The sequence below is a fragment of the Candidatus Ichthyocystis sparus genome (genome assembly GCF_900078745.1).
GTDB classification, from domain to species: domain Bacteria; phylum Pseudomonadota; class Gammaproteobacteria; order Burkholderiales; family 2013Ark19i; genus Ichthyocystis; species Ichthyocystis sparus.
On record NZ_FKII01000079.1, the window covers coordinates 1 to 115,343 of the forward strand.

The window sequence follows — 115,343 nt, forward strand, 5'->3', positions numbered from 1 at the left end:
TTTCGAACAGGATAGTGAAACGCCAAAGCGCCGATGATAGTTATTTAACTATAGCGAAAGTAGGACGCCGCGAAACTTTTTAATGCATGGAGGGGCTTACGCCCCTCTTTTGTTTTAATGCTACAATTTTATTTTAATGCTACACACCTGTTTTGTCCTACTGAGAAGAATTTTTTCCAAAGTGCCTCCGTAGCTCAGTGGATAGAGCGACTCCCTCCTAAGGAGTAGGCCGCACGTTCGATTCGTGTCGGAGGCGTTCTTCTCTATTCTTGCTACTTCTTCTTCGTTAGTATTTTTTCAAATTCACACACTATCTGGCTGGCACCACTCAGTGCAGATACCTTCGCTTCTTTTCCTGTGTCAAGTACCCTGATGTCACGATCCTGCATGGTACGTTTTACTATGTTACTGGTACTGTCCAAACGAGACGCAGCCCTAACACAACCATATGTGCTAGCTTCAATGGAAAATTTTCCCAGTCGTCCCTCAGCTAAGGAAGGCCGGGATGTGTTAATTATAGATCGAACAATGTGCATCATGTTCATGTAATGCCTGATTCCCAGATGACACCCCCCCATAACTATAAACTGATAAAGCTCTTACTCGATGATATCATCTCTAATTAATGTTACCGAATGACTAGTGATCTTTGTAGTCCTATAACACCATTTTCGTAGGTACAATAATGCTAGATAATTAATTTGCAAGTTGTGAAGTAGCTCACTGGATTGTTGTTAATTAGCGGTAATAATCACTCATATTAATTTTTTTCATATATTTAACATGGATCTCTTCTCTGTTTTACAACTAGAATCTTTTGAAGATGAATTTCTAATCATGTTTAGCCACTTGGTTGGTGCTAGCATCGATGTTTCAAAGACTCTTTCAACCAGTATGGGTAATTGTAACGAAAACCCCGAATCCTTTAATGTTCACGGAGAGATCCAAAAATCCCTGGATATTTACTCACATGAGCGTTTTTGTGACATCCTGACGTATTGCCCCCAATTGCTTGCTATTGCCTCAGAAGAAAGCAAACATCCCGTATTTCAGTCTCATAGTGCTGATGGTACAAATTATATCCTAGCTATAGATCCCCTGGATGGCTCATCAAATTTGGATATGAATGTTTCTGTGGGTACTATTTTCTCCATATTTGTTGTTCCTGATAAACACCACGGTAAAATTAACTACAGTGATGAAATTTTTTTTCGTCCAGGAATAGAACAATTTGTGGCAGGATATTTTATCTATGGACCAATGACACAACTCGTTTTAACATGGGGCAATGGAACACATGTCTTCACTTTGGATAAAGATGAACTCGTATATCGCCTTTCTCAGCACTCTATAAAAATTCCAGAAACTACAAGCGAATTCTCAATTAATGTCTCAAATAGAAGATTTTGGTCAGAGCCAATAAAAGAATATGTTGAACAATGCTTGCTGGGTGATACCGGCCCGCGTAATCGCCACTTTAATATGCGCTGGGTTGCATCTATGGTTGCTGATATACATCGCTTGCTTATGAGAGGTGGAATTTTTCTCTATCCATCAGATTCTAGAGAAAAAACTAAACTCGGCAGATTAAGATTGCTGTACGAAGTTAGCCCCATATCCTGGATTGTAGAGCAAGCTGGAGGACTTACAACAGATGGTAATTGTCATTCACTACTTAGTATTGTACCAAACTCTATTCATCAACGAGTAAGTGTTATCGTCGGCTCTAAGGCAGAAGTGTCTTACCTTAAATCTATGTTTAGTGAGTGAAGATATGTCATCTGCAAATCTATTGTCTAATGCTATTCGTATTCTTTCTGTAGATGCTATAGAGAAAGCTGGGTCAGGTCATCCAGGTATGCCAATGGGAATGGCAGATATAGCCTACGTTTTATGGAATAAGTATCTTAGACATAATCCTAAAGATTGTAACTGGCCAGATCGTGATCGTTTTGTTCTATCTAACGGTCATGGATCTATGTTGCTGTACTCATTACTACACCTATCTGGATATGATATTTCCATAAGTGACATAAAATCATTTCGTCAGTTTAATTCCCTAACACCAGGACATCCAGAACATGGCCAAACTCCAGGGGTGGAAACTACTACAGGACCCCTTGGACAAGGATTTGCTAATGCTGTAGGCATGGCTTTGGCAGAGTTTTTATTAGCTAAAGAATTTAATCGTCCTGATCTAGAATTAATTAATCATAGAACATATGTTTTTTTAGGAGATGGCTGCTTAATGGAAGGAATTTCTCATGAAGCAGCTTCTTTAGCCGGAACATGGGGACTTAATAAACTCATTGCTTTTTGGGATGACAATGGTATCTCTATAGATGGTTCAGTTGAAAAATGGTTTACTGAGGATGTTAAGAAACGCTTTGAGTCCTACGGATGGTTGGTGATTTTTAGTGTCGATGGCCACGATATTGATGCAATAGATAAAGCTATTTCTAGAGCACATAAAGAGATACATAGGCCAGTCCTAATTTGTTGTCGCACCAAAATTGGTTACGGCAGCCCAAATAAAATAGGTACTGCAGAAGTCCATGGTTCTCCTCTAGGCTCAAGTGAAGTAGCAAAGGTTAGGTTACAGTTGTCCTGGCAGTACGAGCCGTTTTTTATACCAGAAGGTGTATACAAAGCCTGGGATGCTACCGATAAAGGAAGACATTCTCAGAAAATATGGGAAAATCTTTTTTCCAGATACAAGGAACTCTATCCAGATGATGCAGCAGAGTTATCTCGCCGATGGAGAAATGTTTTGCCAGACTCTTTTAATGAATGGTCACGCCAGCTTTTTACTAATGCTCAAAAAGATGAAAGAACTTTGGCAACCCGCAAATCTAGTCAGATTTGTATCGATGAGTGGACTAAACTTCTTCCAGAAATTATCGGTGGATCCGCAGACCTAACTCCCTCCAATCTTACTAAATGGCCTAATGCTGAGTCCGTGTCTAAGCAAACCCCAGGACGCTATATTCACTATGGTGTACGTGAGTTTGGATTATCAGCCATCATGAACGGAATAGCACTCCATGGAGGCTATGTTCCATTTGGTGGAACGTTTTTGACATTTTCAGATTACGCAAGAAATTCCATCAGAATGTCCGCCCTGATGGCAACTCGCTGCATATATATATTTACTCACGATTCTATAGGATTGGGTGAGGACGGACCAACACATCAACCAATTGAACATGTAGAATCATTAAGGTTGATTCCCAATATGATGGTGTGGCGACCCTGTGATCAGGCAGAAACATCCGCAGCTTGGTCGTTTGCATTGTCTTATTCTGGACCTACTGCCCTTATTCTTAGCAGACAAAATACACCACCCTTGGCTATTAAAGCTGACTATAGCAATGTATCCTGCGGTGCCTACATATTGTTAGAAGGACAAGGAAAGCCAGATGTTATTATAATTGCTACCGGCACAGAAGTAGCAATTGCCGTGGAAGCTAGAGCTATCTTACAAACTCGTGATGTTAATGCACGAGTTGTATCCATGCCTTCTACTACCGTTTTTGATAGGCAAACAGATATATATCGTGAATCCGTATTATTGCCAGGTGTCCCTTGTGTCTCTGTCGAGTCAGGAGTTACCAGAGGGTGGTACCGCTACTTTAGTGCTGGTGGTATAGCAATAGGCATTGATCATTTTGGCGCATCTGCCCCATGTGAAGTTCTATATGAGGCTTTTGGCTTAACTGCCTTGAGGGTTGCTGATGATACTTGCGATTTTTTATCATCAGCGCAGAAAAAAATTTTGAGAGAGATGGATTATGAGAAAGATACGGGTTGCTATTAATGGATACGGACGTATCGGCAGGAATATTCTAAAGTCTCATTTTGAGTACTATGACCACAAGAATATAGATATTGTTGCCGTAAATGACCCCTCAATGCCCTCAGCAGCTCATATTTTTACCCGCTACGATTCGGTTCATGGAAAATTCTCTAAAGACGTTTTTTGGTCAAAAGAGTCCGTGTTAAATGTAGATGGACAAGATATTCAATTTGTTGCTGAGCGTAATCCCCTCCTTTTACCATGGAAGAAACTAGATATCGATTTGGTCTTAGAATGTACCGGACGTTTTAATTCATTCGAACTTGCATCCAAACATATTGAATCCGGGGCCAAAAAAGTAATGATTTCCGCTCCGGCCGGTAAGGAAGTTGATGCTACAGTCGTTTTTGGAGTTAATCACCACTCCCTTAGAGCAGAACATAAGGTTATCTCCAGCGCCTCATGTACTACAAATTGCGTGGCAGCAATGGCTTTGCCATTACATAAGAGATTCGTTATTAAATACGGTCTGATGACTACAATACATTCATATACAAATGATCAGCTTCTAAATGATGGCTCACATACAGATTTTCGTCGCGCTAGAGCCGCTGGGCTATCCATTATTCCAACTAAAACCGGTGCCGCAGTTGCAGTTGGTCTGGTTATCCCAGAGTTGAACGGGAAATTAGATGGCTGTTCCGTACGTGTACCTACACCTAACGTGTCTTTAGTGGACCTGACATTTGTTGCTGCAGAGGAGGTTACACCCACTTCAATAACCGAATGCATGAAGGAGGCATCCGAAACAAATATGTCCCCTATCCTTCAGTTTAACGAAGAGCCATTGGTGTCAGTAGATTTTGTTCATAACCCAGCATCATGCATATTCGATGCCGGTCTAACTAAGGTCGTTTCATCTAACTGCGCAAAAGTTTTTGGGTGGTACGATAATGAGTGGGGTTTCTGTAATAGAATGCTAGATACAGCACACTATTGGTTTAGTTTATAGCATTAATATGTAACAACATCCTCAGGTACGGATGATTAAGATCGTCAATTGTCAAAGAGCAGTGCTCAAACTTAAGCGGTGATTTGAGCCAAGTCATGACAGCAGTTCTTAGTAATCCCTGTCTGATAAAATGCACAGTGGATTTGTTTCCCACTACTGCACTTGTATTTAGCATAACGTCTAACGTACTCTCCGTGCATTCTATCTGGTCTATGGCTATAATTCTGTCACCACTTCCAAGTCCAGCAGTCATTGCACTGCCGTCTTCAAGTACCTGGTCAATTGTTAAGCCAGGCTTGTTACTGGCAACAAAACTTACCCCAAGAGACGGAGTACTCTCACAAACTTTGGCGGCTTTATAACTAATTCCTACACTACTTAAAAGTGGCTCCCACTCTACATGATCATGATGATGAACAAGCCTTCTTATTACTTGGCTCGCATCTATACCAGTAACGTCAATAATTGCCCCATACCAATCCTCTTCCGACATTCCTAAATGATCACTACTACCATAACGAGCCCATAACTCTCTTAGAACATTGTCCAAACAATATTTCCCACCAGAACTTACCATAATGTAGCAGTTGGTGTACAAAGCAATGAGCTCACCCTTTTCATAATAACTAACCTGAGAGTTCAACCTGTTTTCTGGTGTCTGGTAATACTTTGTCCATGATTCAAAACTCGCCTCAGCAGCAGTTTGCTTGTCATACCCCGCATACGATTCCACCGCCTTAATAGTTTTGGCTAAGTAAAGTAAGTACTCTTCTGCCGTGGTTACACCAGACCTAACTAAGCTTAAATTTCCATAGTACGAAGTCATCCCCTCAAATAACCAGAGAAGAGATGTATAATTTTCTCTATCATAATCATACGTAACCAACTCCTTGGGCTTAAATAATTTTACCCACCACATATGAAAGTGCTCATGACTACATAGAGATAAAAAATCAATATAACGTTTACTTTGCCTATTGTTCCTTCCACATTGAAGACTTATACGAGGACAAATGAGAGATGAACTGCGACGATGCTCCAAACCTCCTATCAATTTATCAGAAGTTATTACTAAAAAGTAATACTCAGTAAGCACCTTGGGCGGTGATCCAAATATGTACTTTTGCGCAAGTATAATTTTAGAGAGCATCTGAATTATTGACTCACGGTCTATGTCCGCCCTAGTGGTTATTGCCATGTGATGAATAATGCCCTCTAAGTCCCAGGAAAACTGAGTTAGATTTCCCAACAACATAGGATGATCAATAAATTCATCATACCCAGCAGATACCCACGAATTATCATCTTTGTAGGGCTTCATAGCAGTGGCACAGGTCCAATCATTTTTGTGTTTTTCCCAACGTACTACATGAGCCTCATTTTCTAAATTTAGTACGCGAACAAAAGCAGCAGCCCCTACTATATGCGCGAACTCCTCCTCCAAAACACAAGTTCTAACACTCCAGTCCCAGGAATAAATTGTATAATAAAAAATGACAATATCACCCGGTTTGCTATTTACAGACCAGCTATTTTTATTAATCGTATGTACTGGCTCCTCGTGCCCATTGAGGGTCGCATATTTCTTTACAATATGCCTGGAGTGATTGCGTATCACGTAAGATCCAGGGGTCCATACCGGCAGGATAAATATAGTCGTACCAGATATGGCAGCGCACGTAACAGAAATGTCTATGTAATGCTTCTGTTCCTGAGAAAATGATAACCTGTACTCAATCATTGCTACCTCTCATCTAACCATGCCATTTGAATAGCTTCGAGTATTTTTTCACTACAATCACCACCCTCAGAATCAAAGCCATCAAGCTTAATTACCATATCCCTTAACTTGGTAAAACTTAAGCTCAGCGGATCAACTTCTGGATGATTTTCATATAAAGCAATTGCAATATCATTAACATCCATCCAATTCATGTGAAGTTACTCCATCTACTCCTTAGCATGATTGATAGTATACCTTGGAATTTCAACAATTATATCCCCTTTGTTTAGGATGGCCTGACACGATAGACGCGAATCTATCTCTACCCCCCAGGCACGATCCAATAAATCTTCCTCAGCTTCACTAGCAGGGCTCAATCCTTCCATGCCCTCACGTACCCACACATGGCAGGTGGTGCATGCACAGCATTTCTCACATGCATGCTCTATTTCTATATTATTGTTTAGCAAAGCATTACATATAGATACGCCGGGTTGAGCTTCAAAACATTCACCCTCAGGGCAAAGTTCCTCGTGAGGTAACACAATGACACGTGGCACCGTCTATCTCCCATGTGGTAGAGACATGTTTCTGGAAATTTGATTTAACAACCCAACTTCTTCTGAAATTATATTTACGTCAATTTCCATCATGTCATGGTTTTCTAAGTAGCTCTGTAGCGAATTACGATGCTTGACAATGCGCTCAATTAGCAAGATATTACTCTCATTCCTAGTTACATTTTGTGTAAATCTGTCAATTGCTTGTATCACTCTCCTAGCTTCTTGCACCTTCTCAACCTTACTCCTAAGCAACATGTCCTCTTCAAGCAATTTTGATGATTCCTCCTCCACAGATGAAGAAAGTGCCTCAGACCAACTAGTATCAAGCTGCTCAATATGGTCAGAACACAGCGATTCCGCCGTGACAGATAACAAACCATCAACGTCAATTTGAAAAATTACCCTTACACGAACCTCCCCCGCAATGCGAGAAGGTAACCCCCTTAAGTGAAATGTTCCTATTGAGTGGCAGTCATCCACGTGCTCACGCTCTCCTTGAAGCACCTTGAAGTCAAACCCTACCTGTCCATCCTTAAAGGTGGTGAAAATTTCTTCCTTGGCAGTGGGTATAGGTGTATGCTTGGGAACAATAACCTCCATCAACCCACCCATGACCTCAATTCCTAGCGACATCGGAGTTACATCAAGAAGAAGGGGATGTTTCTTGTCAGGAGAATTAAGTTGATGGGCCTGTGCAGCTGCACCAATTGCAACCACCGTGTCAGGATCAATGTCGTTTAGAGGATCGTTTCCGAATAGATTCTTAAGTCCATTTACTACAGCAGGCATGCGAGTTGCACCACCAACTAATACGATTCCATCAAGATTGATAATACCACTTTGGTGTAACACTTTTTTTGATGTAGAAAAAGTTTTTTGCAGAATATGATCTGTTTTTTCTTCCAATGCTATACGTTCTATATCACCGTATATACACTCACCAGATTTAGTAGTTATATCATATGTTATTGAATCACTAAACGACAGTTGCTCTTTAATGAAACGTATGGCTATCCTGTAGTAAGACCATTCATCTAGTCTTAGCTCCCTATGTTTACTGCATAAAATTTCAAACAATGCCCGATCAAAATTATCTCCCCCTATGTTGGGATGTCCAGCAGTTGCAATAACTTCAAATATTCCCTCAGAAAGGTGAAGCAGAGAAATATCAAATGTTCCACCCCCAAGGTCATACACCATGAAGTAGCCCTGCTCCTCCTTTTCTAATCCATATGCCAAAGCAGCAGCAGTAGGCTCATTTATAATGCGTAATACCTGCAAATTTGCTCTATGCGCAGCTAATCTGGTGGCTTGTCTTTGAGGACTATTAAAGTGAGCAGGAACCGTAATTACAGCCCCACGGATGCTTTTCTTGAGATGGGCTAAAGCTCTGTCTTTAAGCACCCGCAGTATGTCAGACGAAATATCAATGGCAGATTTTCTGCCCTGGGGAGTATCAAAGTACGCATACGTACCATCTTGCTCCTCCTTATATGTGGCAGCTATATCCTCTCTTTGCTGTTCATCTAAACGACCAATGTAACGTTTGATCGATAAGAAAACTCTGTCAGATGATGAGTCTAGGAAAGCTAGAGCATCATGCCCTACGTAAACTCCATCTTCAGCATAGCAAACCGCAGAAGGTAGTAAAATATCATCCGCTTCACTATCGCTAGGAATAACATACGGCCCACTAGACTCCTCATAAGCCGCAATCAGAGAATTAGTGGTTCCAAGATCAATCCCAACTACCTCAGAATCAAATTCATCGTCGTAAGAATCTTCCGGTTCAGTAATGGATACAAGGTAAGACATTTTACTTAATCTTAGTAGGCATAGTGGTCGTAATTCTAACCTTTTTATCCTATCTATCAAGTAACTCAGTTAATCTCTGCTGCGTCTTGAGCAGAAAAGACCATTTCATGAAATTTTGTCTGGCATTATCCCAATTTGCCGATCTGATATCAGAGAATAGCTTATCCCTAAGGGATGATTCATCTTTGCTTAGTATTTCTGCTACTTCCATTCTTTGCTCATACGATCCATTAAATACCACCTCCTGCTGTTTCATATGCGCTTCCAAAAACTCAGTAGGAATAGATAATTCGTCTTCTAGGGTTGGAAGAGCAGAGTGTAACGACAATATGTAACGTATACGCTCAAATGGGTCCCTAAGTGTGTTGTAAGCACTATTTATGCGAGACGATACGTCGTCCTCAGAGATAATACGCCGGTCTGGATGGTGTTTTTGCTGCAAAGAATGCCAAGAATTACGTAAAGCATCAATATCAATATCCGGAGTTACAGGAAAACCAAACACTTCAAAGTAATTTTTGTTACTAAACATTGAAAGATTCACCACACCCACAATACGACTTTGCGTTTGGATTGATAAACTTAAATCCCTCATTTAATCCCTCACGCACAAAGTCTATCGTACTACCATTCAAGTAAGAAACGCTCTTGCTTTGTACAAACACAGATATATCACCAGATATAATCTCTACATCATCATCTCTTTTTTTATCAACATACTCAATCTTGTAAGCATACCCAGAACAACCTGTCTTCTTTATCCCAAAACGAACACCTACACCACTTCCTCGCTTACTTATAGAAGAGCGAATGCGAAACAATGCACTCTCAGTAAGATGAATATTGACCGACATATCATTCTGCAGCTACCGTAAGCGACTTATCCTCTTCCGGGTTTCCATTACCCGTCCATACTACTGCACAGTCTTCACTAGCTGTATCATCCCCGTCCTCTAATCTATTATTCTCCTTATAGTTGGCAACAGCAGCCCTGATAGCAGCCTCAGCTAGAATGGAACAGTGTATCTTAACCGGCGGAAGAGATAACTCCTCCACTATTACCGAATTTTTTATCTTGAGAGCATTGTCTATCGTTTTTCCCTTAATCATTTCTGTTGCTAAGGAAGAAGAAGCTATAGCAGATCCACACCCAAATGTCATAAACTTAACATCCTCTATGACAGAATCCTTCCCTACCTTTATCTGAAGCTTCATAACATCACCACAAGACGGAGCACCAACTATGCCAGTGCCAACACCCTTAGTTTCCTCCTGGAATGAACCAACATTCCTGGGGTTTTCGTAGTGATCCAGAACTTTGTCCGAGTAAGGCATTCTTTTTCCCCTTCTAATGAAAAGATATCCCAAAAATCAAATAGCACCCGCTAACCCTAGTGCGGAACATCCCACTGAACAGAATTTATGTTAACTCCATTTTTATACATTTCCCACAACGGAGACATGGATCTTAACCGTTCAACAGTCCGCTCCAGAGACTGTATAGTATAATCTACTTCTTCCTCAGTCGTGAAACGACCCATTGTTATGCGTATTGAGGAGTGGGCTAAGTCATTTCCTACCCCGAGAGCACGTAGTACATACGATGGTTCCAGGGAAGATGAGGTGCAAGCAGACCCCGATGATACAGCTATATCCTTTATTCCCATCATTAATGATTCCCCCTCAACATATCCAAAGCTGGCATTTATGTTGTGAGGTACCCTGTGATCCAAATCACCATTTATGAAAATAGCCTCCATCGAACGGAACGAATCAAGCATTTTCTTCTGGAAAGCAAGCATGCGGGTCCACTCCTCAGAGCATACCTTAACCGATATCTGAGCTGCTTCACCCATGCCTACTATTTGCGGAACAGGCAAAGTGCCGGATCTAAGACCCCTCTCATGCCCACCACCGTGAATTTGAGCTACTAAACGCACACGCGGTTCGCGTCTTACATACAATGCACCTATGCCCTTAGGTCCATATATCTTGTGTCCAGAGAAAGACATGAGATCAACTGGTAATTTTCTTAAATCTATTGGTACTCTCCCTAGAGCCTGTACAGCGTCAACATGGAAGATTATATTGCGCTCACGGCAAATATTGCCTATCTCTTCTATAGGTTGGATTACCCCAATTTCATTATTGACCAACATTATGGATACAAGAGACGTGTCAGGCCTTATCGAATCCTGAAGTACATTCAAGTCAATAATACCATTCTTGCTTGGTGTTATATAAGTAGCTGTGAACCCAGCTTTTTCTAGGGCACGCACGCTATCTAAAACTGATTTATGCTCAGTTTGAGAAGTGATAATGTGCTCCCCTCGATGTTTGTAAAATTCAGCAGCACCCTTTATGGCCAGGTTATTAGACTCTGTGGCACCAGAAGTCCATATTATCTCGCGGTGGTCAGCTCCAATTGCAGATGCCAATTGCTCACGAGCCTCCTCAACAGCAGACTCCGCGACCCAGCCGTACGAATGAGAACGACTAGCCGCATTACCAAACTTCTCAGTTAAGAAAGGCAACATCTTAGTGACAACCATCGGGTCAACTGGGGTAGTTGCTGAGTAGTCCATGTAAATTGGTAACTTCATCGTAACCACAATCCATATTCAAGTAGGGTTCAAGGGATATAGGAGTTAGGATGATACTCCAAAAAGAACAAATACCCAATAACTAAATACTACTAGACATAAGACATCCTGTAACAAGTTGCTACAGGATGAACTTACATGGATGCATGGGATCAAGTTGTTACATACTGTTTAATACCATTGCGGTATATTAGGACGTTAACACGTTGTGATGGCTGATCTACATCATTAACGCTTTTATCCCTATGCTTTTCAACTAAATCTTTTAAGCTCACAGACCTTAGATAATCTAAAATAATATTGTTTAGATTGTTCCATAAATCTTGTGTTAAACATTTTTTGTCTTCAGTTATTTCACCAAAGGACTCTGTCATTGCCGAGTCTATTGGTTCATCTACTGCTGTTACTATATCTGCAACAGTAATTTTATCCATTTGCCGCGCAATTATATAGCCACCTCCCGGGCCTCTGATGCTCTCAACTAACCCGTGTTTACGCAACTTTCCAAACAGTTGTTCAAGATAAGACAAAGATATTTTTTGGCGTTCGCTAATTCCTGCTAGTGTGACTGGACGATCCAATTCTCTTAACGCCAAATCAATCATTGCAGTTACTGCAAAGCGTCCTTTAGTTGTCAATCTCATGTGCCTCAGTCCTTAATAAAGCAAGCGCCAAGACACGCAGTGGAGGGTAGTGTTACTACTTTATTCGTTAGTTATAATTTAGTCAAATAATACTCATATTAAAAGAAGATTTTTTTTTAAAATAATGATTAATTTCGTTCAATTTAAAAGCATCTTATTGAAAGTATTTATATTATTTTTTTTGCATTAAAAAAATAACAATGTAAAAAACATGGTCTTTACGGATTTTTTGTGATTCATAAAACATCTTAATAATCGATAAATATCAATTACATACATAAAAACAGCTAATTATCATTAACCATGATATTACTAAGGGATTATATATATCATACCAGATGATATGGAATATGTTTTTATGTATATTTATCAATTAGTAAATTTATTCTTATACTTGGTGTTTTGATAAATTTTATTCCGAAGAGATAGTATTTTTTTCTATTAAATTTTAATTTTATTTCACGAATTTGGTATTATTTTTTTATATAGCAATAACACTTCAACAGTAAGAGCTAGTAAAAAATATTTTTATCTCATACGTAGAATAATTATGTTAATAAAATGGGTATTTGTTTATGCAAAGTAAATAAATGTTGAGCTATAGAGGAAGCTATACCTAAATTACCATGTTATAAAAAGGGACTAGTTATAGTATTTTTAAAATACCAATAGAATATGATTATCGTCGTAATTTATATTATAAATAGGAGTACATTTTTGTAATATTTAGAGGCTATATTTCTAAGTCTAACCAAATGCAAATGTTATTTTTTTGCTTCATCTTTTTTAGATATTCTTTATGCTTATGGTTGTCTTGGTCGGATGTAGATATTAATATTTGCTCCCTATTTTGATCTTTTTCATCTCTACAGTTGTTAATGCTAATTGAGTTTAGATTTAAGTTCTCTTGCCCTCTTGTCATTATTAGATATACCTGAGCAAGAAGTTCTGCATCAATAAGTGCACCATGTTTTTTGCTACGTTCGGTATTGTCAATATTGTATCTTTCTCCTAGAGCATCAAGTGAATTTTTTTTACCCGGATAAAGACTACGAGCTATTGTAAGAGTGTCAATTATACTACTACAGTAATCAGTTAGACTGCCTTTGTTATTTCTAATGAGTGCATCGTTTAGAAATCCAGTATCAAATGGTGCATTATGTATTACTAGATCTGCATCAGTTATAAATTCAATAAAGTCATCAATTATGTCCTTTTCTAGAGGCTTGTCTTTTAAGAATTCTAAAGTTATACCATGAACGGCAATTGCACCGGGATCTATGTCACGCTGTGGATTAACATAGGAATGAAAGTGGTTCCCAGTTCTTTTGCGACGAATAATTTCTACACCTGCTACCTCTATTAGCCTGTGCTTACGACGATCAATGCCAGTAGTTTCAGTATCAAGTACAATAATTCTATCAGCCATTCTACTATCCTTGGTTTGTAATGCATTTTTCCGCTGCAGTTCGTGCTAATTGATCTGCACGTTCATTGAAATAGTTGCCATTGTGTCCTTTTACCCAGTTCCACTCAATCAATAATTTTTGGTTAAGAACGTCCAAATTTTCCCACAGTTCTTTATTTTTAACGCTCTTTTTATTAGATGTGCACCAACCATTTTTTTTCCATTTGTTAATCCATTGGGTTATGCCAAGCCTCATATATTGCGAATCGCTAAATAAAGAAATTTTTTGCGGGTGGTATGTAGTTGCTATTTTTAATCCTTCTATGGCAGCACAAAGTTCCATCCTGTTGTTAGTTGTGGACTTGTTAAACCCAAAATATTCAAATGTACTCTTATCAACTACAATAATTGCAGCCCATCCACCTATGCCCGGGTTTCCCAAGCACGATCCATCAGTGTAAATTTCAATACACTCAATTGACATAAATGTTTTCCTATTGAAATACTAGCCATCAATCTCGTGTCTGCAAATAGTATCCAGACCACGTCCTTGGGGCCTGTTTTTTTTCCAGGCATTTTTCATGACGAAAGTCATACCAGCTACCTCTTTTATGGCGCATACTATGTAGATAGATCCAGTAAATGGCCACCAACGGTTTCCTACGCGCTCCAAGAATTCTAGCCGGTTGTACCATACCTTGTTGTAGGTTAAGGGTCTATAGCAACCAAAAGACCCTTGAGTAATGTGTAAGCCTAGCTCCTTCATCCAGTCTTTGACACGACTTAAAGGTAGCCCACGGTTTGTGCTTTTATGAATTAACTGATGTATACCCCAAAAACTCCATGGATTAAATGAGGCAATTACTATGTGCCCTCCCGGACGTAATATACGCTGTGCCTCCTGTAGTATGCCCTTAGGGGAAGAAGAAGATTCCAGAATGTGCGGTAGAATTACTAAATCTATTGAATCTGACATCAAAGGTATATAGTCAAATTCTGCCAAAATAGAGGGCTCACCTTGAGTGTCTAGGGAAATTTTATGGAGGATGCGACTTTCCTGCAGAAGACGAGCATTTTGACTCATGCCCATTTGTAAAGCGGAGTCTCCAAAAATGTGGTAAATAATCTTGTCAATTTCTAATTGCTCCCACTCTTGGAGAGATTTTATGCTCAGTAGCTCATACTCACGTGTTTTTATATCGTCAATCATAGGAGTTTCGATTTATTATGAACCATTGGCATATTACAGAGATTCCATCCTTACAAGATAATTATATATGGGTAATGCATGATTGCTACCATGCATTAGTTTTTGATCCTGGTGAATCATCAGTAGTGATTGATTTCTTAGAAAAGGAAAAGTTGCTTCTGCTGTCAATTTTGTTAACTCATCACCATGCTGACCATACTGGTGGTGTTGTTGATTTGGTCAAGCTTTATGGCTCTGTCGTGTACTGCCCTCCTGACCCTCGGTTCCCAAGTTCATACAACAGAGTATCTGGGGGCTTAGATTTTTCGTGCGGCCATAATCAGCACATTTCTTTTCAAATCATACCACTTCCTGGTCATACACGTTCCCACATTGCCTATTATTCAGAACCACTACTTTTTTGTGGAGATGTTTTGTTTGCCGGGGGATGCGGCCGGGTTTTCGAGGGCACCCATAAACAAATGCTGGATTCACTTATGCTTTTAGCAAATTTGCCTGATGAAACAAAAGTCTTTTGCGCCCACGAGTATACACAAAATAATCTTCGTTTTGCCCAATTGGTTGAGCCGTATAGTAAAGACCTGATTGATAGAGTCAATAAGGTCGATAAATTACGCAAAGAGGGAAAACCTACAGTCCCTTCAACAATACTAGAAGAAAAACTAACCAATCCTTTTCTGCGCTGTGATTGTGAGCCAGTTCGTAAATTTTCCCAAGAAATAAGTGGTACCCCGTGCAATACGGCACTTGAAGTCTTTTCTGCCTTAAGGATACACAAGGACCAACTATAATAATTCAAGGATCGACTATAACCAGTGATTACACGTGCGAGTTTTTTTATATATTTTCGTACATCCGTGTTCGGATTTTAACTACAAATTCATACTAAAATGCTTTGAGTTTAAATACTTGATGGTTTCCTGCTGATATTCGCGATACAATACCGTCGTGCGCTTCTTAGTGTATTGAGGTCTTTGTGTCCCTATTGGTTCAAAAGTACGGTGGTGCTTCTTTGGCGTCATGTCAGTGCATCAAGGATGTGGCTGCTCATATTGCGGGTACCGTTGCCGATGGTCATTCCGTGCTTGTGGTTGTATCTGCTATGGCTGGAGAGACGAAGCGCTTTCTTAACATGGCACGTCAATTCTCATGTGATCCAGATCCACGTGAACTGGCTGCCCTCCTGTCTTGCGGTGAGATAATGTCAGCTGCTCTTCTTTCCGGCGCTTTGCGCGAGATCGGTCTGGATGCACGTAGTTACTCAGCTTCTCAGTTGGGCGTTAGGGGGCGAGGTCACCACCTAAATGCCCAGTTAGGTTCTATTGATCTGGGATTAATCAAACATAAAATGTCTTCCGGTGAAATAATTGTCTTAGCTGGATTCCAGGCAGTTAACGATGTTGGTGATGTTGTTACCTTGGGTCGCGGTGGATCTGATTTGAGCGCCGTTGCCCTGGCTGCTACCTTGGGTGCTGATGAATGTCAAATCTTTAAAGATGTGGATGGAGTTTTTACGGCTAATCCGCATGTTGTATCTTCTGCACAGTTGATTCACTACATGGGAATTAGGGAAGTTGTAGGCATGGCTGAGTCTGGTGCTAGAGTTGTCCAGTTGCGCGCCGCCTCGTGTGCTGAGCGGAATAAAGTAAATTTGCGAGTGTTGTCCAGTAGTTTTCCCAGGGATTTTTCTGGAACAAGTATCTATCCAACCAGTAAGAGTAATCCTAAGCAGTGGGTTGTGGGAATTTCATGTTTCGATCACCAATCCAAGTGGAATTTTCAGTTTACACCGGCAGCGGAAGCTAGTTTTACGCAATTTTTGCGGCACCTTTCATCCAGAGCAATTTCTTTTCATGCAATAGTTCAGAACAGACGCGCCTCATCCATTAGCATGTTTTTCCTAATTAATAGATCAGAATCTCCATTGGTGTCAATTGCGGTAGACAAAATTTTGAAAGGTGCATGTTTTAGTGTGGATGTAGAACATCATTGGTCTAGGTTGTCAGTTATAGGTTGTGACCTGGTTTCCCATGTTGAAACTCATCAGTTGGTTTTGTCTGTACTATTGCAGCACGAGATTACAGCAGACATACTCTTAATGACCGAAACGCAGATGAGTTTTCTTCTACCAAGTACAGATCTAAATCGTGCTTTGGATGTTTTGCATGATGCTTTGGAACTATCTAGATCTTCTTGTGAGGAGGAAGTAATAAGTGGGGCATTTTGAGCATAGACTACCAGCTGTCTTAGTTCTATCTACTGGAGAGTATTTTTTGGGCTACTCCTGTGGTTGTTCTGGATCATCCGTTGGGGAAGTTGTATTTAATACCTCTATGACAGGATACCAAGAAATACTCACTGATCCGTCATACTGTCGGCAAATGGTAGTTTTTACTAGCCCACATGTTGGTAGCACCGGTGTTAATTTATGGGATTATGAATCTGATCGAGTACATCTATCTGGAATTATAGTCAAAGATCTCGTTAAGTATCCGTCTAATTGGCAAATTACTTGCTCTCTTTCACAGTTTTTGCTAGACAATGGCATAGTTGGGATTGAGTCAGTAGACACTAGGGCTCTTACCATATTGTTGCGTAACGGAGGTTCTAGACCTGGTTGCATCTATTCAGGACAAGATGCTCATCTTACTGAAAAAATTGATGAGTGCTTGTTGATGGCTAAAGAATTTGGCAGTTTAGTCGGTGTAGATTTATCTAGTTTAGTTACGTGCTCGCATCCAGTTCATTGGAATTATCATCCAGATTGTCAGGCAAAGGGACGCCCTAGTGATTATCGCGTCGTTGTTTTAGATCTAGGCGTGAAGAGGAGCATACTGAACTCCTTAGCGTACAGTGGTTGTGATGTCATTGTCCTTCCTGCATCTACTTCGGAAGAAAAGATTTTTTCATATAATCCAGATGGCGTTGTTTTATCTAATGGCCCTGGTGATCCTTCTGCATGTTTGGAAGTTATAAATCTGGTTAAAAAATTAATCATAGCTCGTATGCCTTTGTTAGGTATATGCTTGGGTCACCAAATATTGGCAATTGCTAATGGCCTTAAGGTTAGCAAAATGTGCTTTGGTCATCACGGCGTTAATCATCCTGTTAAGGATGTTTCAGATGGCAGGGTTTTTGTTACTGCTCAGAACCACTGCTTTGTTGTGGATGAAGAGTCCATTTCTAAATCGCAGTGTTGTCAGGTTACCTACCGCTCACTTTTTGATCAGTCCATTCAAGGGCTGTCATACAGCAATTTTTGGGGTATGTCGTTTCAAGGCCATCCTGAGGGCGGTGGTGGTCCTCGCGATTTGTGTCACTTTTTCAGTAACTTTGTAGCCCTAATGGCCAAATTTAGAGGATGGAAATCTACTTATGCCTCGTAGGAATGATATTAAGTCAATTCTAATTATAGGTGCTGGTCCAATTATTATTGGTCAAGCTTGTGAATTTGATTACTCCGGGGTTCAGGCATGCAAATCTCTCAGAAAAGAGGGATATCGCATAATTTTGGCAAATTCTAATCCAGCAACTACCATGACCGATAGCGGAGTAGCCGATGTGACGTACATCGAGCCCCTGGTTCCTTCTGTTATCGAGAAGATTATACAAAAAGAACGTCCTGATGCCATATTACCTACTATGGGGGGCCAAACAGCCTTGAATTGTGCTGTGCTATTGGCAAAAAGCGGTTGTCTTGATAATTATGGTGTAGAAATCATTGGCGCTCGCCTCGATGCTATTGAGAAGGCAGAGGATCGTCAAATGTTCAAGTCTTGTATGGAGCGCATTGGACTCGAATCAGCTAGATCAGGTATGGCACATAATATGGATGAAGCGCTAGCCATACAAAGTGAAATAGGTTTTCCTGTTGTTATTAGACCATCTTTTACTCTAGGTGGGTCTGGAGGCGGAATTGCCTATAATGCTGAGGAGTTTCTATCTATAAGTGAGTTGGGGTTCTCTGTTAGCCCAGTTCATCAATTGCTCATCGAAGAGTCATTGCTTGGATGGAAAGAGTTTGAGTTAGAGGTTGTCCGTGACTGCAAAGATAATTGCATTGTTGTGTGTGCCATAGAGAACATAGATCCAATGGGCATCCATACTGGTGATTCTATGACTATTACGCCAGCTCAAACACTTACAGATAGCGAATACCAGCGCATGAGGAGGTTTGCTATAGCCGTTTTGAGGGAAGTTGGTGTAGATACCGGTGGTTCTAACGTTCAGTTTGCCGTTAATCCACAAGATGGGAGAATGGTTGTTATAGAGATGAATCCGCGCGTATCTCGTTCTTCTGCTCTCGCTTCTAAGGCAACCGGTTTTCCCATAGCGAAAATTGCCGCTTTGTTGGCGGTTGGATACACCCTTGATGAGCTGTCTAATAATGTTCTTGGCGTAAATATACCATCTTCCTTTGAGCCTTCCATAGATTATGTAGTAATAAAGATTCCACGTTTTTCCTTCGAGAAATTTCCATTAGCCAGCGATCGCCTAACTACACAAATGAAATCCGTTGGTGAAGTTATGGCTATTGGCTCTACCTTTGAAGAATCATTTCAAAAGGCTCTTCGTAGTCTTGAGAGGGGGGTAGATGGATTTGAAGAAAGAACGAGGGATTTAGAAGTTTTGATGCGCGAACTAGTGGAGACAGGTCCTCTACGAGTACTGTATGTTGCTGATGCATTGCGTGCCAAGGTGCCATTAGAGGAAGTATTCCGCCTGACACGTATTGACCATTGGTTCCTATCTCGCATAGAAGAGTTAGTGCGTATAGAGTCAGTGACGAAAAATCTACGCCTTGACGATTTTGGGGCCGAAGATATTTTGTTTTTAAAACAGCGGGGTTTTTCTGATCTTCGTATATCTACCCTAATTGGTTGTTCTGAACAGGAGTTTCGTGAACGACGCTTCAAATATAATATCCATCCAGTATTCAAACAGGTGGACAGTTGTGCTGCCGAGTTTCCTTCAAGTACTCTTTACCTATACTCAACATACCAAAGATATGAAGAATATATCCCAGATGATAATGACAATAGGGTATTGATTTTGGGTGGAGGTCCTAATCGTATTGGACAAGGGCTCGAGTTTGACTATTGTTGTGTGTGCGCTGCAGGCTCTCTTCGCGATCACGGATATAAGACCATAATGCTAAATTGCAATCCCGAAACCGTTTCCACTGATAGTGATGTTTCTGATTGCCTGTATTTTGAACCACTAACCCTAGAAGATATATTGGAGGTTGTACGCGTAGAAAAACCACTGGGTGTCATAGTCCAGTTTGGAGGACAAACACCGCTTAACCTAGCCTGTTTGCTGGAGGCAAATGGTGTTCCTATCTGGGGCACGTCACCAGACATGATAGATTGTGCTGAAGATAGGCAGAGGTCAGGTTTTATGCTTTCTTCATTGGGGTTGCGCCAACCAGAAAATCGTATTGCTAGAACAGCAGAGGAAGCTATATATTTGGCAGATGAGGTTGGATATCCTTTGGTCGTTAGACCTTCTTATGTTTTGGGTGGTCGTGCCATGGAGATAGTTCATCGTTCTGAGGATTTGCTGCGCTACATGGATGAAGCCGTAGTAGTTGCTAAAGACTCACCTATTTTGCTTGATCGTTTTTTGAATCATGCCATAGAGGTTGATGTTGATGCAGTGTCTGATGGTAGAGACGTCATTATTGGCGGTATCATGGAGCACATAGAGGAAGCTGGTATCCACTCAGGTGATTCATCGTGTGTCATGCCAACCAATTCATTGTCTGATGAATTGCTGCTGGAGTTGAAACGTCAGACTATATTGTTAGCTAAGGCTTTCAATATTGTTGGCTTAGTGAATGTGCAGTTTGCTATACAAAATGGTGATGTTTATGTGCTTGAAGTTAATCCTCGCGCTTCTCGTACAGTTCCCTTTGTATCACGCGCTGCTAATTGTTCTTTGTCTAGGATTGCTGCACTATGTATGGCTGGTGTTTCTCTTGTTGAGCAGGGCTTGGATTGCGATGTGTCCTTGCCACATGGCTATTATTTTGTTAAGGAGGTGGTTTTTCCGTTCGCTAAGCTTTTGGGAGTAGACACTATCCTAGGACCAGAGATGCGTTCTACCGGGGAAGTGATGGGTGTTGGTACTAGTTTTTCTGAGGCTTTTGTTAAGTCACAGTTGGCTAGTGGGAAGGAGTTGCCATCTTCTGGTGTTGCTTTTCTTAGTGTTAAAGACTCAGATAAGACACAGGCAGTTCATATTGCTGCGGCATTAAGAGAAATAGGGTTTCATTTGGTTGCTACTTCTGGCACGGCCGAAGCCTTGAGGGACGCAGATATACCAAGTAAAAAAGTAAATAAGGTTAAAGAGGGCCACCCACACATTGTGGATATGATAAAAAATGGTGAGATTGATTTTATTTTGAATACAGTAGATGAGAGGGTGTCATCCATCGTGGACTCACGCTCTATACGAACCACTGCAGTATCCAAATCAGTTGTTGTTTATACCACTATAGAAAGCGCTGCAGCGGCATGTCAAAGCCTCCTAGCATCATCTGTGATAGATGTATACAGCATGCAGTCAATACACATGTGCTAATCTAAATATACTCTATCGCAAGTATGTCGTAGCTTCTTATTCCGGCAGGTGCTTCTACTTCGGCTGTGCTGCCTACATGCTTTCCTATAAGAGCACGAGCTAATGGCGAGTTTATTGATATCTTGCCATTTTTTAGATCAGCTTCATCTTCTCCTACGATTTGATACTGCACCTTTTCCTCTGTGTCTAGATCTAGCAGAGTTACCGTGGACCCAAAGACGCATTCTTCACACTTTATTGCTGAAGGGTCTATAACTTCAGCCATGGAAAGCTTAAGCATAATTTCTTGAATACGCCCCTCAACAAATCCTTGACGCTCTTTTGCTGCTTCATATTCAGCATTTTCTGACAGATCACCATGTGCCCTGGCCTCCTGAAGAGCCAATATAACGCTAGGCCTTTCAACATATTTTAGCCTATACAACTCCTTTTCTAGTTCTTCAGCGCCACGTTTTGTTATAGGAAATCGTTTCACAGACCAGTCCTTACAAGATATAAATTTTCATAACCCAGCAAGCATTGCTTTAGCATCCTCATACTGCTTACATAAACGATCAACAAGATCATCTATCTTTGGAATATCAGTAATTGCTGCAGCTCCGTGTCCAGCACTCCATACATCCTTCCATGCCTTCTTGTCCCCATCAGCGTGTTTTTCCGCAACATCACTAAAACCAAACTCTTTCGAATTTTTTGGCATATTGCTTGGGTCTAATCCAGCAAGTTCGATTGATTTTTTAAGGTAATTTGCTGGGATACCTGTAAAGTACGAGCTCATTACTATACCTGATGTTCCTGATGATACTATTTGATCTTTATATTCCTGCGGTACCAGAGTGTCTTGTGTTGCTATGAATCTGGTTCCCATGTAGGCAAAATCAGCACCCATTATCCTGGCTGATAAAACATCTATACCAGAAGATATTCCACCAGCCAATACGATTATTCCTTTATACCACTGTCTTGTTTCTGCTATAAATGCGAAAGGATTCAAAGACCCTGAGTGTCCACCAGCACCAGAACATACCAAAATAATTCCATCTGCACCCGCTTCAGCAGCTTTTTCGGCATGCCTCTTTGATATGGCATCGTGAAAAACTAGTCCTCCCCAGCTGTGAACTTCAGGTAATACTTCCTTTGGTGCTCTGAGGCTAGTTATTACTAGCGGAACCTTGTGTTTTGCAATTACCTTTAAATCATGTTCTAAACGCTTATTGGAAGGATCAAGAATTAAATTAACTCCGTAAGGTGAAACTATGGAATCCGGGTTTTTTTGCTTTTGCTCTGTGCAAGCTTCCTCAATTTTGCTGCACCACTCAGTTAATTGTTCCTCAGGACGCGCATTAAGCGAGGGGAAAGTTCCTATTACACCAGATAGGCATTGTTTAATTACTGTTTTATAGTTAGATACTATAAACATAGGTGAACAAATAACAGGTATACGATATGCAAACTTAGTTTTTGCCGGCGAATAAATCATGCATTCTCCTATGAAATTTATTACTTTTAAAAAGTTAATTCTTAATAGCAACTTTTACCTTAGGTGTGCTACGGGCACGGCGCAAAATTAGCTACGGCGACTACTGCTAGCCCGTATTATAACAATACAGCTTATCTTTTGGGGTAGGTACGTTTACTACTCAAATGCTATCGGGATATTAGCTTTCATTATGGATAGAGACAGCTACCCACCCACCACCTTGACATAAGAATGTTTTTTTATCAAGGGCCGCAATACTTAGGAAAGCATCTCTTGCTGCTATCTTACGTACTACCTAAATGGTAGCTATTGGTATTGTTGAGAAATTATTTATATTTTTACAACTATATGAAATTAGTAACTATGTTTTGTGTTAGTTTGCTTTTTTATGGCTACAAGAGTAGTGTTTTTATTTTGGCATAAACACAAAAAACTCTTGCTGCAAGGCATGTCCGTAAAGACATACCTCTTGCTAAATTCCACGTAATAGTTACCACTGCCGTATTATTGAATCCAAATCCCTGCGGCTAGCAACCGGATTCTTATGGCTATAGTCGTCGTGCAATGGCACTACACTTATCAGTGTGCACCATTGTTGTACCCGCATTTGTTAACAGATGGTAACTACAACGTTGCCAAGTTATTTGCCTGAGTATTTCATGTTCATTTTTGGTTGCTAGGTAAGTGAGACCAGAGCGTTCCCCCTTTGCGTTTGTCTTCATATACACGCTTGTATATGGTTTCATGACTTATACGGAACTTACCGTGCTCTTTTAGGTGGGTTGCTATTTTTTCTGGGCTCCATCCCTGTTTTAATTTTACCTGAGCAAATTCCCAAGCTTGAGGGCTGACACGTCTACCGTTGGAACAGCTAATTTTTGAACGTTGGCGTGCTTTTTCCTGTGCTTGTCTGGGCCTGTAACCACGCTGGCCCTTATTTCTCTTAATTTCTCTGCTTATTGTTGATATGCTTCTGTTTAATAAATGAGCGACTTCTGTTATAGAGAAACCTTTTTGGCTTAGCTCATATATCATGAATCGCTCTCTTTCATTGATATGAGAATACTTCATAGTCTTCCCCCATTACTACAATACTAGTAGGTAACATCATGTGTGTAATGTACATTACCTGTTTATCATAATGCTAACTTTTCTGGAAGAAAAAAGACTACATTTTTCTACAACGAGGAAAAAAATTATGCCATACGGATAAGCTTGTCGGTGTTTTTAGGTGAGATATTTAGGTACATCTATATTATGCTTATCAAGACATTCATATAGTGCTAGGGACATTTTTTGGCATACTAAAGCTATATTCTTCTTCTTTGCAGGAAGCGTGTCTACATTCGTAATAATTTGAATTAGAATCATTCTGCCCTTGGAGAAAGCAGTACTGTGGAAGTCAGATACCAAATGTGATGTCTCTTTGTCACGTGCGCGGAATAGTAGATTTCTAAACTCCTCTACCAGATCGGCATGTATCATCTGGTCACTATATACCTGAGAAGGGATGTGGCTTTCTATTATGCTATATTCCTTCTTTATATCATCTTCCTTCATGGGCCACGTAGGACCACTGTTGATTTTTCCTGTAAACCATTGCAGGAAGGTTTTGCAATACTCAGGTATCGATTTCTCGTTTTTTGCATTGGCGTGTTTTCTGTTATCTATGAGTAAGGATTCCACCTCCATTTTGTGAAAAGCGTTGAGCAGGGAATCTATCCATTTTTGATGTGAGCTTAACGTAAAAAGACACTTGTACTCTCCAAGAATGCCAATGCTCCTTTCCTTAGTTGCTATCCTGAACACATGTGTTTTAAGATGTGATAGCATGTTGCTGGATAAACAGTACAATATTTCAAACGAACACTCCGTTTCAGAGAGAATGCTCTTAGAGAAAGTGGACCTACAGCAGCTCTCTAGATCCGTTAAGCTTTTCTTTATGAGCGAGCAATCAGATAACAAGCAGCGGCGATTTTTCTGTATCCGCAAAGTTGATTGAACTATATCCATGAGAATCTTAGAAAACTGACGATGAAAAATTTCTAGCAATGCTCCATTTGCATCCGCCTCTATGCGATGAGGTACTTCCTCAAGAGAGTGATTGCGGCCAGAATATGAATTTGTCCTAGAATAAACCGACACGCGTCCCATGCTAGGGACATGAGAGCAACCTAGCTCAATCTTTTTTTTGGATGTCATGTTGCTTAGTATTTGTTCTTGTTGCATAATCACCCCGCCTTTCACAACTCTACAATCAGTATGCAATACCAAACAACAACATACCTACACGTAGTAAACGTTCATCCCAGATTCTATATGTTCATCCTAGATTCTATACAGATGGACAGAATATTTATATGAGGACTAAGCCTACGTAAGTACCCTATCACATCTCATAGCTCATCGCGTGTTGCGTATTATGAATTTACTAATTCTACCGCCTAGATAACTATTAGGACATAGACCTAATAGAACAACCTAATATTTGTACTTAATATTTCTACCTAAATATTTAAATATATTGTTTGGTAACCGAATAGACTGGTACTGTGGTTACCAAGATTGTTTCAAGGATAGTATTAGTGATCTTATTGGTGTAATGCTTACAGGGTATTGGTTAATTATTTCTACATTCTTTCTTATTTTTTTTAGAAATAAAATGCTTATTTCACCTGAAATTATTATCGGAGACAAATTCTTGGACGTAGCTAGGTGTTTTCTCTTGGGTGAAAGTTTCTTGTGTTCCAGGATGTCGTCTATTTCGTGTTTTATAAATTTTTGCCATTTTCCTCTATCTAGTGTTGGGTTGAAAACAACATCTAAGGGAATGCTAAATTTATTACATCTTTCTAGCGATATAGGTAGGATATTTTGTTTAATCCAATATCCGTAATAGCGAATACAATGGATCCTTTGACACAAGATTCCTTGAGTGTTTGCCTCTCGTAGTTCAAAATGGCTCTTATTGCCTAGTAATTCGGCTATTATTGTGAACAGGTATCCTCCTAGTTTTTGGTGTAGTAGGGTGGATGTATCGACTGTGGTAGTTTTTCTGGGTAGAATCGTGACAAATCCATCTATAATTTCCTCTAAATACTCAACGTGTATGAGGTAACTTAGTTCGCTTTCTTGCAAGCGTTGGGTTAGAGGGTGTTGGGATTTATGCTTAGAGAAGCGTTCAATTTCAGTTTTCCACCACAGTAGTTTGTGGTAGCTGGCAGTTTCGCTCTGTGATGTTAGTGCGGTTTTGTCCCATTCTTGGATAAGTTCGCAGAATGTTTGGAGGTATTGTAATTTACTGTTTTTTATGTGTCTGAATGCGTAGTAAAAATCTGATCCGGGTGTTGTTAGTGATGCTCCGAGACATATGATTGGTACTTTCATTATGTTCTCTTGATTATGGTGGGATTTGTAAGTTTATCAGAAACTTGTTGTTAGATTTTTGGGCCACTTGAATTTATAAGGTTGTTTTTTTTAGTAGAATCGTTAGTTTTTATGATTTCTTTTGTGGTGTTTTAGTTTCGAATAATTTAGGTTTGTTTTGCCTTTTTAGAAAAATTTAATATAGGCAAGAGCGAAGGTGGCGGAATTGGTAGACGCACTGGATTTAGGTTTCAGCGCCTTGCGGTATGAGGGTTCGAGTCCCTTCCTTCGCACCACTTGCTCCACAAGAAGGTGGTTTAGTCACTGTGTTTTAGGTAAGGGGTGTGCTGTGAGTCTTGTTCTTCAGAGTAGTGATGGTGTGTCGAATGAAGTCGATAATCAAGCTGATCTTGATTCACCTCTATATCGTTCTTTTGAACTATTTGTTGATGAGGACAGTGTTTTTTCGTCTGTAGAAGAGGAATTAAGGAAAATAGCTAAAACTGCTAAATGGCCTGGTTTTCGGCCTGGCAAGGTCCCTCTTAAGATGATTTCCAATAGGCACCGGGATTCTGTTTTACATGAGGTTATTAGAACTTCTCTAAACATGAAGTTGCGCCAGAAGATTAATGATGAATCGTGGCTAATGTGCAAGCTTATATCAGCTGATTTATTTACCCATAAAGAGGGTGAGGGTTGGGTATTTAAGGTCGAGATTGAGATTTTTCCAGATTTGGACTTTGAAGATTGGCAGGATATCAAGGCTACTATTTACTCTTGTGAGGTTCAACCTGGAGATGTGGATACTGCTATTACTCGTCTTAGGAAGGGTATGGCTGATTTGGTTGATAAGGATGGTCCTGCTACTTCTGGAGATTGTGTTTTTATAAAAGGGGATGTTTATTTTTCTGAAAAGGAGTCTGGTGAGATTGTTCAGCGTCCGTTATCAGTGATGGTTTCTCTAGATGATCCTAGTGAATCTTTACAATCTAGTTTGCTTGGTTCTGAAGTTGGTGACAAGCTCCATTTGAATTGGGTTCCTCCTGTTTCTTGGCAAGGAGTTCCAGCTGGTGTAGATGCTAGGCTTGAGGTTTTGGTAGATGCAGTTAAGAAGCTAAGTGTTCCAGATGTTGATCGGTGCTTTTTGGATCGCTTAGGCTTACCGGAGGAAGAAGGTGAGGAAAACATGCGGGAGGAGATTTTTAGTTTGCTGTCTTTTCACGCTGAGAAGATGTTGGCGCAGTGGACAGAGATGTCGTTTTTTTGCGGGCTCATGGAGAAGATAAAAATCGTCATACCAAAATCAATAAAGGAAGATATATCAAAGAATTACATGGCATATTTGCAGCGCAATCATTTTGCTGCACGACGTTTGGGAGCTGTTTCTAATCTACAAAAAGCTAAGGACGACTTCTTGGATCCTGTTTTTGTAGATTACTTAGGTTTTAGAGAAGTCTTGACCGTTTTGTTAACTAGGAGTGCTAATTTTACTGTTTCTGGAGAGGAGCTTAAAGCTGCGATGCTTGAGGAGATGAAGTTTAATCCTTCACAGAATTTGTTTAAGGACTCTAGAAAGTTGGATTTACTCACTAGTTTGGTACGTACATCACTACTTATGAAGAAGATTATTTTTTGGTTAATTGAGCGTTGTCAAACTTCTAAGCATGTTTTTGATTTTGAAGAATTATTGAGAATTGAATCGTCAGCTGAGCCAGACTTAGAGTATAGAGCACGTATTGAAAGTGTTTCTTTCTGCTAGTCTTTATCTAGTACGAGATATCGGTTGTGTCTTATAACGGGCACTTTGTAATAACAGGAAAAATTATTATTGAGGACTTTATGAGTTTTTTTTCTGAGGACAATGAAATTAAGAATTTGAATTATGTGCCTATGGTCATAGAGCAGACCGGTCGAGGTGAGCGTGCGTACGATATATATTCACGCTTACTGAAAGAGAGAGTTGTGTTCCTTGTTGGCCCTATAGACTACATGAGTGCTAACTTGATTGTGGCACAGCTTCTTTTTTTGGAATCAGAAAATCCAGATAAGGACATATTTCTTTACATAAATTCTCCTGGCGGTAGTGTAACTGCGGGTATGGCTATCTATGACACTATGCAGTTTGTAAAGTCTGATGTTAGTACTTTGTGTACTGGTCAGGCAGCTAGCATGGGTGCTTTTTTACTAGCTGCAGGCGCTAGTGGCAAGCGTATTTGTTTGCCTAATGCCAGGGTTATGATTCATCAGCCATTAGGTGGTTTTCAGGGTCAAGCATCAGATATAGAGATTCATGCCAAGGAGATACTTTATCTGCGGGAGCGTTTGAATGGTATATTGTCAGAGCATACCAAGCAGTCTATAGCGGTAATAGAGCGCGATACTGACCGTGATTTTTTTATGTCTGCAGAAGAAGCTAAGACCTATGGGATAGTCGACAAGATCCTTTCAAAGCGTACAAAGGAAGAGGGAGCATAAAGGGGGTTTTGTATGTCTAAAGAAAAATCTGATCAGCGCTCTATGTGCTGTTCTTTTTGTGGGAAAGATCAGGATGCTGTTAAGAAGTTAATAGCAGGACCGTCTGTATTCATATGTGACGAATGTGTTGTTCTCTGCAGTGGTATTATTTGTGATGACTTGCATTCTACTGGGGAGCAAGTTGACGGATCGTTATCTGGTAATAAGTTACCGACTCCCAAAAAAATTAAGGAGTTTTTAGATCTATATATTGTTGGCCAAGAGAGAGCAAAGAGAGTTCTTTCTGTTGCTGTGCACAACCACTACAAGCGACTTCGTCAATCATCCAATTCAGAGGATGTTGAGATTGCTAAGTCTAATATTCTCCTGATAGGTCCTACTGGATCCGGTAAAACTTTGTTGGCTCAGACCTTGGCCAGAATTTTGGATGTGCCTTTTGCAATAGCCGATGCCACTACTCTTACGGAGGCTGGTTATGTGGGGGAAGATGTAGAAAATGTTATCCAGAAGCTTTTACAAAAGTGTGATTATAATGTTGAGAAGGCAGGGCAGGGGATTATATATGTGGATGAGATTGATAAGATTTCTCGTCGTTCTGAAAATCCTTCCATTACCCGTGATGTGTCCGGTGAGGGTGTACAGCAGGGTCTACTGAAGCTGATAGAAGGTACTGTTGCTTCTGTTCCCCCTCACGGTGGAAGAAAGCACCCAAATCAGGAGTTTATTCACGTAAATACTACTAATATTCTTTTTATATGTGGTGGTTCTTTTGAGGGCCTAGAGAAAACCATTAGTGAGCGCCTTGAGCATGCTGGTATAGGGTTTTTGGCTAATGTTAGGGGTAAGGATGGAGGGACTGGTCCATCTGCATCTGAGGTTTTACAGAAGGTTGAGTCACAGGATTTAGTGAAATTTGGCCTTATCCCTGAGTTTATTGGTCGGTTGCCTGTGCTTGTGACACTTGATAGCCTTGATAAGGCTGCCTTAGTTCGTATTTTAACTGTTCCTAGGAGTGCCCTTGTAAAGCAGTACGGTAAGCTGTTTTCCCTGGAGGGAGTTGAGCTGGAGGTAACTGAGTCCGCTTTGGAGGCTATTGCCTCTAAGGCTGAGTTGTTGAAGATAGGAGCCCGGGGCTTGAGATCCATCTTAGAGGGGATTTTGCTCGATGTTATGTTTGATTTGCCAGATTTGGAGAATGTTGAGAGAGTAGTTGTTGATAAATCTCAGGTTGTTGATTCTGTTCCGCCGATTTTGGTTTACCGTCAGGACGATACCAAGAAATCTACGGCTGTAAACTAGGTGTTTCTTTCCCCCGTCTGTTGATTTTGTCCTTTGTCTGTATTTTTTGAAAGAGAGGGAGATGTGTCAGAAGACCTTGAGCAGGATAATAATATAAATGTAGGGGAACAAGGGGATTCTGGTGTCCCTGGTGTTTCTTCTCCGTTGTCTTTGCCGTTGCTTCCATTACGTGACGTTGTTGTTTCACCATACATGGTTATTCCTTTGTTTGTGGGAAGATTGCGCTCTATAAAAGCCTTAGAGGTGGTTATGTCCCGTGATTCTGGGTCTATACTGCTTGTGGCACAGAGACTTGCGCACAAGGATGATCCTCATGTGGAAGATTTGTATGATGTTGGCTGTGTTGCTAATGTCTTACAGGCCCTCAAACTTCCCGATGGCACAGTTAAGGTTTTAGTAGAGGGATCGCACCGTGTGCGCGTCTTATCCGTGGAGGAGGTAGATGGCTGTTACATGGCTGATGTTGAGTCATTAGTAATGACTGATGTGGATCCTATTGAAGTTGAAGCCATGCGCCGCGCGATGATGGAGCAATTTGAGGCGTATGTAAAGCTTAATAAAAAGATTCCTCCGGAAGTGTTGTCTTCTCTTTCAAGTTTGACCTGTATTGGGCGCTTAGCAGATTCCATTGCGGTTCATTTGCCTTTAAAGATAGATAATAAGCAGAAGATATTGGAGCTTAATGATGTTCGAGAACGTGTTTCTTTCCTATTAAGTCAACTCGAAGTAGAACTTGATATCTTGCAGGTTGAAAAGCGTATTCGTGGGCGTGTGAAACGTCAGATGGAGAAAAGTCAAAGAGAGTATTACCTAAACGAGCAAGTTAAAGCCATTCAAAAGGAATTGGGTGAAGAGGATGGTGTTGATTTCGAGGAAATGGAAAGAAAGATTCGCGCGTCTAGGATGTCTAAAGAAGCTTCTGAGAAGGCTCTATCTGAACTTAAGAAATTGAGATTGATGAGCCCAATATCTGCTGAAGCAACAGTAGTAAGGAACTACATTGAGGCCATAATTGGTTTGCCTTGGAAGAAGCGAAGCTCTACTAACACCGATTTATCTCTAGCTCAGAGTATTTTAGATGAAGATCATTATGGTTTGGACAAGGTAAAGGAGAGGGTTCTTGAGTATTTGGCAGTGAATCAACGGGTGAGTAAATCCAAAGCTCCTATTCTTTGTTTCGTTGGTTCTCCTGGTGTAGGTAAGACATCTCTTGCTCAATCCATTGCTCGTGCTATGCGCCGTAAGTTTGTTCGTATGGCATTGGGTGGCGTGCGAGATGAGGCAGAGATTCGTGGTCATAGGAGGACTTATATAGGTTCTATGCCAGGTAAGATTCTCCAGAACATGACTAGAGTAGGTGTTTGTAATCCAGTTTTTCTATTAGACGAGATAGACAAGATTGCCATGGATTACCGTGGCGACCCGTCTTCTGCTCTTTTAGAAGTTCTTGATCCAGAACAAAATTCTTCCTTTATGGATCATTACATTGAAGTTGGATACGATCTATCTGAGGTAATTTTTATTGCTACAGCGAACTCCTTGGATATTCCTTCGGCATTACTGGATCGTATGGAAGTAGTTCGGCTATCAAGCTATACTGAGAGGGAAAAACTCAATATAGCTAAGAAGTATCTTATACCTAAACAGCTTAAGGGAAATGGCTTGACTGATAAGGAGATTTCTTTATCTGAGCTTACCCTGAAAGACATTGTTCGCTACTATACCAGAGAGTCAGGTGTAAGAAGTTTGGACCGTAGTATTTCGAAGATTTTTCGTAAAGTTACTCGTTCTATCTTTGAGAAAAAGGGTAGCAGATTTTTGATTATGCCAAGAAACTTGGAAAAGTATCTTGGCCCGAGGAAGTACTTATACGGAGTTGTAAATAAGGAAAATCGAGTCGGCCAAGTTTCAGGTTTGGCGTGGACAGAGTTTGGCGGAGACATACTGAATATAGAGTGTCTAGTTTACCCCGGTAAAGGCAACATCCTTAGAACGGGTTCTTTGGGCGATGTTATGAAGGAATCTGTTGAGGCAGCCCGTTCCTTGGTGCGTGCTCGTGCTCGACAAATGGGAATTGAAGATTGTTTCTTTGAAAAAAATGATTTTCATGTGCACTTTCCAGAGGGAGCTACTCCCAAAGATGGGCCGTCTGCTGGGATAGCTGTTGTTGTATCTATGATTTCTGCGGCATCGAAAATTCCAGTGTTGTGCAATGTTGCTATGACAGGTGAGGTTACTTTGTGTGGAAATGTACTGAAGATAGGTGGGTTAAAGGAAAAGTTATTAGCTGCACATCGTGGTGGTATTAAAAGAGTTCTCATTCCTGAGGAGAACATTAGAGACCTCATAGACATTCCTAAGGAAGTAACAGATGACATAGAAATTACTCCAGTAAGGTCCATGGAGCACGTATTATCATTGACTTTGGAGAGAATGCCAACCCCCTTTCAGGAGAAGGTTTCTCTTTCTCCCAAGCCTGAGGCACTTTCTGTGCCGCTACCGGCTGACACAAGTCATCAGCAACCAATAGTGAAGCATTATAATTGAGATTTTGTATGATTGATACACTTTTGTATGGGCGCTTTAGGCGCCGCTTTTTTAATAAGTGTCTCTTCCAAGTCTATATTCTTGACATAATTTTTTAGCCCATTTATAAGACTGAGATGGCTTAAATAAAAACATCTTAGGGGGATATTGTGAATAAATCAGAACTTATTGATGTCATTGCGGCAGAGGCTGAGGTGTCAAAGGTTGCTGCTGGTCGTGCTCTTGAAGCTATGCTTTTGTCAATTAGAACTACCCTTAGGAAAGGTGGATCGGTGACTCTTGTTGGATTTGGTACTTTTTCAGTTGGAAAACGTGCGGCACGTACAGGACGTAACCCTAGAACGGGCGAGACTATTAGAATTAAGTCTGCCAAAGTTCCCAAATTTCGTCCTGGTAAAGCTCTTAAAGATGCCATTAATTAATAGGTGGTCTTTTTGTTAGTGTTTGGTGTACAATGCCACGTGATTTTTGGGTGCTTAGCTCAGATGGTAGAGCGTCGCCCTTACAAGGCGAATGTCAGCGGTTCGATTCCGTTAGCACCCACCATATACTGTCAGTTTTAGTAATGAGCGGAGCGGTAGTTCAGTTGGTTAGAATACTGGCCTGTCACGCCGGGGGTCGCGGGTTCGAGTCCCGTCCGCTCCGCCAAGCGTTGTTTTATTTCCTATACTTTTGCGTCTTTCTTTCATGTTTGGATTTGTTTCCCGTAATCGTAGGTTAGTCACTGTATCCCTGGCTTTTGTGGCTATTAGCTTTTCATTCTGGGGCGTGTCATCTTATTTTTCAGTTAGTGGTGGCAGGGGTGGTGTTGCCCATCTTGCAGATCACGACTTATATGCTGAAGATTTTAACAACATATACCACCAACGCCAGATTCAGGTGCGGCAGGAGATGGGATCTAGTTACAGCTCTGATTTATTTGATACCCCTGAAATTAGAGGTTCTTTCTTTTTGCGATGGGCACAGAGTTTGTCCTTTCAAAGGTGGGTTTTTGATCAAAGAATAGGTGTTAGTGATTACTTTTTAGTAGACGCTATCAGTAAATTGTCGATTTTCCTGGATAGTGACGGGAAGTTTTCCAGGACTATGTATGAAAAGTTTCTGAAGAATCGCGGTACCACGGCCAGCAATTTTGAGCAGCGATTGCGCTCAGATATGGCGGTAAGTAATGTCAGAGATGTTTTAAGCCAGGCTATTTTGTCAAATAAGATACAGGATAGTTTGTCTATGCGGCAAAAAGAGGAGCTGAAGGTAGTATATAAGTCCGTTCCCGTAGACAGGGCTCTGGTAAAGAAACTGCCAACAGAAGCCCAAATTTCTGAGTATTACAATGACTATTCTCACCGTAATTTTTTCTATGTCCCCGCTCGCTTTGACATTGAGTATATTGTATGGGGCCCAGAATCTGTATCAGTTAATGTGTCTGACAAAGAGGAGAGAGAGTATTATAACTCTCACAAACCGTTATTCGTACACCCAGATAGATATAGAGTCTTTAACATTCTTATTGCTCTTCCTGATAATGTCTCCGATGTTGATCGGGATCGTATTCGCAATCGTGCTGTGTATGTTTCTTCACGTGTTGGCACACATCCATCTTTGGCAACTTTTAGAAAAATGGCTAAGCTGTTCTCAGATGACAAGATTTCATCTGAAAAAGGTGGTGATTTGGGATTTGTCGGAGATGGCATTTTACCATACTCATTGGAGCAGGCTGTTAAGAAAGTTAAGGTAGGGGAACGTGTTCCAGGTATAGTAGAGAGTAAATACGGGTTTCATGTGCTCTTTTTGTCTGATGTGCAACGTGCCCAAGTCGATTCCTTTAATTCAGTTTTACCAGAGATAAGAAAAGAGTTGCGCCTCCAAAAGGCACGTACCTTTCTTCATGATAACCTTTCCGCATTTAGCGATATGGTTGAGTCACAGGTAGATGATCTAAAGCCAGTGGCAGAGCGCTGGAAGCTAAGTGTCTTTCGTACGGGGTTGACTACGAAGGAAGAATTGAAAAGTAATAAAATTTTACATAGCGAGCGGCTTCTTTCCGATCTTCTTTCTTCTGATGGTTTGGAACACCATCGTAATAGTGAGGTTATCCCACTGTCAGTTGACCATTGGGTGGTTGCTAGGGTAAGTAAGCACGTGCCTGGACACGTAAGGAGCCTATCTGAGTCTAGGGAAATTATTTTCCAGAATTTAATGCAGGAAACTGCTGAGAATCGTTCTAGAGCTGAGTCTCTGAAGCTGTTTGAAAAATTAAAGACAGATAAAAGTGGCAAATCTGTATCTTCTGCTGGTGGCTGGTCACCTGTTGTAAGTGTGTTTGCTTCACACAAAGCGAGTGAATATGGTTTTACAGATGATTTCTATACTAAGCTTATTAATGCTAAAAAAGGCGATATTTTGGAGCCAGTAAAATTTTCTGACAGCTATCGGATCTATAGAGTTGTGGGACGTGTTTTTCATACCCCTACAGAACAGGAGAAGTTGAAATACAACCAGTTGGCTAAATTAGATCAGGGAGGTGTAGAGCTTTTTATGTTTTATGATTACCTCCTAGATCACTACCATTTCCGTGTAACAAAACCAAGATTTTGGGTAAAGTCTGATAATCAAAATTAGTGAGAGCTATCTGTGAGTTGAAGCATTCTGCTTGAGCTTGTTATCGTTTTCCTTAACCGTTTCTATGAATGTGAGTGCAGTTTGCACTGCATCTTGTACGTCACCTGACCATTCAAATTTTAGTGAGTCGTTCTTCATTATCTGCATTGAAGGTACAGTGCAAATGCTCTTTATTATGCTGCGACTATCAACCAGAGGCGGGCTTGAGAACTTTACAACTACATTATTGGCAGATATGTTGGTGTCACAAATACCAATGCTTTCTCCAACTACCCTCAGATGGTGCATGAGCAATAATCGTTGAGCTGCTTCAGGCATCGGCCCAAATCGATCCACTATTTCCATCTTAATTTCATCTATGTCTTTGCTGTTGCTACAGTCAGATAAGCGCTTATACAAACTAAGACGAACCCCTACATCAGGACAATAATGTTCAGGAAGTAACATAGGCTTATAACAGTTGATCTTAGCGGTTATTCTGCCTTGATTACAGCTAGCATCACCGTTTTTTTGCTTGCGTATATTATTAACGGCGTCTTGTAGCATTTCAGTAAATAAAGAAAATCCTACCTGGTGCATTTCCCCAGATTGAGCCTCTCCTAATAATTCTCCAGCACCACGAATTTCAAGATCGTGACGGGCCAAAAAGAAACCAGATCCTAAATCTTCAGCAGAACGTATCGCAGTTAGACGTTTTTGCGCATCAGGAGTTAACATTTCCTCTTCTTGCGGTATTAATAGGTACGCATACGCTTGGTGATGAAAACGTCCAACCCGACCCCGTATTTGATGTAGTTGAGCTAATCCAAAACGATCAGCTCTATGCACAATAATGGTATTGGCATTAGGATTGTCAATGCCGTTTTCTATAATTGTCGTACATAGCAAAATATTAAATCGCTGCATTGAAAAATCACGCATAACATGCTCTAGCTTACCATCAGGCATTTGCCCGTGAGCAACTACTATGCGAGCTTCAGGAACTAAATCCTGTAGCCATATTTTCTTATTTTCAATTGTTTTAACTTCGTTGTATAAAAAGTATATTTGTCCACCACGCTTCAATTCTCTAAGTATTGCCGTACGAATCAAATCATTACTATCTGGAGAAATAATGGTCTTAATTGCAAGACGCCTTTGAGGGGGGGTGCCAATAATAGAAAAAGACCTGATTCCGTCCAAGCACAAAGATAATGTTCTTGGTATTGGAGTCGCCGTTAAGGAAAGGATGTCAACACTTGCTCTCCACTCCTTAATTACTTCCTTTTGACGAACACCGAAATGATGCTCTTCGTCGATTATTACTAAACCCAAGCGCGAAAAAAGAACATCTTTTTGTAACAATCTATGAGTCCCTATCACAATGTCTACAGAACCATCGCTTATCTCAGCAATACTTTTTTTAACTTCTGCAGGAGATCTAAAACGAGATAACTCTACTATTTTTATAGGCCATGAAGCAAACCTAGAAGAAAAAACATTATAGTGTTGATTGGCTAGTAGGGTTGTAGGACAAAGTAAGGCTACCTGTTTGCCAGACATGGCTGTCATGAATGTTGCGCGTAAAGCTACTTCTGTCTTGCCGAATCCTACATCACCACATATAACCCTATCCATTGGATATTCACTCTTAAGATCAGAGGCAATAGCACTAATTGCATTTAACTGATCGGGTGTTTCTTCAAAGCCAAACTCATAGCAAAATTTTTCATAGTCTTCCTCAGAAAATGTAAAAGCATCCCTTTTTATTTGTTTGCGCCGGCTATAGATATCAAGTAATTCTACCGCCGTATCATGTGCCTTTTCCCTGGCCTTTTGACATATCTTTGCCCATTGGCAGTTGCCTAGCTTGCTTATAGGAGCTTTTTCACTCTCAGTACCAGAGTATCGAGAAAGAATGCTTAACTCAGAAATAGGAACAAAAAGCTTGTCATTATCAGCATAATTAATGCGTACAAACTCAGTGGGACCATCTCCAAAATCCATTATCTCAAGCCCACAGTATCTTCCTACTCCATGCTGTTGATGAACTACAGGCTGACCAAGCTGTAGTTCAGAAAGGTCTTTAATCCAAAGTTCCAAGTCGAACGTCTTCTTGTACTTCTTGCGATTTTTATTTGTACTAGGGAATAGTTCGAACTCTGTTATAACAATAATTTTATCTTGAATATGCCATCCATTCGATAGATATCCAACCAAAATGTTGAACTTATATTCATTATTTACTGCATCTTCAAATGAAAGAGCAATATTAGGTAACTCAATTTTATGACGTGATAATAGATCACGTAGTACCTCTCTTCTTCCTATCGAGTAGCATACAAGTATTATTTTTCCAGAAAATGAACTTTGTACCTTCCTAAAGTTTGATAGAGGGTCATGATTTTTAGAAATTACTGCTACCGGTGGAACTTTGCTGAACATGCCATCAACACTTTCTTGTTCGCTGGTTGATACACGCATATTATTTCTTGTCTTAAGTGAGGTAAAAAACTCTTCTGCACTTAGGTAGAGCTTTTCTGGTGGCAATACAGGATACGATGTGTCGTAATTTAGGTTCTTGTAGCTTTCTCGAAGCGTTTCCCAAAACTTTTGAATTCCGCTATTAAGATCACCATGTCGTATGATAGTCGTTTCTGGGGTTATATAGTCAACTAGTACGTTTAACTTATTATGAAAAAGAGGTAGATAGTACTCGATTCCAGCTGAGACAATTCCATTGGATACATCTTTGTAAAGTGAAGAGCGATTAGGATCTCCAGGAAAATGAATACGAAAATTGTTTGAAAAACATCTTATGCCGTCTTTGTTAGTTGGAAACTCACTTGCCGGCAATATCCGTATATTGCTAACAGGCTCTATGCTCTTTTGAGTTTCAATGTCGAAAGATCTTATGCTTTCTAGTGCATCATCAAAAAAATCTAGCCTATAAGGAACCTTTGCTCCCATAGGGAAGAGATCTATTATGCTTCCACGTATATTGAATTCTCCACGCCTATAGACCTGTCCTACAGCAGTATATCCAGATAAAATTAGCTGTTGTTTGATTTTTTCGTATGAAGAATCAGCACCTGGTTGAAAAATAAAGGTATTGCTCATAATATACTCTATTGGCGGTAGGCGCTGAATAGCAGTAGTTATGGGAGCAATTACCACATCAACCCTGTTTTGATATAGAAGCCATAGAGTTTCAAGACGTTCTGAAATCAAGTCTTGATGTGGGGAGAACCGCTCATATGGTAGCGTTTCCCAGTCCGGTAAAACATGTACACTTAGAGATGGACGGTAAAACTTAAGATCGTGCATTATCCTACTAGAGTCATCAACTTTTTCTGTAATTATTAGAAGTTTTTTTTCTAATTTGCTAATCTGATAACTGTCAACTCCAGGTAGGCAATAGGAATCCAAAAATCCGGACTTACTATACATTGAAAATTATCCATTACTTACAGTTTGTTGGCGTCTTGTTTGTTCTTCATCAGGTACAAAACACAGGCAGAAGTGGACAAACCTAGTAGTAGGATAATAGATGACGCCGATACATTACAATGTAATAAGAGGCTATATATTGCCAACATTATTAGTACACCTATATTTTCACACATATTTTGTATAGCTATAGATTTTCCAGAACCTACCAGCAAGTACCCCCTTGCTTGCAAAAGCGCATTCATCGGAACAATGAAAAAACCCACCATTGCACCTACCATTATTAAATACGGAATGGCAATGAACACCGATTTTATTATAACAAGCAAACCTATAAATAGACTCCCAATAAGACCAACAATCATAATATTATCAATTTTCTCAAGAGTTACAATTTTAGAAGATATAACAGATCCTACCCCTATCCCTATGGCAAATACTGACTGCAGATAGGCCGTTTGCGATATCGAAAAGTTCAAGTTCTGTTCTCCCCAAACAATAAGCAGGAACTGTAGGATAGCACCAACACCCCAGAATAATGTTGTTACCAGTAGCGACAGACGACCTAAGCGGTCACTGCTTAGCGTCTTAACGCTTTCCATATACCCAACCTTATGTGACGATGTGTGTGCAGAAGATGAGTTGGTTTTGGGAATGAATAAATTAAAGCTAAAAGATATAAGATATACGACAAATAAAACCAATGTAGCAAGCTGTGCTGCTTTATTTTCACCTTCAAATGTACTTAGCAACGACTGAACAATAGCATGGTTGGAGAAATTTTTAGATACCATTACACCGCCTAGAATTGATCCCAGTATAATAGAAGCTACAGTTAATGTTTCTACCCAAGCGTTAGCTTTTACCAACAGATCTTCACCTACTAATTCGGCAATTATTCCGTATTTTGCAGGAGAATAGCATGCGGCACCAACACCTATGACAGTGTACGAAAGCAAAATAAGTTTCCAGCTTTTATTGCTGCTTAGCAATAGATAAAACAACATGATGCAACCAGCCGCTTTTATGCAATTTGTAATCATCATGAGTTGATTTTTATAGATTCTGTCCGACACCGGACCTATCCAGGATGCAAGTAATACATACGGAACAACAAAAAAGAACTTCAGAAGAGGAGTAACCCATTCTGGCGAATCAGTTATATGGAATAAGTCTATTATTACCAGCATGATAGCATTATCAGCCAGCGAAGACAGAAACTGCGTGATCATTAAGAAATAGAAAGCATATCCCATGGCGTTGCCAACCTTTAGAGCTCATCAAGCGACTGAAGGGATTTGTGAAGTATCACCAGACAAATCGTAACATAATTGACCAATCAAGGTGTAGTACATCTATCTGAAGATAGGTAGCTTGCTGTTGCCTCACGTATAAGTGGCATAAAGAACAGTATTGAGATTATATTCGGAATGGCCATAAGAGCATTAGTCAAATCAGAAAATAACCAAACCACCTTAATGTTACTAACGCTTCCAATTAATATGACAATTAAGATGATGATTTGCAGCAAAAACAGAGTTCTACGTCCAAAAAGGAAAATCCAGGCCCGCTCACTATAGTAACCCCAAGCTAAAACGGTTGTGAATGCAAAAACAATTATTTCAGCATCAAGTATATACACACTATACTTGTGGATGGAATGTTCTATTGCCATGCTAAAAAGCTCACTTCCTATCATTCCTGATTTCCAGGTGCCGGTAATCACCACTACAAGCGCAGTTATGGTGCATATGAACATGGTGTCAATAAACACACTCATCATCCCTATTATGCCGGAATTTACAGCATCACTGGTTTTTCCTGCCGCTTGGGCTATAGCGGCAGTTCCTGTTCCAGCCTCATTGCAAAATACCCCTCTGGCGATTCCATAACGAATCGAATTCATGACCGACGAACCTACAAAGCCACCAATAGCTGCAGTAGGATGAAAGGCATGTTTAAAAATGGTGTAAAACGCAGAAGGTATTTCCCTGAAGTTAGATAGTATTACAAACAGACCCATGGCAATATAGGACAGACACATCCAAGGAACCAGGTACTGAGCTACCTTACCAATACGCTCGATTCCACCTATTATGATGAATCCTATTAAAACTGCCGCTACGATTCCTGTTTCAAGTCGTGGAATTTGGAAGGTATTCCACATGGCATCAGAAATACTGTTGATCTGTGTCATTGTGCCGGTGCCAAGTCCGGATATTACGGTGAAAACTGCAAACATGATCGCCAGCCAACGCCACTTTTTACCCATACCGTCTTGAATGACATACATAGGTCCACCGAAGAATTCACCATCCTTGCTTCTGCGGAATCTTACTGACAGAAATATTTCAGCGTATTTCGTTGCTATGCCAGTGATTGCAGTGCACCACATCCAAAATACGCTTCCCGGCCCACCAATGGCAATAGCGCTAGCTACTCCAACAATGTTTCCTGTTCCAACAGTTGATGCTAGACCGGTCATTAAAGCAGCATAGACGCTGATTTGCCCAGGTTTATTGGAATTTTTAGAATGTAGCCAACTATTAGCAATGGCCTTAAGTCCACTATAGATATGCTTGAGTGGCATAAACTTCAGATTAATTTGCAATATAAGTCCTGTTCCTAGGAACAAGATTAACATGGGGGCGCCCCAGAAGAAGTTATGAACGAGTTCAATGTAACTTACGAGCGTCTGCACTATACTATCCCCCTTGTAACTAGAATTAGGTAACCAATACTTATGTTTTTAAGTAAATATCCATCTAACAGTGATATTTGTGTTACCGTCTCTACCAATGTCTACTACTACCATGCGATTTACCCTATGAATTGCTGCCTTATTGTACCTCCATTATTGAATGTATGAAGAAAAAAAAAATAATCTATCAATGCCAAAGCTGCTCGGCACAAGTACATCAGTGGCATGGAAAGTGTTTGTCATGTAATGCATGGAATTCCCTTATTGAGGTAAATTTACATACGATACAGGATGTTACGTCAGATGAGTACATGAAGCAAAGTATCTGTCTCCTTTCTGATGTTAAGGCTATTGATGTATCTCGCTGGACAGTAGGCTGGAGTGAGTTTGATCGTGTTCTCGGTGGTGGATTCGTTCCAGGTGGTGTGGTTCTTATCGGTGGAGATCCAGGGATAGGAAAATCAACTCTTCTGCTACAGGTGTTATCACAATTAGTTACAGATAAAGTAGTTCTGTACGTTAGTGGCGAAGAATCTAGAGATCAAGTTGCACTTAGAGCTAGGCGTCTTACTCTAAAAAGGCAGGAGATAAATTTACTCGCGGAAACCAATCTGGACCACATCCTTTCTACTGCGTACGTACTAAAACCAAATGTTGTAGTTATTGACTCAATTCAAACTATGATGCTAACTCAGCTCAGCGCTGTTCCTGGATCGGTGACGCAGGTTAGGGAGTGCGCATATCAATTGGTACAATATGCTAAAAAGAATAAAGTTTCTGTAGTTATGGTAGGTCATGTTACTAAGGATGGATCTATAGCTGGTCCACGTGTTTTGGAACATATCGTAGATACTGTTCTTTATTTCGAAGGGGATAGTTATTCAAATTTTAGATTAGTTAGATCTTTTAAAAATCGTTTTGGTGCGGTTAATGAAGTTGGTGTGTTTGCTATGACAGAAAGTGGATTGAAGAGTGTAAATAACCCCTCAGCATTGTTTTTATCACAGCGTGATGACCCAGTTCCTGGAACAGCAGTTATGGTGATGCAGGAAGCAACACGTCCTCTTTTAGTAGAGATACAGGCATTAGTAAATAAATCATACTCTGTCCCGAAACGCTTAACATTGGGCATTGATAATCAAAGATTATCAATGATTATGGCTGTTCTAGCTCGGCACGCAAATGCATTTCTTGCAGAACAAGATGTGTTTGTAAGTGCTGTTGGAGGTGTTCGCGTGGTAGAGCCAGCTGCAGATTTGGCAATTTTACTAGCTATATTTTCGTCAATACGTAACCAAGCCCTACCTAAAACATTGGTTGCATTTGGGGAAATTGGTCTTACTGGAGAAATTCGTGCCGCTCCTAGGGGTCAGGACAGATTACGAGAGGCAGCCAAGCTTGGTTTCAAGGAGGCAGTAATTCCACATGCGAATGCACCCAAACAGGAAGTTGTTGGCATGAAGGTTCACTTAGTGCATTCAGTACGTGAGGCTGTTTCTATTGCTTTACCAAATGGATGACTAGCATGTTGTCATACAGATGGATAAATAACAAAGTACACGCTAGCAATTTAGGGATATTGATGCATATGTTATAGGTACACAAAGCTTGTTGCCACTCACGTGTTTAGAGTTATTTAACAAATGCAAATAGCAGCGGCGCAAATAGCAGTTGTAATCTTAGTATTTAGTCTTGTACGCATATTTGCATAGCTACACTATAGCGATGTGATTAAATAATGCACCTCAACCAGGGTTACACTATGTTTTAATCTACAGTATTAAATGTCCATTTGCTTATAAATAAAAGGACTTACTATAAACACTACCCAATATTTTTCTATCATTTTTGCTATGAATGTTATAGCTCTATTGGATGGTGTTTAGCAGAAACTTGCAATTGTTATGGGCAAAAGTTACATTCGTTATTGTTGAAATCAATAGTACTATCGAACGGTCCGAAGTCGACCTCAGATTCATCACTGCTAGATTCAGATGTCACACTATCTGTTGTGAGTTGTGGACGAAGTTTGTTCTATATTTTCTAATATTTCTTTTGATGCAGATTGTATGTCAGTAAGTTGCGCAGCAGACTCTCCTGCCGATAGTGTCGGCAAGTCTGATGTATTAAGTGTGTATCAACCATGTGACCGGAAAGACCACTGGATGCAGCATTTTCTTGTTGTTCATCTTCTTGCTGACCGAACGCGTCCATTATTCGATAGACATTGGTAGGATCCATATCTGTTCTCCAAGTTTATTGAATTAGGCAATTATAGTAGAGTATAAGAGCTTATAGATACAGTAATAGGGAATACTTTCTCATTTACTCTGCATCTTAGTCTGTTGTAAGTAATATATCAGTTGTGGAGCTATATTGTTTTGTTATCTGTAACCCTGTAGGGTAGTATATTTTTTATATGTGACTATATTAATTTAGAATTAATTATTGTTACTGTTTTAGATGCTTACATATAGGTTATCTCATCTCATATCTTTCAAACATCATTTTAGTATATCGAATTAGATTGTTACGCTTGTTATTATCATAATGCAGGTTTGATTGCATAAACAATTATTCAGTATTGATTTATTAGGTGTTGATTTTTTTAACGGCTTGATTGTCATGCGCATTAACAGCAGTTAAGGTTATTACAGTAAGTAATTATGATATATATTGGCATAAACACACCCCTGTTGCTAATAGCTTAACAACAGGGTACATAAGATTATCAATGATTGAGGCTATTTCGTCTTGTCATACGAACGTACTTGCTGAAGAGCAAGATACCATTCGTGAATGGTGTTCATGCGGTAAGGTATGAAGTTACCAATTTTACTAGCCACCATAGACATGCTTTTATCAACGTCTAACCGAGATTACCAAAAACATGAGTTACCCTTGGAGAAATTGTCATTGCTGGAGAAATTAATTTTTTCCACTAAAGATTATAACAAAATACGAGAGTAAGCCAAGCTTGGTTTCAAGTGGATAATTATTCCCTATGATAATGCGCCTATGCAATAAATTGTTGGTGTAAAGTCTTACCTAGTGCATTCAGTACATGAATCTGTCTCTATTGCCTTGCCAAATCAATAGCTAGAGCATCGTGATGGCAGATAGATAAAAAAGTACACGATAGCAATGAATGCACAATATCAGCAGGGATATTTATGCATAGATAGACACATGATACTTGCTGTTATTTATTAGCTTTAAATTGTCTAATAGCGGAAGATAGCAGTTCATTGGCACCATTGTTACTTGATCGTATCAATGCACTTGAACCATGACCACAACCTGTCCTAATTTCTAATATTACTATCTTAATAAAATTTTCTAGTCCACCCAATAAACGATCCATAATATTAGTAGCAATTACTCTCTTGTGTTCTGCAGTAAAGGAGCATAAGTTTCCATTCGATTCCACATAAAAAGATTTATTACAAATATTATCCCAAGATTTTTCTACTCTTTCTGCTATGTCTGGGATAGTTCTATTTATAAAATATTGTTTAGCAGAAATTTGCAGTCTCATTATTAGTGGATATTCACCAGGTTCCAGTGATGGCTCGCTGGGTTTAGATTCATCAGTATTTATGTTTCCATCTTCTTCTCTATTTTGTGCAATAGTCATAAGTTTTGATCCTGCATCTGATGTTCTCATAAAGAAAGATAGTTCAGTAAGCGATAATGATTCAATTTCTAAAAGTGCGCTGTATGCATTAAATGACACAATCATTCCTGAATACACTCTTGCAATGTTTTTAGCTATAAAATCACTAGTTAACATGGAATTTACTACCCCTTGTAGGGCTTCATTTATGGAAGATGTTACTTTTTTTTCTATACAATTATACATGTATCCTGCAACTTCATTTTTAAATGAAAAATTACTATTTGCAATACATTCGCGGCATGTACCATACAAAATGGAAGTAATTCTATTAACAATTGAAAAATCTTCTGATAAAAATGAAAGCATTATCGCAATTGCACTATCCAATGTTGTTGGCATATGTTGAATTCTGCTTTTCCATAATGCAGTTAGTAGTAAGTAGAAATTGTCTGCTAGAGCTGAGGAAGTCTTTGCAGAGCAAGCAAGAATTCTGCTATGAATATACATAATAGTATCTTCAACATTTTTAGCGTTTTCTACATAGTGACATGACCTACCAATTTTTGCATATTCACCTACTAATGAAGACAATAAAGAGTTGGCCATGTAATTACAATCAAGCGAATTTTTTATTAAACCTATAAATACATTGTCTAACAATATTGGCAATTCTGCATCTGATAATTTTATTAAGCTAAGTTTTCTGATGTAGTTAGGAATGCGCTTTATAGATATTTTGTTTGTTTTTGTGAGTTTTTTTAACGAAGTACTTAATGTTGTGCAATTTTCTTTTTTAGTACATTTAGCGTCGGTAATATATGTTGTTGGTATTAACAAGTTGAAATCTATGGGCTCATATATACTATAATTTTCATCAGATTCATCGCTGTTGTATTCAATATCACTAAATAATTCAATATCACTATGGGATTTATTATTGCTGCTGTTGTCGCTTTCATTATTATTACTATGATAAGTAGTATCACATATCATATATGTGTCCTCACACGCTGAGCCGGATCCTACATTTTCCCTATTTGAATTTAATAGTGCATTAGCAATTACATTACCTACTGAAGTTAGCGATGTATTGTCATCACTTTGACTAATTATACTTATGTCATCATATGCATAATCAGATAAGCTGCATTTAGGTTGCTCTGTATCCTGTTCTATATATTCTAATATTTCTTCTAGTGTAGATTGTGTATTATCAATTTGTGTAACAGAACTTGTTATTAATGATGGCTCTTGTACGTTCGGTATAGAACTTATATTTACCATATTACTTACAGCTTTATCAGAGGGAGTGCTTTCTTGTTGTTCATCTGCTTGGTGATCTAGCGCTTCCGTTGCTCTATCAATATTGGTAGGACTCACATTCATTCTCCAATTTAAATTTATTACCTAAATAATGAGTGTAGAGTCTAAGAGTGCGCAAAAATAAAAAGAAGGCATACTTTCTCAGTTATATTGCATATCATACATTAGTTGTTAAATCATATTCTATCTAAATTATTATGATGGATTATATTATTTTATTGCTCATAATTAGATTGATGGAGATATTTTTTAATGTGAGACTAATATTAATTTGTAATTAATTATTGTTATTGCATATTTTTTTATACATTGATTATTTGTAGTATTATGCAATTGGTATTTAGATTATGGTTGTATAATATTGTTAAAACTGCGGTGTGTTATGGAATAAACATGCGGCATACCTAACGTTATTATTTTTCTAAAGCTAATCCATATTTAATGAGATCAATGCACTAAACTGCATAGCCAGGTGTCTTTACTTATTGCTACTAGTTTTTTTATCATCGATCCAATATGTTTTAAATTGGTTATTCTGTATAATGATGGCCTTTTACACTTAGCTGAAAGATTAGTCAATTTATGCAACGTAATGTACGTAATATTGCTGTTATAGCTCACGTGGATCACGGTAAAACTACCCTAGTTGATAAGATATTGCACCACGCAGGCGCTTTTGAAGCTCACCAGCACATTGCTGAGCGTGTGATGGATTCTAATGATCTAGAAAAAGAACGTGGCATAACTATTTTGGCTAAGAATACAGCAGTTGATTACATGGGGGTACACATAAATATTATTGATACCCCTGGTCACGCTGATTTTGGTGGAGAAGTTGAGCGTGTTTTATCAATGGTTGATGGTGCTCTACTTATAGTGGATGCTGTTGAAGGGCCTATGCCACAAACACGCTTTGTTACTAAAAAGGCGTTGTCTCTCGGATTGCGTCCCATTGTTGTTATAAATAAGGTTGATAGAATTCATGCCCATCCTGATAGAGCTGTTGATCAGGTATTTGATCTTTTTGATCGCTTAGGTGCTAGTAACGAACAGCTTGATTTTGCTGTGGTTTATACATCTGCTATCCAAGGTTGGGCAGTTAAGGATCTAAATGACGATAAGAATTCTATGGTTCCATTATTTGAGACAATTATAGAGGTGGTTCCTAGTCCTATATCCGATGTTGATGCACCACTGCGGTTGCAAATTTCAGAGCTGAGTTACTCTAACTATGTGGGACGTATTGGCATAGGTCGTATACATAGCGGTTCTTTAAGATCTGGCGATAGTGTAGTGGTTTGCAACTGTAGTGGTAAATGTTTAAAGACTGTTATTTCAGCTATATACGGTTTTAGCGGTTTAAACAGAGTTCAGATGAGTAGCGCCTTGGCAGGTGATATTGTTCAAATTGAAGGCATAGACGCTTTGTCAATAGGCGATACAGTTTGTCATCCAGACGCCGTGGAGCCACTTCCAGTAGTATCTGTTGACGAGCCAACCTTGCGGATATCGTTTTTAGTCAACTCATCACCATTTGCGGGGCGTGAAGGTAAGTTTTTGACCTCACGCCAAATTCGTGAGCGCTTGCAGAGGGAATGTTTGACAAATGTTTCTCTGCAAGTTCACGAAATCGATAATCATGATATTTTTGAAGTTTGCGGGAGGGGGGAATTACATATTTCTATTCTTCTTGAGAATATGAGACGCGAAGGCTATGAGATGGCAGTGGGCCGGCCTCAGGTTATTCGTAAGGAGATAGACTCTGTTTTATGCGAACCCTTCGAACGTCTGACATTGGAGGTTGATACTTCCAACCAAGGTTCTGTTATGCAGGCTATTGGTATGCGAGGTGGTGAGTTAATTGAATTAGTTATAGTAGATGGGGAGCGTACACGGCTGGAGTATCGTATTCCTGCACGTGGATTAATTGGCTTTCAGAGCGAATTTTTAAATTTGACCCGTGGTACAGGTATAATGAGTCATATTTTTGATGAATATTTACCTGCAATTTCCACCGGAATTGTATCGCGTACTCAGGGGGTTCTTATCTCACAAGAGCAGGGTGTTGCAGTGGCCTACGCGCTGTGGAAATTACAGGAAAGGGGTAGGTTATTTATAGGTCCAGGAGAGCCAGTTTACGAAGGAATGGTTATTGGTATTCATAGTAGAGAGAACGATCTCGTTGTCAATCCCATTCGTGAGAAAAAACTAACTAATATACGAGCAGACGGTAAAGATGAACACATAGATTTAGTGCCACCAATAGAGATGTCTCTTGAGGCAGCAATTGCATTCATTGCTGAAGACGAGCTAGTTGAGGTTACTCCCTCTAAGATTCGTCTACGTAAGAGGTATCTATCTGAATCAGATCGTCGTCGTCAGGGCAGGTTGTCCTAATGCTTAACTAAATCTACTACTTCTATTTTCTCGTTGTTTGTTAGAGATAGGTTCCCATTTCCTATTTTTTCGTCAATTAAAACACATAGGATCCTATGTGTTTTTTCTTCTGGGAGCTTGCTTACTCCCATCACTATCCCTATTTCCTCTTTGTCATGCACTACTGACTCACCAACCAGTACCATTTTGTTGGCTTCAACTTGGCAGCGATAAAGATTTCTCTTGGATTGTCCCTTGTAGTGAGTACGTGCAATTACTTCTTGTCCAGGATAACAACCCTTATCAAAGCTAAGCCCTACTCCTGATCTAAGTCCAATAGCCTGAGGTATAACTTTTTCATATGTTTCAGGTAACACCCATACATACCCACAATGCCACAGGTGGGCATTCCATAGATCCACATAGTCATGATTACGACATTCTATAGGGTGTATTTCACTTGATACCTGTAACCGTCCAAGTTGATCATAGCATAGCACCGTGGTACCATCCTCCATGCGGTAAATGTTTGTTTCAACAGCATTTTGTGGCCCCATGATGGCTGCTATTTGAGATTGACCTACTGTCATTAACCTGACCCTGGAGCGTAGAATATAGCGCTCCAAGTCATTTATGAAGCGTAATTCTAGTGCTTTTGGTAGAATAATGTGTACTCCTTGTTCGTCTTTCCAGATCCATAGCACGGCCTTTATGCGTCCCTGGGGGTTACACCAGGCCGATATTTGCCATTTATCAGGGTCAAGCTTCTTTAAATCATTTGTGAGCTGGTTATGCAGAAAAGATATAGCATCGGTTCCTGTAGCTAAAATGTGCGAAAACCCGGTCAAACTCACTATTTTGGTGTCTTCGTGCAAAATATCTACTAAACTCGGCACAATATTCCCCTTACGGCAGCAATTTTTGTAAGATTCATGTATGACTGCTCTGCGCCACACAATTATTTCGTTATCCATTCTATTTGTTTTTTTGCTAGGTACATATTATTTTTTTGTTTTCCGGCCCATTCCTATAGATGTTGTTGGACGTTCTCTGCCAGTTAAAAAATATATGACCCTATACCAAATTGCCATGCAAGCTAGACAAGAAGGATTTTATGTGCCTTTTTGGGTATGGCGTACGGCAGAGAAATTTCTCTGTGGCAAATCTTTTTTTTATGCTGGATATTACGATTTTATTGCTGGAGAATCACTATACACTCTTATTAGTATGCTTTGTCACGGTAAAGCTCGCATGGGACGATTTACCATAATCGAAGGAAGCACATGGAGTATGATTCGCAATAAACTAGATACTACTCCCGATATAGATCACAAAATTGGTAATATGAGCAATCGTGATATCTTGCTATCGCTATCTGATAGAGAGCATCATTCCATGGAAGGCTTGCTTTTCCCAGATACTTATATGTACGCTCCAGGGGAGGATGATATCAGCCTATTGCGGCGTGCTCATAGAAAAATGATAAAAATTATAAATGATATTTGGGTAGAGCGTGATCAGGCTGGTGTTCCTTTGGGAAAGTCGTACGATCTTTTGGTTATAGCATCTCTTATTGAAAAGGAGGTAAATATTTCTAGTGAAAAGATTAAGGTTGCTAGTGTATTTTATAACCGGTTAAGGAATAAAATGTTTTTGCAAAGTGATCCTACTGTTTGCTATAATTCTCACTGTTCTGAGCGGTTGTATCCAAAGAACCACGATCTGCTGAAATTTCATCCACATAATACCTACCGTCGTGCTGGATTGCCCCCTACGCCTATCTGTTTCCCGAGTGTATCATCTCTTATTGCCGCTGCTCATCCTGACAAAACCAGCTACTATTACTTTGTTGCCAAAGGTGATGGTTCTAGTTACTTTTCTCACTCCTTATTGCAGCACAATAAGGCTGTTAAAATGTTTATGCCGGCGGGACGTGTACGCACTACTGCCTATCATATAGGGTAATATATAGCTGTGAAAAAAGGATATTTTATAACTTTGGAGGGTCTTGATGGGGTTGGCAAAAGTACCCATGCTTCTTGGTTGGAGTCGCGATTGGGAACATGTGGGTACTCTGTTTTAAAGACTCGTGAGCCAGGGGGAACTGATTATGGTGAACGCCTTCGTCCTATATTTTTGTGCCTTGATATTTCCGTTGAAGCTGAGTGTATGCTAGCAATGTCCATGAGACTCCAGCATGTTTCGGAGAAAATATTACCTGCATTAAGTTCTGGGCAGTATGTAGTTTGCGAGCGTTTTATGGATGCCACGTACGCTTATCAAAGCGGTGGCCGCGGCATGTCTTACAGCAAGATTTATGCTATAGAGAAAGTATTGACTTTACCAAATGTAGACCTAACATTTTTTCTTGATGCACCTTTTGACGTGTTGCGCCAAAGGTTAGATCCTGCTAACGTCGATCGTTTCGAATTACAATCAAGTGATTTTTTTGCGCGCGTACGAGCTATTTATCAGAGAAGAATTCAGGAAGATCCATGCCGTTTTGTCGTTATTGATGCTACACAACCTATAGATATTATTAGAGAAATCATTGATTGTTCCCTTGTTGATAAGGGCATAATTTCATCATCTATTGCTCTGGATTGAAACTAATGATAGATTGTTGTTGGCACGATCTCTATGAGAAGCAATGCTCTGATCCGCATTTTCTGTTTCCGTGGTACGATGATGAATATAAGCGTGTCATGGATGTCGTACGTTGCAATACAGTTCAGGTATTGCTCCTATCTGGGTTGACTTTGACGGGATTGTTTAAGCTATCGTATTTAGTAAGCTCCTCGTTGTTATGTGAAAAAGGTACTGGAAGTTCTTATCCGTGTGGTGTGTGTGTTGGTTGTCGTTGGGTTATGGCTGATACTCACCCCGATTTGCGGTGTTTGCTGTCAAGGTCGTCCTTGTTAGAGTTTCTGCCCCCATCTGTGAATATCGGTCGGACTGATAGTGGGGATTCAGATAAAAGTTTATCTGGTATTTCTGTAGACAGAGTGCGCGACTTGTCTAATTTTTTTTCACTATCTACTCATCGCGGTCTTCGTGTAGTTTTTATTGCCCCAGTTGAATCTCTAACTGAAAGTGCTTCCCAGGCCCTGCTCAAAACTTTGGAGGAGCCTCTCTCAAAAACCATTTTCGTTCTTATGAGCTATGCTCCTCACCTCCTCAAGGAGACACTTCTAAGTCGTTGTCAAGTGCACTTCCGTGTCTCCGCTCCTAGAGCAAATTTTGTAGAGTCGTGGTTACTGAAAATATCGTCTTCATCAATGTCGTTACTTCCTCCTCCTATTGTGCCTTTTATTATCCATCGACCATTCTATGCATTAATAATTATTGCAACAGGAACATATACTATCCTAGGTAAGATCCATAGTTTACTGTTTATTAGACCATTTAATTTTTGGGAAACTATTTCTTCATGTAAAGAACTAATCAGGGCGTGGTCTAAGTTTTTGACATCCCATCAAGCTATTATGGTTTTGCTAGACATAATTATAGTTATATTGCGAAGTCATATTAGTTATTACTGGAGCGCAGAATCTGAAAACTTGTCGTTACATGAGAAAAGTGGTGGTTTGTTAGCTTGGTTGGGTTTTTTTGACCAAATGCAGGAATCTTATCGCATGCTTTGTAGTGCGTTGCCAAATTATGAGTTACTCCTTGAGCATGTTATGGGATATCACCCCTTTTTGAGTTAGCAGAGTACTATTTTACTCTGTGATACATTTGGGTAGCTAACTATAAAACTACAATTACGAGAAATACAATATGGATGCACAGACAGCTAAGAGTTCCTCTGGTAAAAAGCAGAAAAGTCCTGAGCCTAAGCAGGCGACTAGTAACAATTCTGGTAAATTGTCTGAGGGGGATGTTGTTTCTAAGGGCAAGGTTGATTCTTTAGAGGGGTCCAGAGATAGCAGCGATATACCGTCACTTGATTTGAACTTATCTAATGGCAGGGATCTGTTGTCTTCGTATACCACTTTTTTCAGTAATGGTGGTTTTTTTGTTAAAACTGACCAATCTTTTTCTTTGGGCGATGTTGTTAGGGTTTTTGTAAAAGTACCATCTGGCTCTACTGTTTATACGGTTTTATCAAGGGTAGTGTGGATTGTTCCACCAAATGCTGAGGATCGTCGTACTCAGGGAGTTGGGGTATCTTTAGATGATGATAGTGATCACGTTCTTGAATTGCGTGATAAGATAAACTCGTACTTGAGTGAGCATGCAGAAAAAGTTGAAAGGTACTCTGTTTTCCCTTTTCCTTCATAAAGGTTTTCTCTTACATTCTGGTACGATTGGTACCGCAGGGTTTGTAAGAGGGGTGTAATTTTGTCTATTAGCCCGATTGTATTTAGGGTTGTTGTTCGCCGAATTCAGCAAGAGCGTGTGATTGTGGAAGGATTGGGCAGTCATCACGGGCGTTTCCTATTGGAAGGCGCAGAAATCGATCTTCTATGGCCTGGTGATGTTTGTTCTGTAGAAGAATGTTGCTCGAAGCCAGGATTTGTAAAATTCTTGGAGCGTGTTAACCCTGAACAAATCTGTATTTGTTGCTTTTATAAGCGCAGTAAGAAGTGGGTTGCTCTGCCAGAGGACAGAGATCTATCACATAGAGTTATAGATATAAGTGGTATAAAGCACCACGATATAAGTGAGAGGACGTGTGCTCAAGTACTAATTGACTCTTATGATGAAAACGATAAGCGCTACCGTTGTACTATCCTTTCATTGTTTGAAGACAATGGGTTATTGTCTCAAGCTATTGAAAGGACCATTTCATTTTTTCAGTTACCAAGGTCATTTCCAGATTCCATAAATGCCGATATAGAACGGCTTAAAAAATTTAGCGACCCAGTTAGCAAGAGACGGGATCTCACAGAATATCACTTTGTTACTATTGATGGTGACGATGCTAAAGATTTTGATGACGCCGTTTTTGCAAAAAAAATAGATGGCGGTTTTCATTTGATTGTTGCTATAGCACATGTTTCATCATATGTGCCTTGGAACAGTGCTATTGATGAGGAAGCGTATGTAAGAGGTACTTCAATATACTTTCCTTCAGCTGTTATTCCTATGCTTCCCACTGTGCTTTCAGAAGATTTATGTTCTTTGTTGCCCAATAAGGTACGTTTGGTTTTGTGCTGCGATATGATCATTAGTTCTGTAACTAATAATCCAATAACATCATACGAAATCTACCCAGCTAAAATTAAGTCACGTCAACGGTTAAGCTATAATTCTGTCCAGGGTTATTGGGATGGCTGTGAACATGATGTTATGCCTGAATTAACTGGAATGATAGATACTTTATTTGATGTTTTTACATTACTAAAGAAGAGATCTGATCAAAGGGGGATGATAAATTTCGATGTTCCTAGTGCTTGTTTTGAGTATGACAATGATAAGGTATGTAATGTATATCACCACAGTAGATGCTCATCAGAAGAAATGATCGAGCAATGTATGCTAGCTGCAAATACTTGTGTAGCAAATTTTCTATCCTCAAATAATTTACCTGGATCTGTTTATAGAAATCACAGTGGTATTATGGATGATAGATTACCTTCTGTTAAAAGGCTACTATCGTTGTTTGGTATGAGCAGTTTTGTTACCAATTTGTCGACTTCTAAAGGTATGCAGGAGGTTTTGCTAGAGTTTTCCAGACGTTCTCTTTCATATTTACAATTATATGTTCTTTGCTCCATGCAGCATGCGGTATATGGAAATAAAAACGAGGGCCACTTTGGACTAGCTCTAAAAGAGTATACTCATTTTACTTCTCCAATTCGCAGATACCCCGATTTACTAGTACATAGAGCAATAGACTCTTATTTATCGGGCAATGGTGAAGTTAAGTTTGATTTGTCAAATTATCTTGATCATTGCTCTGCTAGAGAAAGAGTGTCTGAAAATTCTTCTAGATATATTAACAGTTTTTTAAAATGCTGTTTTATGATTTCTTGTCTAGGAGAAAATTTTTCTGGGATGATTTCTTCGGTTTCTGATTTAGGACTATTTGTTTTGTTAGATAAGTATCCGGTAGAAGGGTTAGTTCACATTTCTAAATTGGGCAGGGATTATTTTATTTTTGATTCCGAGAGATTTTCTTTAATTGGTAAATCTAGTGGGATAAGGTTTCGCCTAGGAGATCGTGTTAACGTGGAATTAAAAGATGTCGATCTTAGTACTAGAAGGATATATTTTTACTTGATTGATAGAGGTAAATCAAAGCCTAAGAACAACTCTGGTAAGCAAAGATATTCTATGAGTGGCAGTGATAGAGCAAGATAGATAGTTATAACATGATCAATTAGGTAAATAGTGTAGTGGGAATATCTGTAATCTTGTGCGTAAGAAGTAGATAAAATAGATTTTTCCTTTGGGCTACAAAATGTTTTTGTAGCCCCTAAATCTACGTCAATTGCCACATGTTCTTAGGCCTACGCCAGTTATATAGCATTTATTGGCATCCACTTTTTTTGTTAAAAGTACAGTAAAGTAAATAATGAAGCGCCTTACAATATAGAGTAACACTTTATTTTATGGATAAAATTAGTGCTCTTGACTATAATTTTTTGCCATTACTTGTAGTAAGATTTTTTATTTAATGTGTAATCACACAGTAAGTATTGTGTTTATACTCATAGTCATTCATTCTATTTTTTTGCTCACATATTACTAAAAGCAATGGTTAGTTTTAGTGTCTATCATAGTTATAGTTATTTTTGATATGGTACTGCCAATGTAAGTAAGTGATGCTGCCATATCAATTATATATTGGGAATAGCTTGCTGATTAGCATATGTTGACATTGTTGTTAAGAAGAGTTTTTATTTCCAAATTCAAAGAGATAAATTATCCGAAACTAGAATTCCAACATCGCAGCTATAACACCTGTGGTTACCGATTTATTGGGGTAATACTATTTTAATTTAGTAGTGCATGTTTGTCTCTACATAACGATGTTGTGTAGTAGTATCTGTTGTTATGTGCTCATTTATCTTTATCACTACATCAGTGTTTCTTAGGTTCCTAATATATTAAGATTAAAGGGGGTGATTTTAAAATTAATGCTAGATTGTGAGCTTATCTGCAGTGTCTAGATAATGAAGGTATATGTGAGAAAGAAGGGCGGTAATATTTTGAATTATTGTGATTTATTTGTTGTTGATATTAATATTAATTGTTGATCAAGATTTGTATCTTTATGCAACTTCAAACCGTAATTTTTCATAGATGATCCTTGATATTAGGTACATTATCAACCGTCTGGCTTGTCTAAATGTAGATTTGTTGATTATCGACAGTGGAAGATAACTATAATAACTACAGTCAATGCTACAACGTGCCCGTGTGTCTGGTTATTGTATCGGTTGGTTAAATAATTTTGTGTTTGGTGTATTGCATATGTGTGTTTTGTGCATGTAGTTGTTTGCTATTTCTATATTTTGTATTTTTGTTTTTTCGGTGCTGCAGTGTGCGTGTAATGTTATTTGATGCAATGGCGTGGATAGGTTTGGGTGTGCTATTTGCTGCGTTTGCGCCTTCTGCCTGCGTTGTTACGAGGGAGCGACAGCACAGAGCGGTCTTTCGTTTGCTCTGAGAGAGTTTCTATTTTAGGTAAGTGTCGTGTGTGTTCGCCAGTTCGCGCCCATACTGTAGTTTGTAGGTGTTAACAGATTGTACGCAAAAATATACAAAAATTAATTATAAATATCACATAATAAGTATGGGGTTGGGTATGAAGCCTGTAACTGGAACTGGAACTGGAACTGAGGCTGGTGCTGACGTTGGTGGGGAAGGTAGTGTTGGTCAGAGAGGTGGTTTGCAGCAGGTTCAGGTTTCTTCCGCTGGTGTGTTGAGTGGCACCACCACTACTGCTGTTACTACCTTAACTACCACTGCTGCTGCTGCTACCTTAGCCACCACTGCTACTACTACCTTAGCCACCACTGCTACTATTGCCCTAACCGCTACCGTTGTTGCCCCTGCTACTACTGCTTCTACTTCTGTGGGTAAGGGTAGGAGTAGTAGAGGAGGAGGTAAGGGTAAGGGTAAGGGTCCTGCCCCCAAGGGTTCTGTTACCCCTAGCAGCGCTTTTGTTATTGCTCCAAAAGCTCCAGCTCCAGTATCAACCGGAACTCAATATGTTGGTATCGCTTCTTTTGATACTGTTGATTGCTGTGGTTTTGCGGTTCATAAGGAGAGTGTATTAGCAGTAAGTGCTCTGGAGCGTGGGTTCTTAAGTTCTGTTGGATGTAATGCTGCTCAAGGTTTTGGACGGGGTATTAGATCCTATTTTTCTGTACATGGCAGGGTTCAAGAAGAAGAGCTTCGTGTTCTACGTGATGAATTGTTTGCTGATGCTTCAAGGGATGCGCTTGCTTTTCTCGAAAAAGTATTTCTTTTAAGAGTTGGTAAGGTTCTTGCTGTTTCTATGCACTTATCTAATGGGGAGAGAAAATTACTTAACTCTGAAGAGGTTGAATGTATTAAGAGATCGTTGAGTGTTAGTTTAATGCTTAGAGCTAATGAGATTTTGACAAAAGTATGGAGTGAGGGGATCTCTCATATTTCTCCGGATAGTGTTTATCCTCAAGAACGTGTTGAACCTTTGCCCACGTCATCTCAAGAACGTGTTGAACCTTTGCCTACGTCATCTTTGGCTCATTGTCATCAGGGCGAATCATCTCCTAGTTGCGTTGATTTTATGGGACATGAGATGCCTTCTGAGACTGCTAAAATGATTAAATCTCTTCTTTCTGAAGTTCGTTCACTGACTAAGCGTATTTTTGCGATTCTTGTAGAAAAGCAGATTAGCACTATTATGTCTTGTCTCTCGCCAGTTCAACGATATATTTGGTGCATAACTAATAGGCAATTGTATGAAACACATGTTTTGACCAGGGGTGTTTCTGGGTATATTTCTGACATCCGTCCTCGTTTTATCGATCCTCTTTCTAGTGTTATGGTATTGAGTCCTTCTGGTGGTGCCCTAGTGCCACTGATGGGGCTTGAATTAAGAGATTTTTTAGTACGAGTAGATAGAGCTGTTAGGGAGTGTATGTTAGATTCTTTCGCATTTGAGTGGGCTGTTTCTAACATAAGTGTTTTTACTGACTTAGAGGATCAATCGGGGTCATTACTTGTCCATAATCTTAGAGGGGAAGATTTTGTTAATGCCCATAATGTCGCTGGGGTTCCTGGGTTGGCGACTTCATCCACTAAAGCTCTTATCGGAAAGAAAGTAGTTCCGGAAAATGAGTCGTCTCAAATGAAATCTGTGGCAGTTCAGACTGAGGGAGTGTTAGGGGTAGCTCCAATTGTTAGGATTGTGCAAGCATCTGTTGTGTCATCGTCTGCTACTAGATCTGCTGTTAGTGCTGTTGCTGGGGACCCGGATGAGTCTTCTCCTGCTGCTGGTGTTTCTACTGCAAGAGTTTCTCCTGTGCCAGGAACTTCGGGGGATTTATCTGGTTCGTGTTCACGGTTAGTGCCGCTTTCTCTTGATTTAGGTTCCCCTGTTACGGATGAAGTAACTCATGCTGGTGCATCTGCTGCTGGTGTTGTTCTTGCTTCCATGGAGGAAGGTGATGAAGATACTTTATCTGCATCTTCACCTTTATCTGATGCGGTAGAGGTATCACCAGTTGCCTTAGCGCAAACCGAAGAATTGGTTGTTGTTGCTTCGCCGCCACTTTCCGTAGATTTAGGTTCATCTGTTACGGATGGAGTAACTCGTGCTGGTGCTATTTTTGCGTCCATGGAGGGAGGTGATGAAGATACTTTATCTGCACCTTCACCTTTATCTGATAAGGTAGAGGTAGCATCAGTTGTCTTAGCGCAAACCGAAGAATTGGTTGTTGTTGCTTCGCCGTCACTTTCTGTAGATTTAGGTTCATCTGTTACGGATGAGGTAACTCATGCTGGTGCTATTTTTGCGTCCATGGAGGGAGGTGATGAAGATACTTTATCTGCACCTTCACTTTTATCTGATGAGGTAGGGGTAGCATCAGTTGCCTTAGCGCAAACCGAAGAATTGGTTGTTGTTGCTTCGCCGTCACTTTCTGTAGAAGGGTATGAGACACCTGAGAGGGTTGCTACTTCCGCATCGATGGGTCCTGGAGTAGGTGGAGATTCTTCAGGTTTAATGGCAGGGTATTTTTTACCCATACGTTCTCCTGGCTCTGCATCTTCACCTCCATTTTCATCCTCAGCTTCACCCGCACCTACATCTTCGCCTTCGCCATCCTCAACTCTATCTTTATCTTCAACTCTATCTGGATCAGGATTCAGTGCCGATCTTTCCTCTCGTGCAGTGTCACCTGTATTGAGTATGGAAGTTGGATTAGCTACGGAAGGTACTGTTTCTGCGGAAGGTGTTGTTTCTGAGTTGGAAGTTTTAGTAGGTGAGGCATCATCCCCTGTGCCTTCACCTGAACAGCTAGTGATGACCACTGTACCTTCTTCCGTTTCTGTTTTTGCTGAAGTTAAAGGACCATCTACGTCAGCTGGTAGTGGCTATTTTGCTGCACCCAAAAAATCATACATGAGTAGACATGTTTCTGAATTATCCTCTTCGCCTACTAGTGGTAGTGCTGTTGCTGGACCTTCTTCTTCTGCGTCTGTGGGTGTTGTTAGTGGTGGTGTGACTGCTACTGGCGGTACTACTGCTGATGAGGAGGGGGGGGATGTAGGAGAGAGATTGGCAGCAATACTGAATCGAGGTTTGCCACCGACACCGCCACCTCCTGAAACACAGCAAGGTGCTCCAGGTGGTAAAAGAGGAAGAGGAAGGAAGAGAAAAAGGAGAAGTTAAGTGGTGAGTGTAATGAAAGGGTGTTTGTGTTCCTATATTGTGTTACACGAGAGTCTTTAGGTGACCTTATAAGGTCTTTACGATGTGTGTTGCGCTACGATTGAAGGTTTTGCTTGATGATTAGTATTCTCGTTTAGTTTACGTAGGTTCTGTATCTTGCTTAGTATTATTTTTGGTGGTTGCACTGCTTTTTCATTTTTTAAGTATGTTACGTGTTTTTTATATCTATGACTTTCTTGTTTTTGTGGTAGTTTTTTTAGAAAATATTGAAATATAATTAATTATTAAATCAACATTAAGCTAACAATAAGATCTGAATGTGATGGCTTGTGTTGTTTTGTGTCATGCTAGATTTTGTAATTTTTGTTCCGTTGTGAGTTGATAGCGGTGATTTTGGATTTTGCTAACAAAGGTTTTTAGATTTAGATAAATGTTATTGGTATTTTTTTGGTAATTTCTGCAATCAATGAAGTAGATAATAGTTTGTATCAATGATTGCGAGTACCAATCAAATAATTGTATATCTTGCGTATGTAGTAAGTACAACAAAATTATATGTATATTTACTGAAAAGGTTATACATGTATCGTATTATTAATCTCTGTCAAAACAATATTATCTATAACGTTAAATTGTATGTTATTTATTAAATGACCTACTTTATGTAATATATTGATATATGAATTTTGTACTTTGTTTGAATATTTGGTACTTTTATATCCACAATGTTTAATGCACGTTGCGGTATTTTTTGGTGAGTTATTGTGGCATGATTAGCATTGTTTATTCAATTTGTTCTTTGAATTGACATTAGGTGTTTAGATAATGATGTAAGTACTGCTATTAGCCAAATTGAAGATAGATGTTTGGGGTTTAGATTAGTTAAGAACTAAGAATATTAATGAAGTCGTATATACTTAATTCTGGCACAGTAAGGTTGTTCCTTTAGTTGAGCTTATGTATTCTAATAACAGTTTAATGCTAATGATAATATTTCAAGTGGTAAAGGCTTGTTACTGTTATTGATAGTCATGTGTTTTTATCTTAACAATTACTTTATTTACTAACGTATGTTGTTGATAAAAGAATCTCTACCGTAGTTTCTTCAGGCTTTTAAGAGATAATTATTTTGTGCGTAAATCATGCTTATTTTTAATTATTCATATTTTTTGTTTTCTAGAGAACAACATGTGCCTCTAGTGTTTGCTTTGGTTAATTTACGATTACATTATAAGGTTAAAAATGTAGATAACATTGATATTTGTATTTTTGACAAAAGTTTTTCTATGGATTGCATAACTCTCAGTTGAAAGTAATGAGTGGTTGATGTAGCGGCACCATCTATACTTTAGAGGCTAGAGGACAAAGATTCTTTATTTACAATTTGTTTTGGATACTTATGTTACGGTCAATGGTGATAAGATGGATGATATAGCTAAGAGTAGCGGTGCGGTGAAAACTGTAGGTTTATTTTGTTTTGTATTCTGCTTATAGCTGTAAGGCAGCAAGTTCCACCATTTTAGGTGATAATAGCCTTCTAATAATTTTAATTTTATTACACATAGTATGTGTGGTTTATTTTTTGTTAGTATTTCCATTAATTGTTCTATAAGTTCGTATCCTACACGACTGTAGATTGTTGTTTTTTTAACGGATAATTTTCATCATACGGTACATCATTATCCGCTTATGCTGGTGGTGGGTGGGTTGTGCTCGTGGGTTTTTGGCTTTATTGAATATTTGTTCAGTATTTATTGATTGATGTGCGGTTTGTTTGCGTTATTTATTCGTTATTGTTTGTGAATTTTTTTGTAGTAATAACATGTGCAGTGGTACACATGTATGTGTTGTGTTGCCCATGGATTTTATGCTTCTGTGCTGTTACTAGTCTGGGATATTGCTCCGTACTCTGGGTGTGTTTTTTGGTTGTAGATAGTTTCTATTAGGTAGTGGTAATGTTGCTGTTAGGTGGTGGGAACATTAACAGTCAATTTAAGCAAGAGGTTAGGTGTGAATTCCTTAACTGGAGCTGGAGCTGGAGCTGATCCCTTTAGTGATTATCATACTGATCAAAGTACAAGTGGTAGTTTGCAGCAAGTTCAGTCTCTTCCCGTTAGCGTAGTTGCTGGGGCTACCTGTGCTACTGCTTCAATTACTTCTTCTACCACCTTTACTAACACCGTTACCTCTATAGGTAAGGGCAAGAGTAGAAAGAGCAAGGGTTCTCCACCTAAGAGGGCTATTGCTTCTAAAACTATTACATCTGTGGTAAAAAAAATTGCTCCTGCTTCATTTGTTATTGCTCCAGCTGCTATTGTTTCAGTTACTCCTGCCCCAGTTACTTCTGCTCCAGTAGTGACTTGTCATCGTCCTGTTAGCCTCGCCTCCTTTGATACTCTAGATTATTGTGGTTTTAAGGTTTTGGCTTCAGATTTACTGGCTCTGTTTGCTATGGAAAATGATTTTTTACGTGCTGTTGAGAAGAATGCTTCTGTAACTTTTAGAGCTTATATTTTGAAACATTTTTCTGTACATGGAATACTAAAAGAAAGCGAAATTTCTTTGTGCCGCCATGAATTGTTTGCTAACGCTTTAGGATATGCGGTTACTTTTTTTAATAGCGCATACCTTAAAAAGATTAGTTTTAAGGTTGAGTCTTCCTTGCTTCTCTCCAAAGGAGAGAGGAGGACCTTTAGATCTGAGGAAGTCACAGAATTTGTTAAAAAGTTTAGTGATAAGACAATTACTAAGGTTAATGATTGTCTGTCATATGTATGGAGTTGTGAGACTTCCAGTGACTCTTTGAATAGTATTTCTTCTGGAAAAACTGCAACTATCACTTCTTTCCCTGGATCATTAGCCAATGCTAATTTCACCTACGTTCCACCTTCCGTTAAATGTGTTAGCCTGCTAGGATTTACTGTACTTCCTGATGTTGATAGAACATTTAAGCGCATTATTTCTGAAATTACTTTATCTGCTAAGCGTACTTATTCAGATATGGTAAGTAATGAATTATCCGTGAATATGACCAAGCTTACAGTAATTGAACGGTATATTTGGTGCCTAACTTATAAGCCATTGTACGAGACTAATGTCGTTGCTAGTTGTATTTTAGGTTATTACGCGAGGTGCCGTCCCGATTTTATTGGTTATCTTTCTAGTGTACAGGTATTATTTGATCCTTCCAGACGTATATTAGCGCCATTGACTGGTCGTGGATTAAGGGATTTTTTGGTACGTGTAGATGATGCTGTTAGAGGCGCTATACTATCTACTTTTAGGCTAGAGTGGAGTAGATCTACCGGAAGTGTTTTTACTGCTGTAGACGCTGAAGTGGAGTCATCGAGTACTCCTACTATTTGTGGAAGAGATTTTGTTAGCACTCAAAAAAATGCTGGAGTTCCTTTGTTGGCAATTTCAGCCTACAGTGGAATTATTGAAAAGAGAGGTTCTTTATCGCAAACCGTTGGTGTTGGCTTTGCTAGTAGTTCTAGGTCTTCTCAATCGATACCACAATTAGGATCTGAGACAAGTCATCCTTCTAGTATGTTTACAGTTTGTGGTGATTCTGGTTCTGCTTATATGCCTTCTGCTGAAGTTGTGCAGCGACCTACTGTTGCAACATTTATTGCTGAAGCTTCATCTGGTATTGCTTCTGCTGATTTTGTTTCTGTTACGAGAGCTGCTGATGTTGTTTCTGTGATAGGAACTTCGGGCAGTGTAGATTATTCACCTTTATCTGGGTTAGAGGCACTTGGTTCTGGTATCGTTTTACCTACTAGATCAAATGTGTCTGGCTATGTTGCTCCGGATGTGTCTGAAGATGTGGTTGCATCTACCAGTTATGTTTCCTCGGGTGGGTCGGGAGATGAATCTCCTTTTGTTTCATCTCAACTAGTTGCATTGGTTGGCGATGTTTATTCATCTTCTCCAGAGCAATCTGTGTTGATTGGTGAAGTTGCTACATCGGATACGAGGGGTATTGCTGCTTCTGAACCGGTGACTGCGGGATGTGAGATTGATTTACATTTAATTTTACGTGAATTGGGAATAGTTCCTGAAGACTTACCTAGTTCAGATGTGTCTTATGAGGGTACTGCATTTGCTGATCTTTTTCCCGTGTCTAGAAGTTCAGATGGTGGTGGAGATTCTTCAACTTTAACTGCACTTTTATCTTCTCCCTTATCTGAGGTTGCAGAATCGGATTCTTCCTTAGAGGATCATGAAATATCTGAGACGGTTGTTGTTACTTCAGTGTTGGGAAGTTTGGAGAGAGTAAATTCTCCATCTTTATCTTTGTCTTTATCTGAGACGCTAGCGTTAGTTGCTGCTGCTTCAGAAGAATATGAGTCATCTTGGAGGGGGGTTACCTCTGTACCGGGAAGTTTAGGGGGATTAGATTCTTTACCTCCTGTACTTTCGCCCGTACCTTTATCTGAGCCAGGGGTAGTGGTTGATATTTCTTCGTCTTCTGTACCTTTTACAGAACCTACTGCGCTGGTTAGGGAAGTTGGTTCACCTATAGCCAGTGCTGTTTCTTTATCGGAGGATTTAGTAGGTGGATTGAGTTCGTCTTCATCTGAGCAACCAATAATGGCTGCAATTAGTACATCTTCTACTATTTCTACTGCGGTAGAGGAACGTCCCACGGTTAGCGGTAGTTCTTTTATTTACTTGGGACCTAAGAAAGAATTTATTCGTAGCTTAAGACTTAAGAAATAATTTATTCGTAGTCAGGTATATTCTTGGTCTGGTATTGGGTCTTCTTCAGTTCTTATCAGTAGTAGTATCTTTGGACTTCCTAGTTGGTGTTTGTGAAGATGAATAATGTTGTAGCAGCTGCCACTGATGTTTTTGGCGAGAGGGAGGATGTGGGATAGAAATGACGATATAGCTGAGAAATAAGTTGCCATCGATACCTTTATTTGCTGGTACATGTAGAAGTGGATCATCTTTTTTACAGAGAGGTAGTCTCCAGGGAAGAGGGTGTAAGGGAAAGTATAAATTAGTCGAGATGAGAGTTGGTCCTGTTGTCATTTAATGGTATGTCGCACAATACATTCTAGTTGATTAATGTAATTTTATTTACTGCACTTTACATATTAAGGTCGGTTTATTATTCATTCTTGTTTTATACATAAATACATATAGAATTAATGATTTTTGCGTACAATTACTACTAGTTATGATGTTTATTGACTAAATAACATAAAGTAAAGGTTTATATTTGTCTAACCAGAATAATTGAACTAAGGCTGCTTTTGAAGAAATATGTTTATTAGCTAAAAGGGCGATGGGTGTTTCTAATATTGATTGACTTGTGTTTGATCAGTTTAGAATTAGATTATTACTGTAGATTGAGATCGTATATATGAAGTAGAAAAGAGGTTTTTGATAAAAGTTTCTTTCCTAGGTTGCATCGTTTAGTGATGGAACGAGTTCCTTGTATGATAGTAATTTGGTTCATATGCTGGGGGATAAATAGTTTGTTTGTTCCATTCTGTAGGATCGGTGACGTGGTTGATAGAAATTAAAAAACTTGATAAACGCTAAAGATGAAGGTGGCGGTTAAACTAATTGTATGTTATCTAATTCATGTGTAGTTCACCAATGATGTTGAATTTGTTTGGATGTTTGGGCTATGTGTGCAAGAGAAAAGTTGGTAGAGATAGTTATAAATCACTGTGGATGGCTGCAATGGTTTTAGCACTTATTGTGACTTAATTTGATATTAATTTGCTATTAGTTAGCATGTGTGCTTCTATATTGCACGATTATTGGTGGCTATTTTTCATAGATGGGTTTTGCTGTTCAGTACATCATTGTCCTTTTGCGATTCGGAAAAGGCATGATAAATAAGATCGCATTTTAGATTTGATCTGCCTTCGGGGTGGTTTGTTGCTTGTATGTGCATAGTGTTGGTGTTATTTGATGGTTAACTCCAACATGTTTACCCTCCTGGTGCGTTTACATAAGTAACAGTAGTGTGAGTTGCTTCTTCTGCGTGTTCTGTATTTTGCTGTGGCTGTAGGTTGGCGCAGGTGTCTGTGCTCAGATTGTGCGTCTGCCGTGGTGGAGGTGCGTGTTAGTTATTCTAATTATTCATTAGTAATAACGATTATAAAAACTGACGATAATAATAATAAGTAAGGGAAGGGTTGGGTATGAATCCTGTAACTGGGGTTGGCGGTGATGATCCTGATTCTGTAGATGGTGATAGTACTGGTCAAGGTGAGGGCGGTGGCTTGCAGCAAGCGCAGGCTTTGACTGGTGGTGTGTTGGGTGTAGTAACTCCCGCTACTGTTTCCACCGCTGCTGCTACCCCCACTACTCTTACTACACCAGCTACTTCTACTACCTTGACTACTGCTACCACCTCTGTAGGTAAGGGTAGCAGTGGTACTAGAAGTAGGAAAGGCAAGGAACGTGCTCCTAGGGGTTCTGCTGCTGTGTCTCGTCCTGCTATGAGAGCAACTGTTCCTGCTCTTGCTCCTGATCCTCCTCCTCCTCCTGCTCCTACTAGAACAAATATTCCGCTAGAAGGAGTTGGTATCGTTTCTTTTCAAACTATGGAGTATTGTGGTTTCTGTGTTTATGTTCCAGATTTAATGGCATTGTCTGGTATGGAAAGTAATTTTTTGCGCGCTGTTGGAGAAGTGGCTGTTTCAATTTTTAGACCTAGACTTAGAGCATTATTTTCGTCACATGGTGTTCTCGGAGAAAGTGAGGTTTCTGTTTTACGTGATGAATTACTTGCTGTTGCTGAAGCAGATGCTGATAGTCTTTTTAGGCAAGTGTATCTCATTAGGGTTTATTGTAAAGTTGTTTCTTCCTTGCATCTTGCTGCTGGGGAGCGGCGGAGATTTAGTGCTGAAGAAGCTGAGAGGTTTAAGGTATCGTTTTTTGTTAATGCGATGATCAAGGCTAGAGAGTGTTTAGAGCTTGCATGGAATGCAGAGGTTTCTATGGCCTCACAGGGTTTGGGTGGTATTCCTCCTATAGCAACTACTGCTACTACTACTTCGGTTACTTCTGGAGGAACTACTACCACTACCACTTCGGTTTCTTCTTCTAGAGTAACTGTTGCTACTACTTTGATTCCTTCTACAAGAAGTTCTACTACTACCACTTCGGTTTCTTCCGGAAGAACTACTGCTACTACTACTTCGCTTACTTCTAGAGGAAGTGTTTCTGCTGCTTCTTCTCGCCGTGTGCCAGGATTTGTTGGCTCTGTAGACTTATTTGGGTTTCAAGTATTTGCTGAGTTTAGCGAAATGGTTAATTCTCTCATTTCTGAGATTCAAGCATTGGCTAGACGTGTTTTCCCGCAAATGGTAAGAGCTCCAATGACGGATGCTATGTATAAGCTTTTTGGTTATGAACGACGTGCTTGGTGTACATCTAATGTGACGCTTTATGAAACTGGCCTTGTGGCCAGATGCTTTGCCGCGTATTGTTCTAAGTTCCGTCCTGATTTTATTAATGCTCTTTCTAGTGTCGAAGAGTGGGATTCTTCTAGTGGTAGTTTGTCGCCGTTAACGGGAGACAGGTTAAGAGATTTTTGGTTGTCTTTAGATAGAGCTGTTATCGAAGCTATAAAGGGTGTTTTTGCAGTAGAATGGGATGCATCCATTAGGCGCTTCTTTTTTGCTCTATCAGAATCTGAAAGTGGGGTAGCACTTACTGAGCTTTGTGGGGAAGATTTTGTTAAGGCTCATTCTAAGGCAGGTGTTCCTGCACTGGCAATTTCAGGGTCTGGTGCAATCGCTGGAAGGGCAGGAGGACGAGTGGTGGTACCACGTGCTACTGAAGTACCTGTTAGAAGTTCTTCTGTAGCCGGTGGTAGTTCTTCTGTGGCTGGTGTTGTTTCTGCGCCTCAACAATTGAGATCTCAAGTGGCGTCTGGGACAAGTAAGCAACCTGAAAAAAGAGTAAGGAAGGATAGTGGTGATGCTCCTATTACTTCGAGAGAGGGTTCTGATGGAGGCGATAGTACAGGTCATTCATATTTATCTATGTTATCAGGATTTGTTTCCAGTATAGGCTTACCTACTTCGGATGTGAGTGGTGCAGTTGCTGTATCTGCCGTTAGTTCTTCTGTGACTGCATCAGTAGTACAACCAGAACCTGGGGCAGTTCAGCCTGCAAGTTTGTTGTCAGTAGGAGAGGGATTTTCTACTGAAACTACTGCAGTTCAAGAATCTGATGCTGCAACTGGTGGTGGTGTGTCTCCTGTTGGCGATCTTTCTACGACAGATGTTTTTGTTGCCTTGCCTTCTGAGCCAGTGATCTTAGGAGGAGGAATTGATGATTTACACTCACTTTTACTTGCTTCTGGAATAGTGCCCGAAGTTACAGAGGAGTCTGGTGGTGAGGATGTTATGTATGTAGATGACCATTCTTCGTTACCGGGGGGGATATTAGGAGGTAGGTCTTCTTCGTCTGAGGAAGAGGAGGTATCAATTGTTAATGTTACTACTACTACTACTACTACTACTTCTTCTTCTTCTTCTTCAGAGGTGCCGCCATTGTTTGTTATGGGAGGTGAAATTGAATTGTCTATGGTTGGTGTTGTAGCGTCCGAAGTCTCAGTAGTTACAGAGGGGGATGATGTTATATCTATAGACGACAGTTCTTCGGCATCGGATGGGGAGCAAGGAGATGGGCCTTCTTCATCTGAGGAAGAGGTATTGGTTATTGATATTCCTACTCCTTCTACTTCTACTTCAGAGCCTCCAGTATTAGTTATGGAAGAAGTTGAACTTTCAGTTGGTACTACCTCTACTGCTTTAGATTCTCCAGAGCCTCCAGTATTAGTTATGGAAGAAGTTGAACTTTCAGTTGGTACTGCCTCTCCTGCCTTAGATTCTCCAGAGCCGCCATCGTTGGTTAGAGAAGAGGTTGTGTTGCCTATGGTAGTGGGTGCTGTTGCTTTGGGAGCTTTAGAGGATGAATCATCTGGGCGTGCAGTAGTGCCAACAACTAGTGCTTCTTCTGTTTCTGTTGAGGTAGGAGTATCTACTACTACAGTGGCTAGAGGAGGTGGTTATGCTCCACCTAAGAGATTATTTAAGAGTAGGTATAGTGCTGATATGGCTTCTTCTTCGAGAATGGCTTCTTCTTCGAGTATAGCTTCTTCTTCGGTATTATCAGGTAGTGGTGTGTCTGCTGCTGGACCTTTATCTTCGGTACCTGTGGTGACGGGTGGTGTTTCACCGCTAGTAGTTACAACAGTTACTACTGGTACTGGTACTGGTACTGGTACTGGTACTGGTACTGGTACTGGTACTGGTACTGGTACTGGTACTGGTACTGGGGAGGGTTATGATATAGATATAGGAGAGAGATTGGCAGCATGGATGAATCGAGGTCTGCCACCTTCACCACCGCCTGCTAGTGAATCAGCTCCTACGGAAGGTGGAGCTTCTTCAAGTAGAGGAAGTGGTAGAGGGAGAAGGAAAAGGAAGAGGAGAAGTTAAGTGATGAGTGGTTGGTCTTGTCGTCTATGCTGCACTGTATGTTTGTTGAGTTAAGGGGATTGAGTTAACTAACTAACTAACTTTATGTTGCGTGAGTGATTTTTGAGATGTTATTCGTTAACGTTAACAATGATTTTGTAGAGTGGTGTTGCATTTCATGGGTGAGTTTTGCATAGGTGAGTTTTGTTGTGCAGCATAGTATTAATGTTGGTGTTCGACGTTGATTTATATTATAAGTAGTAGCGGGCTTTTTACTCCAAAGTTCGCACTTTCCAAAGCTTTGCACTTTCCGGGTCATGGTGCAAGGTGCTTTTTTCTACGCGCTCTGTGTTTTTGTTGTAGTCGAGGACAGTACCTAGTGCATAGTCATAGAGCATGAGCTTAAGTTGCGCCTCTGATGTAACGGTGGTGTGTACTAGAATACAAATTAATAATAACGATAACGGTGATAAAAAATCAATAACAACGATAAACAATAGTAAATAAAAAAAGGAGTTTGGTTGTGAATCCTGTAACTGGAGTCGGTGGTGCCAGTTCTGACCCCGATTGTGATGGAGGTGATGATCAAGCTGGCAGTGGTGGCTTGAAGCAGGTTCAGGCTTCTACTGGTGGTGGATTGGGTGTATCTACCACCATTGTTGCTGCCTCTACTATTCCTGCTACTTCCTCTGCCGTTACTACTTCTGCTGCTATTACTATTTCTGCTGCTGCCTCCACTGTCGCTACTACCTCTGTAGGTAAGGGTAGTAGCAGTGGTAGGAGTAGCAAGGGCAAGGGACCTGCCTCCAAGCGTTATGCTTCTGGTGCTGCCTCTTCTAGTTCTACTACCTCTGTAGGTAAGGGCAGTAGTGGGAGTGGCAAGGGCAAAAGATCCGCGCCCAAGCGTTGTGCTGCTGGTTCTGTGGTTTCTGCCACTACTGTTCACCCTGTTTCCGCTGGCGAAAGCCAAGAGTTGGCTGGTCTTACTCCTTCTCGAACTACAAAGTGTTGTGGTTTCCATGTCTGTACTTCGCATTGGTCAGCATTACGTAAAATGGAAGATAGTTTTTTATGTGCCGTTGAGGAAAGGGCTTCTACATTTTTTAGATCTCGGATCCAGGAACATTCTTTATCACGCGGTAATTTTTTAATAGCAGAGATTTCTGGGTTACGTGATGAATTGTTTTCTGCTCTCGAAGTAGATATGAGTGATTTTGTTAATGAGCACTTTGATAAAGTTCGTGATAAAGTTGTTTTGTCTTATCATGTCGTTGGTGGAGAGATTAAGAAGTTTAGTAATGATGAAGCCGATCAGTTTAGAGCATTGTCCTTTACTGTTATGGCTGCTAAGATCAGAGAATGCTTAGCTCTTATGTGGAGTTCGGAGATCTCTTGGGCTTTGGATAGAGCCATAGCTCCCGATCACGTGCGAGCTACCTCTGCTGCGCGAGTTGCCGCTGCTGCTGCTCGTGCTAATGTTGCCGCTGCCGTTGCTACTCGTACTCATGCTCGAGCTGCCGCTTCCATTCCAGACACTGATCCTGATCCCGATCGTACTCGTGCTCGTGCTCGTGCTTGTGCTAGAGCTGCTGATCGTCGCTCTCGAATAGCCGCTGCCGCCTATGCTTCTGCCGCTGCCGCTGCTTCTATCGCTGCTTCTGCAGCTCCCACCGATCCTGCTGTTGCTCGTTATCGCGCTGCTGATGCTCGATGTCGCGCTGCCTCTCGCTCTCGCAATGCTGCTCGTGCCCGTGCTGCCGATCCCTCTATCGATCCCGATCTCATTCTCCCTAATATTCTATCTAGTGTTGCCGCCGCCGCTTCTGCTATCTCTACCACTAGCGCTGTTTCTGCCGCCCCTGCTACTACTACTCATGCTGTTGCTGTTTCTGCTGCTTCCACTACTGATCCCAATAGCATTTATTCTCAAGCTGCTACTGCTACTTCTACTTCTACTTCTACTGCCACTGTTGCTGTTGCTGGTTCTTCTACATCTTCATTGCTTCCTGGTTCTTCTTCTATTGTGCCACCAGGTTTTGCAGATTTGTTTGGGCTTGTAGTACCTTCTGAGCTTAGTGAAGTTGTTATAAATCTCATATCTGATATTTGTGCATTGGCTAGAAGTTTTTACCCGCATACGGTAAGAATTCCAGTGTTAAATGCTCTGCATAAGCTTTCAGATCCTGGACGACAACGTGCTTGGTGCTTAATTAATATGAAGCTTTATGAGACCAAATTTGTGGCCAAGTGCGTTGCTGGGTATTGTGCTAAGCTCCTTCCTCAATTTATTAACCTTCTTTGCAGTGTCAGGGTGTGGGATTCCTCTAGTCGTTGCTTGTTGCCGCTAACGGGAAACAGGTTAGAAGATTTTTGGATATCTTTAGATCAAGCTATTTTCAGAGCTGTAGGGGGGATTTTTGTTTCAAAGTGGGCTCTTACTGTACGCCTTTTCCCATTAGACCCTGGAGAAGGATTATATGCTCTTTGTGGAGGAGATTTTGTTGATGCTTGTGCTAGGTCTGATACTTCTTCGTCGTCAGCTTCAATATTTGGTTCAATTACCGGAGGAATGAGAGTGCAAGTAGCACCTCATGGTGGTGATCATGTAGATTTGTTCGGGTTTGAGGTACTTCTTGAGGTTAGAGAATTGCTTGATATTCTTATCTGTGAGATTAGTGGATTGGCCAGACGTACTTTTTCTTCTATGGTGAGAGCCCAAGTGTTGGATGCCATGAGTAGGCTTTCAACTTCTGAGAGACATGCTTGGCTTGCAACTAATGTGATGCTTTATAAAACTGGCTTTGTGGCCAGGTGTTTTGCTGAGTATGTTGAGTTTTGTCCTGATTTCATTTGCTCCCTTTTTAGGGTTATACCAGGGGATGCTTCTGGGCGTAGCTTGTTGTCATTAACAGGAAACGATTTAAGAGGTTTTTATTCATCTTTAGTTAATGTTGTTATAAGAACTGTAGAGGATATTTTTGTAGCAGAGAGGGATGCACTCGTTAGGAGGTTTTCTGTTCCATTAGGGCATGGAGAGGAATCACCATCTGCTGTTCTTTGTGGTAGAGATTTTGTTAGTGCTTTTGATAGGGCTGGTGTTCCTGCGTTGGCAATTTCAGGGCTGAGGAAAGGACAAGTAGTAGCGCGGAGAGTAGTACCTCATATTGCTGAAGTGGCTAGTTGTAGTTCTGCAGCTGGTAGTAGTTCTGTTTCTGTAGATGTTTTACCTGTTTCTGGAATGGCTCCCGAAGTATCAGTAGTTACAGAAGAGTCCAGTGATGATGTTATATTTGTATGCGAACGTTCTTTGTTATCTGGTGAATCAGTAGATATGCCTCCTCCTTCGCCTTTGCCTGATAAAGAGGCATTGGTTGTTGATGTTCCTCCTCTTCATACTACTGCTACTACTACTTCTTTAGAGACGCCTCCATTATTTGTTATGGGAGAAGAAATTGGATTGTCTATGGTTGGTGTTGTAGCATCCGAGGTCTTAGTAGTTACAGAGGGTTCTGATGGGGATGTTATATTTATCGACGACCATTCTTCGGTATCGGAGGGGGAATTAGGAGATGGGCTTTCTTCACCTTTATCTGATGAGCATGCATTGGTTGTTGATGTTTCTCCTTCAGAGCCATCAGTGTTAGCTATAGAAGAAGTTGGATTGTCTATGGTCGGTACCTCTTCTTCTTCTGCTTTGGGAGTTTTAGGAGATGTATCATCTCCTTCTCCATCTGAGCGGGTGGCAGTGCTAACAACTAGTGCTTCTTCCATTACTTCTGTCGAGGTAGAGGGATCTACTACAGTAACTGGAAGGTGTTATCCCTATGGACTTAAGAAATCATTTGCGAGTAGGTATAGTGCTGATATGACTTCTTCTTCTGGTGTGCCTTCTTCTTCTGGTATGCCTTCTTCGATGCCCTCCGGTAGTGGTGTGTCTGCTGGACTTTTATCTTCGGCACCTGTGAGGGTGGGTAGTGTTTTGCCATTAGCAGCTGGTACTGATGGGGGTAATATAGGAGAGAGATTGGCGGAATTGCTTAATCGAGGTCTGCCACCTTCACCGCCGCCTGCTAGCGAATCAACCCCTACGGAAGGCAAAGCTTCTTCTTCAAGTAGAGGAAGTGGTGGAGGGAAAAGGAAAAGGAAGAAGAAAAGTTAAGTAGTGCTGGTCTTGTTTGTATTGCATGGTATGTTTATTGGTAAGTGGGATTGCGTTCACTTTGTGTTGCGTGAGTGATTTTTGAGATGTTACTCGTTAGCAATGATTTTGTAATGTGGTGTTGCCTTGCAATAGATTAATCTTAGATTGTTACTAGTGTGTCTGCGTTGATATGGGTTTTTGTGTAGGTTTGTCTGGTTTTTTGGCACGGATTGTGATTTATTTTACTACATGAGTATGAATATTAGTTGGTATATGTTGGGCTATTTTCCATAGGTAAGTTCTATTGTTCAGCATAACATAATGTTAAGCCCTTATTTTTGTGTGTGATACGTAAGACGGAGTAGACTCGTGTATGTTGGTCTATATTTGGTGTGTTGCTTTACGCTGTGCTTTTCTGTGTTTACTCCAAAGTCTTGCACCTTCCGTGCTATGTAGGTAATGTTGTAAGGTGTTTTTTCTACGCGCTCTGTGTTTTGCTATGTTGGAGTGTAAGCACCTGGGGTGTATGCTTGGGTTGTGCCTCTGGTGTAAGCGTGGTGTGTATTATGATGTAAATTAATAATAACGATAGCGGTGATAAAAAATCAACGGCAACCATCAACAATAATAAATGAAAAAAGGAATTTGATTGTGAACCCTATAACTGGAGTTGGTGGTGCTGATTCTAGTTCTAGTTATGATGATGATCAAGCTGACAGTGGTGGCTTGCAGCAGGTTCAGACTTTGCCTGGTGATGCATTAGTTGTAGCTACTACCGTTGCTGCTGTTTCCACTATCACTACTACTTCCTCTGCTGTTGCTACTTCTGTTTCCACCTCCACTGTTACTGTTACCTCTGTAGGTAAGGGTAGTAGTGGTGATAGAGGTAAGAAGGGCAAGGGACCAGCTTCCAAGCGTTGTGCTTCTGATGCTGCCTCTTCTAGTGCTACTACCTCCGTAGGTAAGGGTAGTAGTGGTGATAGAGGTAAGAAGGGCAAAGGACCAGCTTCCAAGCGTTGTGCTGCTGGTTCTACGGTTTCTACTACCACTGCTGTTCATTCTGCTTCCGCTGGCGCAAGTTTAGAATTAGCAGATTCCGTTTCTTTTGGGGCTGCAGAGTATTGCGGTTTCCATATTTGTACTTCGGATTGGTTAGATTTATGTAGAATGGAAGATAGTTTTTTATGTGCCGTTGAAGAAAAGGCTGTTACATTTTTTAGATCTCGAATTCAAGAATCATCTTTATTACGTGATGATTCTGTGATAGAAGATTTTTCTGAGTTACGTGATGGATTGTTTTCTGGTCTTGAAGCGGATATGGTTGGTTTTCATGAGAAGTACTTTGCGGAGGTTCATGGTAGAGTTATTTTTTCTCATCATCTTGTTGATGGAGAGATTGAGAAATTTAGTACTGAGGAAGCTGATCGGTTTAGGGCATCGTTTCTTGCTGCTATAGGTGCTAAGATCAGGGAATACTTAGCTCTTGTGTGGAGCTTAGAGATTTCCAGGGCTTTGGATGGAGCCCTATGTGCTTCCGAGCGTGCTCAGGTTGCTGCTCAGGTTGCTGCTGCTCGCGCTGCTGCCGCTGCTGCTCGTGCTGCTGCTCGCGCTGCCGCTTCCGTTCCCGATACTAATCCTGATCCCGCTCCCGTTGTTGCTCGCGATTGCGATGCTGCTCATGCTCGTGCTGCAAGTGATTATGCCAGCACTGCAGATAATTATGCTCAAGTTGTCGCTGCTCGTGCTGTCGCTGCTCAAGCGCATGCTGCTATTGCTGATTGCTTTGTTACCCAAGCTCGTGTTGCGGATAGTAGCGCCCCTAATCCCGGTTCCAATTTCGATCTCGTTCTAGACAGTCTTGTTGCCACCGCTCTTGCTCAGCGTGCTGATGCTCGAGCTGCTGATGCTCGAGCTGCCTTTGCTGTTGCTGCTGCTGCTCTTGCTCATGCTCGTGCTGTTGCTCCTATTCCTGATACTGATCCTGATCCCACTTGTACCCGTATCCGTGCCCGGAACCGTGTTAACGCTGCGAATAAGTATGCTCGTACTACTGCTGCTCTCGCTGCTGTTGCTCGTGATACCGCTGCTGCTGCTGATCGTGCTGTTGATCAAGCTCGTGCTGCTGATAGTAGCGGTTCTGATCTTATTCTCAATAGTCTTGTTGCCGTCGCCCTTAATCACCATGCTGATGCTCGCATTGCTGATGCTCGCGCCCGCGCTGCTGCTGATAATGCTGCCCGTGCTCATGCTGCCGTTCCTATTTCCACCGATCCTGATTTTCTCCGTGCTCGTGCTCGTGCCCGTGCTGCTGACAGCCGTGCTCGTGCTACCGCTGCTCGCGCTGCCGCTGCTCGCGCTGCCGCTGTCAATGCCGATCGTGTTGTTGCTCAAGCTCGTGCTGCTGCAGATCGTGTCGCTCAGTCTAGAGCTGCGGATAGTCTCGCTCCTGATTCCAATCTAGTTATTGCTAGTGTTGGCGCTGCTGCTACCGCTGCCACTCGCTCTGTTTCTGTTGCTTCCACTACTGATCAGAATAGCGCTCGCACTGCTACTGCTGCTATTGCTGGTTCTTCTACATCTTCATTGCTTCCTGGTTCTTCTTCTCCTGTGCCACCAGATTTTGCAGATTTGTTTGGGTTTGTAGTACCTTCTGAGCTTAGTGAAGTGGTTAACGAGCTCATATCTGAGGTTTGTACATTGGCTAAAGGTTTTTACCCTGGTACGCTAAGAATTCCATTTTCGGGGGCCGTTCGTAGTCTTTCAAATTCTGAACAGCAATGTGCTTGGTGCTTAACTAATATGAAGCTTTATGAGGCCATATTTATTTTCAAGTCCCTTGCTTCGTGTTTTGCTAATCTCCTTCCCGGATTTATTAACCGTCTTTGCAGTGTCAGGGAATGGGATTCTTCTAATCGTAGCTTTTTGCCACTAATGGGAAGCAGATTAAGAGATTTTTGGGCGTCTTTAGATAAAGCCATTTTCAGAGCTTTACGGGATTTTTTTGTTGCAAAGTGGACTATACTTACTGCACGCTTTTCTGTTCCCGCTTTTTCTTCATCAGTCCCTGGGGAGGTATCATCTGCTCTTTGTGGAGGAGATTTTGTTGATGCTTGTGCTGGGGCCGCTACTTCTTCGTCGTCACCTTCAATATTTGGTTCAATTACCAGAGGAATGGGATTGCAAGTGGCACCTATTGGTGGTGATTCTGTGAACTTGTTTGGGTTTGAATTACCGTCTGAGGTTGGCGAAATGGTTGAGGCTCTTATCCGTGAGACTAGTGCATTGGCTAGACGTACTTACTCTTCTTTGGTGAGAGTTGAAGTGTTAGGTGCTATGAGTAAGCTTTCAGATTCTGAAAAATTTGCTTGGCTTACAGCTAATATGATGCTTTATAAAACTGGCTTTGTGGCTAGGTGCCTTGCCGCTTATTCTGATGAGCTTTGTCCTCATTTTATTTGCTCCCTTTTTAGTGTTAGACCAGGGGATGATTCTGGTCGTAGCTTGTTGTTATTAACAGGAAACGATTTAAGAGATTTTTATTTATCTTTAGTTAATGTTGTTATAAGAACTGTAGAGGATATTTTTGTAGCAGAATGGGATGAACTCACTAGTGACTTTTCTGTTCCGTTAGGGCCTGGGGAGGAATCACCATCTGCTGTTCTTTGTGGTAGAGATTTTATTAGTGCTTTTGGTAGGGCTGGTGTTCCTGCGTTGGCAATTTCAGGGCTGAGGAAAGGACAAGTGGTAGCGCGGAGAGCAATATCTCAGATTGCTGAAGTAGCTAGTGGTAGTTTTGCATCTGGTAGTAGTTCTGTTTCTGTAGATGTTTTACCTGTTTCTGGAATGACTCCCGAAGTGTCAGTAGTTACAGAAGGGTCCGGTGATGATGTTGTATTTGTCGGCGGCCATTCTTTGTTACCTGGTGAATTAGTAGATAGGCCTTCTTTACCTTTATCTGAGGAGTGTGCATTGGTTGTTGATGTTCCTACTCTTACTACTACTACTACTTCTTCTTCTTCTTTAGAGACGCCTCCATTATTTATTATGGGAGAAGAAATTGGATTGTCTATGGTTGGTGTTGTAGCATCCGAGGTCTTAGTAGTTACAGAGGGGTCTGGTGGGGATGTTATATTTATCGACGACCATTCTTCTGTATCGGAGGGGGAATTAGGAGATGGACTTTCTTTACCTTTATCTGATGAGCATGCATTGGTTGTTGATATTTCTCCTTCAGAGCCATCAGTGTTGGCTAGAGAAGAAGTTGGATTGTCTATGGTCGGCACCTCTTCTTCTTCTTCTTCTTCTTCTTTGGGAGTTTTAGGAGATCTATCATCTCCTTCTCCATCTGAGCAGATGGTGGTGCCAACAACTAGTGCTTCTTCCGTTACTTCTGTCGAGGTAGAGGGATCTACTACAGTAACTGAAAGGTGTTATACCTATGGACCTAAGAAATCATTTGCGAGTAGGTATAGTGCTGATATGACTTCTTCTTCTGGTATGCCTTCTTCTTCGATATCCTCCGGTAGTGGTGTGTCTGCTGGACTTTTATCTTCGGCACCTGTGGTGGTGGGTGGTGTTTTGCCATTAGCAGCTGGTGCTGATGGGGGTGATATAGGAGAGAGATTGGCGGAATTGCTGAATCGAGGTTTGCCACCTTCACCACCACCTGCTAGCGAACCAACTCCTACGGAAGCCAAAGCCTCTTCTTCAAGTAAAGGAAGTGGTGGAGTGAAAAGGAAAAGGAAGAAGAAAAGTTGAGTTGTGAATGTCGGTTTTGTTTATGTTGCACTATGTGTTGATTGAGTAAGGGGGATTGCGTTCACTTTGTGTTGTGTGAGCGATTTTTGGGATGTTACTCGTTAGCAATGATTTCGTAATGTGGTGTTGCCTTGCAATACACTAATCTTAGATTGTTACCAGTTACGTTGATTTGTATTTGGTCTGCTTAATTTCATAATTTTTTCTTCATTTGGTGTATTGCTTTACAGTGCTTTTCTGTTTGCTCCAAAGCTTTGTACTTTCTGGGTTATGTAGGTAATGTTGCATTCTACTCGTTCTGTGTTTTGTTGTAGTTGAGGATAAGTACCTAAAGTATCTTATATTATGTAATTGATAATAAAGATAATGGTGATAAAAAATCAATAACAGCCATTAACAATAATAAATGAGAAAAGGAATTTGATTGTGAATCCTACAACTGGAGTTGGTGGTGCTGGTTCTAGTCCTAGTTTTGATGATGATCAAGCTGACAGTGGTGGCTTGCAGCAGGTTCAGACTTTGCCTGGTGATGTATTGGTTGTAGCTACTACCGTTGCTGTTGTTTCCACTATCACTACTACTTCCTCTGCTGTTGCTACTTCTGTTTCAACCTCCACTGTTGCTGCTACCTCTGTAGGTAAGGGTAGTAGTGGTGATAGAGGCAAGAAGGGCAAAGGACCAGATTACAAGCGTTGTGCTGCTGGTTCTACGGTTTCTACTACTGCTGTTCATTCTGCTTCCGCTGGCGCAAGTTCAGAATTAGCATATCCCATTTCTTCTGTGGTTGCAGAGTATTGCGGTTTCCATATTTGTACTTCGGATTGGTTAGATTTACGTAGAATGGAAGGTAGTTTTTTATGTGCCGTTGAAGAAAAGGCTACTGCATTTCTTAGATCTCGGATTCAAGAATCATCTTTATTGCGCGATGATTCTGTTTCTGTGATAGAAGATTTTTCTGGGTTACGTGATGGATTGTTTTCTGGTCTTGAAGCGGATATGGGTGGTTTTCGTGAGAAGTACTTTGCGGAGGTTCATAGTAGGGTTATTTTTTCTCATCACCTCGTTGGTGGAGAGATTAAGAAATTTAGTACTGAGGAAGCCGGTCGGTTTAGAGCATCGTTTCTTGCTGCTATAGGTGCTAAGATCAGGGAATACTTAGCTCTTGTATGGAGGTTAGAGGTTTCCATGGCTTTGGATAGAGCCCTATGTGCTTCCCATAGTGCTCAGGTTGCCGCTGCTCGCGCTGCTGCCTCTACCGCTGCCTCTGCTGCTCGTGCTGCTGCTCGTGTTGCTGCTCGCGCTGCCGCTCCCATTCCCGATACTAATCCTGATCCCGCTCGTGACCGTGCCCGTGCTCTTGCTGTTGTTCGAACTACTAATCTTCGTGCTCGCCGTGCTGCCGCTGCTTGTCCCACTATCGATCCCGTTGTTGCTCGCGCTCGCGATACTGCTCGTGCTCGCGCTGCAGAGGAGTATTCTCAAGCTGCAGAGGAGTATTCTCAAGCTGTTGCTGCTCGCGCTGCCGCTGCTCAAGTTTATGCTGCTGTTGCCAGTCGCTTTGTTGCTCAAGCTCGCGCTGCGGGTAGTAGCGCTCCTAATCCCGGTTCCAATTCCAGTCTTGTTCTAGATAATCTTGTTGCCAACGCTCTTACTAACCATGCTGCTGCTCGTGTTGCTGATGCTAGAGCTGCTGCTGCTGCTGCCGCTGCTGCTCTTGCTCACGTTCGCGCTCTCGCTCCCATTCCCGATACTGATCCTGATCCTACTTGTGCCCGTAACCGTACCCGGAATAGTGTTAAAGCTGCGAATAATCGTGCTCGCACTACCGCTACTCTTGCTGCTGCTGCTCGTGCTATCGCTGTTGCTGCCGATTGTGCTGTTGATCAAGCTCGCGCTGCGGGCAGTAGCGCTCCTAATCCCGGTTCCGGTTCTGTGTCTGATCACACTCTCGATAGTCTTGTTGCTGTCGCTCTTACTCACCATGAAGATGCGCGCCTTGCTGATGCTCGCGCCCGCGCTGCTGCTGATGCTGCTGTTCGTGCTCATGCTGCTGTTCCTTGCTCCAATACCGATCCTAATTTCGTCCGTGCACGTGCTCGTGCCCGTACTGCTGATAGCCGCGCTCGCACTGCCGCTGCTCTTGCTGCCGCTGCTCGCGCTATCGCTGTTGCTGCCGATTGTGCTGTTGATCAAGCCCGCGCTGCGGATAGTAGCGCTCTTAATCCCGGTTCCGGTTCTGAGTCTGATTGCACTCTCGATAGTCTTCTTGTTGCCGTTGCTCTTACTCACCATGAAGGTGCTCGCCTTGCTGATGCTCGCGCCCGCGCTGCTGATGCTGTTGCTGCTCGTGCTCATGCTGCCGTTCCTCTCTCCAATACCGATCCCAATTTTGTCCGTGCATTTGCTCGTGCCCGTGCTGCTGATAGCCGCGCTCACACTGCCGCTGCTCTTGCTGCCGCTGCTCGCGTTGCCGCTATCGATGCCGATCGTGTTTTTGCTCAAGCTCGCGCTGCGGATGGCCGCGCTCCTGATCTTGGTCCCGATTCCAATCTAGTTATTGCTAGTGTTGGCGCTGCTGCTACCGCTGCCACTTGCTCTGTTTCTGTCACTTCCACTACTGATACTTCCACTGCTGCTATTGCTGGTTCTTCTACATCTTCATTACTTCCTGATACTTCTTCTCCTGTTCCATCAGGTTTTGTAGAATTGTTTGGATTTGTGGTACCTACTGAGCTTAGTGAAGTGGTTAGCAAACTCATATCTGAGGTTTGTGCATTGGCCAAAAGTTTTTACCCGGGTACGTTAAGAGTTCCATTCTCGGGGGCCGTCCGTAGTCTTTCAAATTCTGAACAGCGATGTGCTTGGTGCTTAACTAATATGAAGCTTTATGAGGCTAAATTTATGGCCAAGTGCGCTGCTGAGTATTTTGTTAAGCTCCTTCCTGAATTTATTAAGCATCTTTGTAATGTCAGAGTATGGGATTCTTCTAGTCGTTGCTTGTTGCCATTGATGGGAAGCAGATTAAGAGATTTTTGGGCATCTTTAGATCAAGCCATTTTCAGAGCTTTACAGGATTTTTTTGTTGCAAAGTGGACTGCACTTACTGCGCGCTTTTCTGTTCCCGCTTTGCTTTCACCAGTCCCTGGGGAGGTATCATCTGCTCTTTGTGGGGGAGATTTTGTTGGTGCTTGTGCTAAGGCTGCTACTTCTTCGTCGTCACATTCAATATTTGGTTCAATTACTGGAGGAATGGGATTGCAAGTGGCACCTCATGCTGGTGACTCTGTGAGCTTGTTTGGGTTTGAATTACCTTCTGAAGTTGGCGAAATGGTTGAGGTTCTTATCCGTGAGATTAGTGAATTTGCTAGACGTACTTACTCTTCTTTGGTAGGAGTTCAGGTGTTGGATGCTATGAGTAGGCTTTCAGATTCTGAAAAATGTGCTTGGCTTACAGCTAGTATGATGCTTTATAAAGCTGGCTTTGTGGCTAAGTGCCTTACCGGTTATTCTGATGAGCTTTGTTCTGATTTTATTTACTCTCTTTTTAGTGCCAGACACGGGAATGCTTCCGGTCGTAGCTTATTGTCATTAATGGGAAACAATTTAAGAGATTTTTGGTTATCTTTGGGTAATGCTATTTTAGAAGCTGTGGAGAGTATTTTTGTAGCAGAGTGGGGTGAATTTACTAGACTTGTTCCATTAGAATCTAGAGAGGAATCGTCATCTACTGTTTGTGGTAGAGATTTTATTAATGCTTGTAATAAGGCTGGTGTTCCTACGTTGGCAATTTCAGTGATGAGGAGAGTACGAGTAGCAGCACAGAGAGAGGTATCTCATTTTGCTGAAGTAGGTAGTTCTGTACATACTTTACCTGTTTCTGGAATAGCGCCCGAAGTATCACTAGTCGAAGACCATTCTTTGGTGTCGTCAGGTGGGGTGTTAGTAGATAAGCCGTGCTCACCTTTATCTGAGGAGCAGGCATTGGTTGTTGATGTTTCTACTCCTTCTCCTTCAGAGGAGTCATCAATGTTGGCTAGAGAAGAAGTTAGGGTGTCTATGGTCGGTACCTCTTCTTCTGCTGCTTTGGGAGTTTTAGGAGATGTATCATCTACTTCTCCATCTGAGCGGATGGTGTTGCTAACAACTAGTGCTTCTTCCGTTACTTCTGTCGAGGTAGAGGGATCTACTACAGTAACTAAAAGGAGTTATCCCTATGGATCTAAGAAATCATTTATGAGTAGGTGGTATGGTGCTGATGTGTCTTCTTCTTCTTCTGGTATGTCTTCTTCTGTGCCCTCCGGTAGTATTGCATCTTCCGGAACTGCTTACGGGGAGGGTGATATAGGAGAGAGATTGGCGGAATTGCTGAATCGAGGTTTGCCACCTTCACCACCACCTGCTAGCGAACCAACTCCTACGGAAGGCAAAGCTTCTTCTTCAAGTAGAGGAAGTGGTGGAGGGAAAAGGAAAAGGAAGAAGAAAAGTTAAGTTGTGAATGTTGGTTTTGTTTATGTTGCACTATGTGTTGATTGAGTTGATTGTTTGCGCTCATTTTGTTTTGAGAGAGTGATTTTTGAGATGCTACTTGTTGGCAATGATTTCGTAATGTAGTGTTGCCTTGCAATAGATTAGTCTTATATTGCGACCAGTAGTGTGTATGCGTTGGTATGGGTTCTTTTGTAGGTTTGTCTGGTTTTTTTAGCACGGATTGGATTTATTTTACTACATGAGTATGAATATTAGTTGGTATATGTATTGGGCTATTTTCCATAGATAAGTTCTGTTGTTCAGCATAGCATGACATTAATCCCTTAGTTTTGCGAGTGATACGTAAGACGGGGTAGACTCGTGTATGTTGGTCTATATTGTGCTTTTCTGTGTTTACTCCAAAGTCTTGCACCTTCCGGTTCCATGTGGGTAATGGAGTAGGTGTTTCTTCTACGCGCTCAGTGTTTTGTTGCTCTAGTGGAGTGTAAGCGCCTGAGGTGCGTGCTTGGGTTGTGCCTTTGATGTAAGCGAGGTGTATATTAGGGTGTAATATAATAATAATGATAGAGGTGATAAAAAAACAATGACAACCATCAACAATAATAAATATAAATGAAAAAAGGAATTTGGTTGTGGACCCTATAACTGGAGTTGGTGGTGCTGATTTTGGTTCTAATTACGATGATGATCAAGCTGATAGTGGTAGCTCGCAGCAGGTTCATGCTTTGCCTGGTGATGTATTGGTGGGTGTAGCTACGGATGTAGCTACTACCGTTGCTGCTGTTTCCACTATCACTGCTACTTCCTCTGCTGTTTCCACTATCACTACTACTTCCTCTGCTGTTGCTACTTCTGTTTCAACCTCCACTGTTGTTGCTACCTCTGTAGGTAAGGGTAGTAGTGGTGATAGAGATAAGAAGGGCAAGGGACCAGCTTCCAAGCGTTGTGCTTCTGATGCTGCCTTTTCTAGTGCTACTACCTCCGTAGGTAAGGGTAGTAGTGGTGATAGGGGTAAGAAGGGCAAAGGACCAGCTTCCAAGCGTTGTGCTGCTGGTTCTACGGTTTCTACTACTGCTGTTCATTCTGCTTCCGCTGGTGCAAGTTCAGAATTAGCAGATTCCTCTTCTTCTGGGGCTGCAGAGTATTGCGGTTTCCATATTTGTACTTCGGATTTGTTAGATTTACGTAGAATGGAAGGTAGTTTTTTATGTGCCCTTGAAGAAAAGGCTACTGCATTTTTTAGACCTCGGATTCAAGAATCACCTTTATTACGCGATGATTCTGTGATGGAAGATTTTTCTGATTCTGTGATGGAAGATTTTTCTGAGTTACGTGATGTATTGTTTTCTGGTCTTGAAGCGGATATGAGTGGTTTTCGTGAGAAGTACTTTGCGGAGGTTCATAGTAGAGTTATTTTTTCTCATCACCTCGTTGGTGGAGAGATTAAGAAATTTAGTACTGAGGAAGCTAGTCAGTTTAGAGAATCTTTTCTTACTGCTATAGCTGCTAAGATCAGGGAATACTTAGCTCTTGTATGGAGGTTAGAGGTTTCCATGGCTTTGGATGAGGCCCTATGTGCTTCCCATAGTGCTCAGGTTGCCGCTGCTCGCGCTGCTGCCTCTACCGCTGCCGCTGCTGCTCGCGCTGCTGCTCGCGCTGCCGCTCCCATTCCCGATACTAATCCTGATCCCGCTCGTGCTCGTGCCCGTGCTCTTGCTGTTTTTCGCACTGCTGATTCCCGTGCTCGCCGTGCTGCCGCTGCTTGTCCCACTATCGATCCCGTTGTTGCTCGCGCTCGCGCTGCTGCTTGTGCTCGCGCTGCAGACTATTATGCTAGCATTGCAGATTATTATGCTAAAACTGTCGCTGCTCGAGCTGCCGCTGCTCAAGCGCATGCTGCTGTTGCCGATCGCTTTGTTGCTCAAGCTCGCGCTGTGGATAGTAGCGTCCCTAGCTCCGGTTCCAATTCCAGTCTTGTTCTAGATAATCTTGTTGCCACCGCTCTTAATAACCGTGCTGCTGCTCGCGCTGCTGATGCGGAGGCTGCAGCTGCAGCTGCAGCTGCAGCTCGTGCTCATGCTTTTGTTTTTGCTCCCATTCCCGATACTGATCCTGATCCCACTTCTACCCGGAATCGTGCTCGGTACCGTCTTAACACTGCGAGTAATCGTGCTCGCACTGCCGCTACTCTTGCTGCTGCTGCTCGTGCTGTTGCTGTTGCTGCCGATCGTGCTGTTGATCAAGCTCGTGATGTGGGTAATAGCGTTTCTAATCCCGGTTCCGGTTCTGTGTCTGATCACACTCTCGATAATCTTGTTGCCGCAGCTCTTGCTCGCCATGAAGATGCTCGCCTTGCTGACGCTCGCGCCCGCGCTGCTGCTGCTGTTGCTGCTCGTGCTCATGCTGCTATTCCTCTTTCCAGTACCGATCCTGATTTCGTCCGTGCCCGTGCTTGTGCCCGTGCTGCTAATGGCCGCGCTCACACTGCCGCTGCTCTTGCTGCCGCTGCTCGCTTTGCCGCTATCGATGCCGATCGTGTTGTTGCTCAAGCTCGCGCTGAGGAAAGTAGCGCCCCTAATCTCGGTTCCGGTTCTGGGTCTGGTCACATTCCCAATAGTTTTGTTGCTGTCGCTCTTACTCACCATGAAGATGCTCGCCTTGCTGATGCTCGCGCCCGCGTTGCTGCTGCTGCTGCTGCTCGTGCTCATGCTGCTGTTCCTCCCTCCAATACCGATCCTAATTTCGTCCGTGCACGTGCACGTGCCCATATTGCCGATAACCACGCTCGCACTGCCGCTGCCCTTGCCGCTGCTGCTCGCGTTGCCGCTATCGATGCCGATCGTGCTGTTGCTCAGGCTAGCGCTGCGGATGGTCGCGCTCCTGATCCCGGTCCCGATTCCAATCTAGTTATTGCTAATGTTGGCGCCGCTGCTACCACTGCCACTTGCTCTGTTTCTGTCGCTTCCACTACTGATTACAATAGCGCTCGCACTTCCACTGCTGCTATTGCTGGTTCTTCTACATCTTCATTACTTCCTGATACTTCTTCTCCTGTTCCACCAGGTTTTGTAGATTTGTTTGGGTTTGTAGTACCTTCTGAGCTTAGTGACGTGGTTAGAAAGCTCACATCTGATGTTTGTGCAGTGGCTAAAAGTTTTTACCCTGGTACGTTAGGAGGTCCATTGTCGAGGGCCGTCCGTAGTCTTTCAAATTCTGAACAGCGATGTGCTTGGTGCTTAACTAATATGAAGCTTTATGAGGCTAAATTTATGGCCAAGTGCATTGCTGAGTATTTTGTTAAGCTCCTTCCTGAATTTATTAAGCATCTTTGTAATGTCAGAGTATGGGATTCTTCTAGTCGTTGCTTGTTGCCATTGATGGGAAGCAGATTAAGAGATTTTTGGGCATCTTTAGATCAAGCCATTTTCAGAGCTTTACAGGATTTTTTTGTTACAAAGTGGACTGCATTTACTGCGCGCTTTTCTGTTCCCGTTTTGCTTTCATCAGTCCCTGGGGAGGTATCATCTGCTCTTTGTGGAGGAGATTTTGTTGGTGCTTGTGCTAAGGCCGCTACTTCTTCGTCGTCACGTTCAATATTTGGTTCAATTACTGGAGGGATGGGATTGCAAGTGGCACCTCATGCTGGTGATTCTGTGAGCTTGTTTGGGTTTGAATTACCTTCTGAAGTTGGCGAAATGGTTGAGGTTCTTATCCGTGAGATTAGTGCATTTGCTAGACGTACTTACTCTTCTTTGGTAGGAGTTCAGGTGTTGGATGCTATGGGTAGGCTTTCAGATTCTGAAAAATGTGCTTGGCTTACGGCTAGTATGATGCTTTATAAAGCTGGCTTTGTGGCTAATTGCCTTACCGGTTATTCTGATGAGCTTTGTTCTGATTTTATTTGCTCTATTTTTAGTGCCAGACACGGGGATGCTTCCGGTCGTAGCTTATTGCCGTTAATGGGAAACAATTTAAGAGATTTTTGGTTATCTTTGGGTAATGCTATTTTAGAGGCTGTGGAGGGTATTTTTGTAGCAGAGTGGGGTGAATTTACTAGACTTGTTCCATTAGAATCTAGAGAGGAATCATCATCTACTGTTTGTGGGAGAGATCTTATTAATGCTTGTAATAAGGCTGGTATTCCTACGTTGGCAATTTCAGTGATGAGGAGAGTACGAGTAGCAGCACAGAGAGAGGTATCTCATTTTGCTGAAGTAGGTAGTTCTGTACATACTTTACCTGTTTCTGGAATAGCGCCAGAAGTATCACTAGTCGAAGACCATTCTTTGGTGTCGTCAGGTGGGGTGTTAGTAGATAGGCCGTGCTCACCTTTATCTGAGGAGCAGGCATTGGTTGTTGATGTTTCTACTCCTTCTCCTTCAGAGGAGTCATCAATGTTGGCTAGAGAAGAAGTTAGGGTGTCTATGGTCGGTACCTCTTCTTCTGCTGCTTTGGGAGTTTTAGGAGATGTATCATCTACTTCTCCATCTGAGCGGATGGTGTTGCTAACAACTAGTGCTTCTTCCGTTACTTCTGTCGAGGTAGAGGGATCTACTACAGTAACTAAAAGGAGTTATCCCTATGGATCTAAGAAATCATTTATGAGTAGGTGGTATGGTGCTGATGTGTCTTCTTCTTCTTCCGGTATGTCTTCTTCTGTGCCCTCCGGTAGTATTGCATCTTCTGGACCTTTATCTTCTGTACCCGTCGCGACGAGTAGCTTTTCAACAGCTACTACTGGTACTGCTTACGGGGAGGGTGATATAGGAGAGAGATTGGCGGAATTGCTGAATCGAGATTTGCCGCCTTCACCGCCACCTGCTAGCGAACCAACTCCTACGGAAGGCAAAGCTTCTTCTTCAAGTAGAGGAAGTGGTAGAGGGAAAAGGAAAAGGAAGAAGGAAAGTTAAGTTGTGAATGTTGGTTTTTTTTATGTTGCACTATGTGTTGATTGAGTTGATTGTTTGCGCTCATTTTGTTTTGAGAGAGTGATTTTTGAGATGCTACTTGTTGGCAATGATTTCGTAATGTAGTGTTGCCTTGCAATAGATTAGTCTTATATTGCGACTAGTAGTGTGTATGCGTTGGTATGGGTTCTTTTTTGTAGGTTTGTCTGGTTTTTTAGCATGGATTGCAATTCATTTTACTACATGAGTATGAATATTGGTTGGTATATGTATTGGGCTGTTTTCCATAGATAAGTTCTATTGTTCAGCATAGCATGACATTAATCCCTTAGTTTTGCGTACGATACGTAAGACGGGGTAGACTCGTGTGAGTTGGTCTATATTTGGTATGTTGTTTTACATTATGCTTTTCTGTGTTTACTCCAAAGTCTTGCACCTTCCGGGCCATGTGGGTAATGGAGTAGGTGTTTCTTCTACGCGCTCAGTGTTTTGTTGCTGTAGTGGAGTGTAAGCGCCTGGGGCGTGTGCTTGGGTTGTGCCTCTGATGTAATCGAGGTGCATATTAGGGTGTAATATAATAATGATAGAGGTGATAAAAAAACAATGACAACCATCAACAATAATAAATGAAAAAAGGAATTTGATTGTGAATCCTATAACTGGAGTTGGTGGTGCTGATTCTGGTTCTATTTATGATGATGATCAGGCTGGCAGTGGTAGCTCGCAGCAAGTTCATACTTTGCCTGGTGATGTATTGGGTGTAGCTACTACCGTTGCTGCCGTTTCCACTATCACTACTACTTCCTCTGTTGTTGCTACTTCTGTTTCCACCTCCACTGTTTCCACCTCCACTGTTTCTGTTACCTCTGTAGGTAAGGGTAGTAGTGGTGATAGAGGTAAGAAGGGCAAAGGAGCTGCTCCCAGGCGTTATGTCTCTGGTTATAAGTTTTTTGCCGCTGCTGTTCATTCTGCTTCGGCTGACGCAAGTTCAGAATTAGCAGGTCCCTCTTATTCTGGGTCTGCAGAGTACTGCGATTTCCATATTTGTACTTCGGATTGGTTAGATTTACGTAGAATGGAAGATAGTTTTTTATGTGCCATTGAAGAAAAGGCTACTGCATTTTTTAGATCTCGGATTCAAGAATCATCTTTATTGCGCGATGATTCTGTGATAGAAGATTTTTCTGAGTTACGTGATGTATTGTTTTCTGGTCTTGAAGCGGATATGGGTGGTTTTCGTGAGAAGTACTTTGCGGAGGTTCATAATAGGGTTATTTTTTCTCATCATCTCGTTGATGGAGAGATTAAGAAATTTAGTACTGAGGAAGCTGGTCAGTTTAGAGAATCTTTTCTTACTGCTATAGCTGCTAAGATCAAGGAGTACTTAGCTCTTGTGTGGAGTTTAGAGGTTTCCGGAGCTTTGTATAGAGCCATATGTGCTTCCGATCGTGCCCAGGCTGTCGCTGCTCGCGTTGCTGCCCGTGCTGCTGCCTTTCGTGTTGCCGCGTCCATTTCCGATACAGATCCTGATTCCACTCGTGCTAGTGCTCTTTCTGTTGTTCGCACTGCTGATTCTCGTGCTAACCTTTCTACCGCTGTCTGTTCCCCTGTCGATCCCGTTGTTGCTCGCGCTCGAGATGCTGTCCGTGCTAGCACTGCAGATGGTTATGCTCGTGCTGCAGAGGATTATTCTAAAGCTGTTGCCGCTCGTGCTGCCGCTGCTCAAGCTCATGCTGCTTTTGCTGCTCGCTTTATTGCTCAAGCTCGTGCTGCAGGTAGTAGCGCTCCTAATTCCGGTTCCAATTCCAATCTTGTTCTAGATAGACTTGTTGCCGCCGCTCTTTCTCAGCGTGCTGCTGCTTGTGTTGCTGATTCTCGCGCTGCCTTTGCTGCTGCTGCTGCTGCTCTTTCTCATGCTCGTCTTGCTGCTGTTTTCACTACTGATACAGATCCTGATTCCTTCTGTGCTCGTGCTCGTGCCCGGAACCGTGCCTATGCTGCTGATAGTTATGCTCGTACTACCGCTGCTCTCGCTGCCGATGCTCGTGATACCGCTGCTGCTGCCGATCGTGCTGTTGTTCAAGCTCGTGTTGCTGATAGGAGCTCATCTAATCCCGGTTCCGATTTTATTCTCAATAGTCTTGTTGCCGTCGCTCTTACTCACCATGCAACTGCTCGTGTTGCTGATGACGATCCTGATCCCACCCGTGTCCGTGTCCGTGCTCGTGCCCGTTGTCGTCCTACTACTGCTGATAGCCGAGCTCGCGATGCCGCTACTTGTGCTGCTGCTGCTGATGCAGATCGTGTTGTTGCTCAAGCCCGTTCTTCTACATCTTTATTGACTCCTGACTCTTCTTCTCTTGTGCAGCCAGTTTTTGTAGATTTGTTTGGGTTTGCAGTGCCTACTGAGCTTGGTGAATTGGTTAGAGAGCTTATATCTAGTGTTTGTGAATTAGCTAAAAGTTTTTACCCATATACGATGAGAGTTCCAGTGTCAGACGTTTTTCGTGAGCATTCAGATTCTGAAGAACGGCGATGTGCTTGGTGCTTAACTAATATGAAGCTTTATGAGTTCAAATTTGTGGCCAAGTGTATTGCTGCGTATTTTGTTCAGCTCCTTCCTGAATTTGTTAACCGTCTTTGCAATCTCAGAGCATGGGATTCTTCTAGTCGTAGCTTTTTGCCATTAATGGGAAGCAAATTAAGAGATTTTTGGGCGTCTTTAGATAAAGCCATTTTCAGAGCTTTACGGGATTTTTTTGTTGCAAAGTGGACTATACTTACTGCACGCTTTTCTGTTCCCGCTTTGCTTTCATCAGTCCCTGGGGAGGTATCATCTGCTCTTTGTGGAGGAGATTTTGTTGATGCTTGTGCTGGGGCCGCTACTTCTTCGTCGTCACCTTCAATATTTGGTTCAATTACCGGAGGAATGGGATTGCAAGTGGCACCTAATGGTGGTGATTCTGTGAACTTGTTTGGGTTTGAATTACCGTCTGAGGTTGGCAAAATGGTTGAGGTTCTTGTTCGTGAGGTTAGTGTATTGGCTAGATCTATTTACTCCTCTTTGGTAAGAGTTCAGGTGTTGGATGCCATGAGTAAACTCTCAAATTCTGAGAAATGTGCTTGGCTTATAACTAATATGATGCTTTATAAAACTGGCTTTGTGGCTAGGTGCCTTGTCGTTTATTCTGATGAGCTTTGTCCTGATTTTATTTGCTCTCTTTTTAGTTCCAGACCTGGTGATGCTTCTGGTCGTAGATTATTGTCATTAATGGGAAACAGTTTAAGAGATTTTTGGTTAGCTTTGGGTAATGCTATTTTAGAAACTGTGGAGGGTATTTTTGTAGCAGAGTGGGGTGAATTTGCTAGGCAATTTTTTGTTCCCTTAGAACCTGTAGAGGAGTCATCACCTGCTGTTCTTTGTGGAAGAGATTTTATTGGTGCTTTTAATAATGCTGGTGTTCCTGCGTTGGCAGTTTCAATGATGGGTAGAGCACGATTAGTAGCACGGAGAGCGTTATCTCATTTTGCTGAAGTAGCCAGTGGTAGTTCTGTGGCTACTGATGTACCTGTGGCTGCTGGTGTATCTGTAAATGTTCCTACTACTAATACTTCTATTACTGATGTTTCTACTGTTTCTGTTGTTGGGGTAGAAGGATCTTCTACTACACCTAGAATAGGTTCTTCTTATGCTTTCGGTGGAGCTAAGAAATTATTTATGAGTAGGTGGTGTGCTGATGTGTCTTCTTCTTCCGGTATGTCTTCCTCTGTGCCCTCCGGTAGTATTGTATCTTCTGGATCTTTATCTTCTGCACCCGTCGCGACGAGTAGCTTTTCAACATTAGCTACTACTGATGGTACTGCTTATGGGGAGGGTGATATAGGAGAGAGATTGGCAGCATTGCTGAATCGAGGTTTGCCACCCTCACCACCACCTGCTAGCGAACCAACTCCTACGGAAGGCAAAGCTTCTTCTTCAAGTAGAGGAAGTAGTGGAGGGAAAAGGAAGAAGAAAAGTTAAGTTGTGGATGTTGGCTTTGTTTATTTTGCACTATGTGTTGATTGAGTTGATTGTTTGTGCTCATTTTGTTTTGAGAGAGTGATTTTTGAGATGCTACTCGTTGGCAATGATTTTGTAATGTGGTGTTGCCTTGCAATAGATTAGTTTTAGATTTATTAGTGTGCCTGAATTGGTATGGGATTTGTGTAGTTTTGCCTGGTTTTTTTTAACACGGATTGCTACTCATTTGTGTAGAGATTTTCGGGGCTTTGTATAGAGCCCTATGCTCTTTTGATCGTGATCAAGTTGCCGCTGCTGGTGTTGTTGTCTCTGCTACTCATGCTGCTGCTCTCATTGGACCTAGGAAATTATTTATGAGTAGGTATAGTATAGTGCGATGTGAATTCTTATTCCGGCATGTCTTCTTTTTCGGTGTCCTCCGGTATATTGTATCTTCTGTGCCTGTGTCGATGGGCAGCGTTTCAACATTTAGCTGTCACTGTTACTGCTTATGGGGAGGGTGATATGGAGAGAGATTGGCGGCATTGCTGAATCGATGTTTACCATCTTTATTGCCACCTGATAGTGAATCAGCTCCCACGGGAGGTGAAGCTTCTTCTTCAAGTCGAGGAAGTGTTAAAGGGATAAGGAAAAGGGAAGAGTAAAAGTTAAGTGTGGTGAGTGCTGATTTTGCACTTAAGATCAGTCTTAGATTGTTGTTGGTGTATCTGCGTTGATATGGGTTTTGTGTGGATTTGTCTGGTTTTTAGCACAGATTGTGATTTATTTGGCCATATTAATGAGTATGAATATTCATATTAGTTGGCATATGTACTTGGCTATTTTTCATAGGTGAGTTTTGTTATTCAGCATAGTATTTAATCTGTGGTCTTTGTGTGATGCGTAGGACAGAATAAGCTGACGTTCGCATATTGATTTATGTTTGATCTGCTTAATTTCTTTCAGTTGATGCGTTACTTTATGGTGTGCTTGGTTGAATGTCACAAATTTTTGCACTTTACGGGTAATGTGTAGGTCGCCTTTTCTTTGTGTTTTATTGTAGTTGGGGTAAGTACCTAGTGTATGTGCCTAGGTCGTGTCTATGATGCAAGGCTGGTGGGTGTTATAATGTAAATTAATAATAACGGCAATGATGATAGAGAATTAATAACAATGATTAACAATAATAAATAAAAAGGGAGTTTTGTTGTGAATCCTGTAACTGGAGTCGGTGGTGCTGGTTCTGATCCTGGGGATGTTGACGATGATGCTGATCAAGCTAGCGGTGGTGCCTTGCAGCAGGTTCAGGCTTCTGATGATGTTAGATTGGATGTAGCTACTACCGTTGCTGCTACTACTACTTCTGCTACTTCCTCTGCTGTTACTACTTCTGTTACTACCTCCACTGGTGCCACTACCTCTGTAGGTAAAGGTAGTAGTGGTGGTAGGAGTGATAAAGGCAAAGGACCTGCTTCCAAGCGTTATGCTTCTGGTTCTGTAGTTCCTGCCGCTACTGTTCATTCTGTTTCTGTTGGTGCAAGCTCAGAATTAGTTGCTCCCACTTCTTCTTCTTCTACAGAGTATTGCGGTTTCCATGTTTGTACTTCGGATTGGTTAGAATTACGTAGAATGGAAGATGATTTTTTATGTGCCGTTAAAGGAAAGGCTACTGAATTTTTTAGATCCCGGATTCAGGAATTCTATTTATCATGTAGTACTTTTGCAGTAACTGATTTTTCCTGGTTACGTGATGGATTGTTTTCCGGGTTTGAAGTAGATGCGAGTGATTTTCTTGAGGAGTACCTTACTGAAGTTCGTAGTAGAGTTGTTTCTTCTTTTCATCTAGTTGATGGAGAGGTTAAGAAATTTACTACTGAGGAAGCTGATCGGGTTAGAGAGTTGCTTTTTACTGCTATAGTTGCTAGGGTCAAGGAATGTTTGGTGCCTGTGTGGAGTTCAGAGGTTTCCGGAGCTTTGGATAGAGCCCCAGCTGCTCCCAGTCCTGCTCAGATTGCTGCTCAAGTTGCTCTTGCTCGTGCTAGGGCTACCGCCGCCGCCGCTGAGCGTGCTGCTGAGCGCGCTGCCGCTCTTATTCCTGATAACCATCCTGATCCAGCTCGTGCTCGTTCTCGTGCTCTTGCTATTGTGCGCGCTACTAATTCTCGCGCGCGCCGCGCTGCTGCTGCTGCTGCTGCGGCAGCAGCAGCAGCCTATCCCACTGCCGATTCAGATTCAGTTGTTGCTTGTACTACCGCTACTACCACCACTACCACTCTCGCTGTTTCTGCTACTTCCACTACAGATCCCAATAGCATTCATGCTTGCGTTGCCACTACCACTACCACTGTTTCTATTGCTGGTTCTTCTACATCTTCATTGACTCCTGGTTCTTCTTCTCTTGTGCCGCCAGGTTTTGTAGAATTGTTTGGGTTTGTAGTATCTCCCGAGCTTAATGAAGTGATTAACGAACTCATATCTGATGTTTGTGAATGGGCTAAAATTTTTTACCCGCATACGATGAGAATTCCAGTGTCAGATGCTCTTCGTAAGCTTTCAAATTATGAACAGCGATGTGCTTGGTGCTTAATTAATATGAAGCTTTATGAGACCAAATTTATTGCCAAGTGCATTGCTGCATATTTTACTAATCTCCTTCCTGTATTTATTAACCATATTTGCAATATCAGAGCATGGGATTCTTCTAGTAGTTGCTTGTCGCCATTAATGGGAAGCAGATTAAGAGATTTTTGGACATCTTTAGATCGAGCCATTTTCACGGCCTTACGTGATTTTTTTGTTTTAAAGTGGACTGTACTTACTGAGCGCTTTTCTGTTCCCTCTTTTTTTTCATTAGTCACTGGAGAGGTATCAACTACTCTTTGTGGAGGAGATTTCGTTAATGCTTGTGCTAGGGCTAGTACTTCTTCGCCGTCATGTTCAATATTTGACTTAATTACTGGAGGAATGGGGATGCAAGTGTCACCTCATGCTGGTGATTCTGTTAATTTGTTTGGGCTTGATGTACCTTCTGAGGTTAGCGAAATTGTTAGTGTTCTTATCCGTAGTGTTACTGCATTGGCTGGACGTACTTTCTCGTCTATGGTGAGAGTTCAAGTGCTGAATGCTCTGAGTGGGCTTTCAGATTCTGAAAAATGTGCTTGGCTTGTAGCTAATGTGATGCTCTATAAAACCGGCTTCGTGTCTAGGTGCCTTGCAGATTATCATGACGGGATTTGCCATGATTTTATTTGCTCTCTTTTTAGCGCCAGACAGGGGGATACTTCCGGTCGTGTCTTGTTGTCATTGATAGGAGACGTTTTAAGAGATTTTTGGTTATCTGTGGTTAATGATATTATAAAAACTGTCCAGGGTATTTTCGTAGCAGAGTGGGGTGAATTTTTTGTTTCGTTAGAACCTGGAGAGGAATCATCATCTGCTGATCTTTGTAGGAGAGATTTTGTTGATGCTCTCATTAGAGTTGGTATTCCTGAGTTGGCAACTTCAGGGATGAGGAAAGTACGGGTAGTGGCACCGAGAGTGGTATCTCATTTTGCTGAGGTAGCTGGTGGTAGTTCTGCAGCTAGTGGTAGTTCTGCAGATGTTTTACCTGTTTCTGGATTAGCGCCCGAAGTATCAGCAGTTACAGAGGTGTCCGGTGGTGAGGATGTTGCGTTTGTTGGTGGTCGTTCTTTGTTATCTGGTGGGCTAGTAGATAGGACTTCTCCACCTTTATCTGACAAAGAGGCATTGGTTGTTGATGTTCCTCCCCCTCCTTCAGGGTCGCCGCCGTTATTTGTTATGGGAGGCGAAATTGGATTGTCTGTGGTTGGTGCTGTAGCGTCCGAAGTCTTAGTAGCTACAGAGGGGTCTGGTGAGGATGTTATATTTATTGATGATCATTCTTCGTTATCGGAGGAAGAATTAGGAGGCAGGCTTTCTTCGTCTTTATCTGAGGAAGAGGTATTGGTTGTCGAGGTTTCTGCTCCTTCTCTTTCAGAGACGCCAGTGTTAGTTGGAGAAGAAGAAGTTGAAGTGTCAGAAGTTGTATTGCCTATGGTTGGTGCTGCTGTTTCTGATTTGGGAGTTTTAGAAATTGAATCATCTGAGCGGACAGTAGTGCCAACAACTAGTGCTTCTTCAGTTACTAGTTCTTCTGTTGTTGAGGTAAAAGAATCTTCTACTATACCTATAATATGTTCTCCTGCTCCTAGAATATGTTCTCCTGCTGGTCCCGTTGCACCTAAGAAATTATTTATGAGTATGTATCGTGCTGGTGTGGCTTCCTCTTCCGGTATGTCTTCTTCTTCGATGTCCTCCGGTAGTATTGTATCTTCTGGGCCTTTATCTTCTGTACCCGCGACGACGACGGGTAGAGTTTCACCATTAGCTACTACTACTACTACTGGTACTGCTCCTGGGGATGTTGATATAGGAGCGAGATTGGCAGCATTGATGAATCGAGGTTTACCACCTTCACCACCACCTGCTAGTGAGTCAGCTACTACGGGAGGTGAAGTTTCTTCTTCGAGTAGAGGAAGTGTTAGAGGGAGAAGGAGAAGGAAGAGGAAGAGGAAAAGTTAAGTGATGGGAGTTGGTATTGTTTGCGTTGCACTATGTGTTGATTAAGTGAGTTGTTTGTGCTCATTTTGTGTTGCGTGAGTGATTTTTGAGGTGTTACTTGTTAGCAATATTTTTAGGTTGTTCTTTGTGTCTGCGTTGAGATTTTGTGTAGATTTGTCATGTTTTGTCACAGATTGTGATTTGTTTGGCGATATAAATATGACTAGTTGGCATATGTAGTTAGCTGTTTTCCATATGTGATTTTTGTTGTTAATCATAGTATTAAATTTGTGGCTTTGTGTGATGCGTAAGATATAATGAACTCGTGTAGATTTATAACGTTTGGTTTGCTTAGTTTCTTTAAGATGGCACTTTGCTTTTTCTATTGTGCTTTGTTGTTGCCCCAAAGCTTTGCACCCTCCGGGTCGTGCAAGTAGTAAGGTGTGGGGTGCTTTCTCCACGTGCTCTGTGTTTTGTTGTAGTTGAGGGTAAGTACCTAATGCCTATGCTCATACTGTGTCTCTGACGCAGGGGTGGAGTGTATTAGCTGTAAATTACAATAGCTGTAATAAGGAATCAATAACAACGATAAATAATAATAAATAAAAAAAGGAGTTTGGTGTGAACCCTGTAACTGGAGTTGGTAGTGCTGGTTCTGGTCCTAGTGATGATGATGTTACTGATCAAGCTGATAGTGGTGGCCTGCAGCAGGTTCAGACTTTGCCTGGTGGTGGGTTGGGTGTAGCTACCGTTGCTGCTGTTTCCACTATCACTACTACTTCCTCTGCTGTTACTACTTCTGTTGCTGCTCCCTTTACTGCTACTACTACTTCCACTAGTGCTACTACCTCTGTAGGTAAGGGTAGTAGTGGTAGTAGAGGTACGAAGGGCAAGGGACCTGCTTCCAAGGGCCATGCTTCCGCTGCTGCCTCCACTAGTGCTGCTGCCTCTGTAGGTAAGGGTGTTAGTGGTGGTAGTAAGAAAGGCAAGGGACCTGCTTCCAAGGGTCATGCTTCTGGTGCAAGTCCAAAATTAGCTGGTCGTTCCACTTCTTCTCGAACTATAAAGTGTTGCGGCTTCGATGTTTGTGCCTCGGATTGGGTAGAATTACGTAGAATGGAAGATAATTTTTTATGTGCCGTTGAAGAAAAGGCTGCTACATTTTTTAGATCTCGGATTCAAGATTTATCTTTATCAAGTGGTGCTTTTTCAATAACAGATATTTCTGGGTCACGTGATGAATTGTTTTCTGCTCTTGAAGTAAGTATTAGTAGTTTTGTTGGGGAGTATCTTGAGGAAGTTCATAGTAGAGTTGTTTCTTCTTTTCATCTTCTTGCTGGAGAGGTTAAGAAATTTAGTGCTTATGAAGCCAATCAATTTAGAGCATCGTTTTTTGCTATCATAGTTGTTAGGATCAGAGAATGCTTAGCGCCTGCGTGGAGTTCAGAGATTTCCCGGGCTTTGGATAGAGCTCTAGGTGCTACTCCCGATCGTGCTCAAATTGCTGCTCGCGTTGCTGCTCGAGCTACTGCTACCGCTGCCGTTGCTGCTCGTGCTCGTGCTCGCGCTGCTGCTCCCATTCCCGATACCGAGCCTGATCCCGCTCGTGCTCGTGCTCGTGTTTGTGCTTATGTTCGTGCTGCTGATAGTCGTGCTCGCGCTGCCGCTGCTGTTGCCGCTGCTGTTGCCGCTGCTGTTGCTGATCCTGCTATTGATCTAGATCGCGCTGTTGCTGCCGATCGCGCTGTTGTTAATCGCGCTCGCTCTCGCACCGCCGCTCGCGCTGTCGCTCGCGCTCGCACTGCCGTTGATGCCGATCCTGGTTCTAATCCTTATATTGATCCCGGCCTCGCTGACGTTCTTGCTCGCGCTGCTGCTGCTACTCACACTTGCGCTGCTACTACTCACACTTGCGCTGCTACTACTCACACTTGCGCTACTACTACTACTGTTGCTGGTTCTTCTACAACTTCATTGCCTTCTGATTCTTCTCTTACGCCATCAATTCTTGTGGATTTGTGTGGGTTTGAAATATCTTCTGAGCTTAGTGAAGCGGTTAGCAGGCTCATATCTGAGATTCTTGTATCGGCTAGAAATTTTTACCCGAATACGATAAGAGTTCCAGTGTCGCATGCTCTGCGTGAGCTTTCAAATCCTGGACTGCAACGTGCTTGGTGCTTAATTAATATGAAGCTTTGTGAGACCAGATTTATGGCTGAGTGCGTTGCTGAGTATTGTGCTAATCTCCTTCCTGGATTTATTAGCCTTCTTTGCAGCATCAGAGCAGGGTATTGCTCTGGTCATAGCTTTTCGTCGTTAACTGGAAACATGTTAAGCAATTTTTGGGCATATTTAGATCAAGCCATTTTCAAAGCTTTGAGGGGCTTTTTTGTTGAAAAGTGGGCTGCACTTACTGGGCACTTTTCTGTTCCCTTTTTTTTCCCACTAGACCCTGAAGAGGGGCCATCTGCTCTTTGTGGAGGAGATTTTGTTGGTGCTTGTGCTAGGGCTGGTACTTCTTCGTCGTCAGGTTCAAGATTTGCTTCAATTGCTAGAGGGATGGCAGTGCAAGTAGCACCTCATGGTGGTGGTGGTTATGTAGATTTGTTTGGGTCCGAAGTACTTCCTGAGGTTAGGGAAATGGTTGATGCTCTTATCCGAGAGGTTAGTGCATTGGCCAGACGTATTTACTCGTCTGTGGTGAGAGTTCAAGTGTTGGATGCCATGAGCAGGCTTTCATATTCTGAACAATGTGCTTGGCTTGTAGCCAATATGATGCTTTATAAAATTGGCTTTGTGTCCCGGTGTCTTGCTGAGTATCATGATGGGCTTTGTCCTGCTTTTGTTTGCTCTCTTTTTAGTATCAGACCGGGGGATGTTTCTGGTCGTAGCTTGTTGCCATTAGCAGGAAACGATTTAAGGGGTTTTTGGTTATCTTTGGGTAATGCTATTACAAGAGCTGTAGAGGATATTTTTGTAACAGATTGGGAAGCACTTACTAGGCGTTTTTCTGTTTTATTAGAACCTGGAGAGGAATCATCATCTACTGTTCTTTGTGGGAGAGATTTTGTTAATGCTTGTAATAAGGCTGGTGTTCCTCCGCTGGCAGTTTCAGGGTCTGCTTCAATTATGAGAGGACGGGTAGCACATAGTGCGGTATCTCATATTGCTGCAGTAGCTAGTAGTAGTTCTGCTTCTGTAGCTGCTGGTAGTTCTGTAGCTGGGTTACTTGTTTCTGGAGCAGCTCCACAAGCATCAGTAGTTACAGAGGGGTCCGGTGATGATGATGTTACATTTGTCGACAATCGTTCCTCGGTGTCGGGGAGAGAATTAGGAGGCAGACCTTCTTCATCTTTATCTGAAGGGGAATTGGTCATTGATGTTTCTACTCCATCTCGTTTAGAGCCGCTAGTGTTAGTTAGAGGAGAAGAAGTTGGATTGTCTATGGTCGGTACTACTACTACTACTACTACTACTACTTCTTCTTCTTCCGCTTTGGGAGTTTTAGGAGATAGACCATCCCCTTCTCCATCTGAGCGGATGGTGGTGCTAACAACTAGTGATCCTTTTGTTGTTCCTGCTTCTGCTGAGGTGGGAGAATCTCCTACAATTCCTAGAAGAGGTTCTTCTGGTGGTCCTAGTGCACCTAAGAAATCATTTATGAGTAGGCATCGTGCTGATGTGATTTCTTCTTCCGGTATGTCTTCTTCTTCAATGTCCTCTAGCAGTAGTGTAGCTGCTGGATCTTTATCTTCGGCATCTGTAGGTGTGGGTAGTGTTTCATCGGTGACAACTACTACTGTTGCTGCCACTGCCTATACTTATTCTGGGAGTGAGGATGTAGGAACGAGATTGGCAGCATTGATGAATCGAGGTTTACCACACTCACCACCACCTGCTAGTGAATCAGCTCCTACGGGAAGTGAAGCTTCTTCTTCAGGTCGGGTGAGTGGTAGAGGGAAAAGAAAAAGGAAGAAGAGAAGTTAAATGATTAGTGTTTATATTGCACTACGTGTTGGTTGAGTAAGAGGCTTGTGTTTTTATATTTTGAGTGATGTGAGTTATTTTGGGGATGTTGCTTGTTAACGATGATTTTGTAGTGCAGTGCTGCATCCTAATTGTTGTGATTCTGTGTTGTATGGGTTATGTGTCACAGATTGTGATTTATTTGGCTATATAAATGTTAAATATGACTGTTAGTTGTTGCATTGTTACGGCGTATGTATTTGGGTGTTTTTCATAGGTGGGTTTTGTTCTTTAACATAATATTACATAATGAACTAGCGTACGCTGACCTATGATATCTGGTCTTTCTTTAAGTTGGTGTGCTGCTTTGTATACATACGCAGCTCCCGTTTTGTTGCAGTTGAGGGTAAGTACGCGGCGTATACGTTCAAATTGAGTTTCTGGTGTAGGGGTTGGCTATAAATTGAATAACTAAAAAATCAACAGCAATCGTCAATAATAATAAATGAAAAAGGAGTTTGATGTGAATCCTATATCTGGGGCGAGTGGTTCTAGCTCTGATTCTGATGTTGCTGCTGATCGAGTTGAAGGTGTTGCCTTGCAGCAGGTTCAAGGTTCTCCTAGTGGTGGATTGGGTGTTGTAGCCACCGTTGCTGCTGTTTCCACTACTACTACTGCTGTTACCATTCCTGCTGTTTCTACTACTACTGTTACATATACTGGTGCTACTACTTACACTGGTGCTACTACCTCTGTAGGTAAGGATGGTAGTGGTGGTAGGAGTAGTAAAGGTAAGGGACCTGCTCCCAAGGGTCATGCTGTTGGTGCTTCAGTAATTTCTGATGCTACTACTTCCACTGGTGCTACTACCTCTGTAGGTAAGGGTGGTAGTGGTGGTAGAAGTAGTAAGGGTAAGGGACCTGCTCCCAAGAGTTATGCTGTTGGTACTTCAGTAGTTTCTGACACTGCTGTTCATCCTTCTCCTATTGGTGCAAGTACAGAATTAGTTGATCCCACTTCTCCACAAACTGGATGTTTTTTCGGTTTCTATGTTTGCACTTTGGATTGGGTAGAGTTATGTAGAATGGAACATGATTTTTTATGTACTGTTAGAGAGGTGGCTGCTGCATTTTTTAGATCTCGGATTGGAGAACGCTTTTCATCGAGTGGTGCTTTTGCATTAGACGATATTTCTGTATTGCGTGATAGTTCTTTTTCTGTTTTTGAAGTAGGTGCTATGGGATGTTTTTTGAGGCGTTATTTTGCGGAGGTTAACAGTAGAGTTGCTTCTTCTTCTCATTTACTTGATGGAGAGATTGTTATATTTAGTGGTGATGAGGCCGGTCGGTTTGTAAGGTCGTTTTTTACTGCTACAGTTACCAGAGTCAGAGAATGCTTGGCGCTTACGTGGAGTTTGGAGGCTTCTCGAGCTTTAGATGAAGTTCTAGGTGCTTCCGATCGTGCTCGTGCTGCTGATCGTGCTGCTGCTCGTGCTGCCGCTGCCGCTGCCGCTGCCGCTCGTATTCATGCTCGCGCTGCCGCTCCCACTTCTGGTACCGAGCCTGGTCCCTCTCGTGCTCGTTCTCGTGCTGCTGTTCACTCTGCTAATTATCGAGCTCGCCGCGCCGCCGCCGCCGCCGCCGCCGCTGCCGCCGCTGTTGCCCCTGCTTTCTCTGAAGCCACATTGTCTACCAGTCTTCCTCCTTTACTTGATCCAGAACTTGTTGGTTATGTAGGTTTGTTTGGGTTTGTAGTATCTTCTGAGTTTAGTGAAGTGGTTAGCAGTCTTATGTCTGAGGTTAGTACGTTTACTAGAACTAGTATTTGCACGTATATGTCAAGAGAAGCGTCGAGAACTCTGTATGGTCTTTCACATTCTGAGCGACATGCTTGGTTTTTGAAGAATAGGAGGCTTTGTGAGGCCAAATGTATGGCCAGGTGCGTTGCTGAGTATTGTTATAGGTTACTTCCTGTATTTATTACTAATCATCTTTGCAGTATCAGAGTATGGGATTCTTCTGTTCGTTGCTTATTGCCATTAACTGGAAACAAGTTAGTAGATTTTTGGTCATCTTTGGATAGAGCCATTCTCAATGCTATACTTAGTGTTTTTGCGGAAAGGTGGGACGCACTTTCTGTTCGCTTTTCTGTTTCCTTTTTTGTTCCGTTGGATACTGAAGATGAAGAGGAATTAGTTATTCTTTGTGGGGAAGATTTTGTTGGTACTTGTGCTAGGGCCGGTGCCTCTTCGTCATCACGTTTTGCTTCGGTTACCGGAGGGACGGGAGTGCAGGTGCCTCATAGTAGTGGTGATTACGTAGATTTGTTTGGGCTTAGAGTACTTCCTGGGGTTAAAGTAATGGTTAGTATTCTTATTCATGAGATCAGTGCATTAGCTAGATATGCTTACTCGTCTACTATAGAGAAGCAAGTGTTGAGTGCATTGGGAAGGCTTACAGATTCTGAAAGACGTGCTTGGCTTACATCTAATAGGATGCTCTATAGAACTGGCTTTATGGCTATGTGCCTTATCGAGTATCACCGTGGGCTTTGTGCTGATTTTATTCGCTCTCTTTTTAATGCTAGGCCAGGGGATATTTCTGGTCAAGGGTTGTTGTCATTAGGAGGAAATAGTTTAAGAAATTTTTGGTTATTGTTGGATAATGCTATTTCAGAAGCTTTAGAGAGTATTTTTGCAGCAGCGTGGGGTGTATTTGCTGATAGGTTTTGTGTTTCATTGGAACCTGAAGAGGGATCATCATCTACTGTTCTTTGTGGGAGAGATTTTGTTAGAGCTCATAGTGTTGTTGGTGTTCCTGTGTTGGCAACTTCAGTAGCGATGAGAGGGCGAGTAGCTCGTATGGTGGTGCCTTCTCGTGTTGCCAGCCGGGTAGCTGGTGGTAGCTCCGCATCTGATAGTAGTTATGTAGTTGGTAGTAGCTCTGCTTCTGTAGCTGGAGGTAGTTCTGCGGGTACTTCTTCTGTTGTTGCTCCTGTTAGTAGTTCTGTAGTTGTTAGTAGCTCTGCTTCTGTAGCTGGAGGTAGTTCTGCGGGTACTTCTTCTGTTGTTACTCCTGTTAGCAGTTCTGTAGTTGGTAGTAGTTCTGCTTCTGTAGCTGGAGGTAGTTCTGCGGGTACTTCTTCTGTAGTATCTACTCCTGTTGAGGCAAAAGAATCTACTACAATTACTAAAAGTGGTCCTTTTAGTGGATCTAAGCCCCTTGGTGGACCTAAGAAATTTCTTATGAGTAGATATTATAGTGCTGGTGTGGCTTCTTCTTCTTCTTCTTCTTCTTTTGGCATGTCTTCTTCGGTGTCCTCCGTTAGTAGTGTATCTGCTGGACCTTTATCTTCGACGTCTGTGGGTATGGATAGTGTTTCATCGGTAGTAACTACTACTACTACTCCTACTACTACTGCTGCTTATACTTATTCTGGGGATGAGGATATAGGAGGGAGATTGGCAGCATTGATGAACCGTGATTTGCCACCTTCACCGCCACCTGCCAGCGAATCAGCCCCTGATGAAGGCGAAGCTTCTTCTTCAAGTCGGAGAGGTGGTGGAGGCAGAAGAAAAAGGAAGAGGAAAAGTTTTAAGTGATGAAAGTAGGTCTTATTTATATTATATTGCAGGGTAGTTGGTTGAGTAAGGTGCTTGATGCCGTGAATGATTTGGGTGTTGCTTGTTAACGATGATTTTGTAAATTAGTGTAACTGCGTTGGTATGGCTTTGTGTAGGTTTGTCTAGTTTTTTAGCACGGATTGCGATTTATTACTATGTATTGATGTTAGTTGATGTATGTGTTTGTCGTAGGTAGGTTTTGTTGTTCAGAATAGTATTAAATCACTTGGTTTTGAGTGTGATGCGTGGTACGCTCGCGTGGCGCGATATGTAATAAGCTAGTTTATATTGCTGTCAGTAGTTAATATTCGATCTGACTAATTTATTTTATTTTTTGTGTAGTTTTACGATGTGCTTTTGCTGTTTACTCTGAAGTCTTGTACTTTCCTTCCTGTTTATGTAGATAATTGTGTAAGGTTTTTCTTTTCTATGCGCTCCGTGTTTTGTTGTGGTTAAGAGTGAGTGCCTGGGCTTGTGTCTCTGATGTAGGCGAGGATTGCATTAGGATGCATATAATAACGATAACTGTGATAAAAAATCAACAATAATAAATGAAAAAAGGAATTTGATTGTGAATACTGTAACTGGAGTAAGTGTTGCTGGTACTAGTGATGGTGATGCTGATCAAGCTGATGGTGGTGTCTTGTAGCAGGTTCAGACTTTGCCTTGCCTGGTGGTGGATTGGGTGTAGCTACCGTTGCTGCTGTTTCCTCTGCTGTTACTACTTTTGTTGCTGCTACCTTAACTGCTACTACTACTTCCACTAGTGCTACTACCTCTGTAGGGTAAGGTTGGTAGTGGTGGTAGTAAGAAGAAGGGCAAGGGATATGCTCCAAAGGGTTATACTGCTGTTCTGTACTTACTCTACTTCTGTTTATCCTACTCACGCTAGCGCAAATCCAGAGTTATCTGGCCCCACTTCTTCTGTAACTACTGCCGCTCGCACTTGCACTGACGATTTAGATTTTGGTGCCATTCTCGATAGTATTGTTGCCGCCGCTCGTAGTTATTACCACACTGCTCCTAGAGTTGCTGATGCTCGTGCCAGCTTTGCTGCTGCTGCTGTTCGTGCTGCCTCTATTCCTGATCCTGATCCAGCCCGTGCCCTTGCTAGTGCTTGCGGTATGAATATAGATATGCTCGCTCTATTGCCGTTTGTGCTGCCGATGCTAACGCTGCCGATTATGTTGTTGCTCAAGCTCTTGTTAGTGCTTTTGCTGTGTCGCTCCTACTACTGATTCCAATAGCGCTCGTACTGCCGCTGTTGCTGGTTCTTCTGCATCTTCATTGCGTTCTGATCCTTCTTTTCTTTTGCCACCAGTTTGTGTAGATTTGTTTGGGTTTGTAGTGCATTCTGAGTTTAGAGGAGTGGTTAGTAAACTCATATCAGATGTTTGTGTATTGGCTGAAAGTTTTTATCTGTGTATGGTAGAAATTCCAGCGTCAAATGCTCTGCGTGGGCTTCCAAATACTGGACGATGTGCTTGGTGCTTAATTAATATGAAGTTTTATGAGACCACATTTGTGGCCAGGTGCTTTGCCGCGTATTGTGCTAATTTCCTTCCCTAATTTATTAAACATCTTTGCAGTGTCAAAGTATGGAATTTTTCTAATCGTTGCTTTTCGCCACTAATGGAAAACAGTTTAAGATATTTTTGTTTATATTTGAGTGACGCTATTATAAGAGCCGTGGGAGGTATTTTTGTAGTAGATTGGGGTAGGCTTGCTAGTCTATTTTCTGTTTCATTAGGACCTGGAGAGGGATCGTCATCTACTGTTCTTTCTGGGGGAGATTTTTATTAGTGCTCGTAGGAGGGTTGGTCTTCCTGCTTTGGCAATTTTAGGTACGAGAGGACGAGTAGCACAGATGGCGGTATCTCATGCTGGTGAAATAGCTAGTGGCAGTTCTGTAGCTGGTTTATCTGGGGGAAGAGGCACTGGTCGTTGATGTTTCTGCTACTTCTCTTTCAGAGTTACCAATGTTGGCTAGAGAAGAAGTTGGATTGTCTATGGTCGGTACTTCTTCTCCTTTAGGAGTTTTAGGGGGTGTATCATCTTCTTCTACATCTGAGAGGATGGTGGTGCTCACAAATAGTGCTTTTTCCTTTACTTCCGATGAGATAAAAGAATTTCCTACATTTCCTGTAAGTGCTTTTCTTTGTGGAACTAAGAAATAATTTATGAGCAGGTATAGTGCTGATGAGACTTCTTCCATTATGCCTTCTTCTTCTATGTCGTCCAGTAGTAGTGTAGTTGCTGGGTCTTTATCTTTGGCATCTGTAGGTATGGGCAGTGTTTCATCGGTAGTAATTACTACTACTGCTGCTTATACTTATTCTGGGGGAGGAGGATATAGGAGGGAGATCGGCATCGTTGCTGAATCGAGGTTTGCCACCTTCATCACCACCTGCTAGTGTGAATCATTTCCTACGAGAGGTGAAGCTTCTTCTTCAAGTCGAGGAAGTGTTAGAGAGAGAAGAAAGAGGAAGAGGAAAAGTTAATAAGTGATTAGTGTTGGTCTTGTTTATATTGCGGGGTATGTTGATTGAGCAAGGGGGGGTGTTCACTCACTTTATGTTATGAGTGGTGTGAGTGATTTTTGTGATGTTGCTCGTTAGCGATGGTTTTGTAATGTGGTGTTGCATTGCAATAGGTTAGTCTAGATTGTTATTAGTGTAACTACGTTGGTACGTGTTTTGTGCAGATTTGTCTGGTTTTTTAGCATTGATTGAGATTTATTTTGCTATATACGTGGATGTTAGTTGGTGTATGTATTTGGCTATTTCCCATAGGTAAGTTTTGTTGTTCAGCATAATATTGAATTGTTTAGTTTTTGTGTGCGATGCGTAATAAGGAATAAGATCGTGTGCGTTGCTGTTCTTATGTTGATCTATATTTGATTTGCTACAATTTATTTCACTTGGTGTGCAGTTTTAAGGTGCGTTTCTCTGTTTACTTCAAAGTCCTGCATCTTCCTGGTCATGTACGTAGTTGAGCAGTGTAAGGTTTTTCTTCTATGTGCTATGTGCTCTGTGTTTTGTTGTAGTTGAGGCTGATGCCTAAGCGTGTACCTAGGTTGCGCCTCCGATGTAATCGTGGATCGCATATAGGATGTGTATGACAACGATAACGGAAAAATCAACAACAACTATCAACAATAATAAATGAAAAAAGGAATTTGATTGTGAATCCTGTAACTGGAGTAAGTAGTGCTGGTCTTAGTGATGATGATCAAGCTGACAGTGGTGGTTTGCAGCAGGTTCAGATTTTGCCTGGTAGTGGATTGGATGTATCTACCACCGTTGCTGCTGTGTCTACTATTGCTGCTACTTCCTCGGTTGTTACTACTTCTACTGTGCTTACTACTTTTGCTACTACTTCCACTAATGCTACTACCTCTGTAGGTAAGGGTAGCAGTGGCAGTAGGAGTGATAAGGTCAAGGGACCTGCTCCCAAGCTTTGTGCTGCTGGTTCCGTGGTTTCTGCTTATCCTGATCCTGCTGACGCAAGTCCAGAATTATCTGACCCCACTTCTTCTGTAACTACTGCCGCTCGTACTTGTACTGCCAATTCAGATTTTGATATCGTTCTAGGTAGTGTTGTTGCCTCCGCTCGTAGTTACCATGCTGTTGCTGATGCTCACGCTAGCTCTGCGGCTGCTGCGGCCGCTGCGGCTGCTCGCGCTCATGCTAATGCTGATGCTCCTATACCTGATACCAATCCTGATCCAGCTAGTGTCCGTGCCCGTGCCCTTGCCTGTGCTCGCGCTATGGATAAATATGCTTGCGATGTTGCTGCTCGCGCTGCCGCTGCTCGCGCTACCGCTGCCGCTGCCGATCATGTTGTTGCTCTAGCTCGAGCTGTTGCTGCTGATCTAGTTGTTGCTCAAGATCAATCTGCAGATAGTCGAGTTCATATTACATGTCCAGATTTCGGGATCATTATCGATAGTGTTATTGCTTCCGCCCTTGCTTATAACGCCGCTGCTCGTGCTGCTGATGCTCGCGCCGACTCTGCTGCCGCTGCTGCTGCTCGTGCTACTGATGCTCTTGCCAACCTTGATGCCGCTGCTTGTGCTGGCGCTCCCATTTCCGATACCGATAATGCCGCCCGTGCCCGCCGTGCTCGTTCCCGTGACAGTTTTTGTGCTCGCGCGGCAGATAGTCAAGATCGCGCTGCTGCTGCTCGCGCAGCTGCTGTCGCTGCCGATCGTGTCGTTGCTCTAGCTCGTGCTTTTGCTGCCGATCATATTGTTGATCAGGATCGAGCTGCGGATAGTCGCGTTCCTAGTCCAGGTCCCGATTCCGGTACCACTTCCAATAGTGGCGCTCGTACTGCTGCTGTTTCTATTGCTGGTCTTTCTACATCTTCACTGCTTCCTGATTCTTCTCTTATGCCACCAGGTTTTGTAGATTTGTTTGGGTTTGTAGTATCTCTTGGATTTAGTGAAGTGGTTAACAAACTCATATCTGAGGTTTGTGCATTGGCTAAAAATATTATTTTCCATTGTATAACAAGAACAGTGTCAGATATCCTGCGTAATCTTTCAAGTTCTGAACGACGTGCTTGGTGTTTAACTAATGGGAAGCTTTATGAGCTTAAATTTGTGGCCAGGTGCTTTGCTGAGTATTCTTCTAAGTTACTTCCTACTTTCATTAACAATCTTTGCGGTGTCAGAGTATGGGATTCTTCTAGTCGTAGCTTGGTGCTATTAACGGGAAACAGGTTAGCAGATTTTTGGTTATCTTTGGATAAAGCTATTTTCAAAGCTGTAGCGGGTTTTTTTATGTCAAAGTGGTACGAACTTATTGGTCGCTTTCCTGCTCTGTCAGCCACTGTAGAGGGATCATCTGGTCTTTGTGGAGAAGATTTTGTTAATGCTTGTGCTAGGACTGGTACTTCTTCGTCATCAGTTTCAAGATTTTATTTAGCTTCTGAAGGAGTGAGAGCGCGAGTAGCATCTCATGATGGTGGTTCTTTAGCTGGTGGTGATTCTGTAGATTTGTTTGGATTTGAAGTACCTCCTGAGGTTGAAGAAATGGTTAATGTTCTTACCTGTGAGGTTAGTGCATTGGCTAGACAGACTTACTCACGTGTAGTAGCAGTTCCAGTGTCGCGTGCCCTGAAAAGGCTTTCATTTTCTGAACAATATGCTTGGCTTATAACTAATATGATGGCTTACAAAACTAGCTTTGTTTATAAGTTCCTTCTCGATTATTGTGGTGGACTTTGTTCTGAATTTATTTGCTCTCTTTTTAGAGTCATACCTGAGAATGATTCTGGTCGTAGCTTGTTGCCATTGACGGGAGATAGTTTGAGAGGTTTTTGGGTGTCTCTGAGTGCGATTATTATGAGAATTGTACAAGATATTTTTGCAGCGGAGTGGAGTTTACTAACTAGTCAGTTTTCTGTTCTATTAGGCCCTGGAGAGGAATCATCATCTTCTGTTCTTTGTGTGAGAGATTTTATTGATGCTCGTGATAAGGCTGGTATGCCTGTCTTGGCAGCTTCAAGGTCCAGTTTGTTTATGAGATCACGAGGAACAGCGAGGAGAAGGGCAGTATCTCATGTTACTGAAGTAGCTAGTGGTAGTTCTGTGGCTGCTGGTGTATCTGTAGCTGGTGGTTTATCTGTAAGTGCTTCTTCATCTGTAAGTGCTTCTTCTGTTGTTACTACTTCTGTTTTTGATGTTCCTCCTCCTCCTACTTCTTCTTTAGAGTCTCCACCGTTGTTTGTTATGGGAGACGAAGTTGGATTATTTACGGTTGATGTTGTAGAGTCCGAAGTTTTAGTAGTTACTGAGGGGTCTAGTGATAATGTCATATTTGTAGACGACTGTTCTTCGGTATCGGGAGAATTAGGAGATGGGGCTTCTTTATCTGGGGAAGAAGTATTGGTTGTTGAGGTTTCTGCTCCTTCTCTTTCAGAGACGCCAGTGTTAGTTGGAGAAGAAGAAGTTGAATCATCTAAGTGGACAGTAGTGCCAACAACTGGTGCTTCTTCAGTTACTAGTTCTTCTGTTGTTGAGGTAGAAGGATCTTCTACTGCTATGCCTATAATGGGTTCTCCTGCTCTTAGAATAGGTTCTTCTTCTGTTCCTGTTGCACCTAAGAAATCATTCATGAGTAGGTATAGAGCTGATGTGGCTTCTTCTTCCTGTATGTCTTCTTCTGTGCCCTACGGTAGTATTGTATCTTCTGTACCTGTTGCGACGAGTAGCGGTTCAACATTAGCTACTACTATTGGTACTGCCTCTGAGGGAGGTGATATAGGAGATAGATTGGCAGCATTGCTGAATCGAGGTTTACCACCTTCACCACCACCTGTTAGTGAATCAGCTCCTACGGGAGGTGAAGCTTCTTCTTCAAGTCGAGGAAGTGGTAGAGGGAGAAGAAAAAGGAAGAGGAAGAGGGAAAGTTAAGTGATGGGTGTTGGTCTTGTTTATATTATGTTGCACTACGTGTTGATGGATTGTGTTGTTAGTGTTCATTTTATGTTGCGAGAGTGGTTTTTGAGATGTTACTCGTTGACAATGATTTTGTAATGTGGTGTTGCGTTGCAATAGATTAGCCTTAGATTGTTGTGTGTCTGCGTTGATGTGGTCTTTACGTGGGTTTGTATGGTTTTTTAGCACGGATTGTGATTTATTTTACCACATGAGTATGAATGTTAGTTGGTATATGTATTTGGCTATTTCCGTAGGTAAGTTTTGTTGTTCGGCATAGTATAGGTCCGTAGTTTTGTGTGTGATGCATGATATAGAATGAACTCGTTTGTTGATTTATATTTGATTTGCCTAATCTATTTTATTTGTTGTGTAGTTTTACGATGTGCTTTGTTGTTTACTACGAAGTCTTGCACCGTACTGGTCATGTAAGTAACTGTGGTAAGATTATTGTATTGGTATATGTAATAATAACGATAACATTGATAAAAAATCAACAACAACCGTCAACAATAATAAATGAAAAAAGGAATTTGATTGTGAATCCTGTAACTGGACTAAGTGGTGATGGTATTAGTAATGATGATCAAGCTGACGGTGCTGGCTTGCAGCAGGTTCAGGTTTTGCCTAGTAGTGTATTGGATGTAGCTACCGCCGTTACTGCTGTCTCCACTATTGCTGTTATTTCCTCTACTGTTACTACTTCTGCTGCTGCTACCTTAACTGCTACTACTAATTACACTAGTGCTACTACCTCTGTGGGTAAGGGTAATAGTAGTGGTATAGGTACGAAGGGCAAAGGACCTGCTCCCAAGTTTTATGCTGCTGTTCATCCTGATCCCGCTGGCGCAAGTACAGAATTATATGTTACCACTTCTTCTGTAACTACTGCCGCTCGCACTCGCACTGACGATTTAGATTTTGGTATCGTTCTTGATAGTGTTGTTGCCGCTGCTCGTAATTACCACTCTGCTGCTAGAGTTGCTGATGCTCGCGCCAGCTCTGCTGCTGCTGCTGCTGTTCGTGCTCGTGCTCGTGCTGATGCTCACATATCTAATACTGGTCCTGATCCAGACCGTGCTCGTGCCCGTGCTCGTGCCCGTGCTCGTGCATGTGTTTGCTCTATGAATAGATATGCTAGCTCTATTGCTGATCGTGCTGCCGATGCTCACGCTGCAGCTGCCGCCGCCGATCTTGTTGTTGCTCGGGCTCGTGCTGTCGCTGCCGATCTTGTTGTTGCTCAAGGTAGAGCTGCGGATAGTCGAGTTCCTATTATTCCTATTACATGTCCCGATTTTGATACTATTCTCAATAGTGTTGTTACCACCGCTCGTAATTGCCACGCTGTTGCTGCTGCTGCTGCTGCTCGCGCCAACTCTGCTGCTGTTCGTGCTGCTGATGCTCTTGCCGACTTTAATGCCGATGATCTCGCTGACGCTTTCACCCCCGATACCGATTCTGATGCCACCCGTACTCGTGCTCGTGCCCGTGCTCGTGCCCGTGTTCGCGATGCGAATAGATGTGCTCGCGCTGCCGCTGCTCGCGCTGCCGCTGCTCGCGCTGCCGCTGTCGCTGCCGATCATGTTGTTGCTCAAGCTTATGCTTTTGCTGCCAGTTATATTGTTGCCCAAGATCGAGATGCGGATAGTCGCTCTCCTAGTCCAGGTCACGATTCTGATCTCATTCTTGTTAGTGATGTTTTTGACACTCCCACTACCGCTTCTAATAGCGCTCGTACTGCAGCTGTTGCTATTGCTGGTTCTTCTGCGTCTTCATTGTATCCTGATCCTTCTTTTCTTTTGCCAGCAGATTGTGTAGATTTGTTTGGGTTTGTAGTGCATTCTGAGTCTAGAGAAGTGGTTAGCAAACTCATATCAGATGTTTGTGCATTGGCTGAAAGTTTTTATCTGTGTATGGTAGAAATTCCAGCATCAGATGCTCTGCGTGGGATTTCAAATACTGGACGATGTGCTTGGTGCTTAATTAACATGAAGTTTTATGAGGCCAAATTTGTGGCTAGGTGCTTCGCTGCGTGTTGTGCTAATCTCCTTCCCGAATTTATTAAACATCTTTGCAGTGTCAAAGTATGGGATTCTTCTAGTCGTTGCTTTTTTCCACTAATGGGAAACAGCTTAAGGGATTTTTGGACATTTTTAGATCAAGCAATTTTCAGAGCTGTTGGTAGTTTTTTTGTTTCAAAGTGGTCTGAACTTGCTATGAACTTTTCTGTTTCCTTTTTTTCCCAATTAGAACCTGGAGAAGGATTATCTGCTCTTTGTGGAGGAGATTTTGTTGATGCTTGTGCTAAGGCTGGTACTTCTTCGTCGTCATGTTTTGATTCAGTTACTGGAGGAATGGGAGTGCATGTGTCACCTCATGGTGGTGATTCTGTGGACTTGTTTGGGCTTAAAGTGCTTCCTGAGATTAGAGGAATGTTTGATATTCTTATCTATGAGATTAATACATTGGCTAGGCGTACTTACTCGTCTGTGATAAGAGCTCAAGTGATGGATGCCCTGAGTAGGCTTTCAGGGTATGAGCAGTGTGCTTGGCTTATAACTAATACGATGCCTTATAAAACTAGCTTTGTGGCTAATTGCCTTGCCGAGTATTATGATAGTCTTTGTCCCGGATTTATTTACTCTCTTTTTAGTGTCAGGCCAGGCTGTACTTCTGGCCGTGGCTTGTTGTCATTAATAGGAAAAGATTTAGGAAATTTTTGGTTACGTTTGAGTGATGCTATTGTAGAAGCTGTGGAAAGTATTTTTGTAGAAAATTGGGGTAGACTTACTAGTCTGTTTTCTGTTTCATTAGGACCTGTAGAGGGATTATCATCTACTGTTCTTTCTGGGGGAGATTTTATTAGTGCTCGTAGGAGGGTTGGTCTTCCTGCTGTGGCAGTTTCTGGGATGGAAGGACGAGTAGCACAGATAGCGGCATCTCATGCTGATGAAGCAGCTAGTGGCAGTTCTGCAGCTGGTTTATCTGGGGAAGAGGCACTGGTCGTTGATGTTTCTGCCCGTCCTACTCCAGAGGTGCCAGCGTTGGATAGAGAGGAAGTCGGATTGTCTATGGTCGTTACTTCTTCTCCTTTAGGAGTTTTAGGAGATGGACCGTCTTCTTCTACATCTGAGAGGATGGTGGTGCCCACAACTAGTTCTTCTTCCTTTACTTCCGTTGAGATAAAAGAATCTCCTACACTTCCTGTCAGTGCTTCTCTTTATGGACCTAAGAAATCATTTATGAGTAGGCATAGTGCTGGTGAGACTTCTTCCATTATACTTTCTTCTATGTCATCCAGTAGTAGTGTAGCTGCTGGGTCTTTATCTTCGGCATCTGTAGGTATGGGCAGTGTTTCATCGGTAGTAACTACTACTGCTGCTTATACTTATTCTGGGGAGGGGGATATAGGGGTGAGATTGGCAGCATTGATGAACCGAGGTTTGCCACCTTCACCACCACCTGCTAGAGAATCAACTCCTACTGAAGGCGAAGCTTCTTCTTCAAGTCGAGGAAGTGTTGGAGGCAGAAGGAAAAGGAAGAGGAAAAGTTAAGTGATGAGTGTTTGTATTGCACTTTTAAGTAGAGGGCTTGTGTTCATTTTATGTTGTGGATGATGTGAGTGATTTTTGAGATGTTGCTTGTTGGCGATGACCTTGTAACAAGGTGTTGCATTGCAATAGATCGGTCTAGTTTTTCAGCACGTATTGTGACTTATTTTACTATACGTGTGGATGTTAGTTGGTATGTGTATTCGGCTATTTTCCATAGGTAGGTTTCATTGTTAAGCATAGTATCAAATTACTTATGCTTTGTGTTTTGTTGTAGTTGAGGCTGAGTTCCTAAAGCGTGTGCCTGGGTTGTGTCTCTGATATAAGCGGGGATTGTATTAGGGTATATAATAATAACGATAACGATGATAAAAAATCAACAATAACCAGCAACAATAATAAATGAAAAAAGGAATTTGACTGTGAATCCTGTGACAGGAGTAAGTGTTGCTGGTCCTATTGGTGATGATGATCAAGCTGACAGTGGTGACTTGCAGCAGGTTCAGATTTTGCCTGGTAGTGTATTGGATGTAGCCACCACCGTTACTGCTGTCTCCACTATTGCTGCTACTTCCTCTGTTGTTACTATTTCTACTGTGCTTACTGCTTCTGCTACTACTTCCACTGTTGCTACTACCTCTGTGGGTAAGGGTAGCAGTGGTGGTAGGAGTGACAAGGGCAAGGGACCTGCTTCCAAGCGTTGTGCTGCTGGTTCTGTGGTTTATGCCACTTCTGTTAATCCTACTCACGCTAGCACAAATCCAGAATTATCTGGCCCCACTTCTTCTGTAACTACTGCCGCGTGCACTCGCGCTGCCGATTTCGATATCATTCTCAATTTCGTTACTGAAACCGCTCGTACTCGCCGCGCTGCTGTTGCTGATGCTGATGCTCGCGCCAGCTTCGCTGCTGCTTCTGCTGCGGCTGCTGCTGCTCGTGCTGATGCTCTAACCACTGATTATACCGATCCTGGTTCAGCTAGTGCCCGTGCCCTTGCTAGTGCTCGCGCTATGGGTAAATATGCTCGTGATGTTGCTGCTCGCGCTGCCGCTGCTCGCGCTGCTGCCGCTGCCGCCGATTTTGTTGTTGATCAGGCTCGTGCTTTCGCTGCCGTTCTCATTGTTGCTCAAGATCGAGCTGCGGATAGTATAGTTTCTAGTCTAGGAGGTGCTGATTTCAATATTATTCTTAATAGTGTTGTTGACACCGCCCGTGATTGCCGCGCTGCTGCTGATATTGCTGATGCCAGCGCTAACTCTGCTGCTGCTGCTGCTGCTCGCGCCAACTCTGCTGCTGATGCTGCTGCTCGTGCTCGTGATATTACTATTGCTACTGCTGCCCGTGCTTACTCTTCTGCCTCAGATAACAATCCTGCTGCCGCTCGTGTTTGTGCCCGCCGTGCCCGTGCCCGTGCCCGTGCTGCGGGCAGCTACTATCGCACTCTTGCCACTCGTGCTGCCGCTGCTCGCGCTGCTGCTGCTGCTGCCGATATTGCTGCTGCCCAAGCTCGTGCTTTTGCTGCCGGTTGTGTTGTTGTTCAAGATCTCGCTGCGGATAGTTCAGACCCCGATTCCGATCCCATTTCCAATAGCTCTTGTACTGCCGCTGTTGCTGGTTCTTCTACATCTTCATTGCTTCCTGATTCTTCTTCTCTTATGCCACCAGGTTTTGTAGATTTGTTTGGGTTTGTAGTGTCTCTTGAGTTTAGTGAAGTGGTTAACAAGCTCATATCTGGAGTTCGTGCATTGGCTAAAGATATTATTCCCTATTACATAATAAGAACAGTGTCAAATATTTTCCGTAATCTTTCAAGTTCTGAACGACGTGCTTGGTGTTTAACTAATGGGAAGCTTTATGAGCTTAAATTTGTGGCCAGGTGCTTTGCTGCGTATTCTATTGAATTACTTCCTACTTTCATTAACACTCTTCGCAGTGCCAGAACATGGGATTCTTCTAGTCGTAGCTTGATGCTATTAACGGGAAACAGGTTAGCAGATTTTTGGGCATCTTTGGA

At 41.8% G+C, this 115,343-nt stretch carries 70 protein-coding genes and 4 tRNA genes (1 of these 74 running past the window's edge); 51 read left to right on the forward strand and 23 right to left on the reverse strand.

Features of this window, described 5'->3' with window-relative positions; all coding sequences use genetic code 11:
• Nucleotides 1-183 precede the first annotated feature (183 nt).
• Nucleotides 184-256: transfer RNA gene (locus A6733_RS07255), tRNA-Arg, on the forward strand.
• A gap of 16 nt (nucleotides 257-272) precedes the next feature.
• Here A6733_RS07255 and A6733_RS07260 read toward each other — a convergent pair.
• Nucleotides 273-539 carry a hypothetical protein gene (locus A6733_RS07260; RefSeq protein ID WP_092402757.1) on the reverse strand — a complete coding sequence of 89 codons (267 nt, stop codon included), beginning with the start codon at nucleotides 537-539 and terminating at the stop codon, nucleotides 273-275.
• Nucleotides 540-783: 244 nt separating this feature from the next.
• Between A6733_RS07260 and A6733_RS07265 the strand changes: the two genes are divergently transcribed.
• From A6733_RS07265 to gap, 3 genes are read left to right on the forward strand one after another with little or no spacing between them, the layout of a single operon-like run.
• Nucleotides 784-1,770, forward strand: coding sequence for a class 1 fructose-bisphosphatase (locus tag A6733_RS07265; RefSeq protein WP_092402759.1), 987 nt, complete (start codon nucleotides 784-786; stop codon nucleotides 1,768-1,770).
• A 4-nt stretch (nucleotides 1,771-1,774) separates the two neighbouring features.
• A complete protein-coding gene (gene tkt, locus A6733_RS07270) occupies nucleotides 1,775-3,817 on the forward strand; it encodes a transketolase (protein WP_092402761.1) in 2,043 nt (680 codons plus the stop codon).
• Nucleotides 3,792-4,808: a type I glyceraldehyde-3-phosphate dehydrogenase gene (gene gap, locus A6733_RS07275; protein WP_092402763.1), complete on the forward strand. Its 1,017-nt coding sequence runs from the start codon at nucleotides 3,792-3,794 to the stop codon at nucleotides 4,806-4,808. Before tkt ends, gap begins: the two co-directional genes overlap by 26 nt.
• Here the strand turns inward: gap and A6733_RS07280 are convergent.
• The 12 genes from A6733_RS07280 to A6733_RS07335 form a co-directional block, all read right to left on the reverse strand.
• Complete coding sequence (locus A6733_RS07280) at nucleotides 4,798-6,549, reverse strand: M61 family metallopeptidase (protein WP_092402765.1); 1,752 nt, start codon at nucleotides 6,547-6,549, stop codon at nucleotides 4,798-4,800. The two genes, gap and A6733_RS07280, sit on opposite strands and share 11 nt — an antisense overlap.
• 2 nt (nucleotides 6,550-6,551) lie before the next feature.
• Nucleotides 6,552-6,743 carry a Fe-S cluster assembly protein IscX gene (gene iscX, locus A6733_RS07285; protein ID WP_092402767.1) on the reverse strand — a complete coding sequence of 64 codons (192 nt, stop codon included), beginning with the start codon at nucleotides 6,741-6,743 and terminating at the stop codon, nucleotides 6,552-6,554.
• Between the two features lie 15 nt (nucleotides 6,744-6,758).
• The gene (fdx, locus tag A6733_RS07290) at nucleotides 6,759-7,091 is read right to left on the reverse strand and encodes an ISC system 2Fe-2S type ferredoxin (RefSeq protein WP_092402769.1); all 333 of its coding nucleotides are present in this window, start codon (nucleotides 7,089-7,091) and stop codon (nucleotides 6,759-6,761) included.
• 3 nt (nucleotides 7,092-7,094) lie between these two features.
• A complete protein-coding gene (locus A6733_RS07295) occupies nucleotides 7,095-8,909 on the reverse strand; it encodes an Hsp70 family protein (protein ID WP_092402771.1) in 1,815 nt (604 codons plus the stop codon).
• 49 nt (nucleotides 8,910-8,958) lie between these two features.
• Entirely contained in the window at nucleotides 8,959-9,441 is a 483-nt protein-coding gene (gene hscB, locus A6733_RS07300; RefSeq protein WP_175330529.1) for a Fe-S protein assembly co-chaperone HscB, read from the reverse strand.
• Nucleotides 9,434-9,763, reverse strand: a complete 330-nt coding sequence (locus A6733_RS07305; protein ID WP_092402775.1) for a HesB/IscA family protein — start codon at nucleotides 9,761-9,763, stop codon at nucleotides 9,434-9,436. The genes hscB and A6733_RS07305 overlap by 8 nt, the downstream gene beginning before the upstream one ends.
• Before the next feature lies 1 nt (nucleotide 9,764).
• Nucleotides 9,765-10,244 carry a Fe-S cluster assembly scaffold IscU gene (iscU, locus tag A6733_RS07310; protein WP_092402777.1) on the reverse strand — a complete coding sequence of 160 codons (480 nt, stop codon included), beginning with the start codon at nucleotides 10,242-10,244 and terminating at the stop codon, nucleotides 9,765-9,767.
• Nucleotides 10,245-10,300: 56 nt separating this feature from the next.
• Nucleotides 10,301-11,512, reverse strand: coding sequence for an IscS subfamily cysteine desulfurase (locus A6733_RS07315; RefSeq protein ID WP_092402779.1), 1,212 nt, complete (start codon nucleotides 11,510-11,512; stop codon nucleotides 10,301-10,303).
• 152 nt (nucleotides 11,513-11,664) lie between these two features.
• Nucleotides 11,665-12,156 (reverse strand): Rrf2 family transcriptional regulator, encoded by a 492-nt coding sequence (locus tag A6733_RS07320; RefSeq protein ID WP_092402781.1) that lies wholly within the window; start codon nucleotides 12,154-12,156, stop codon nucleotides 11,665-11,667.
• 733 nt (nucleotides 12,157-12,889) lie between these two features.
• On the reverse strand, nucleotides 12,890-13,585 hold the full coding sequence (gene dnaQ / locus A6733_RS07325; protein ID WP_092400772.1) for a DNA polymerase III subunit epsilon: 696 nt from the start codon (nucleotides 13,583-13,585) through the stop codon (nucleotides 12,890-12,892).
• A gap of 4 nt (nucleotides 13,586-13,589) precedes the next feature.
• Complete coding sequence (rnhA, locus tag A6733_RS07330) at nucleotides 13,590-14,048, reverse strand: ribonuclease HI (RefSeq protein WP_092400769.1); 459 nt, start codon at nucleotides 14,046-14,048, stop codon at nucleotides 13,590-13,592.
• Nucleotides 14,049-14,069: 21 nt separating this feature from the next.
• Entirely contained in the window at nucleotides 14,070-14,774 is a 705-nt protein-coding gene (locus tag A6733_RS07335; RefSeq protein ID WP_092400766.1) for a class I SAM-dependent methyltransferase, read from the reverse strand.
• Between the two features lie 17 nt (nucleotides 14,775-14,791).
• On the opposite strand from A6733_RS07335, the gene gloB reads away from it, so the two are divergent.
• The 4 genes from gloB (at nucleotide 14,792) to carB (ending at nucleotide 21,359) form a co-directional block, all read left to right on the forward strand.
• Nucleotides 14,792-15,565, forward strand: coding sequence for a hydroxyacylglutathione hydrolase (gloB, locus tag A6733_RS07340; RefSeq protein WP_092400763.1), 774 nt, complete (start codon nucleotides 14,792-14,794; stop codon nucleotides 15,563-15,565).
• Nucleotides 15,566-15,750: 185 nt separating this feature from the next.
• Nucleotides 15,751-17,001 (forward strand): aspartate kinase, encoded by a 1,251-nt coding sequence (locus A6733_RS07345; protein WP_175330601.1) that lies wholly within the window; start codon nucleotides 15,751-15,753, stop codon nucleotides 16,999-17,001.
• Nucleotides 16,988-18,160, forward strand: a complete 1,173-nt coding sequence (gene carA / locus A6733_RS07350) for a glutamine-hydrolyzing carbamoyl-phosphate synthase small subunit (RefSeq protein WP_092400757.1) — start codon at nucleotides 16,988-16,990, stop codon at nucleotides 18,158-18,160. Before A6733_RS07345 ends, carA begins: the two co-directional genes overlap by 14 nt.
• The gene (gene carB, locus A6733_RS07355) at nucleotides 18,150-21,359 is read left to right on the forward strand and encodes a carbamoyl-phosphate synthase large subunit (RefSeq protein WP_092400755.1); all 3,210 of its coding nucleotides are present in this window, start codon (nucleotides 18,150-18,152) and stop codon (nucleotides 21,357-21,359) included. Before carA ends, carB begins: the two co-directional genes overlap by 11 nt.
• 1 nt (nucleotide 21,360) lies before the next feature.
• Here the strand turns inward: carB and greA are convergent, their stop codons facing one another.
• The 5 genes from greA to A6733_RS09890 all read right to left on the reverse strand — a co-directional run bounded on the left by greA (nucleotide 21,361) and on the right by A6733_RS09890 (nucleotide 26,226).
• The gene (greA, locus tag A6733_RS09100) at nucleotides 21,361-21,834 is read right to left on the reverse strand and encodes a transcription elongation factor GreA (protein ID WP_092400750.1); all 474 of its coding nucleotides are present in this window, start codon (nucleotides 21,832-21,834) and stop codon (nucleotides 21,361-21,363) included.
• A 27-nt stretch (nucleotides 21,835-21,861) separates the two neighbouring features.
• Nucleotides 21,862-22,839: an NAD(P)H-dependent flavin oxidoreductase gene (locus A6733_RS07360; RefSeq protein ID WP_092411194.1), complete on the reverse strand. Its 978-nt coding sequence runs from the start codon at nucleotides 22,837-22,839 to the stop codon at nucleotides 21,862-21,864.
• 663 nt (nucleotides 22,840-23,502) lie between these two features.
• The gene (locus tag A6733_RS07365; RefSeq protein ID WP_092411193.1) at nucleotides 23,503-23,910 is read right to left on the reverse strand and encodes a helix-turn-helix domain-containing protein; all 408 of its coding nucleotides are present in this window, start codon (nucleotides 23,908-23,910) and stop codon (nucleotides 23,503-23,505) included.
• A gap of 156 nt (nucleotides 23,911-24,066) precedes the next feature.
• Nucleotides 24,067-25,086, reverse strand: coding sequence for a hypothetical protein (locus A6733_RS07370; protein ID WP_141663012.1), 1,020 nt, complete (start codon nucleotides 25,084-25,086; stop codon nucleotides 24,067-24,069).
• A 309-nt stretch (nucleotides 25,087-25,395) separates the two neighbouring features.
• Nucleotides 25,396-26,226 (reverse strand): squalene/phytoene synthase family protein, encoded by an 831-nt coding sequence (locus A6733_RS09890; RefSeq protein WP_092400741.1) that lies wholly within the window; start codon nucleotides 26,224-26,226, stop codon nucleotides 25,396-25,398.
• A 190-nt stretch (nucleotides 26,227-26,416) separates the two neighbouring features.
• On the opposite strand from A6733_RS09890, the gene A6733_RS07380 reads away from it, so the two are divergent.
• The 9 genes from A6733_RS07380 to A6733_RS07420 all read left to right on the forward strand — a co-directional run bounded on the left by A6733_RS07380 (nucleotide 26,417) and on the right by A6733_RS07420 (nucleotide 35,145).
• Nucleotides 26,417-26,501: transfer RNA gene (locus tag A6733_RS07380), tRNA-Leu, on the forward strand.
• A gap of 53 nt (nucleotides 26,502-26,554) precedes the next feature.
• Entirely contained in the window at nucleotides 26,555-27,964 is a 1,410-nt protein-coding gene (locus A6733_RS07385; RefSeq protein ID WP_175330512.1) for a trigger factor, read from the forward strand.
• Between the two features lie 80 nt (nucleotides 27,965-28,044).
• Nucleotides 28,045-28,680: an ATP-dependent Clp endopeptidase proteolytic subunit ClpP gene (gene clpP, locus A6733_RS07390; RefSeq protein WP_092400781.1), complete on the forward strand. Its 636-nt coding sequence runs from the start codon at nucleotides 28,045-28,047 to the stop codon at nucleotides 28,678-28,680.
• 12 nt (nucleotides 28,681-28,692) lie between these two features.
• Nucleotides 28,693-29,979 (forward strand): ATP-dependent Clp protease ATP-binding subunit ClpX, encoded by a 1,287-nt coding sequence (gene clpX, locus A6733_RS07395; RefSeq protein WP_092400734.1) that lies wholly within the window; start codon nucleotides 28,693-28,695, stop codon nucleotides 29,977-29,979.
• Nucleotides 29,980-30,123: 144 nt separating this feature from the next.
• Nucleotides 30,124-32,526, forward strand: a complete 2,403-nt coding sequence (lon, locus tag A6733_RS07400) for an endopeptidase La (RefSeq protein WP_092400778.1) — start codon at nucleotides 30,124-30,126, stop codon at nucleotides 32,524-32,526.
• Between the two features lie 149 nt (nucleotides 32,527-32,675).
• Nucleotides 32,676-32,948: an HU family DNA-binding protein gene (locus A6733_RS07405; RefSeq protein WP_092400731.1), complete on the forward strand. Its 273-nt coding sequence runs from the start codon at nucleotides 32,676-32,678 to the stop codon at nucleotides 32,946-32,948.
• Nucleotides 32,949-32,996: 48 nt separating this feature from the next.
• Nucleotides 32,997-33,072 (forward strand) — tRNA-Val (locus tag A6733_RS07410).
• Between the two features lie 25 nt (nucleotides 33,073-33,097).
• Nucleotides 33,098-33,174, forward strand: a tRNA-Asp gene (locus tag A6733_RS07415).
• Nucleotides 33,175-33,198: 24 nt separating this feature from the next.
• The gene (locus tag A6733_RS07420) at nucleotides 33,199-35,145 is read left to right on the forward strand and encodes a SurA N-terminal domain-containing protein (RefSeq protein WP_141663013.1); all 1,947 of its coding nucleotides are present in this window, start codon (nucleotides 33,199-33,201) and stop codon (nucleotides 35,143-35,145) included.
• A 6-nt stretch (nucleotides 35,146-35,151) separates the two neighbouring features.
• Here the strand turns inward: A6733_RS07420 and mfd are convergent, their stop codons facing one another.
• From mfd to A6733_RS07435, 3 genes are all read right to left on the reverse strand, one after another.
• Entirely contained in the window at nucleotides 35,152-38,574 is a 3,423-nt protein-coding gene (gene mfd / locus A6733_RS07425) for a transcription-repair coupling factor (protein WP_092400725.1), read from the reverse strand.
• 17 nt (nucleotides 38,575-38,591) lie between these two features.
• Nucleotides 38,592-39,830, reverse strand: coding sequence for a lysophospholipid transporter LplT (gene lplT / locus A6733_RS07430; RefSeq protein ID WP_092400721.1), 1,239 nt, complete (start codon nucleotides 39,828-39,830; stop codon nucleotides 38,592-38,594).
• Nucleotides 39,831-39,913: 83 nt separating this feature from the next.
• Entirely contained in the window at nucleotides 39,914-41,275 is a 1,362-nt protein-coding gene (locus A6733_RS07435) for an alanine/glycine:cation symporter family protein (RefSeq protein ID WP_500681067.1), read from the reverse strand.
• A gap of 164 nt (nucleotides 41,276-41,439) precedes the next feature.
• Here A6733_RS07435 and radA point away from each other — a divergent pair, with 164 nt between their 5' ends.
• The 3 genes from radA (at nucleotide 41,440) to A6733_RS09475 (ending at nucleotide 44,099) form a co-directional block, all read left to right on the forward strand.
• Nucleotides 41,440-42,795, forward strand: coding sequence for a DNA repair protein RadA (gene radA, locus A6733_RS07440; RefSeq protein ID WP_092414754.1), 1,356 nt, complete (start codon nucleotides 41,440-41,442; stop codon nucleotides 42,793-42,795).
• Between the two features lie 498 nt (nucleotides 42,796-43,293).
• Complete coding sequence (locus A6733_RS08420) at nucleotides 43,294-43,509, forward strand: hypothetical protein (RefSeq protein ID WP_141663484.1); 216 nt, start codon at nucleotides 43,294-43,296, stop codon at nucleotides 43,507-43,509.
• A gap of 386 nt (nucleotides 43,510-43,895) precedes the next feature.
• A complete protein-coding gene (locus A6733_RS09475; protein WP_139057442.1) occupies nucleotides 43,896-44,099 on the forward strand; it encodes a hypothetical protein in 204 nt (67 codons plus the stop codon).
• A 378-nt stretch (nucleotides 44,100-44,477) separates the two neighbouring features.
• Here the strand turns inward: A6733_RS09475 and A6733_RS07450 are convergent, their stop codons facing one another.
• Nucleotides 44,478-46,274: a hypothetical protein gene (locus A6733_RS07450; protein ID WP_092400712.1), complete on the reverse strand. Its 1,797-nt coding sequence runs from the start codon at nucleotides 46,272-46,274 to the stop codon at nucleotides 44,478-44,480.
• A gap of 525 nt (nucleotides 46,275-46,799) precedes the next feature.
• On the opposite strand from A6733_RS07450, the gene typA reads away from it, so the two are divergent.
• Complete coding sequence (gene typA, locus A6733_RS07455; RefSeq protein ID WP_092400708.1) at nucleotides 46,800-48,614, forward strand: translational GTPase TypA; 1,815 nt, start codon at nucleotides 46,800-46,802, stop codon at nucleotides 48,612-48,614.
• Here the strand turns inward: typA and ygfZ are convergent.
• Nucleotides 48,611-49,489 (reverse strand): CAF17-like 4Fe-4S cluster assembly/insertion protein YgfZ, encoded by an 879-nt coding sequence (gene ygfZ, locus A6733_RS07460; protein ID WP_175330569.1) that lies wholly within the window; start codon nucleotides 49,487-49,489, stop codon nucleotides 48,611-48,613. The two genes, typA and ygfZ, sit on opposite strands and share 4 nt — an antisense overlap.
• Before the next feature lie 40 nt (nucleotides 49,490-49,529).
• Here ygfZ and mltG point away from each other — a divergent pair, with 40 nt between their 5' ends.
• The 30 genes from mltG to A6733_RS10255 all read left to right on the forward strand — a co-directional run.
• Nucleotides 49,530-50,558 (forward strand): endolytic transglycosylase MltG, encoded by a 1,029-nt coding sequence (gene mltG / locus A6733_RS07465; protein WP_092400702.1) that lies wholly within the window; start codon nucleotides 49,530-49,532, stop codon nucleotides 50,556-50,558.
• 9 nt (nucleotides 50,559-50,567) lie between these two features.
• Complete coding sequence (gene tmk / locus A6733_RS07470; protein WP_175330568.1) at nucleotides 50,568-51,200, forward strand: dTMP kinase; 633 nt, start codon at nucleotides 50,568-50,570, stop codon at nucleotides 51,198-51,200.
• A gap of 5 nt (nucleotides 51,201-51,205) precedes the next feature.
• Entirely contained in the window at nucleotides 51,206-52,303 is a 1,098-nt protein-coding gene (locus A6733_RS07475; RefSeq protein WP_092400697.1) for a DNA polymerase III delta subunit-related protein, read from the forward strand.
• Nucleotides 52,304-52,373: 70 nt separating this feature from the next.
• The gene (locus A6733_RS07480) at nucleotides 52,374-52,877 is read left to right on the forward strand and encodes a PilZ domain-containing protein (RefSeq protein ID WP_092400695.1); all 504 of its coding nucleotides are present in this window, start codon (nucleotides 52,374-52,376) and stop codon (nucleotides 52,875-52,877) included.
• A gap of 60 nt (nucleotides 52,878-52,937) precedes the next feature.
• A complete protein-coding gene (locus tag A6733_RS07485) occupies nucleotides 52,938-54,902 on the forward strand; it encodes a ribonuclease R family protein (protein ID WP_175330567.1) in 1,965 nt (654 codons plus the stop codon).
• A 1,238-nt stretch (nucleotides 54,903-56,140) separates the two neighbouring features.
• Nucleotides 56,141-56,287, forward strand: a complete 147-nt coding sequence (locus tag A6733_RS09105; RefSeq protein WP_175330633.1) for a hypothetical protein — start codon at nucleotides 56,141-56,143, stop codon at nucleotides 56,285-56,287.
• Nucleotides 56,288-56,352: 65 nt separating this feature from the next.
• Nucleotides 56,353-59,430 carry a hypothetical protein gene (locus A6733_RS07490; protein WP_092460724.1) on the forward strand — a complete coding sequence of 1,026 codons (3,078 nt, stop codon included), beginning with the start codon at nucleotides 56,353-56,355 and terminating at the stop codon, nucleotides 59,428-59,430.
• Between the two features lie 2,010 nt (nucleotides 59,431-61,440).
• Nucleotides 61,441-64,155 (forward strand): hypothetical protein, encoded by a 2,715-nt coding sequence (locus A6733_RS07495; RefSeq protein ID WP_092460727.1) that lies wholly within the window; start codon nucleotides 61,441-61,443, stop codon nucleotides 64,153-64,155.
• 184 nt (nucleotides 64,156-64,339) lie between these two features.
• Nucleotides 64,340-64,474: a hypothetical protein gene (locus A6733_RS09720; RefSeq protein ID WP_278183917.1), complete on the forward strand. Its 135-nt coding sequence runs from the start codon at nucleotides 64,340-64,342 to the stop codon at nucleotides 64,472-64,474.
• Nucleotides 64,475-65,454: 980 nt separating this feature from the next.
• Nucleotides 65,455-65,583, forward strand: coding sequence for a hypothetical protein (locus tag A6733_RS09725; RefSeq protein ID WP_278183856.1), 129 nt, complete (start codon nucleotides 65,455-65,457; stop codon nucleotides 65,581-65,583).
• Between the two features lie 14 nt (nucleotides 65,584-65,597).
• Entirely contained in the window at nucleotides 65,598-68,912 is a 3,315-nt protein-coding gene (locus A6733_RS08425; protein WP_141663485.1) for a hypothetical protein, read from the forward strand.
• Nucleotides 68,913-69,414: 502 nt separating this feature from the next.
• Entirely contained in the window at nucleotides 69,415-73,050 is a 3,636-nt protein-coding gene (locus tag A6733_RS09110) for a hypothetical protein (RefSeq protein ID WP_176696796.1), read from the forward strand.
• A 633-nt stretch (nucleotides 73,051-73,683) separates the two neighbouring features.
• Entirely contained in the window at nucleotides 73,684-77,790 is a 4,107-nt protein-coding gene (locus A6733_RS10170; RefSeq protein ID WP_141663486.1) for a hypothetical protein, read from the forward strand.
• Between the two features lie 426 nt (nucleotides 77,791-78,216).
• Nucleotides 78,217-82,278, forward strand: coding sequence for a hypothetical protein (locus tag A6733_RS10175; protein WP_141663487.1), 4,062 nt, complete (start codon nucleotides 78,217-78,219; stop codon nucleotides 82,276-82,278).
• Between the two features lie 632 nt (nucleotides 82,279-82,910).
• Nucleotides 82,911-87,188, forward strand: a complete 4,278-nt coding sequence (locus tag A6733_RS10180) for a hypothetical protein (RefSeq protein WP_092460730.1) — start codon at nucleotides 82,911-82,913, stop codon at nucleotides 87,186-87,188.
• Between the two features lie 643 nt (nucleotides 87,189-87,831).
• Nucleotides 87,832-91,206, forward strand: a complete 3,375-nt coding sequence (locus tag A6733_RS10185) for a hypothetical protein (RefSeq protein WP_092460733.1) — start codon at nucleotides 87,832-87,834, stop codon at nucleotides 91,204-91,206.
• A gap of 248 nt (nucleotides 91,207-91,454) precedes the next feature.
• Nucleotides 91,455-91,709, forward strand: coding sequence for a hypothetical protein (locus A6733_RS10190; protein ID WP_139057488.1), 255 nt, complete (start codon nucleotides 91,455-91,457; stop codon nucleotides 91,707-91,709).
• Between the two features lie 12 nt (nucleotides 91,710-91,721).
• Nucleotides 91,722-91,850: a hypothetical protein gene (locus A6733_RS10195; RefSeq protein ID WP_278183877.1), complete on the forward strand. Its 129-nt coding sequence runs from the start codon at nucleotides 91,722-91,724 to the stop codon at nucleotides 91,848-91,850.
• A gap of 544 nt (nucleotides 91,851-92,394) precedes the next feature.
• Nucleotides 92,395-95,766, forward strand: a complete 3,372-nt coding sequence (locus A6733_RS10200) for a hypothetical protein (RefSeq protein WP_141663488.1) — start codon at nucleotides 92,395-92,397, stop codon at nucleotides 95,764-95,766.
• Between the two features lie 600 nt (nucleotides 95,767-96,366).
• The gene (locus tag A6733_RS10205) at nucleotides 96,367-99,732 is read left to right on the forward strand and encodes a hypothetical protein (protein ID WP_141663489.1); all 3,366 of its coding nucleotides are present in this window, start codon (nucleotides 96,367-96,369) and stop codon (nucleotides 99,730-99,732) included.
• A gap of 502 nt (nucleotides 99,733-100,234) precedes the next feature.
• A complete protein-coding gene (locus A6733_RS10210; protein WP_092460737.1) occupies nucleotides 100,235-103,312 on the forward strand; it encodes a hypothetical protein in 3,078 nt (1,025 codons plus the stop codon).
• Between the two features lie 687 nt (nucleotides 103,313-103,999).
• Nucleotides 104,000-104,122: a hypothetical protein gene (locus A6733_RS10215; protein ID WP_278183844.1), complete on the forward strand. Its 123-nt coding sequence runs from the start codon at nucleotides 104,000-104,002 to the stop codon at nucleotides 104,120-104,122.
• Nucleotides 104,123-104,160: 38 nt separating this feature from the next.
• The gene (locus A6733_RS10220) at nucleotides 104,161-104,571 is read left to right on the forward strand and encodes a hypothetical protein (protein WP_139057445.1); all 411 of its coding nucleotides are present in this window, start codon (nucleotides 104,161-104,163) and stop codon (nucleotides 104,569-104,571) included.
• Nucleotides 104,572-104,620: 49 nt separating this feature from the next.
• Nucleotides 104,621-104,902 (forward strand): hypothetical protein, encoded by a 282-nt coding sequence (locus A6733_RS10225; RefSeq protein WP_092411341.1) that lies wholly within the window; start codon nucleotides 104,621-104,623, stop codon nucleotides 104,900-104,902.
• A gap of 63 nt (nucleotides 104,903-104,965) precedes the next feature.
• Nucleotides 104,966-105,136, forward strand: a complete 171-nt coding sequence (locus A6733_RS10230) for a hypothetical protein (RefSeq protein ID WP_176696078.1) — start codon at nucleotides 104,966-104,968, stop codon at nucleotides 105,134-105,136.
• 176 nt (nucleotides 105,137-105,312) lie between these two features.
• Entirely contained in the window at nucleotides 105,313-105,510 is a 198-nt protein-coding gene (locus tag A6733_RS10235) for a hypothetical protein (RefSeq protein WP_092403336.1), read from the forward strand.
• A gap of 3 nt (nucleotides 105,511-105,513) precedes the next feature.
• Nucleotides 105,514-105,747, forward strand: a complete 234-nt coding sequence (locus A6733_RS10240; protein WP_092403334.1) for a hypothetical protein — start codon at nucleotides 105,514-105,516, stop codon at nucleotides 105,745-105,747.
• Nucleotides 105,748-106,517: 770 nt separating this feature from the next.
• Nucleotides 106,518-109,754 carry a hypothetical protein gene (locus A6733_RS10245; protein WP_176696079.1) on the forward strand — a complete coding sequence of 1,079 codons (3,237 nt, stop codon included), beginning with the start codon at nucleotides 106,518-106,520 and terminating at the stop codon, nucleotides 109,752-109,754.
• A gap of 563 nt (nucleotides 109,755-110,317) precedes the next feature.
• Complete coding sequence (locus tag A6733_RS10250) at nucleotides 110,318-113,332, forward strand: hypothetical protein (protein WP_092460741.1); 3,015 nt, start codon at nucleotides 110,318-110,320, stop codon at nucleotides 113,330-113,332.
• A 419-nt stretch (nucleotides 113,333-113,751) separates the two neighbouring features.
• Nucleotides 113,752-115,343 carry the 5' portion of a hypothetical protein gene (locus A6733_RS10255; RefSeq protein ID WP_141663490.1) on the forward strand. It continues 1,780 nt past the right edge of the window, so the window shows 1,592 of its 3,372 coding nt (coding positions 1-1,592); the start codon lies at nucleotides 113,752-113,754; its stop codon lies off the right edge, out of view.

Excerpts from the sequence above, each read along its gene's own strand:
- A6733_RS07260 (WP_092402757.1), bottom strand. The coding sequence starts at position 539 with ATGATGCACATTGTTCGATCTATAATTAACACATCCCGGCCTTCCTTA.
- A6733_RS07265 (WP_092402759.1), top strand. The coding sequence starts at position 784 with ATGGATCTCTTCTCTGTTTTACAACTAGAATCTTTTGAAGATGAATTT.
- tkt (WP_092402761.1), top strand. The coding sequence starts at position 1,775 with ATGTCATCTGCAAATCTATTGTCTAATGCTATTCGTATTCTTTCTGTA.
- gap (WP_092402763.1), top strand. The coding sequence starts at position 3,792 with ATGAGAAAGATACGGGTTGCTATTAATGGATACGGACGTATCGGCAGG.
- A6733_RS07280 (WP_092402765.1), bottom strand. The coding sequence starts at position 6,549 with ATGATTGAGTACAGGTTATCATTTTCTCAGGAACAGAAGCATTACATA.
- iscX (WP_092402767.1), bottom strand. The coding sequence starts at position 6,743 with ATGAATTGGATGGATGTTAATGATATTGCAATTGCTTTATATGAAAAT.
- A6733_RS07295 (WP_092402771.1), bottom strand. The coding sequence starts at position 8,909 with ATGTCTTACCTTGTATCCATTACTGAACCGGAAGATTCTTACGACGAT.
- hscB (WP_175330529.1), bottom strand. The coding sequence starts at position 9,441 with ATGTTTAGTAACAAAAATTACTTTGAAGTGTTTGGTTTTCCTGTAACT.
- A6733_RS07305 (WP_092402775.1), bottom strand. The coding sequence starts at position 9,763 with ATGTCGGTCAATATTCATCTTACTGAGAGTGCATTGTTTCGCATTCGC.
- iscU (WP_092402777.1), bottom strand. The coding sequence starts at position 10,244 with ATGCCTTACTCGGACAAAGTTCTGGATCACTACGAAAACCCCAGGAAT.
- A6733_RS07315 (WP_092402779.1), bottom strand. The coding sequence starts at position 11,512 with ATGAAGTTACCAATTTACATGGACTACTCAGCAACTACCCCAGTTGAC.
- A6733_RS07320 (WP_092402781.1), bottom strand. The coding sequence starts at position 12,156 with ATGAGATTGACAACTAAAGGACGCTTTGCAGTAACTGCAATGATTGAT.
- dnaQ (WP_092400772.1), bottom strand. The coding sequence starts at position 13,585 with ATGGCTGATAGAATTATTGTACTTGATACTGAAACTACTGGCATTGAT.
- rnhA (WP_092400769.1), bottom strand. The coding sequence starts at position 14,048 with ATGTCAATTGAGTGTATTGAAATTTACACTGATGGATCGTGCTTGGGA.
- A6733_RS07335 (WP_092400766.1), bottom strand. The coding sequence starts at position 14,774 with ATGATTGACGATATAAAAACACGTGAGTATGAGCTACTGAGCATAAAA.
- gloB (WP_092400763.1), top strand. The coding sequence starts at position 14,792 with ATGAACCATTGGCATATTACAGAGATTCCATCCTTACAAGATAATTAT.
- carB (WP_092400755.1), top strand. The coding sequence starts at position 18,150 with ATGCCTCGTAGGAATGATATTAAGTCAATTCTAATTATAGGTGCTGGT.
- A6733_RS07360 (WP_092411194.1), bottom strand. The coding sequence starts at position 22,839 with ATGATTTATTCGCCGGCAAAAACTAAGTTTGCATATCGTATACCTGTT.
- A6733_RS07365 (WP_092411193.1), bottom strand. The coding sequence starts at position 23,910 with ATGAAGTATTCTCATATCAATGAAAGAGAGCGATTCATGATATATGAG.
- A6733_RS09890 (WP_092400741.1), bottom strand. The coding sequence starts at position 26,226 with ATGAAAGTACCAATCATATGTCTCGGAGCATCACTAACAACACCCGGA.
- clpP (WP_092400781.1), top strand. The coding sequence starts at position 28,045 with ATGAGTTTTTTTTCTGAGGACAATGAAATTAAGAATTTGAATTATGTG.
- clpX (WP_092400734.1), top strand. The coding sequence starts at position 28,693 with ATGTCTAAAGAAAAATCTGATCAGCGCTCTATGTGCTGTTCTTTTTGT.
- mfd (WP_092400725.1), bottom strand. The coding sequence starts at position 38,574 with ATGTATAGTAAGTCCGGATTTTTGGATTCCTATTGCCTACCTGGAGTT.
- lplT (WP_092400721.1), bottom strand. The coding sequence starts at position 39,830 with ATGGGATATGCTTTCTATTTCTTAATGATCACGCAGTTTCTGTCTTCG.
- radA (WP_092414754.1), top strand. The coding sequence starts at position 41,440 with ATGAAGAAAAAAAAAATAATCTATCAATGCCAAAGCTGCTCGGCACAA.
- typA (WP_092400708.1), top strand. The coding sequence starts at position 46,800 with ATGCAACGTAATGTACGTAATATTGCTGTTATAGCTCACGTGGATCAC.
- mltG (WP_092400702.1), top strand. The coding sequence starts at position 49,530 with ATGACTGCTCTGCGCCACACAATTATTTCGTTATCCATTCTATTTGTT.
- A6733_RS07475 (WP_092400697.1), top strand. The coding sequence starts at position 51,206 with ATGATAGATTGTTGTTGGCACGATCTCTATGAGAAGCAATGCTCTGAT.
- A6733_RS07480 (WP_092400695.1), top strand. The coding sequence starts at position 52,374 with ATGGATGCACAGACAGCTAAGAGTTCCTCTGGTAAAAAGCAGAAAAGT.
- A6733_RS07490 (WP_092460724.1), top strand. The coding sequence starts at position 56,353 with ATGAAGCCTGTAACTGGAACTGGAACTGGAACTGAGGCTGGTGCTGAC.
- A6733_RS08425 (WP_141663485.1), top strand. The coding sequence starts at position 65,598 with ATGAATCCTGTAACTGGGGTTGGCGGTGATGATCCTGATTCTGTAGAT.
- A6733_RS10220 (WP_139057445.1), top strand. The coding sequence starts at position 104,161 with ATGCTCCAAAGGGTTATACTGCTGTTCTGTACTTACTCTACTTCTGTT.
- A6733_RS10230 (WP_176696078.1), top strand. The coding sequence starts at position 104,966 with ATGGAAAACAGTTTAAGATATTTTTGTTTATATTTGAGTGACGCTATT.
- A6733_RS10235 (WP_092403336.1), top strand. The coding sequence starts at position 105,313 with ATGTTGGCTAGAGAAGAAGTTGGATTGTCTATGGTCGGTACTTCTTCT.
- A6733_RS10240 (WP_092403334.1), top strand. The coding sequence starts at position 105,514 with ATGAGCAGGTATAGTGCTGATGAGACTTCTTCCATTATGCCTTCTTCT.